Raw genomic sequence first — 115,343 nt, forward strand, 5'->3', positions numbered from 1 at the left:
TTCATGGTAATTCTTTATTACGTCATGCCGGTTTACCTCTAGCAGAGGCAAGTTCGGGTAAATGGAAGGGTCAAATTGTCCTCTCTTAACGTGGGAGGTCCCGTTTGCGGCGTTTCTTGTACTTAGCGACAATGAGTCTTGTCATGAACAACCCTGATTTTAAAGAGCTACACTCTAACAATGTTCATGGAAAAAAGATAAAAAAAAGGAAATCCATCATGAAATTAATTAATAAATTTGCAAGAATATTAGTAGGAATGGCCTGAAAGAATGATCCTATCGCCCTGACAAAGTGCACCCTATAACACCATTGGCAGCCTAACGTAAACTTACTGCAATTCTTTTATAACCACATCAAAGTAACTGATAGCTTTTAAGATTAATATCTTTCGAATATTGGCTTATTCGTAGGATCTCAAAGAAAGTACGAAGTACCGGATTTATTGTGCAAAAGGGCTCTGACCCGTTCCGTTAGAAAGACCTACCTCTACCACTTGGATAGGTGTAACGAAGGAATGAGAGGGCATTTGACCCGTTGAGACATGGGAGTGAAAACCTCCAAGGGTGGCGTGGAGAATACGTACATTATATGGAAATCATTGGAGCTATCACTGCCTCCTTTATTTAAGTACGCCTTATGTAGCCAAATTGTCAAAACTCATTCAATCATCCCTTATTTTTCTTTCAATTGATTTGAAATCTGTGAATAAGTGAGTACTCGAGAGATAATCGTATCTAACTGAGGGACACAATAGGGCATAGTTAATCAAGTATGCCTATATAATAAAAAATGAGTAACCTAAGTCACCCATTCTCCTAAAGTTATCTTCTTAATTGTGCTTCGATTGACTGTATTCTAAAAAACAACTTGTATATCATATTATTTTCAACTGGATATACCTTGTATGTAACATAATCAGCTCTAAGAATTCTCATTTGACTATCTAAAAGATATGTATCAAAATAATTTCCACTGTTAAACCCCAAGTTATATAATGTCGATTCGATTTTTAAAATTAATCCGATATACCTCTAATTATGTACATTTTTTTCACATTTGGAATTAAGTACATGTCATTTTTTATGTACAATTTAAAAATTGTAATTATCATCGTTAATATCAAGCATACAGTAAAAAAATAATTTATGTACATAGGGTAAAGATTAAGATACAGGATGATCACCAACTACGTCCCCGTTAATTTTTTTTACACCGAATTTTTGAAGTCTTTCTGCCATTTTGTTAAAGTCAGATTTTAATAGGGTTGGACCAACTTTCCCCTTTAAATAAAGGTTTCCGTTTATCACTCCCTTTTTTAATTGACCATTGGTTAGAATTTCTGTAGAAAATGAATGGTTTTGTCCAAGACAGAAAGAGCGCAGACAGCCGTTAACAGCTTAAGATTAGATACTGGCCGCAGGCGAATATCCCCAAAGTAGTCTAGATCAGTTGACCACTTAAGCCCGACCGAATGCTAATCCCGGCAATTGCTCCATTTAAATCATTCTCATTTTTAAGCAACTGATTCAATTGTTGGTGCAAAATTAGGTGATTTTCGGTTGCATTTACACTATTAGGAATGTAGGCTTGGTGAAAGAAAATGAAAAAGCTGATTATTATAGCGAAGATAGTACGTTTTTCTAACACCTGCTCCACTGCCTTCCTTGCTTTGATTGTATTTCAATAAAGCTTGATTAATTTAATTCAAAGTTATCAAATGGTTACTTTTATATAATTTCCCAAAAATGAAAAAATCCACCATATAAATGGTGGATTTCATTCATTTTTAAATTGTTCATAGAAAACAACCTTTTCCTTAGGAGGCAGCCTTTTAGGTGCAGGTTCCTGTGCAGGATAGCCCAAACCTAAAATGGCTACAATCCGACGATCATCAGGTATGGATAAAGCTTTGCGGACATAATCCTCGCGTTTTTGTGATTCAACGTGATCCTCTGAGTGATAAATCGCGCCAAATGCCACTCCTACACCTGATTCCACTGCAGACAGCCAAATAAATGCACTGGCAATTGAAGCATCCTGCAGCCAATATTTGCTGATCTCTGCTCTGCCTGTTATCACAATAGCGGCTGCTGATTCCGCGAGCCAAGGAACAAATGGAGTTGATTTTGCTAAATGGTTTAATTGATCCTTTTTTGTAACTAAAATAAATTCTCTTGAAGGTGAACTGTTTCCTGCTGGGGCCAAGTATGCCGACTCAGTAATTTTTTCAAGTATTTCGGGCGGAATTTCTTCATTACTAAAGTTTGTTATTTCCCGTCTTAATTGAATTGCTTTAAATACATCCATTTTCTTACCTCCTTGGGCTTTTATTCCACTATATCATATCAAATTAATTGGTTATGTATGAATGTTTTTTTATTATTCCTACCCTTAGTAAACATAAGAAACCCCTTAGCAATTGACTTTTGCTAAAGGGAATATTTTTTTAGCTTCTTCTTAATCGTAATTCTTGCATATTGCCATCATTCCAAAATCTTTCTTGTGTTCTAAATCGAAAATCACTGCTAGACCGGCGACGACGACCGGAAGTCCTAGACCTTCTGGAACTGCTGCTTCGACGTGAACTCCTGGATCTTCTGGAACTGCTGCTTTGACGTGAACTCCTGGATCTTCTGGAACTGCTGCTTCGACGTGAACTCCTAAATTGGCTTCGGCTCGAACGTTGTCTCGAACGGCTCGACCGACTCCTACGACGTCTTGAACTTTGACTTGAGCTATGACTTGTACTTTGACGGGAACTACGGCTTGCACGACTTCTTGAGCTTTGACTTGAATGATGGCTTGAACTGTGGCTTCTACGACTTCTTTGTGATCTAAAGATAATCAATAAACGTGATCGCCGGCTCGAACTTGAACTTGAACGACTACTTCTTGATCGACGAGACCTTCTAGATCTACTACTGTGAGAACGACGGGATCTGCTTGATCTGCTACGGTGGGAACGTCGTGAACTTCTGCTGCTGCGAGACCGACGAGAACGTGAACTACTTGAGCTTCTTCTACTGCGGGAACGTCTGCTGCTACTTGAGCTTCTTCTACTGCGGGAACGTCTGCTGCTGCTTGAGCTTCTTCTACTGCGGGAACGTCTGCTGCTGCTTGAGCGTCGACTCGATCTTTGATTGCGAACAGGTTCTTGGAAGAGGAAAGTGTCCAATCCATTTTCAGTCAACGCTTCAACTGCACTTTGGATATCTTCTACCTGATAGGTAACCATTAAGTGAACCTCCTTATATTTTTCGAAAGGCTTTGACTCAGTCAATAACCTTTATACAAAATACGTGTCAGAGGACCATTTTGTATAGACAAACGTACCCTTTCAAAAAAATATACGTATGTCTAGTGGAACCAGAAAATATTTTTATACATAGGATTTACTGAGGATGAAAAGGGGGCAAAAAGATGCAAGTTCCTAAATATGATATTTATATCCATCCAATGGATTTGAAAGAATTAAAATCAGATATATGGATAGATGAACCAGTACCAGCTTCCTTTAAGACAGGGAAGAAAAGATATGAAATTGATATTGCTTATCGTGGTTCACATATACGGAAATTCAAGAAAAAATCCTATCATGTAACATTTTATAAACCAAAAACCTTTGGAAATGCAAATGAAATTCATCTAAATGCTGAATATAAAGATCCTTCCTTAATTAGAAACAAAATCTCCTTAGACTTCTTTACAGATATTGGTACTCTTTCCCCAGCTTCACACCATGTTCAAATTTCGATAAATGGAAAATACGAAGGTATTTATTTACAGCTAGAATCGGTAGATGATAACTTTCTGAAAAAACGGAGTTTACCAAAGGGTGCTATTTTTTATGCTATTGATGATGATGCAAATTTTTCTTTAATGAGTCCTATTGATAAAAGTACAAAGAAGCAACTTGATTCAGGATATGAGCGAAAATGTGGAAATGTAAATGACTCATTCCATTTAGCTAATTTTATTTTTGAATTAAATACAACCCCTCGCAACGAATATGAACGGATCATTTCCAATCATTTAAATGTAGAAAAGTATTTAAGATGGTTGGCTGGTGTGGTTTGTACACAAAATTACGATGGATTCGTCCATAATTACGCATTATACCGAAATGAGGAAACAAACCTCTTTGAGGTGATTCCTTGGGACTATGATGCGACCTGGGGTCGAGATATCCACGGGGAAATGATGGAATATGACTATGTAAGGATGGAGGGCTTTAATACCTTAACAGCTAGGCTATTAGATATTCCTAATTTCCGAAAAATGTATTCTACGATTCTAGCTTCTATTTTAGAAAACCAATTTACCACCGACTTTATGGCACCAAAGATCGAATTACTCCACAATTTATTACGGCCATGTGTACTTCAAGATCCTTATATTCAACATAAAATAGATAGATTTGATTCCGAGCCGGAATTTATATTTCAATTTATTAAAGATCGGAACCGTTTCCTCCTTGAAAAGCTATCTAGCTTTATCTAAATAGGCTGGAGAATATATTTTGAAGAATAGGCTTTTTCTTCATGCACTAGGAGACTAGGTTACGTATATATGGAGTATAACTATCCCCTATGGATAAACGACAAGGAGGAACAATTTAATGTCAACAATGGAGAGTCCAAATTTAGATTCGTACCATTCCTTTCTTCAATCATTAATTGGAGAAGAGGTGCAGGTTTATCGAGGAGGGCCAGAGTCAAAAAAGGGAAAACTTTTAGATGTACAATCCGACTACATCACTGTATATGCTCAAAACAATAACAATAACAATGGAGACCAAAATCAAAATAAAAACCAGAACAAAAACAAAAATCAAAACGAAGATCAAAACGAAGATCAAAACCAGGATAATAATCAATATACAGTCGTTTATTACAGGACTCAACACCTCCAAAGCATAAGTGAAAATACAAAATCTAATTCAATGCCACGTTATCAAAACCAAGAAGAGGATGAAGAAATTCCTTTTCAAATAGGTGAAGATTTTAATGAACTAGTAGGGAAACTTACAGGGACATATGTCCAGATTAATCAAGGTGGTCCAGAGTCCAAAACTGGAATGTTATTAGATGTTTCAGATAATTATGTCGCGTTGCTAACGGAAGATGATGGTGTAGTCTATTATAATATTCAACATATGAAGAGTATAAGTGAATATAATGAAGATGATAACGATGATGAAAACGAAGATAGCACAGAAGAGGAAGTAAGTATTCCCGAATATATAGTTACCGAAGATTTTCATGACATTTTTGCTGAGATGAGCCATAAATGGGTATCGATTAACCGAGGAGGTCCTGAAGCTTTAGAAGGTATTCTCGTTCAAAGTGCTGGCGGGCATTATACTCTAATTAATAGTGACGAGGTATTACGAATTAATCCTTACCATATAAAAAGTATTAGTTGTGGTCCAAAGGGAGCATTGAAAAATAATAACGATTCAGACGAAAATAGTCAGGAAAATTCACAAGAAAATTCAAAGGGGTGTGGCTGCTCTAATAACCAAAAAGGTGATAATAATTTAACATCAAGCAGCAGCAGACGCTCCAGCGGCAACAGACGTTCTCGCTCCAGTCGGCGTTCAAGCAGCAGCAGACGCTCTCGCTCCAGTCGGCGTTCAAGCAGCAGCAGGCGCTCTCGCTCCAGTCGGCGTTCAAGCAGCAGCAGGCGCTCTCGCTCCAGTAGACGTCCAAGCAGCAGCAGACGCTCTCGCTCCAGTAGACGTCCAAGCAGCAGCAGACGCTCTCGCTCCGGTAGACGTCCAAGCAGCAGCAAACGCTCTCGCCTCAGTAGACGGTCAAGCAGCAGCAGACGGTCGAGGAGCCCTAGAAATCGAAGAAATCAACGCCATGAGATAGTTGTTAAAACAAAGGATTTTATTTGGAATCCTAAATAATAAAATGCCCTTTCTAAAAGACAAATGAAAAGGGTGCACCCTGAAGACGTGTGCACCCTATATGTGAAGGAGATAGGGAATTGAAAAACATACAAAATCTAATGGGGCAAAAAATAGAGCTTGAAGTTTCTGGAAAAACAATCTTTCATGGTATCCTTGTTGATTTAGGTCAAGATATTTTAGTATTATTTAATGGGAAGGATTATTTTTACATTCCTCTGTTGCATGTTCATAACCTAAGGGTAAACTCCTTGATTGAATTAGAATTTGATGGCGATCACACTGTCTCCCCCATTAATGAAGACCAAGCAACCATTTCCTATCGGAAGACCTTAATGAATGCCAAAGGACTATTTGTCGAAATTTTTGTTACAGGGAATAAATCTATCCACGGCTATGTGACGAATGTATTGAATGATTATTTTTCTTTTTATTCTCCGGTTTATAAAACAATGTTCATTTCATTAAATCACTTAAAATGGTTGACCCCTTATCAAACCAATATCACCCCCTATACACTTGGAACAAACGAATTACCAGTTAAGCCAGTGAGCATCACTCTTCAACGTTCTTTAGAGGATCAGCTGAAAAAAATGGAAGGAAATCTTGTTGTCTTTGATATTGGAGATCATCCGTTAAAAATTGGTCTGCTAAAGCAAGTTCAGGATAATATTGCCGAGTTAATTATTGCAAGTGGAGAAACAGTATATTGGAAGATTTCTCATTTAAAGTTAATTCATACTCCATAATATTGGGAAATAACCTTTTATTATTTTATTCAAAGGTTACCTTTCCTGCCAACAATTAGGACATGTTTCATAATAAACCTCGCATCAAAAACACCTCCACGTAGAGGTGTTTTTTGCTTTTAAGGATATTATTAAATAACCACCTGGTATAGAACTGAGGCGTTTTCATTTACTCAACCACTTGTCCTATTAAGTATAATATCTATTCCGAAATCTTGCTGAATGGCAAGCATCACAAATTTGAAACTCACTTTCCCATGGAAGGTTTTTACCGCAATTTTTACACTTTTTAGTGAATTTTTTAATATCGGATTTTAGCCGCTCATGCACCTGGTCGCTGATTTCCTCACGTAACCGTTCCCAATACACCGCTTCGGTTCGTTGACCTAATCGATATAAAAATAAAAGATGAAGCCCAATTGCTTTATAGCTGAGTTCCAAATCTTCTAAATTTCGCTTTTTTATTAAAGGATCTGGAAGTTCTCCCCCTTTAATAATCGCGTACATGGTATGTTCCCATTGGGAAACGAGTTCCGGTTCTTTTGTTGAAAAAGGAAGGTGCAAAAAGCCATATAAATCCATTAAAGAAAGACGTGCTTCAATTTCTGTACCGCGAACCCGCTCATAAAGCGATCGTTCCTCCGATAAAGTGGCCTTTTTCGTTCCTTTCGGGCTATTGAATCTTTCCCAAAGCTCAAAAAAAGTATCTAAATCATGAAAGTACCGTTGAAACCTTTCAAATACCGAATTAGTTGGTGCGATTGCAAAGGTATGGACAGGCTCATCTTCTTGAAGAAGCAACCTTTTCATGACTTTTATTTCTTTTGTAAAAGCAACCTTGCCAACATTATAGATCCCTTTGCGCCCAGCACGACCAGCGATTTGCTTTACCTCTTGTGAAGTCAGACGACGCCTTCTAGTGCCATCAAATTTCTCATTTTCTAAAAATACAATCCTGTGAATAGGAAGGTTTAGTCCCATTCCAATCGCATCCGTGGAAACAATGATCTTGGTTTCCCCTTTTATAAAACGTTGAATTTGTTTTTTCCTTGTTTCCGGAGGCATACTGCCGTAGATCATACTAACAGAATGTCCATCATGCTGCAGTTTGGAAGCTGTCTCAAGCACCCGCCTACGCGAAAAGCAAATTAGCGCATCTCCTTTTTTAACATGGGTAATTTTGAATTCCTTTGCTTCTACTTCCAGCGGTGTATCCCTGGTGTACTCATGTATTTCAAAAGAAGTCTCACCTAAAAGCTGCAGCATCATCGATTTTGAATTTCTACTGCCAATAATATGTACTTCATCTGCATTTGCTTTAGTAATTGCCTTATACCAGGAAAAGCCCCTGTCTTTGTCTGTAATCATTTGGGCCTCATCTATAATGACTACATTATAAAAGTCTTTTTCATGGAACATTTCAACTGTACAAGAGGTGTGGGCTGCATTGGGAGTTATTTTTTCCTCTTCGCCTGTCTTTAATGAGCAAGGTGTCCCTTCGAAATTTAATTTATCATAAACCTCTAATGCCAACAGACGAAGCGGTGCTAAATATAAACCGTTCTGCGCTTCTTTCATTCGCTCTAGTGCATGATGTGTTTTTCCAGTATTTGTATCACCAATATGAAGAATATAATGGATTTTCCGTCTTAGTGAAGGGTTATACTCTTGACCAAAGATATCCTCCATCATTCGTTGTTCTTCTTCTTTTTTACGTTGAAGTTCTGCTAGTTCTTCTGCCTTTCTTTTTTCCCGTTGGAGAAGATCTCTTTCATATATTTCCCGGTGTTGAACCAAATCAAATGGAAGGTCTGCGATCTTTAAAAGATCTGATATATATTCCGCTTCGATTTCAGTCAGTATTTCTTCTTCAAATTCATCAGCTAAATCGGAAATACTCTCCCAAACAAACGTTTGTGATATTTTTTCAGCAAAGATCTCTTGGTACTGGTCAATGAGCTCTACTGAAAGCTGGTCAAGTATAAGTTCAGCAAGAATATCAGCTAGTGAATCTGCAATTAACCTTTCAAAAACATAGTAATACGTTTCGTATTCGTAGTAACTGCGTCCCCAGTTAAAAGTTTTGTGAATCTCGCCAGTAAGTTCGTCAAAAAACGTGGATACAGTTGTATACGCGGAAGGAAGAAAGCTTCCCTCCTTTACTAACTTTTCCTCTAGTGCAAATGTATCAATCGCATTATACTTAATTTTCGTTTTAAAATCATGGGCCAGCTGTTTTGCCACGTAATACCTTACTGTTAAATAAATCCGCTCACTGTTGTTCATGATAATGGATTCAGCTTCATCCTTAATTAAAAATTGCAGCTTATCCTTTTTGGCTTTTAGGCGTGCTTGTTCTTCGCGTTTCAGGAAATCTCCGCGTGCATGATGATAACGGGTATCCCAATCTTGTGTATTTCCGCTTAGTGTTTCGCTCAGCCATACGAGAACAGCAAATGGCTGATAGGATCTCATTTCATTTCTAAACAGCCGATTAATGAGTTTCCGATCAACACCTACAACCTCATAGCCCTTTTCACTTAGAAACTGTTTTTTTTCATTTCTTGGAATATCATTTGTCACCTTATTCAGCCAAACATTCTGCCAAATTTGTTCAAGATAGTTGCTTCGGTCTTGAAGATATTGGTCAAAGGACGGCATACTTTCTTTATTTTCTAGATAACTGTAGATATCTTCAAAGACTTTTCGTTTTGTATGTTCGACAGCTTGAGGATATGTCGTACTAAGTTTATTCATATACATTTCCTCCTCCGGCTGGATGTTAGAGTACACCGTTTGGAAATCTAACCGATTATTTTGTTTCATTATAACATTAAGTTTGTTTACGAATAAATGTTCTTATTAAATATTATGTTTCAAGCAATAGTGGTTAACCAATTCCTCGATTTGGTCAATTTCAGGGTATTTTCCGTCAAATTGAAAATGAATTTCTTCAATAAATTGATTGTGATGATAAACGTGGACTGCGCCATTTTGCTGAATGACGCTAAATTCAGGTACAAACTGATACCCGCTTCGTTCAATTGCTCCCATTTTAATCCCCCATTGTATTTTTTCTTTTAGTATTTACTGAAAAGGATTGTAAATACAAACAAAAAGGATGGTAGCTAAGTACCATCCTCGTCGTTTGTATAAAGTTAGGTATTGTTGCAAAGCTTGTTTGTAGCACAAGCTTTATTAAGCAGTAGTATAGACAGGGTTATTTTTTTCATTCCGAATGGTCGCTTGTGCTGCAGCTAAGCGGGCAAGTGGGACCCGGTAAGGTGAGCAGCTTACATAGTTAAGACCAGTTTTATAGCAGAACTCGATCGAGCTTTTCTCTCCACCATGTTCACCACAAATTCCAGTTTTTAATTTAGGGTTTGTCATTCGTCCTAGCTTAACTCCCATTTCAACCAACTTTCCAACTCCATCTTGGTCGAGTACAGCGAATGGGTTCTCAGGGAGAATTTTTTGTTCCGTATATGACTGCAAAAACTTACCTTCTGCATCATCACGGCTAAACCCAAAAGTTGTTTGTGTTAAATCATTGGTTCCAAATGAGAAGAAATCGGCTTCTTCAGCGATCTTATCTGCTGTTAAAGCTGCCCGTGGAATTTCAATCATCGTCCCAATCGTATAATGAATCTCTTTTCCTGTTTCCTCTTTCACCAGTAGAGCAGCGTCTATCACCAATTGACGCATTTGTCTTAATTCATTAACATGGCCAACGAGTGGAATCATGATTTCGGGATTTACTTCAAAGCCCTTTGTGGCTAATGCCGAAGCTGCATAGAAAATTGCTTTGGCCTGCATCTCGTATATTTCTGGATGCATCATTCCAAGACGGCAGCCGCGAAGTCCAAGCATTGGGTTAAATTCATCCAATTGTCGAACCTTTTTAAGCAAATGCTCTTTTTCCTTTAATTCCTTTGAGCCTGGGTCAGTAATCTGCAGCTTGGTCACATCTACTAAAAGTTCTTCTTTATCTGGTAAAAATTCATGAAGTGGCGGATCAAGTAAACGAATCGTAACAGGGTTACCTTGCATTGCTTCAAATATGCCTTCAAAGTCGCCTTGCTGCATTGGTAACAACTCAGCTAGTGCTTCCATACGGTCCTCAATGTTTTCAGCAATAATCATTTTTTGAACTATTGGAAGTCGTTTCACATCCATAAACATATGCTCTGTACGGCATAAACCGATTCCATTTGCACCAAATTCAAATGCTTTCTTTGCATCCTCGGGAGTGTCAGCATTTGCCCGGACGCCAATTTTCCGTTCCTCATCTGCCCAAGACAGCAAAAGCATGAATTCATCTGAAAGCTTTGGTTCGATCATTGGGATTTCACCGAGCATAATTTCTCCAGTTGAACCGTCAATCGTAAGGATATCACCATAATTGATGATTGTAGTGCCAACCGCAACCTGCTTCGCCTTCAAATCGATTTTAAGTCCTTCGCAACCGCAAATACATGCTTTCCCCATTCCTCTGGCAACAACAGCAGCGTGGCTTGTCATGCCGCCACGGCTGGTAACAACTGCCTGAGCAGCAACAATTCCGTGAATGTCATCAGGAGTAGTTTCAGGACGGACAAGGATGACTTTTTTTCCATTTTTGCTTAATTGTTCAGCCTCATCTGCATCGAATACTACTTGGCCTGTTGCAGCACCAGGTGATGCCGGCAGTCCTTTTGCCAAAAGCTTGCGCTCATAAGTATCATCGATCCGCCGGTGAAGCAATTGATTTAATTGGTCTGGGTCAACGCGGAGAAGAGCTGTTTTCCGATCAATAATCCCTTCTTCAACCATATCAACGGCAACTTTAATAGCAGCTTGAGCAGTCCGTTTCCCTGTACGAGTTTGCAAAATAAATAGTTTTCCGCGCTCAACGGTAAATTCAATATCCTGCATATCCTTATAATGCTGTTCAAGGCGGTTACTAGTTTCTAAAAATTGTTTAAACACTTCTGGCATTTCATCCTTTAGAGTTGCAATTGGCTGTGGTGTACGGATCCCTGCAACAACGTCTTCTCCTTGAGCATTAATAAGGTACTCTCCATAAAGGATCCGTTCTCCAGTAGAAGGGTTTCTTGTGAATGCAACTCCTGTTCCAGAATCATTTCCCATATTTCCAAATACCATGCTTTGAATGTTTACAGCTGTACCTAAATGATCTGGAATTTTATTTAAGCGGCGGTAAACAATTGCCCTTTGGTTATTCCAAGAATCAAATACAGCATTGATAGAAAGAAATAACTGTTCCTTAGGGTTTTGTGGGAAATCACTTTTCGTATGTTTACGGACAATCTTTTTATACCCGGCAATCACTTCTTGCCAATCCCCTGCAGTCAGCTCAGGATCTGTTGAATAACCTTTTTGTTCACGTGTTTCTTCTAATAATTGTTCAAAGTAATACGTATCGACATTTAAAACAACATCACTGAACATTTGGATAAAGCGTCGGTACGAATCATAAGCAAAGCGCGGGTTATTTGTTAATTTAGCTACACCCTCAACCGTTTCGTCATTCATGCCCAGGTTCAAAATCGTATCCATCATACCTGGCATCGAAAAAGCTGCCCCTGAACGAACAGAAACGAGCAATGGATTTGCCGGGTCTCCCAATTTTTTGCCCATTTTTTCTTCCAATGTTTCCAGTGCGTCAAGTATCTGAGTCTCGATCTTGCTGGAAATCTTCTTTCCTTCATCGTAATAATTATTACAAGCCTGTGTAGAGATCGTAAATCCAAATGGAACCGGAAGTCCGATACGCGTCATTTCAGCAATACCTGCTCCCTTACCTCCTAACAGCTCTCTCATTTCAGCATTTCCTTCATTAAAAAGGTATACGAATTTATCCATATTAAAGCTCCTCTCTCTTTTTTAACATATCTAAAATTAAGTTTGCTGTTTCTTCAATTGCTTTATTCGAAACATCAATTATCGGACATCCTACACGTTTCATTATTTTTTCTGCATAATCTAATTCTTCCAGAATGCGTTCAAAGCTGGCATATTGTGCCTGAGACGCTAATCCAAGTGCTCTTAGACGCTCTTTGCGGATTTCGTTTAATTTATCTGGTGATATGATCAAACCAACACAGTTACGCCGTGGAACCTCAAACAGTTCATCTGCCGCTGGAACTTCCGGAACCAATGGGACATTTGCAACCTTAAAACGCTTATGGGCTAAATACATCGATAACGGGGTTTTGGATGTACGTGATACCCCAATTAACACAATGTCTGCCCGAAGGATCCCGCGTGGATCCCGGCCATCATCATATTTAACAGCAAATTCAATTGCTTCAATCTTCCGGAAATATTCTTCATCAAGCTTTCTCATTAAACCAGGTTTTTGACTAGGACTTTGATTAAACTTCTTTGAAAAAGCATCCATCAATGGGTGAAGTAAATCAACAGCTGGGATTCCTTCTTCTTTTGCGCGTCGATCAAGATACATTTTTAATTCTGGAATTACAAGTGTGTAAGCAATAACGGAATTGCTTGTCATTGCCAAAATAATAATATCCTCAATGTCTTCGATTTCCTCGACATAAGAATTGCGGCGAATGTCCATATGCCCGCCATTAAATTGCGTTGCTACTGCTTTAACAACAAATTCTGCCGTTTCCCCTACTGAATCAGAAACAACATAAACAACTTCCTTCGGATTCAAAGTCGCTTTCACTCCCCTATTGTTCGGTGATTTCAAGGTATGCTCGTGTTATCGTCGTTTTTGTAATGCGGCCGATTACCGTATATGTATGTGAAAGATCATCCATTTCCTTCACTACAGGCAGCGAGTCGATATGATTTTCAATCATCTTTTTTGCTGCTTCAAATAAGGTATTTTCCGGCTTGATTATAACAATATTGGGCATTCTCGTCATAATTACACTAACCGGTAAATCATTAAGGTTTCGATTACCTAGTGCGGATCTAAGCAAATCCTTACGAGATATTACCCCTGCTAAATGACCGTTTTCATCCACCGCATATAGGGTACCAACATCCTCCAAAAAAAGCTGAACAATGGCATCATAAACAGATGATGATTTTTGAATCACAATAGGATGAGCTTTGTAATCTGCAACTTTTTGATTAGTAAACTTTTTAGCCTGAAGATCCACATCGTAATTTTCATTAACGTAATAACCCACTCGTGGTCGGGCCTCAAGATTCCCTGCCATCGTTAAAATAGCCAAGTCCGGTCGCAATGCAGCCCTGGTTAGTGAAAGTTTTTCTGCAATTTGTTTACCAGTAATCGGCCCGCTTTGTTTAACTATTTCAACAATTTCCTCCTGTCGTTTTGTTAATTTAATAGGATCGCCCCCTTTCAAAGCAACAATTCAAATATGCTATACTAATTAATATATAGTATACACTATTTAGTCTAAAATGGAATAATTATTTATACTTTTTTTTGACAAAAACGAAAATTAACGTAAGTATGAAAGAAGTTTTTTGTCGAAAAATAAATAATACTGCCAGAATGTCATGAATCATCGCTGGAAAACAACTCAATTGGATTTAAAAACTACATTAAGTTAATAAGGTCAATCAAAGAGGTGCATAGGGTGAAAAGAACGACGTTTCAAGTAGTAGCAATTACAGTTTCAACAATCCTAATGGCCTATTCCATGAATTCATTTCTTATTCCACATAAAGTACTAACTGGCGGTGTAAGTGGATTTGCAATCGTTATCAACCATTACACTCATATAAATACAGGGTGGATTATTCTAATCATAAATCTGCCTTTATTTGTTTTAGGGTATTTTTATTTAGGGAAAAGGTTTATGATTCTAACCATTTATTCCGTAACATTACTCTCCGTTTCGATGCGCTTTATTCCTGTCCATCCGTTCAGTCATGATATTCTTTCATCATGTATTTTTGGAGGAGTCTTAAATGGATTATGTATTGGGGCAAATATTAGATTTGGCGGTTCTGGTGGAGGAACTGATATTATTAGCGTCATTCTTTCCAAAAAGAAGGACTTATCTGTAGGATATTTAAATACATATATGAATATGTTTGTAGTGCTCACATCAGCTTTTGTTTTTGGAACTGATCGAACTCTTTTCACTCTCTTTGCCATTTTTACAGCTGGGAGAGCTGTAGATGTGGTCCATACCAGTCATACAAAACTTGTGGTGACGATAGTGACCGACAAATGGCAGGAATTAAATGATGCGTTAATCCGTTTGCATTCCCGCGGGGTAACAATGACGGACGCCGAAGGTGTCTATTCACACAATCCAAAGAAAGTTTTAACAACAGTTATTACAAAATATGAGTTATCCGAAACGAAAGAAACAATCCGCCAGCAAGATCCTTCCGCATTTGTTCATATTACAAGAGCAATCGAAGTGGTAGGGAGATTTCGTAAAGATTAAAAAAGGAAGAATTCTTTTCCATTTAGAGGAAATAATATAGTTACAAACAATTAAGGAGTTGATGGTTCATGTTTAGAGACTTTCATGGATGGGAAAAAGACAAGGAAGAGCCAATCGGTAAACAAGGAATAGAGAATGAAGGTCAAATAAACGAGGAACAACAACCCGAATTCGATACATTTGGCACTGCCCTAAATGAGCTATAGATAGAAAAGCGAAAGCATCCAAATTAAAGAAACTCCTACTGCAAAAGGGTTAACACTTTTACAGTAGGAGTTTTTTTATCTTTTTGAAGCTTTAATGATGACTGATTCACCTTGGAATGAGGTAACAGTTTGATTGGTATGGACAATCCGAAATTTTTCTTTTACTTTTTGTGATGAATTGATTATATATTGAATAAGGTCTGCTTTTTCTGAAGGTGGCAGCTTCATCCGATTGCACCATGAATCAAATTGAAAAGTCTTTTCAAAGCGGTGCAATTCGTTAATTTCAAACCCTTCTAACTCAAGCAATGACATCCATTCGGTTTTTTTCCAAGCACGGAAGTGGCTGTAATCTCGCTTTTTTTCAATTTGATTATAAAAATAATCTAATTCATTATCTTCAGGCGCTACATTATCAATCAGCAAAAACTGTCCACTAGATCTCAGCACCCGAAAAGCTTCCTCGACAAATTTCTTTACGTTTTGAAAATGGTGTGGTGCAATTCTGCATGTGACGATATCAATACTTGCGCTCAAAAAAGGAAGCTTTTCAGCATCACCTTGAATAAACTCAACGTTTTGATGCCCATTCCCTTTAATGAATTTTTCAGCAGCAACTAACATTTCTGAGGTTAAATCTAACGCAATCACTTTTTTTACAAAAGGAGCAAAACCATTTGCGGTATGCCCACCACCTGTAGCAATATCAAGAACTTCTTCCTGACCGTTTATAGATGCCAGCTTTACGAGTTTTTGCAGGTCTTTTCCGTCCTTGTGAATTGGACTTGTTACATAGGATGCAGCACTTTTACCAAATTGCTGCTGAACGACCTTTTTCTGATCCAAGACTCTCCCCCTCCATTTTTATTTTAACTATAACCCACTGATCTGAACATTAAAATAACAGGTTTTTGATCGATTCCGATAAGAAATATTTATGGAATTACGGGGTTTAGATGTAGGTCTAAAAGTCAATCTCTAATAAGATCGGGCAATGGTCGCTTCCCATTACTTCAGAGTAGATGCGGGCATCCCGGATTTGGTTTTTCACTTTTGCAGATGTAATAAAATAATCAATCCGCCAGCCAATATTCCGTTCCCGAACCTTATTCATATAGGACCACCATGTATAAGATCCTTCTTTATCAGGATTAAGGTGCCTGAAGCTATCAGTAAAGCCGGATTCAAGCAATGTCGTCATTTTCCCGCGTTCCTCAGGAGTAAAGCCGGAATTGTTTAAATTGGATTTAGGATTTTTCAGGTCAATTTCCTGATGGGCAACATTTAAATCACCACAAAGGACAATCGGCTTTTTCAGATCTAATTCTTGAAGGTACTCACGGATCCGATCCTCCCAATCCAAGCGAAACCCTAATCTCGCCAAGTCCCGTTGCGAATTAGGAGTATACACATTTACAAGAGAGAATTTCTCAAACTCCAAGGTAATGATTCGTCCTTCAGGTTCAGAATCATCCGTGTCAAACCCATATTTTACTGAAAGCGGCTCGTATCTTGAAAAAATGGCTGTTCCAGAATACCCCTTCTTTTCAGCATAGTTCCAATATTGCTGATAGCCATCCAATTCCAACTGGATTTGACCAGCTTGTAATTTGGTTTCCTGAACACAAAAGATATCTGCATTAACTTCATGAAAAAAATCTAAAAATCCTTTTTTTACACATGCCCTAAGGCCGTTTACATTCCAAGAAACTAGTTTCATAATTTGCTATATCTCCTTGATGATAAAAATAATTTAAACCGAATGGAGACATTGTATCAATTTATACGCATCATGAGAAGTAATTCGAATGAATTGAATAGTTGGTACTGCCCATCAAAAAAGAGAGCAGATTATTTCTGCTCCCTTCTTAGTAAGGTTTATTCAGCGTCAAATACTTCTACTTTTTCCATAACATCGCCATTTTTCATTGCTTTAGCTGCATCAAGGCCTGATGTCACTTGACCAAAAACGGTATGGACTCCGTTTAGATGCGGCTGTGATTCATGAACAATAAAAAATTGGCTCCCGCCTGTGTCTCTTCCAGCATGTGCCATTGATAATGAACCTGGAACATGTTTATGTGGATTTCCTTCTGTTTCACATTTAATGGTGTATCCAGGGCCGCCTGTTCCGGTTCCGTTAGGGCATCCGCCTTGGCTTACAAAACCTGGGATGACGCGATGGAATGTTAATCCATTGTAAAACCCTTCATTTGCCAGCTTTTCAAAGTTTGCAACTGTTCCGGGTGCTTCATTTGGAAATAAATCAAACTCAATTTTATCACCATTTTCCATCTGTATGTATCCTTTTTTTGCCATTAGTACCAGCTCCTTTTGTTCAAAATCATTTCTATCATACACTTTTTGCGGAGAAATGGAAAGTCTGACACTTTTTTGAATATACTAATAATACCTCTTCCTACACTAACGCTTGTTGCGGGACACTTAACCAGTACGGACGGAGAGGGTTGGAGTCCATCCTCTGGACACCATGAAAGCCAAGACATACGTCTTGGCTTTCATCTGTTTACATCAGTTTTATCCATTCGTGAAAGCGATGAACGACCAATAAGAATAGGCCGTAGCCTATGAAAGTATTTAGATGACTCCAGGAATGGGAATGAACAAACAGACCAAAATCCTCAGCCTTCCTTTCCAGGACAGCCATCCCTAAACTAAAACAAACAATACCCACTGCCCGCCCCCACTTCCCCCACCTTCCCATTAAAAATAGAAAAATAAATGTTACAAACGGCAATCCCACTAATGTAAACAGAAGATTAATTGAAAAAATAGCAGGTAATGGTCTAATGGGAAAAGCATATAGCTGTTTCCCCACCATAATGAGATCCAAATACGTTCCGAGCAAGGAAGAAAATAATAAAGCTGGCAGAAATCTTTTAATCCAATATCGATATCGCTTTTTTGGCAAGGGCTGCAAGCTCGAGTCGCTCAAGTGTTTTACAGTATTCATTCTCTATCTCCCCATCAACGGTTTCGGCTAATTCTGAAAAATAATTCAGTACTAGAAAGTCTACAAACCAATCCCCTTCTTCTGCTTCAACATGTTTTACGTTTTTCCACGCAATCTCTAGTCTTGGGCTATAGATTCTTCGTGCTCCAGGCCTCAAACTGCATGATTTTAAGTGAAGTTGATAGGACTTTCCTGGCAGTCCTTCGTGAACATTGTTAAATATATGTGGCCAGTAATCCTTTCTTGAGCCAGTATGAGGGGTACTATTTGCCCACTTTTCAGCACTTTTTAACAATTCCTTATTGTTAAAAAGGACAGCATATAATCTTTTCCCTAATAAAATCCGCTCGTGGATGGAATCAAATTGGTGTAGCGTCTGCCCCGCTAAATGGAGGACACTATTCCTCACATATGGAAAAAGGATATGATTAAAGGACAATACATCTTGAAGTTTAAATTCCAGCTTATTAAACACTTCATTTTTATAAAGATGGTTTTGAATTACTCTTTTTTCTAAATAGCTTTGTTCATTGATAATCAGCGCAATCGTCAGAATGGAAACATGACGATTTTCCCAAAAGTAGCTCCAAATGCTTTCCATAAATACAGATATATTTAAAAAAGGAAAAAGGTGAAAAAAAGGTTTGTTTCTTTTTAAACTCTCATGGTAGAGCAAAAATTGTGGATAGGCATCATGGAAAATAAGCCAATTTCCTCGTTCTAAAAAGAAAAAAAACGATCGTTTTTCCCTATTCGATAATAATCTGGAAAGAAGTTCCCCCTTTAAATCCGTCATATTCCAGCCACCATTTCGGGAAACCATATGACCTAAGAATGCCCAATGCACTTCTGGGTGAAGTCGATAAAAATCCAAATATGCCTTGGTTCTTGTTACATTATTTTTGTTCCATTCCTTTGTTTGGTTTCGTATTTGCTGTAATAGTGTCTTTTCTTCTTTTGAAAGATTACTATTCCCTTTCTTGGTTATTTTTCTTCTCTTTAAATCTTCCTTTATGACCACAATTGGGTTTTTTTCTTGCTTTTGTCTAAAAAATATCGTGCATCTCCCCCTCCATGAATTCTCCAACCAACAAGTGAATATGTATAGGAGATGTAAATCTTACTTGGGAGAGGAATGGTGTGCTAAATGATCAATACTGAAAAAGGTATAAAACGGATAATCGAAATCCTTAGAAAAGACCAATCTCCCGCTGGTTCATGGAATTACCCTTTTGAAACAGGAATTTCAACCGATGCTTATATGATCATTTTATTACGGACCTTGGCAATAAATGATGAACAATTAATTAAAGGCCTAGCCTTGAGAATCATAAACAAACAGGAGAAAAATGGAGCCTGGAAGCTTTTTTATGATGAAGGGGATGGAAACTTATCGGCAACTGTTGAAGCCTATTACGCATTATTATACTCAGGTTATTACAAGAAAGAAGACCAGAGGATGGCAGCGGCAAAGGAGTTTATTATTGATAAAGGTGGGCTGGAAAATGCCAGTATGTTTACCAAAATTATGCTTGCCCTAACAGGACAGTACGATTGGCCGGATTTCTCACCTCTGCCCATCGAAATAATTTTGCTCCCCCTCTCGTTTCCGATCAATTTATATCAGTTTTCTGTTTATGGCCGAGCAAATTTGGTCCCAATTATGATTTTAGCTAATAAAAAATATACTTTGTCAACAGAATCTAGTCCCGATCTTTCTGATTTATTTTTGCACAGGTCTACAAATGCCTGGGAGCTTCACTCAGATTGGCGCTCTTTATTCTCAAAAATCGAAGAAGGGATTACCAACTTAATTGGTTTACCGGAAAAGCTTCATTCATTGGCAATCGAGCGTGCCAAAAACTATTTGCTTGATCACATTGAACCTGATGGAACGCTTTACAGCTATTTCAGTTCCACATTTTTAATGATTTTTGCCTTTCTGTCACTGGGAATCTCCAAAAATGATCCACTCATTAAAAAAGCTGTTGAGGGCTTGCTGGCAATGAAAACTGAAATTAACGGTCTTCCTCATATGCAATATACAACTGCGGCTGTTTGGAACACTTCGTTAATCAGCTATGTGCTTCAGCTTGCGTCGATATCACCTAGTGATCCAATAATCGAAAAAGCAAACTATTATTTAGTAAAGCACCAGCATCATAAATTCGGAGATTGGGTGATTCATAATCCGCAAAGCTTACCGGGCGGCTGGGGATTTTCTGAGGTTAATACTATCAATCCAGATGTAGATGATACTACCGCCTCATTAAGGGCCTTTGCTCGGAGCATTCAAACCAATAACCAGTTACGAAAGACATGGGATCGCGCTCTAACTTGGTTATTCTCAATGCAGAATAGTGATGGCGGTTGGGCGGCTTTTGAGAAAAATATCGAAAATAAATGGCTCGAACTGCTGCCAATTGAAAAGGCAGAATTTTTGCTGGGTGATCCCTCTACTGCTGATTTAACAGGACGTACCCTTGAGTTTCTAGGAAACTATACGAATTTATCACATAACCACCCTGTGGTTAAACATGCAATCAAATGGCTGTTAAAAAATCAAAGAAAAGATGGCTCTTGGTATGGTCGGTGGGGAATTTGTTATCTATATGGGACTTGGGCAGCATTGACAGGTCTTATTTCTGTTGGACTTCCGCCCAATCATCCATCCCTCCTCAAGGCAATAAATTGGCTAAAGGTCCTTCAAAATAATGATGGCGGCTGGGGGGAATCGTGCCGAAGTGATAGTGCAAAAAAATATGTTCCATTGAATGCTAGTACCCTCACACATACTGCCTGGGCGCTAGATTCATTGATCTCTGTTTCAGAGAAGCCAACATCTGGAATTCAGGGAGGAATCACCTATCTGCTAGATTCAATTGACAAACATGATTGGACCACTGAATATCCAAAGGGGCAAGGAATGGCTGGCGGTTTCTATATCCATTATCATAGCTATCGATATATTTTTCCCCTGCTTGCATTGGCTCATTATCATAATAAGTTTTCGTGAACAGCTGAAGATCATCGACGGAGTACAGCTCCGTCGATATTTTTAGTGTTTTTCCTTAAGTACAGCTAATTGCTTGTAGATTTCAATGATCTCATCAAGCTTTATTCTTACAAGCCCACTTGAGGAAGGTGCCACGAAGTCAAGTGTCCCGGGGATGACAGATTCTCCTTGCAACCCCCATGGAATTTCCTTTTTCCTGCTATATTCTTGATAGACCCCTTTACCAACAAAACAAACAATTTTGGGTGCAAACTTTTTGATTTTCTTCTTTAACAGTTCTCTACCTAAATGATACTCTTCCTTGGTAAGCTCATCAGCGGCTTTGGTAGGCCTTGCGGCAATGTTGGTCATTCCGTAACCAATCTCCAAAAGCTTGTAGTCTTCTTCTGGTTGTAATTTCCTTGGTGTGAGACCTGATTCATATAGGATTTTCCAAAAACGGTTATTGGGATTAGCAAAATGATGTCCAGTTTCACTGGAACGAATACTTGGATTAAATCCGACAAACAAAACAGCTAAATTTTTCTGAAGATAATCAGGTATTGGATTCATAATTCCCCCCCTTTACAGTACTAAAAACTTTTTATTTTACTAAACGTAGTTTTTGAATACTTTTCAGTTTTTTTTCAGATAAGCTGTTTAGACTTCATTACATAAGAACCAAGGAGGTTTTACGTAATGGATCAGAAAATAAAAAAGTTAATGGTTCTGCTTTTTACTTTCATTTTAGCATTTTCTATTGGCTCGAGTGTACTAGCCGGTAATGATGATCACGAAAAAGGCGAACATAACAACAGTAGTGAAAACTATGAGAAATCGGATGAAAACGAGTATGAAAATGAGGATGATAAATATTTCAATGATCGAGGGACGAATCCTGTCTTTCAAGAGGATTATTGGAATATTTGGTCGAGAAAGCCTGTAAATAACCCGAATAACACTTTACCGACTACTACCCCATCTGAGCTTTCAATTAGTGTCAATGGGAATGTCGCCAAGCTTTATGTTATTCCACAGGAAGGGCAGCTACTAGTTTCAGGAATGGCGATGGCCAATTTACTAGGGGCACGAACAACGTATTCCCCGCAAAGCAAGATCATGGTGATCACGAAAGATAAATATGAGTTGGTCGTAAGAGCTGATTCCAATGCGGCATTTGAGAATAAGATTAAAAACCCAATGCCAGTTAAAGCGGCCTCGTATGAAAAAACCATATACTTACCTATTTCTGTTGCTGCAAATGCTCTAGGGTTTCGAATTACTTGGAATGCTGAAAATAAAACGATGACTTGTGAATCTTTTTAAAAGGAGTTCGATTCGTAATGGTAAAATCAAATAAATCAAAATGGATAATAGGGCTAACGGGTGCTGCTCTATCGGCATTTGTTATTACCCAAGTCAGCAGCACGAATGGGCAAGATCTAGGGGTGACTGCACAAGAAAAAAGTCAAATCTCAGGAATGAGCAAACAGGAAAAGGAACTTGTCCAGTTGGATTGGTCTAATTATTCAATTAATGGTGCATCAGTATCTAATCCCGTTACAGAGGGGGCTACAAGCAGTGATCGCCAAACAAGAAGATCATAGTCTTGAAGACACATTACATTTGAATGCCATGAATACCTCTTTTTATATACGAGTAAAAGATTGTCAAAGAAAAGAATGGAAGAACGTCATTTCAGCCTGGATCCTTTATGTTGAAAAGGAATGGTCCCGGTTTCGAACGGATAACGAGTTATACCGACTTAATGAGCTGAAAGCGGGAGAACAAATGATAGTGACTTCCCCGCTTTTTGATGTACTTCAAAAAGCGGAGGCTTATCGTCAAAATACAAATGGATTGTTTTCCCCCTATTTATTACCTCAAATGCAATTCCATGGATATGAGCAAACCTTTCCATTCACCGCCACAATTCAGCAGGAACATAGCTTACCTTGCATTTTTAACGACATCAATGCTCCTTTTGAATTTCTACAAAACACTGGTTCAGTTAAGCGAACTGCTGCTGGAAAAATAGATTTAGGTGGAATTGGCAAAGGATATGCAGTTCAATCTGCTGCAAGGTGGTTAAAGGAAATTGGTCAGGCAAGGGCTGGAATCGTTGATGGGGGCGGAGATATCACCGTATGGTCGGATGGTGAAGAGAAGTGGAAAATCGGTGTTGCCCATCCATTTAAGAAAGAGCAAGAAATCGCTCAATTTCGGTTGAAAAACGGCAGCGTTGCCACATCTAACACAATCTATCGAAGTTGGCTGCAGGGGAATGAGCAGAAACATCATATTTTAAACGGCAGAACGGGCTTGCCTGTGGAAAGTCCAATCATCCAAGCAACAGTTTTCAGCGAAAATTGCCTTGATGCAGAAGTTGCAGCCAAATTATGTTTTATGGTCAATCCTTTTGAATGGAAAAAAATAACCAATACCTATAAACTACTCCTTGTCGATCAAGACGGAAAAATAACATCGTTTAAAAGGAATGAGGTTTGAACAGAAAATAACGGCAGCTGCTGCTGCCGTTTAATTTTGTGTTTCAATCCCCTTGAATTTATCCTTTTTTTCGTCAAGTCGTTTTTCAAAAACAATCGTAAACACTGTACCTTTTTCCAAGTCACTGCTTGCATAGATTTCTCCACCATGTGCTACAACAATTGCTTTTGCAATCGAAAGCCCTAACCCTGATCCACCTTTTTCTCTTGATAAGTCACCTCTGTAAAAGCGGTCAAAAATATATGGAATATCATTTAAGGGAATACCACACCCAGTGTCTGAAACAGATAAAATGATTTTTCCAGCATTCGTTCTGAGTGCAAGTTCCACCTGGCCTTCCTTTGTATAGCGGAAAGCATTATCCAATAAGATATAAAGCAATTGCTGGATCCTTGTCATGTCACATGTAAAGTGAATATCGTCCTGGATCTCCTCCACAAAAACAACCTTTTCCGTTGCTTTGCTTATAAATCTTTTAAATACGGCTTGCGATAACTCTGAAAGATTCACATCTTTCTTCTCTAGTGCAAGCACATTTTTATCACTTCTGGCCAAGAATAAAAGATCATTAATCAATTTATTCATTAGCTCTGCTTCTGCTTTTACATCCTCAAGTACTTCCTGACCAAATGGACTTAGATTATCTTTTTCTTCACGTCTTAATAGATCTATAGAGCTATAGAAAATACTTAGTGGTGTACGGAGCTCATGGGAAGCATCCGATACAAATTTCTCCTGCTTGTAAAAAGCATTCTTTATCGGTTTGATAGCTTGACCTGCAAAATAATACCCCATAAAACCAAACAGAAGACTAAAAAAGATGGTAAGAAATAACAGGATCCACGTTATGTTTTCAATAAGGTGTCTTTCACTTGAAATATTTTTTCCAACGATAACATAGCCATGTACATACCCATTTGTAGTAAGCAACTTTTTCATGATGATGAAATGGGATTGTTTCCATGTCACCTGATTAGTATATGAATCGTGCTTAACAGAAAGATTTTTCTTCTCGATCCAGCCAGAGAGGTGCTTAATAGTTTCTTCCCCGTAAACAAATTGATTTTTTGTGTCAAAAACATAGTAGAATATTTCCCGATTTGGATCGTATGACAATCCACGATGTTCCTTTTCATATAAATCTTCAATAATGTCCATTTTTTCTTTCGTGAAATATGATTGTAAATCGTCTTGTTCATTTAGAATAATTTGCTGTGAAATGAGAAAATAAAGTACACCGATAAAACAAAGTAGTAAAAATAGCAATGAAAACGTATAGAGAAAGGTTAGTTTCGTTTTTAATTTATGAAACATCAGAATTTCTCACTTTATATCCGATTCCCCGCACATTTTGGATAAATGACGGGATCCCAGCAAAATCTATTTTTTTTCTGACCAATTTCACCAATGCATCGAGTGCATTGTCGGAAATATCAGTATCGAATCCCCAAATTCTTTCAAATAGAACTTCTCTCGTAACAACTTGGTTACAGTTTCGAAATAAAATTTCGAGAAATTGATACTCTTTTTTCGTCAGGTCAATGACCACCCCTTTATGGGTGAGTTCGTGTGAGTTTAAGCTGAGTGTGAAGTCATGAATGGTGATCGACTCTTCAAGGCTTTTTTCTTTGCGACGGCTAATTGCCCTGATCCGCGCCAGCATTTCATCAAATTCAAACGGTTTTACAATATAATCATCAGCACCTGAATCTAAGCCAAGGATGATATCATCTTTGGCGTCCTTAGCTGTAACAAATAAAATCCCGCTTTTTACTCCTCTGGATCGAAGTTTTTTGCAAACAGTCAGTCCATCAGCCCCCGGCATCATCCAATCGAGAATAATGACATCATAATCGCAAAGAGAGGAATAACTGATTGCATCACTTCCATTCTTCACCCAATCTACCTGATGAAATTCTTTTTGGAGCAGATGTGCCGCCAATTTGCCTAGCCGTTCATCATCTTCAGCTAGTAAAATATTCACTTTTGTCACTCCATTCAGAAGAATTCTGTTTATTTTATCATATCAATTTTTTCTGAAAAAAGAGTGAAAAAAACGTGAAACCATGGGTTTATATCCACATTATTAATGAAAATAAATATGGGCTGTACGAAAACTAGTTAATATACTTGCGAATAAGCCTACAATCCCCACAATTATAAGCGAATAAAGCAAATTTGCATCTTTAAGGATGACCAAACCTGTTACTATAATTACGGTGTCAATCAAATAAATAATGATTCCTACATTTAATTTGCTCCACTTTGAAATTAACAAGGCCAATAGGTCCATTCCACCAGGACTAATATGGTTTCTTAGCATCAATCCAACCCCAACTCCAATTAGGACTCCTCCGCAAATAACACTTGCAAAAATGGGAAGATGGATTGCCCCGTTCAGCGGGTTCATTAATTCGATTAAAAAACCAGATATGACAGCTCCGATTACACCATTGATAAAATAGTGCGGATCCGATTTTAATGCAAGCAGATAAATTGGAATATTTAATAATACGAGCAGTAGGCTTAATTTTAACCCATATAAATAGTTTAATAACAGGCTGATCCCAAAAATTCCTCCATTAATCAAATGAAAAGGAAGGATAAACCCATTGATCCCAATTCCAATTAACGTACTTCCGAAGAATATTATTAGCAGCCTTTTCCGCATAGGTTTCATCCCTGTCCACACTTGACTTATTATTACATATATGAAATAAAATCAGCTTCATGCCAATCTTTCTAAACAGTTTTAGCGAAAGAAAGCTAAAAGTTATTCAATTCATTTTACAAAAGGACGAAGGACATAACTAAGTGCTCTTAAGGATGGAAAATGACCTGCTTTTAAGAATCTTCCCCCCACGAATCCTCCCATATGCCCCACAATTGTGTCCAGTACAGAGTTATCGAGCTTTTCGAAGATTTCTCGAAAAACTAAAGAATTCCGGTATTTCTTTGTTAATGGTTTCGTCAACTCTTCGTATTTTCCTAATCCACATAGGTCGTATGCAGCATATATTCCAGTGAGCAGAGAAGTAAATTGTCCAAATCCCAAAAATGGCATAAGCGCTCCAAAACAGTTCCCTGTAAAAAATGTATTTCCGATTCTCGGATACTTACAGCTTCCGATTAGATAGTTCTTAACATGAAATTCATCCGATATTTTTAGTGGCTGCTTTAACTTTGAACAAACAATTTTATAAAAATCAGACCATAATTCGGTATCATTCTCATTTTCGAAGGAAGATTGTGGAAAAGCGGTCACTATATTGGCTTCCGTTGGAGAAAATGGAAGAATATACGCATACCCTTTAGGAGCGATTTTGTTGTTCAGCCAAAGGTGTATGGTAGATGGTTCAAACTCCCCCTCTACTGTTGCTCCTTTTAACGTAACTGCACGGTCGACATGAAAATTATTTAAATTGACTGCGTCTTGGGCATCACCTGTTGCTACTACCACATGTGTAAATTCTTGAAGTAAGTCCTCGTATGTATACTCTGAATGATAGATAATTTCAGTGGCCACTTGGTCCGCTAATTGCTGTTCAAATGAATGTTGATGCCGACCTCGTACATTAATGAATCCTAACTGTTCCTTCACAGCTGTCTCAGTATTTTCCGAATGAACAATTAGTTTGCTAATTTGACTAATTGGTTTTAAAAATAACTGGTATTCTTCCGAAAAAAATCGGTAAGCATCATTAATTGGGCTGGTAAGAATTGATACTATTATTTCGGCATTAATAAAGCGATCACCAGGTTGGCTTCGCTTTTCAAAAATAATCGGCGAGTGACCATTTCTTTCCAACACAATCGCACATGCTAAGCCCGATAAGCCTGCACCCATAATGGCTATTTTCACTTTTTTATTCCTCTCTTCACTTCATTGGACTATTCTCTATTATTTTCCTTTCTGTGGTCATTATGTAAATTAAATTATCCATTTTTCCTTAGCCGACCCCCTTTCGGGAATAAAAAAGGTTATGAAAAGAGCCGTCCCTTGGGACGGCTCTTTTGGAATAAAAATTAAAATGTGTTATAAACATTTTGACAAGTTTCTGATGTAGGCTCATAAAAGCAGTGAAGCTTATAACGGGCAACCAATGGCTGACCGTACCAGGTTTGCGGACAACTTCCTCCGGGTTTAAAATACCACAAACTATATTTAGCTGGCCAGAATCGTTGACCGTTAATCGTTTTCCGTGCTAATCGTCGCTCTTTTTCCCGTGGCGCCTGATAAAAATAGCCATGTGTAACAGCCTCAAATGCATGTGGTTGATATATCATTTGCGGGATGGTGCGAAGCCCCTTAAAATCTGAACAGTTAGCTCGTATTCGATTAATACCGACGTTTCCAACGAGAAGCATCCCAAGTGTTCCTTCTCCCTCAGCCTCTGCTCTAAGTAACCTTGCCATAAGATTGAGGTCTGAAGCCCTTGCCCTCACTACTGCCATGAAACCCACCTCCATTGATGTTCATCTATATCATATTCTTTACGGGCAGAGAGTTGACGATTGGTTTTTTTAAGGAATGTAACAACTTTTTATGCAGTAATTAATCTTGTCGCTTATCAATAAACAAAGTACCATCACTTTGAATTTCAGCATAAAAAACATCAGTTAATTTAACTCCTGACTGCTGTAATTGCATTTCAAGCCAATTTCTGCTTAAATTCAGTTCATCTAAAGTCTTAGTTACTACCTTACTGTCAACAACAATTTCGGTTGGCATATATAAAGGCTTCACTGTTGTTACATGTAAATCCTTTTTAGAAATTGTTTGTTGGTCCACTTTTTTTAGAACGGACAATTTTCCATCTGGTTCTAAGATAGCATAGTCTACCTCTTTCATAGAAAATATATCCTTCTCTCTCAATAACATACTAAGATCATCCATATTTAAACTTGCGCCAGCCATAGCTTTTTCCAAAATCTGTCCATTTTTAATTACTATTGTCGGTTGACCATCTAGAATCACTCGTGCCTTCCTCGACTTTAAATTTATAAATGCAACTAGATGAGTTAGTAATGCCCAGCTGATTAGACTTACAAAGCCTTCACCCAACTTAATACTTCGATCCATCGTGATGGCTGCAGCTATTGCTCCGATGGAAATACCGGTAATATAGTTAAAATAAGTCAATTGTCCAACTTGTTTTTTGCCCATCATTCGTGTCATAAGCAGTAACACAGTAAAAGAAATAACTACCTTACCAAGGACTTCAAGATAATTCAAGCTTTTCACCTCTATATCAATAAAAACACCCTTGAAGATATTGTCGTTAAATTTTTCCCTTAAAAATGCTTATTTATAAAAAAATTATGCCGTATAGTAAAAGCTGCAAAAATGAGATGATCTCAAATAAAGCATCATCTCCTGCTTTCATTACCTCAATAAACATAATTTTTTCATCAAAATTTCTGAATAAGTTTTTTAGTTTCATCAGACATAAATTTAAGATATTATTCACTCATACACTTTTTATAATAATGAAAGGCTTAAATCGAAAATTCAACAAAGTAGCACGAACATTTTTTGTTAATCAGATGTTATCATTCGGTTTTCATTAAAATTTTCATTGATTTTATGCTCTTAATTGATATATGATTAAATTAATAAGTGCTCATATAATAGCGGGGATATGGCCCGCAAGTTTCTACCGGGTTGCCATAAACAATCCGACTATGAGTGGGTAGTAGGAAAGTGGCAGGTTTTTCTGGTGCCGCCATACCTACTCCTTTCGGTTTTAAAAACCCAAAGGTCATTGTCTCACTCAATTTGATGTGGTCAATGACCTTTGGGTTTTTTTATTTTTTATAGGGGGAAATAAACATTATGAAATTACTAGAACAAAAGATTTCCTTAGAAGGTACGGTCCTATCTGGAAATGTATTAAAAGTAGATTCCTTTCTAAATCACCAAATTGATCCTAATTTGATGAACGAAATTGGCAAAGAATTTGCAACAAGGTTTGCAAAAGAAGGGATTACTAAGATTGTAACAATAGAATCTTCAGGTATTGCACCTGCTGTCATGGCAGGTTTACACATGAATGTTCCTGTTGTGTTTGCTCGAAAAAGAAAGTCACTGACCCTGATTGATGACCTTCTAAGTGCAACAGTCCATTCATTTACCAAAAACGAAACAAATGAAGTATCCATTTCAAAGAAGTATCTTTCAATTAATGACCGCGTGCTCATTATTGATGATTTCTTAGCAAATGGCCAGGCTGCACTTGCTTTAGTGAAAATGGTTGAGAAAGCGAATGCGAAGGTTGCAGGTATTGGCATTGTCATTGAAAAGTCATTCCAGGATGGCTCTAAGATTTTAAGAAATCTTGGGCTGAGAGTAGAATCGTTGGCAAGAATTTCTTCTCTTTCAAATGGAGAGGTTCATTTTATTAATGAAAAAGCGGAGGAGTTAGACTGATGAAACAGAATCCATTAAAAGTCGGCTCAATAGGAATTCAACATGTTTTAGCTATGTATGCAGGGGCCGTAATCGTCCCGCTTATTATTGGAGGCGCCCTTAAATTATCCGGAGAGCAATTAACGTATTTAGTTTCAATTGACATTCTAACAAGTGGGATTGCCACCATTTTACAGGTTTGGCAGAACCGTTTTTTTGGAATTGGGCTTCCAATTGTACTAGGCTGTACATTTACAGCTGTTGGACCAATCATCGCGATCGGCGGTCAGTACGGACTTTCGGCTATCTATGGATCCATTATCATATCAGGAATTATTGTCATTCTAATTTCGAATTTCTTTGGAAAGCTTGTTAAGTTCTTCCCCCCTGTTGTAACAGGATCAGTTGTAACCATTATCGGTATCACCCTTATTCCGGTTGCAATGAACAATGTTGCCGGTGGCCAAGGCAGCCCTGACTTTGGGTCAGGATCAAATCTTGCACTTGCTTTTGGTACGCTTCTGTTTATTATCGTTCTTTATCGTTTTTTTAAAGGCTTTATCCGTTCGATTGCCATATTATTAGGATTAATCGCCGGTACAATTGTTGCTTCTTTTATGGGAAAGGTCCATTTATCCGCTGTAGGAGATGCTTCATGGTTCCATATTGCACGCCCTTTTTATTTTGCAACTCCATCCTTTGAGCTAGCACCGATCATTACAATGACTCTTGTTGCAATTGTAAGCCTTGTTGAGTCATCAGGTGTCTATTTTGCACTTGCTGATATTACTGAAAAAAAATTAACTGAAGAGGATTTAGTAAAAGGTTATCGTGCCGAAGGCCTTGCAAGCATTCTTGGCGGCATATTTAATTCCTTCCCATATACGACCTATTCGCAAAACGTTGGCTTAGTTCAACTTTCAGGTGTAAAAGAGAAAAATGTCATTTATACTGCTGGAACAATCTTAATTATCCTTGGCTTTATCCCGAAAATTGCTGCACTTACGACAATCATTCCTACTGCTGTCCTTGGCGGTGCCATGGTAGCAATGTTTGGAATGGTCATTGCAGCAGGAATTAAAATGCTAAGCAAAGTCGATTTTACTTCCCAAGAAAATCTATTAATTATTGCTTGTTCCGTTGGAATGGGACTTGGGGTAACAGCCGTGCCTAATTTGTTTTCTCACATGCCAGAAACAGTTAAAATCCTCTCGAATAGCGGTATTGTTGCCGGCAGTGTGACAGCTATTTTCTTAAATCTTGTCTTCACGATTGGGAAACCACGGAAGCAAAAGAACGTATCAACAAAAAATAACCGAAGTATTGCTTCCTGAGGATCGGACAAAACGGCATTTGATCTTAAATCTTCTAAAATAAAGTAGATAAAACAGACGATACATTTATTTGTATCGTCTGTTTTCATATACAATAATAGTTATTCTTTATACCAATTTAGCTATTCTCGCTTGTATTTCTGACAGCCTATAATTAAAGAATACTTTATAAACTTTCATTGAACCCTCATCATTAACCTCATGAGAAACATAAAAACCTTTAAGCGTTCTTAATTGTTCATCAAATAGAACGCATTCCTTCCCCTCTGTAGCGCTATTAATAAACCATTCAATTAGGTCCGGCTTCTTATACACTTTTTCTCTGATGATTTCTTGGGTATATGCGTTACAAATTTGCAATTTAAACAATAAAAGCACCTCCCAGAATATGTTATGCATTAAGCATATCGTATTTAGTTATTAATTTATTAAAATAATTGTGAAATTTTCAGAACACTTTTTAGCTAAGAGTATCCACTCTCGCTATGGGGGTTAGACAAAGTAACAACTTTTATGTTAACATTGAGTTGTTGGTTTTAATTATCCTTTTACTTTTAAAGAATTTACTGAAGGAGGAATGATCTTGATACAATTTCAAAACATTGTAAAAAAGTATCGAACAAAGACAATTATTGATAACTTATCATTAGATATCGAAGATGGCCAACTTGTAGTCTTTATCGGACCAAGCGGCTGCGGAAAAACGACTCTGTTAAAGATGATTAATAGATTAATAAAGCCTACAGCAGGTAAGATTTTGCTGAATGGGACTGATATTTCAACAATGAACCCGATCGAACTAAGAAGAAATATTGGTTATGTCATTCAAAACACTGGACTGTTCCCTCATATGACAATTAAAGAAAATTTGGAGCTAATTCCTAAATTAAAAGGGGAAGATTGGGCTTCCATTAACAAGAAAACGGTAGAATTGCTTACTATGGTGGGACTGAACCCGGAGGAATATTTAGAACGCTATCCAAAAGAATTGAGTGGCGGTCAGCAGCAAAGAGTTGGAGTGGCAAGAGCTTTTTCAACAGACTCTGATACCATCCTAATGGATGAACCTTTCAGTGCATTAGATCCCGTCACGAGAAGTGCCCTTCAAGAAGAGTTGTACCAAATGCAAAAAGAGTTAAACAAGACGATCATATTTGTAACACATGATATGGATGAAGCTATTAAAATAGCAGATAAGATTTGTATTTTAAAAGATGGCGATATTCTGCAATATGATACTCCAGAAAATATTTTAAAAAACCCCGCCAATGACTTTGTAGAGAACTTTATCGGAAAAAGACGGATTTGGAATAACCCTGAATTATTAAAAGCCGAAGATATTATGATTCAAAATCCCGTCAAAATTACAACAAAACGCACCGTCCTGCAGGCAATCGAAATTATGAAGGAAAACAAAGTGGACAGCTTGATGGTAACAGACAAATCCAATATTCTTATCGGACTAGTAACATTAAAAGGCATTCAATTACTGAATCGTAATTCGATCATTGAAACTGTGATGGAGAAGGCAATTCTTACTGTTCCCGAAGATACAAACTTAATTAATGTCTTAAAGACGATGAATGAACACAAAATTGGATTTGTACCGGTAGTCAATCACACCAACCAATTACTTGGGCTAATTACAAGAAGCAGTATTTTATCGGTATTAAGCAGTCAATTAATTGATTTGGAGGTGGCATTTTAATGAGTATATTTTGGAATTATGTAACGGCTAACTACGAACAAATTCTTAATTTGCTAGGCAAACATCTTTATTTGAGTGTATTTTCTGTTTTGATTGCGATTATCATTGGAATTCCACTTGGCATTTTAATTTCAAAGGAACCAAAACTTTCAAAGCCTATCATCGGACTGACAAATGTGATTCAGGCAATTCCAAGTTTAGCTTTGCTTGGTTTTCTCATTCCATTTATCGGAATTGGAAGTACGCCAGCGATTGTGATGGTCGTTCTCTACTCGCTTCTTCCAATTGTGAAAAATACCTACACCGGGTTGACAAATATTGATGGAGATATTCTGGAAGCCGCCAAAGGAATCGGTCTCACCAAAGGCCAAACGATGAAAAAGGTGCAGCTTCCATTAGCGCTCCCGATGATTATGGCGGGTATCAGAATTTCAGCTGTAACAGCTGTCGGATTGATGACGATCGCTGCCTTTGTTGGTGCTGGCGGACTTGGTTATTTAGTCTTCTCAGGTGTGCAAACAGTTGACAATAACATGATTTTGGCAGGAGCGATCCCTGCATGTATCCTAGCTCTTCTAATCGACTTTCTAGTTGGGAAACTTGAAACTTCACTTTCATACACGAATAAACGCCGAACTTCTCATTCAAAATCTTCCCAAAAAAAAGCAAAAAGGCTGCTCATTTCTTTTGGGTGTTTCATTCTAATCGCTGCTGGGGTTTTCTCTTTTTATTCAAATGCCAAGGCAAAGGATAGGATTGTCATCGGTTCTAAAAACTTTAGTGAACAATTGATTTTGGGTAATATGCTTGCGGATCTTATTGAGGATAAAACAGATCTTAAGGTTGATAGAAAGCTGAATCTCGGTGGTACTCAAGTAGCCTTCAGTGCTTTAAACAACGGCAATATTGATTTATATGTAGATTATACAGGTACCGGATTAGTAGATATTCTTAAACAAAATCCTGATAATGACCCAGACCGTGTCTATCAAACAGTTCAAAAAGAATTTAACAAAAAATATGGAATAGAATTATTAAAACCACTTGGATTTAATAATACCTACGCCTTAGCAGTTCGACAGGATACTGCAAAACAATATAATTTAAATACTATTTCTGACCTTGCAAAAGTGAGCAATCAATTGATATTAGGTCCAACTATTGAATTTCCTAATCGAAAAGATGGCCTAATTGGACTCTCAGAGACCTATCAAATGCAGTTCAAGGATATAAAGGCGGTAGACGGCGGTTTACGCTATACTGCTTTAAACAATCAAAAAAGTGATGTCATTGATGCTTTCTCCACTGACGGTTTAATAAAAAACTTTAGACTGAAGGTGCTAAAGGATGATAAACACTTTTTCCCACCTTATTACGCGGTGCCAATGATCAAAGAAGAAACATTAAAAGAACACCCTGAAATTAAAAAGGCGATTAATTCTCTGTCCGGTAAACTGTCAGATGATAAAATGCGGGAGCTTAATTACAAAGTGGACAGTTTAAAGCAGTCTCCTTCAAAGGTGGCAAAAGAGTTTTTGCAAAAAGAAGGATTAATAAAATAAAGTTTCAGCAACAAAAGAGTAGGGGTCTTTTTCGAAGATCCCTACTCTTTTGTTATTCCATTAAAAAATGAATAACTCTCTTATACGTTTGCTCATCACCAATAATTAGCAGAACATCTCCTTCTAATAGGAGGGCGTAGGGGCCTGGAGAGATAATCATCTCCCCTTTTCTTTTCATTCCAATCACGGTACCACCTGTATTTTGCCAAAAATTCAAATCTGAAATTGTCTGTCCAATATGCTTACAATCCGGCAGAACCTCGACTTCAATTGGTGCCAATGGATTGGTATGGCGAAGTTTGACAGCATAATCCAAGATTTTTTTTAATGTTTCAGAAAGCTGGTCATCTAACTTCTCTCTTTCGACAATCAAGGATTTCATTTGTTTTTCCAGATCCTTGACGCTCTCAAGGTTTGAAAACCGGTTTATGTATTTAAAAGCATTCTCTTTGGAAGAAATAATAATCCCACTGCCTTTTGTAGATTGGACAATTTCGACATCCTCTAAGATCTTGATTGCTCTCCTAACGGTTTCTGGAGAAGCTTTGTATTCACTAGCTAATGTGGACCTTCCATGAATCTTTTCACCTACTTTATAGTGGCCATCATTTATTCGATTGGCAAGGTCTATGGCAATTCGTTCATATGTTGGTATTTGAGCCTTCTGCATGAGTAACCTCCACTCCCTTTTTTCAAAAAAGAGTTTGTCATCAATTAATGGATTTATCTATTTTAATATATCATTTAATTGGTGTTTGCTTTTAGTTAATGGAAAATAGATAATGTTTTTTTTAATAGTCTTACTCTAATTAAGCCTAAAAATACCCTTTTTCAAACCAATAAAGCAAAACCAAACGGCTTGAGCAAAGAAAAAAATACCCCAAATTTGCACAGGAATAAATGCACTTAACTTTGCAAGATTTAATGCATCACCCGCGGAATTTGGCTGTAAAAAACTTATCAGCATAATTTCATAAGCACTAGAAACAGATTCTACTAATAGAATAGAAGCAATTAATAATAAAATAGTATTAATAAGTGACTGCCTTCCTTTAAATAACAAAACAAGAAAGGAAGCACCAAATGTGAGCAGCCAAAATAAACCATAAATGTTCCGAACCCAGAAAATTAAATTCATTCCAATGAATACTAACAGAATACCAATTAAAATTCGATAGTATTTCTTTCCGATCAACCAAAGGGAAAGAAAAGCAATAATGGATGAAAAAAGAAAACCCGCGAGGCTTGTAAAAAAAGCCCCAATCCAGTTGGACTGTGTGCTATATGTAACACCCTCTGTATTACTAAATAATGAAATTTTTTCGACATGACCTCCTAAAAGAGCAATAAAAGCATGCCCTGATTCATGTACAACCGTATTGATGACTTTAACATAGTTGCCAAGAATCGGAACATGGGTCAGCAGGATCGCTAGTACAAGAAAACCGAAGAACTTTACACTTATTTTATCCAATATTCCTCTCAAAATTATATTCTCCTTGTTTTTGAGGTTACGTTGAACCACTTTTATTTGAGTACATTTTATCATTTAAAATGAAAGAAAGGTCTACTTAAATGAATCAACAAAAAAATCCTCACTTCAACAGTGTTAAAGCGAGGATTTTTCTTAAGGCAGTTGCTTTATTTTGCTTTGGATTGGGTCCCGTGGCTTAGGTTCTGGGATTTCTTCGGGAATGCCAACAGCTATTGTACCAATAATATCGTAATGTTCTGGTACGTTCAGAATCTCACGGTTTTTTGCCGAGATACTGATTGATGACCAAAATGTTCCTACTCCTTCAGCCCATGCTGCTAAGTTAAAAGTTTGTATAAAGCATGCAGTTGCAAATGCGTTTTCATCAGTTTCAATTGCGGTTGCGCCGTGCTTTGACAAAACAGCCATCACATATGGAGCATTTCCGAAGTTTGTTTTATGGTTTATCTTTGCTCTTGTTTCCGGACCAATCACATAAATTTCCCAGGGCTGTGTCATGCGATGATTAGGGGCCATCGTTGCTGCCTGTAACCATTTCTGTATCAAATCAGGATTTATCGGATCATCCTTAAACTTTTTAATATTTCTGCGTGTTGTAATTACCTCTACAATATCCAAATAGACTCCTCCTCATTCAAGTGAAATAAAAACAGCCTCTCTCAAAGCTTATTTTAACTTATTATTAGCAAACTAATGAATCATTTTGTTTTATCATCGTTTATACCTTCCTCACGAAGAACGGCAATAAAATGGGCAAGTATCTTTGCGGTTAATCCCCAAATAACTCTATTTTTATAAAGATAGAAAAATTCATCCATTTGTTTCTTCTGCCAACTGTAATTAACTCCACCAGCAATTAAATCAAATGGAAAGTCTTCCTCTGGTTCCGGCTTAAGATCAACATAATAAACTTTAGGCTCATTTTCAATAAAGTAATCTAATGGAACGGTAAATACTTCTCCAACCTCATCAGGGTTTGGACAGATTTTTTCAATATTATCAATAAACCCAACATATGGATATAAAATCATCCCAAATGGAGACAACAGAACATCTAATGGGAAAACTCTAGTAATATCTTCTTTCTTTAGGCCTAATTCCTCCATCGTCTCACGAATCGCGGCAGTTTTCTCATCCTTGTCTTGTAAATCAATTCTCCCTCCAGGAAAACAAATTTCGCCTGGCTGCCTCCTTAGCTCAAGTGATCGCACTTCAAATAGTACATGAATACCATCTTCTTTATGAATAAGCGGCAGAAGAATAGCATATTTTGCAAAATTCTCCTCTCCTAAAATGGAAGGTGTTCGGTCTTTTAATTTGTCCCAAATGGTATTTAACTTCATACTCATCCTCCATTTCACTTTCCTATTTTTCATTAAATCTTTTGATCAATTTACAATACGTGCAAATTCTTCAAGTGTTGTTGAATAATAGATGTATTGTCGAGGAAGAAGATAATTCTTGTTTTCATCGTTCATTTCTGGATGGATCAAAGTACTATCCGTCAGCCCAAACTGATAGTATTTTTTTACTACGTCCAATACTTTCTCATTAAACTTCCCATATGGATAAGCTAGAGCAATAACAGCCTTCCCAGTCATTTGTTCGATTTTTTCCTTTGAAGCTTTAAATTCATATTCGTAATTTGTCGTTTTGGTCAAATCAGGATGTGTGGCTGTATGTGATTGGATGGAGAAAAAGCCTGAAGAGGCTAGTTTTTTTAACTCTACGGCCGATAATCGGTTAGGCCTGCCTACAAAATCAGCGATTACAAAGATCGTTGCAGTAGGTTGAAAGTTTTGGTTTTGCAACTTTTGAAAAGTAGAATAAGCATTTAAATTATTTTTATAACCATCATCAAAGGTGATAAAAATGGGTTTGTTTACTTTTTTTCGATCCTTCCAGTGTTCAAAAGTAAGTAACGTAAAGCCCTGATTTTTTAAATAGACCATCTGTTTTTCGAAATTCTCGGGTGTAACATATAAACCCTTTAAGCCATGGCCTGTAAACTCATTGATTGAGTGATAGACAAGAATTGGAACTTTCTGTTGCGCAAACACATTGGTTGATACCACAAAACTAAGGAGGAGTAAAAATAAGAAAACCCTTTTCACAAAATCACAATCCTTTGATGTAATGGAAGATTTTCCTTTATTGTTCACTAAACAGTTTGTTCTAATCCTTACCCCGAGATCCTTATCCAATTTAAACGTTATTATCATTTTATTTATTTTCTAACATATTCATTATTTAAATTGTAGCATATTTGAATTAATGGGTTAATAAATAAGATCGGCTTTTTTTGAACCGATCTTTTGGTCTATTCGTTTTATTAATCGAGTATGATCTAATCTAGTTTCCTTACCTCTACAATAATGAACAGGTCCTTAAAATATGTCTCCATCTGCAAAACTTCCAACCCATTTTGTTTCAAAAGTTGTACGGTATTTCGATTTAAACAGCATCCATCACATATTTTCTTCCAAACAGGTGTAAACCAATCCTGCAAGCGGGCTAACATAGGATTTCCCATACGGACATGTTCAAACAACAGAATTCTTCCTTCAGGTTTGCAGACTCTTTTCATTTCCTTTATAGCCTTTTCGGCATTCGGAATTGTGCAAAACACCAATGTTCCAACCACAGTATCAAAAGAATGATCCCGAAATGGAAGATTTTCTGCACTTGCATGAATAATCTCAATCGGAACAATTGATTTTTCCTTTTTTTGTAATGACTGATTGATCATATATTTACTTGGCTCGATTGCCGTTACGCTTTCAGCCGATTGGTATAATGGAAAGTTTACCCCCGTTCCTGAACCTAATTCAAGTACCTTTCCGTCAGCCTTTTTTAGTAAATTAATTCGTATATTTTTAAACCTTTTCTTTTCAAGTGGTCCCATAAATGTATCGTACAATTTAGAAAATAACTTACTCACTTTTTTTCAACTCCAGAAATCTTTCCTATTAAAAAAAGCCATGCCATTTGTGTCTCTGTTCTTAATAACATTTCGTGATGAATAAAAAGTACTAGCAACAGGAGTTTGATGGGGCTGATTGATGAATGAAATAATCATTTATTATAGAACAAAAAAGACCAAGTACGGCACAAACGTTTTAATCGTCATGCTTTCACTTGATCTTATGAGCATTCGAAAGTACTTTTCAAGTCCCATCTAACATCGATGTTCTATTTAATAGTAAAATCCATTAAACCCAATATTCTAAATCCTTTTGAAGGCTTGCTGCACAGCTAGCAGACAAGGTTACCTTTTCAGATAAATTAGGATGATCCAGACTTAAAGTTAATGTGAGTTTATCTGTAGACCCATTCAAAAGTAGGCTTTTTGAAGTCTCCGTTAGAGGGAATTTCAAATAATGAACACTTGTCGTGAATTCACGATCGTCATGTACCTCTTCAAATACTGCTTGATTTGGTTCATTACCAACAAATAATGTTAAATGGTGTTCAATGCCCTTTAGTTTCTTTAAAAGATCAGCTAACTGCTCCTGATTATCCAATTCGATAAACAGCGTGGCCGATAATTCATTTTCATCTGGAAGCATGCCTGCGTATATACTAATGTATTCATCTAATTCATTTGGATCAGTTAAATCTTCACTATTAACCAATTCTTGAATTTGAAATAGCACTGTGTTGCGGTTTTCGAACAAAATAGAAATATTTTGGGCCACTTTAACACGTCGATTATTTTTATAGGCAATCATTTTTTTGATATATTCATCTCGGCCTTGACGGTATGTACGCAATGGAATTAAATCTTGTCTAGTAATAATATCGTTCATATGACTTTCTCCTTTATTTGGATTAGTAAACGAACCGTCCCTAAACACATTTAGGGACGGTCTGAAGGATTAGTCTTCTAATGAATCAAGTAATTTTTGGAAACGTTGAGCATGAACGCGCTCTGCCTTTGCCATTACTTCCATCCACTCGCCGACTTCTGGGAATCCTTCTTCGCGAGCAGTTGCAGCAAAACCAGGATACATTTCAGTGTACTCATATGTTTCCCCAGCAATTGCAGATGCAAGCATTTCTTTTACATTACTTACTGGAAGACCTGTTGCAGGATCGCCTTCGCCATTATTTCTTAATGTGTCAAAATGACCAAATGCATGTTTTGTTTCACCATTTGCAATGTTCCGGAATAGACTTGCTACCTCTTCTGCACCTTCTGTATCTGCTTTTTCAGCAAAGAAAAGGTAACGGCGGTTAGCTTGAGATTCTCCAGCAAATGCGGCCTTTAAATTTTCTGCAGTTTTAGTTCCTGTTAAATTAGCCATGAATAAAATGCCTCCAATTCAAATAAATTTAGTGATTAATGTTTATAAAACCACCTAGTTTTTTGTTTGTTACTACGTATGGAAAGGGTATTTTCACAAGAAAGGAATCTATAATGGTTTATAGATTCAGAAGATATTATGTATGTTTCCCGTAATTAAAACTCTCATTCCTTTTTGTAAGTAACTACTATCATTTTATCTCGTCATTATTATTAGGTCAAAGAACATGCTCAGCTTCACTTGTCCTAAAACTACCAAAATTCACAAAATTGTCATTTATACCTATAATCTGTTTATTCTCTCGATTAGCAAAATCGAGAGATTCCAGCTTTAAAGACAAATCCCCCGCCCTCTTTTCGCCTGATTGAATTTATTATTGATTTACTGGAAGCGTATGATAGTATTCTTCAAGCGTAATTTCTCGATCCATGACTTCCTTTGCTATAGCGCTACCAACATAGCGGAGGTGCCATGGCTCGTATTTATAACCAGTGATTGCTTCTTTTCCTTTTGGATAGCGAATAATAAACCCAAAGTCTGCAGCGTGTTTTTGTAGCCATTTCGCCTCTGTTGTAAAACCGAAACAGTCCTCAGCAGGACACTGTCCGTTCCCCCCAGTTACATCAATGGCTAATCCTGTTTCATGTTCACTTGTGCCTGCAAGTGCGCTATATGTTCTAGCTTTTTCATATCCATCCCTTTTTGCGTAAAAATTAAACAGTGCTACCTGTGCCGAATGTGAACGGTACGCAGACACGCCTAATAAATGAATACCTTGCACGCTTGCACCTGTAAATAACTTTTCAATGGCAACTGCTGCTTCTCTTCTCATTTTTCGTCTTTCCAATCTCTCTGAAATAATAAATGGTATGTTTGTATAAATTAGATCCTCTGGTGTATAGGAGTCCGGAAGCATATTTTTTTTATTAACTAGAACAGGTATGCTATCCGGTTTAGCCACAACCTGGATACCTTCCATGTTGAGAGATGTGCCCGTTTGACTATTTAAAGGTTCTGTCTTTTTTTCCTCAGTTGTAGTTTTGTTGCTATTTCCAATTTGTTCGACAGGCTTCCCCTTTGATTCAGTTCCCTTATTTAAAGGAGATGACTTTTCTAATAAGGTAATCTTCTTTTGTTTGTGATTAATCAAATTACTCTCTGTCCGCTGATTTTCATGACTACAAGCTGTTAATGGGATCCCTAGCAAAAGACAACATAAAGCAATTGATAATGTTTTTGACATCTTTGACCTTCCTTAAATGAGATGTTCTTAGTATTGACTTAATCCTTCCATTTCTGCCATTTTAATCACTATTTAATGAAAAACAACCTCGAATATTATACATATCATAACTATGTAAACATCCCACCTTTTACGATAATATTATTATGTAAACTATATAATCAACTATTTTGTAAATAAAGGGACCTTCCTTTCCAACCTGGAAAAGAAGGTCCCTAACGTACAATTTTTTATCTTCATCCTAGTTCCCTTGAAAAATAACTTTACTTAAACCAGCCTTTTTCTTTGGAATGTGTTATGGCTTCTATTCGATTGGACACCCCGAGCTTATCCATAATGGTTGAAATATAATTTCGAACCGTGCCGATGGTAATACATAGCTGACTAGCAATTTCTTTCGTGTTTTTCCCTACAGCTACTAACCCCAAGACATCCATCTCCCGTTCCGTTAATGGATTCTCCTCACTGTAAACATCGTCCATTAGTTCCGGTGCAAAAACTCTTCTCCCCACGATGACACTGCGGATCGAGTTAGCGAGGTCTTCACTAGGACTATCCTTTAATAAATAACCACTGACCCCAGCCTTTAATGCCCGCTGAAAATAACCTGACCGGGCAAAGGTTGTTAGAATAATAACCTTGCAGTCTTTTCCCTTTAATTCTTCTGCCGCCTCCAGTCCACTCTTTCCTGGCATTTCTATATCCATGATGCAAACATCCGGCTGAAATTTATGGACTAAAGTGAGGACTTCATCACCATTACACGCCTGACCAACTACTTCCATATCGTCCTCTAAATTAAGCAGGGAACCTAGTGCCCCGAGGAGCATTCGTTGGTCCTCTGCAATAACAATCTTTATCATTTTGACTCCTCCTCTATACCTAACTTCACCGAATTTGGTATCTTAATGACTAGCATCGTTCCTTCTTTCGTCTCTATTTCCAAGCTTCCGTTGACAAATTCCAATCTTTCCCTCATCCCGATTAAACCACTTCCTTTGTTAAAATCTGCTGATTTCATACCCGTTGTTCCATTATCTCGAACCTTTATAATAGCTTCACGAGGAGTTTGTTCAAAGCTGACATAACATGTAGTAGCCCCACTATGTTTAACGACGTTGGTAACAGCCTCTTTCAAGCACATGCTGAGAATGTTCTCTGATAAGAGTGAAACATGTGTAAGAGAAACTTCCTGTTCACAAACAAAATTAATTTGAGCAGCAGTAAGCAGTTGTTTAATGCGGACGAGCTCATCCTTTAACCGAATACCGCGCATATTTGCTACCATTTTCCTCACTTCATTTAATGCGGTTCGCGCTGTTTGTTGAACATCTTTCAATTCAGACTTAGCCTGCTCGGGGTCTTTATAAATTAATTTCCTGGCCAGGTCGCTTTTTAAACCAATCAATGATAACTTTTGCCCAAGCGTATCATGAAGATCCCGTGCGATTCTTTGGCGTTCCTCTTGTTTAACAAGCTCAGCAATTCGCTTGTTAGCATCTTCTAGCTTTTCTTCGAGCTGTCCACGTTCTTTGCGGTAACGGATGCTGAATGGTAGAAGGATGACACTGATAAAAATGACTAGGACAAATGGCAATTGTTTCGTGAATAACGCCTCTTGAAGGATAATCTTATAATTGATCACAGCGGCTGTACTGACTAAATGAACAAAATATAAAATAACAAATGTTGCCTTAGCCTTTATATTACCGATCAAATAGGCTAGAAAAAAGGCAAAATAAACATAGCTGAACATGGTTGTCGAAACGGCTGAAATAGCAATAAGGAAACCGGTCCATAAATAAACCGTCCACCCCTTGGAAGTAAAAGCAAACCGGTAAAAAACAAAAAATAAGAGTGTTAAAATAATCCCAATGATGATACTTACGGTGGATGGAGATTGGGAAATAAAATAAAATGGCAAAATTGCTAGAACCGTCCAAATATATGGAGAAACTCCCGTGCCTTTTAATAACTTCCAATAATTTTTAAACATCATATATTCCTCATTTGCTCTTCTTTAACTAAATAACCTATTACTATTACTATTTTATCACATCGAAGGCAAATGAATGACTCCCCTTGCCAATCCGAAGAGGAGTCATTCATTTAATATAGTTGTGAATTAATGTTCTGGTTTGATTTTAATTGCAAGCGGCTTTTTAGCCAACGCCTTTATTCCATTAAAGCCTACAAATTTTTTCTTTTCCTCATCCCACAGGTGGAAGCGTAAACAGCGAAAGCTTGCAGAAAGCGTGATTGTTGGCACGTTTTGCAGTGGCGGTGTATTGTTATGAGCTGCTTCAAGCATATAATTTGGTACCCTCGGACTTAAATGATGAACATGATGGTACCCAATGTTACCTGTAACCCACTGTAAAAGCTTCGGCAATTTATAGAAAGAACTACCCTCAACCGCTGCTTTTACATAATCCCACTCCTTATTCTCTTCAAAATAGGAATCCTCAAAGGTATGCTGTACATAAAAAAGCCAAATTCCCGCAGAACCGGAGATAAGAAAAATGGGTCCTTGAACCAATAGAAACGCCTTCCAGCCAATTGCCAAGCATAGGGTGCCAACTCCTAAAACAAGCAAGGTATTTATCAAATAGGTGTTCATGCGTTCCTTTTTTCTGGCATTCTTTCTGTTAAAACGGTTCATAATCAGAAATTGAAAAATGGGTCCTAAAACAAACATGATGAATGGATTACGGTATAACCGGTAGCCAAGCTTTACCCAAATAGAGGCGGATAAATATTCTTCTACTGTTAGCATCCAAAGATCTCCTACACCTCGCTTGTCCAAATTACTGCTCGTTGCGTGATGAACAGAATGTTCATGTGCCCATTGGTCATATGGAAACAAAGTTAAAACACCAGTAATGGTCCCTAGGATTTTGTTTGCAAGCCGATTTTTAAAAAAGGAATGGTGACAGCAATCATGAAAAATGATGAAAATACGCACCACAAATCCTGCTGCAGCAATAGTAAAAATGAAAGTTAAAATATAAGAAATAGACAAGCATCGATAGGCAAGATACCATAATAGAAAAAATGGAACTATTGTGTTAACTAACTGCCACACACTGTCTTTTGTCGTAGGTTTTTCATAAGTAGCAACCTGTTTTCGTAAATTAGTTAAGTTCATTTTTATTGTTTCCTTCCTTTACATTGTTATTTTAAATTATAAAGAACAAGAAAGGACCTTGTAAGTAGCAGTTATCATGTTTGTTATATGATAACTGTCATATGAGGAATAATATAAAACTGTCCTTAATTATAATTTTCAAAAAACTACGTGATATACAATTTAAATTGATCATTTATGCTAGTTGCCAACGTTTCTTTTCTTTTTAGATTGAAAGTGAAAAGTACTGTTTAGCAAACTTTTTATACGTTCTATTGTCAACAACTTCTTTTCCTACATTTCCGTTCATATATTGGGTGAATGAGGTATCTGTCAATGTTATATACCCATTTCTTGTCAACTTTGTAATTAAAGGTTGTTTATTAAAGGAGGAATCTGGATGCTCACTTATAATCTTTTGTATTTCATTTAATTCAGAAATGTCCTTAACAGGCTGCCAAGTATCAAAGATATACCCTATTCTCCAATCTTTATCCTTATTACTCAACTTCACTTGAAGGATATAATCTCCAGCATCACTAACGACAGGGATGATTCGAAATTCTCCATTTGCAGATTTAGCAATCTGACCGCTCAAAGGAACTGGTATTAGAGGTAAATTTACACCGAAACCCGTATCCATTAAATAGGTTTGTTCATTATGTGATAAAAGAATAGCTGCGTGAGTTCTCCCAGTTGAACTCCACTTTTGAGCGGGATGGTTGTATACTACACCACGAACTAAACTTACGTAAAAGCCGTTTTCCAATAAGAAAAAGTAGAGAATTGGATTTAATTCATAACATAGTCCCCCTTCATTTCTTAGTAAGATCTTTTTTATAAGGTTTTCTTTTGTAATCTGGCATGTATTCCCAGTAATTATGCTTAGGTTTTCAAATGGGATTGTCTGGGCTGTCTTTTCAAGGATGTATTTCAGCATATCAAAAGTAATTTTTGCGGTTTCAGAGATACCGATTCTTTTTCTAAATAATTGATTTAACTCAGTCGTCATTTTAATCCTCACTTTTTGTTTTATTTCATTTTATCAATTTTTTCACATTATACATATGTCTTTAGTCCAACAGGTTTCCACTATTGAAAGAATGAATTTATTAGCAGAAAATGAAAAAAAGAACAACAAGTCAATGTTGTCTCAATATAATGAACTAATTACCCCTTTATATCCATTCAATTTATAGGTTCTGTTTATATTCCATAATGAATCAAAATAAGGGAGGAACAGTAGCAGGTGATAAGGTGAATAATTATCAGATCTATAATTATACGTTTAAGAACTTACGAGAATCAAATATGTCATTTGAAGAGGTTTTTTCACGTATCATAAAGTTTATGAAGTTGAATCCCAGTGGCAACTTTCGGTTAATGGTTGGGACCGATTCCCAGGTGCACGAGGCTAAAACAATTTTCATAACAGGTATTGTGATCCAAAATAAAGGCAAGGGTGTCTGGGCTTGTATTCGTGAGGTAATCATTCCAAGGAAAATGAATTTTTTACGTGAGCGGATTTCATTTGAGACATCTTTGACTGAAGATATTGTTTCCATGTTTACTGAAGAAAGAAAAAGTCAAATGATTGATATCGTTCTCCCCTATCTTTACCAGGGTGCGTCCTTTAAGCTAGAAGGTCATCTGGATATTGGAGCAGGAAAACGAAATAAAACGCGAGAATTTGTCGAGGAAATGGCTGCACGAATTGGTTCGATGGGATTTGAACCAAAAATTAAGCCTGATGCATTTGTGGCCTCAAGTTATGCAAATCGATTTACAAAATAAAAGAAGCGCCTAAGATCAAGGATCCTACGCGCTTCCGCTTTTCTTTATTGTCTAGCTCCAGCGCCCAGCGATTAGTGTACTTCGCTGAACGTGTGCTTCCGCTTTTCTTTAAATCAACAATTGGAACAAGTTGCTGTCATTATTGACTTCTTTATAGAAAAATCCCTTATTCTTGATTCTTTCAATTAATGGATAGTAGTCTTCTTTTTCTTTCAATTCAATTCCTACTAATGCTGGACCTCTTTCTTTGTTGTTCTTTTTCGTATATTCAAACCGATTGATATCATCATTCGGTCCAAGGACATCGAGTAGAAACTCGCGCAGTGCACCTGGGCGCTGTGGAAATTGGACAATAAAATAGTGCTGCAAGCCTTCATACATCATGGAACGTTCTTTTATTTCCTGCATTCGCCCAATATCATTGTTGCCTCCACTGATGATACAAACAACAGTTTTTCCTTTAATTTTGTCTGCATAACCATCTAAGGCTGCAACGGACAATGCGCCAGTTGGTTCGGCCACAATAGCATTTTCATTATACAACTGCAAAAGCGTGGTACACACTTTTCCTTCCGGGATAACAACAATATCATCAATGATCTCTTTGCAAATGCTATAGGTTAATGTTCCTACTGTTTTGACTGCAGCCCCATCGACAAATGGGTCGATTTCTTTTAATGAAGTGACTTCGCCATGTAAAAATGATTCTTTCATCCCTGGTGCGCCTTGAGGCTCAACCCCAATTAGTTTTGTTTCCGGCGAAAAGCTTTTCATGTAGGTTCCAACACCAGACATAAGACCGCCGCCGCCAATTGCACCAAATAGATAATCGATTCTTTCATGACAGTCATCTAATAGTTCAACTGCGATTGTTCCTTGACCAGCAACAACGTCAACATCATCAAACGGATGGATAAAGGTTCGTTGTTCTATTTGACTGCATTTCACTGCTTCTTCATATGCATCGTCAAAGGTATCGCCGACTAATACAATTTCAATATCATCTCTGCCCCAAAATTTAACTTGATTTACCTTTTGCTTTGGTGTGGTGTTGGGCATATAAATTTTCCCATTAATTTTCAAAAGATGACAAGAGTAAGCAACTCCTTGTGCATGGTTTCCCGCACTTGCACAAATAATACCGTTTTTTAACTCCTCCTCACTTAATCGTTTTATCCGATTATAGGCGCCACGAATTTTAAAGGAGCGGACGCTTTGTAAATCTTCCCGTTTTAGATAGATATTGCAATCATATCGTTCCGATAATAAAGCATTATATTGAAGTGGGGTTGGAGAAATAATATCTTTAATCGTGTGAGTTGCGATAATGATATCCTCCACATTAAAGGACTTTTCTTTTTGATCTACTTGTTGGTTCATATTGATATACCTCCTAATGGATCCCAATAACAAAGTTATAGGTAGTGCAGGATTATTGAAACTAATAAGGGATTTATTAGCTTTTCACTTTTTTAGACACCAAAAAACCCGCCCCGGATATAGGGACGAGTTTACTCGCGATACCACCCTACTTCCACAACACAAACGAAGACATGTCATGGCTCTCGATCAACGTACAGTTTATTTATACGTGTTCCATTGTAACGGCGGACAATCCGGCACAGCCTACTTTTACTTTTCAGCTCTGCATCTCTGAGATGATTTTCAGATATGTCCTGACACCGACTTTCAGCACACGTCGATTCTCTGTAGAACTAGATCATACCCTACTCTTTCTCGTCATTGATTTTTAAGTTCAATTTATTGAAATAAGATTACCATTGTAAATAAAACAAGTCAATATTTTTAGGCTATTTTTATTTTTGTGAATTATGCGATATTTTTTGACGCTAACTGCTAATAGATTTCCCACATTCGTAGGAATTTAATTCGTTGACAATTCACTAAAACGAGCGTATGGTGATATTGGAGTTAGATAAATATCTTGAAAAAAATTCTCGTTAGGCGAGGCGTCTGTACAAACACAGGCCACTGCCCGGAAACGTCGAAAGACGCCAATGGGTAAAACAGGTATTGCCGGCTTAAGGCTCTACTAAATGTGGCTGAGGGGTTTCCCTCTACGTTGTGCAGTGCTAAAGCTAAACTAGGGGGATTTTAATGGATTATTTAAATTGTCTATTAATTCAATCCCCCTGAAAAACAGGGGGATTTTTTACCGTTTGTCCCACACCAATTCTTGCTGGAAGAATACTATTTTTATATAAGGAGTGTGATTTTTCGTGGAAGGTTCCAGTAGTAGGTTATGGAACATGCTAATCAAATATAGAGTCATGACTAGCCGTAATTATGCAACTGGAAGCTCTATGAAAATTGCAGTTTCCTAGCGAAAATGGAATAGAATGACTCCCCACCAACTTGGGAGGTGCATGATTGTGATTATGAAATTTAATACTGTTAAAAAATATGGAATTAAACCTGAAGTCAAAGATGAAAAGATTAATTCAATTCACGGCTTTGACATTGAATTAAATAAAGAAGATACACTAAGAATTGGGCGGCTCGTTGACAATTATGAAAAAAGTATTTTAGCCCATTTAGATGATGAATACATCCGTAAAACGACATGGTCTGATCGACTAGCTGATCGTATTTCTTCTTTTGGCGGCAGTTGGAAGTTCATTATCTTTTTTAGTTTATTTCTTGTATTTTGGATGATTTGGAACTCCTTTACTTTCACTAAACATTTTGATAGCAAACCGTTTATCTTATTAAATTTGATTCTATCTTTTATCGCTGCTTTTCAAGCACCCGTAATTATGATGAGTCAGAATCGGCAGGCAGCCCGTGACAAACACGAATCGATTATTGATTTTGCAATTAATTATAAGGCCGAGCAGGAAATAGATGATCTGCAGAGTCAGCTTCATCAAATTAAAGATGAATTACACTCAATAAATCAATTACTGCAAGCAAATCATAAGAATGAGGAGCATAAATAAGTATTAATAAATTGAAAATAGAATTATCTCTATTTAGAAGAGCCACAAATTTTTGGCTCTTTTTTCCTTACCTTTCCTTTTCACACTGTTATTAATAAGTAATTACCTCCTTATTTTCTATTTATTAGAAAAATGTATAATGAATTATGTGAATAATAAATCTTTTGTAAAAGGAGAATCTTAAATGAATAACATTGTAAAGGAATTTCTAAATATTCCAACCACCTGTATATCTGATGCAATGAATGGATTAAATAATTTGGATCCGGCCATTAAATCCCTTAAGGAAGGATATCATCTTGCTGGAAGAGCGTTAACGGTAAAAATTCCTGTTGGCGATAATCTGGCAGTCCTTAGAGCAATTAGGGAGTCAAAGCCGGGTGATATTTTAGTTGTGGATGCAAAAGGTGACCGTTATCGTGCCATCGCCGGTGACTTTGTGGTTGGTATGGCGCAAACACTCGGTATCGGCGGGATCGTAGTTGACGGAGTGATCCGAGATATCGTTGGCATAAAAGAACTAGATTTCCCAGTCTTTTCTAAAGGAACAACTGTTGCTGCAAGTGGTAAAGGGGGTGTTGGGGAAATTAACATTCCCATTTCCTGCGGCGGTGTGGCTGTAAACCCAGGCGATATTATTGTCGGGGATACGGACGGTGTCGTGGTGATTCCACAAAGAAAAGAGCAAGAAGTATTAGCCAAAGCATCGGATAAACTGAAAAAAGATCAAGAAAGAGAAGCAAATATCTCCGGAAATCGCGAAGCAATTATTAAGTATTTAGATCAGCTATTATCAAAGTAAAAAATGTAAAAACTCTGGATGATGCATTAGCACCATCCAGAATTTTTACATTTATTTATAGAGTTCGCTTCCGTTGTTTTTAAATTCCTCTGCTTTTTCTTGCAAACCTTCGTCAATAACGGTTTCAAACTCTAGTCCCTTTTCTTTTGCAAGATCGCGAATATCCTGTGAAATTCTCATACTGCAGAACTTGGGACCACACATGGAACAAAAATGAGATGTTTTCGCCCCTTCGGCAGGGAGCGTTTCATCATGGTATTCAACCGCTCTTTCAGGATCAAGGGATAAATTAAATTGATCGCGCCAGCGGAACTCAAAGCGTGCTTTAGATAGAGCATCATCACGTTTTTGGGCACCAGGATGGCCTTTAGCCAAGTCAGCTGCATGAGCTGCGATTTTATAAGTAATTACCCCGACCCGGACATCTTCTTTGTTTGGAAGGCCAAGGTGCTCTTTTGGAGTGACATAACATAGCATGGCTGTACCAAACCAACCAATCATCGCTGCCCCAATTGCTGAGGTTATATGATCATAACCTGGTGCGATATCGGTTGTCAGTGGTCCTAATGTATAAAACGGCGCTTCCTGACAAACCTCCATTTGCTTATCAACATTTTCCTTGATTAAATGCATTGGTACATGTCCTGGCCCTTCAATCATCACCTGAACATCGTGCTTCCAGGCAATCTTTGTGAGCTCACCAAGCGTTTCTAATTCAGCGAATTGTGCTTCATCGTTTGCATCTGCAATTGACCCAGGGCGAAGTCCGTCCCCCAAGGAAAAGGCAACATCATAGGTCTTCATGATTTCGCAGATCTCTTCAAAATGCGTATAAAGGAAACTTTCTTGATGGTGGGCAAGGCACCATTGAGCCATGATTGAACCGCCTCGTGACACGATTCCTGTCATTCTCTTTGCTGTTAATGGGATATAGCGAAGAAGGACCCCTGCGTGGATTGTAAAATAATCAACGCCCTGCTCCGCTTGCTCGATCAAAGTATCCCGATATACTTCCCAGGTCAAATCTTCGGCAACCCCATTTACTTTTTCCAATGCCTGGTAAATAGGAACTGTTCCAACCGGAACGGGACAATTTCGAATAATCCACTCCCTGGTTGTATGGATATTTTTTCCTGTTGATAAATCCATCAGGTTATCTGCTCCCCAACGGGTAGCCCATGTCATTTTTTCAACTTCTGCTTCAATCGAAGATGTTACTGCTGAATTCCCAATATTCGCATTAATTTTGACATGGAAATTTCGACCAATGATCATTGGTTCACTTTCCGGATGATTGATGTTCGCTGGAATAATTGCCCGTCCTCTTGCTACCTCGTCCCGTACAAACTCGGCTGAGATATTTTCCCTAATTGCTATAAATTCCATTTCAGGCGTGATAACTCCCTGACGTGCATAATGCAATTGCGTAACGTTTTTCCCTTTTTTGGCGCGTAGTGGTTGTCTTTTTAATCCTGGAAAAACTTCTAGATTTGCCCGCGGATCCCCATGTAAAAAGCCATTATCTTGAGGCTGAATCTCACGACCCTCATACCCTTCGACATCTCCGCGTTCAAGGACCCAATTACGGCGTACTGGCTTTAGACCATTGCGGATATCAACTGTAGCTTTCGAATCGGTGTACGGACCGCTTGTATCGTAAACACGGACAGGCTGATTTATCTCTTCACCAAATGTTCCGGTTGTTGGACTTAACTCAATTTCACGCATTGGTACTTTGATGTCAGGTCTCGAACCTTCTACATATACTTTTTTACTTCCTGAAAAACTAGACATAATCGAAAAATTCATGTCATTTACTGATTTGTTCGTCATGATTGTCAACACTCCTTTTTAATTGTAAAAAGGACATAATCTGATTCATTCCATATGAAAAAGCCAGGTCTTCCAATGAAGACCTGGCATGTTAGCAACAATTCAGTAATGACTCAACGTCATTAAAAATCATTAGACTCTAACTTCCCCACGCTGGTATGAACCAGATCAGGTCCCGAGGGTTAAGAAACTTAAGCGCGTTTCTCTCTCAGCCCAACATCTTGGACACCCCTAGTCAAACTATTCAATTAACAATCTAATTATTACCCTTAGTGTGCAAAGAGTAAATAGTTCCAAAAGCTCAATTAAATTCCATATATTAGTAAATATTTGTCTTATGGTACAGAACTGAAAAAATTGCTTCACCTTTCCATTTCTGATTACAACATGTTATACTAGACTTATTATGCAATATTCTGATAATAAGAGGAGAATACACGATGTTAATTCCATACAACAAGGTATCACCCACCATCCATAAAAGCGTTTTTGTTGCCCCTGGTGCTTACATAATTGGCAACGTGAAAATTGGTAAAGAATCGACGATATGGTTTAATGCTGTTTTACGTGGCGATGAAGGACCGATTACAATCGGTGATCAATGCAGTATCCAAGATAACACAACCATACATTTATACGAAGGCAGTCCAGTTGTCATTGGCGATGGGGTTACAGTAGGCCATAATGTCATTCTACATGGATGTCGGGTCGGTAGTCGGTCAATCATCGGGATGGGTTCAACAATTTTAGATAACGTCGAAATTGGCGAGGAATGTATTATAGGGGCCAATACATTGCTTACATCTGGAAAAAAAATTCCCCCACGCTCCCTTGTAATGGGTTCTCCCGGGAAAGTGGTCCGGGAATTAACTGACAAGGACCTGCATTTAATTCAAATATCCATCGATGTTTATGTGCAAAAAGGACAAGAATTTAAAGAAATACTTAAATAAAAAACTTGGCTCACAGCCAAGTTTTTTTCTATCCACATATAAGTATTAGCGTCTAAAACAGATCGCAAAGCATGTACCCTTTTTACTGGTTTGGACCTTAATAGCAGCATTGTGCCGGTCAGCAATACTATAGCAAACCGCTAAACCTAACCCGGTACCATTCTCTTTTGTAGTAAAAAACGGGGTTCCTATTTTATCAAGAATTTCTTTGTTAATTCCTTTGCCACTATCATGTATCTCTAAAACAACTTCTTTTTCATTGCTATATGTTTTAACTGTAAGAGTACCTCCAGGATCCATAGCTTCAAGCCCATTTAGAGCCAGATTTAAGAAGAGTTGGCGGATTTCCTTCTCATCAATATCTATCAATGGGCACTTGCTTAACTGGTGCTGAACTCTCTTCCCAGCCAAAATAGCTTCAGCATTAACCAATGGCAAAATTGATTCTATAATTTGATTTAGACACTTTTTTCGTTTATCGCTAGCTTTATTTTTTGCCAAGGTTAAAAATTCTTTAATAATGTTATTTGCTCTGTCTAGTTCGTCCAGCATTAGATCAATGTACTTATCTGTTAATGGTTGGTTATTGATTTTTGCCATTTGTAAAAAACCATGAACAGTTGTCATTGGGTTTCGAATTTCATGAGCAATTCCAGCAGCCATTTCGCCGATTAAATTTAACCGATCCAAGCGTGACATTTCTTTCTCAAGCCGAACTGTTTCGGTAATGTCATTTAAAACAATTAAAACGCATGCTTTATTTTGAATTTCGATAATTTCTGTCGATAATAAACCCGATCGCATTTCCCCATTTTTGGCTTGGTAAGTTACCTTTATATTGCTCACTGGTTCTTTCCATTCGGGATTTGGAAAAGCGACTTCTTTCCCATCAAAATTTTTATTAATGGTCCAATCAAAAATCTGGTCTTTTACTTTATCATATTCATACCCAGTGTAATTCAACCACGTTTTATTCACATCGATAAATCTCCCGTCTTTTATCGATCGAATCACCATTAAGGATGGGCTGGCCTCAAAAATTTTCCGGAATTGTTCGTTTGAAACATAGAGATCATCGGCAACCTTTTTCCGCTCCTCTATTTCCTGCTGGAGTTTTTGATTGGCCAATAAAAGATCTAAAGTTCTGTCTTCAACCTCTTTTTTCAATAGATTATATTGCTGATTTTTTACTAACTCAATCTCTTTTCTTTCTGATATATCGCGAATCGTGCAAACGAATATGCGGTGATCGTCAATCACTGCATCGCCAATTTGAATTTCTGCGGGGAAACGGATTTTATCTTTGCGCAAGGCAACGGCTTCAACTAGTTTACTAACTTTTGAAATTGAATCTATGGATAAACCCACAAATAGCTCTCCAGTAAGATTTACTGCAGGAAGAATAGTGGTTAAATGCTTCCCAAGCAATTCATTTTCATGAAAGCCAAACATTTCCTTAACGATTGGATTGATCGATAAAATGAAGCCTTCTTCGTCAAAAGTGACAATGGTGTCTTGCAAGGTTCTCCCAATTACATTGGCTAAAATCTCTTTTTCATGTAAGTTTACAGTTGTTTGGTTCAATTGCTGATGAACTTCATTTAGTTCAAGCGTTTGTTTCCATTCGGTTTGTTTTATCAATTCGGTATGCCCTTGATGGATGTTGACAAACTGCTCTACCTTTCTTTTCAATGTTTCAGGATGAAACGGTTTAAAAATATAATCAATCGCACCTACTGAATACCCGTGGATGACATGCTCCATATCTTGACTGATCGCGGTAATAAAGATGATTGGGATATTCTTAGATTTTTTTCTTGCTTTAATGAGTTTTGCAGTTTCAAAGCCATTTAAGCCTGGCATTTGTACATCTAGCAGGATGACGGCAAAATCTTGTTTTAAAATATACCTTAACGCCTCTTCACCTGACCTCGCACTTACTAGATGATAATGAGAAGACGAAAGGACAGCTTCTAGGGCTGTTAAATTTTCTTGAAGATCATCAACCATTAATATGTTTATGACATCAGATTCAGTTGGTTTTTCGGTAAACTTTTTCTTCGGAGTGAAACACTTCGTAATATTTTGCATAGTCTGTAAACCGTACCTCCTCTCTTTTGCCCAACCCCAAATAACCTGATTGGAATAAGCTGTTATATAGTAATTGATGGACATGATTTTGTAATAGTTTATTAAAATAAATCATGACATTTCGGCAAATAATGATGTGAAATTCATTAAAGGATTGATCTGTTGCTAAATTATGTTGAAAAAAAACAATATTTTCTTTTAAAAAGGGATGAAACTTTACCTGTTCATTTTTTACCGAGTAATACTCTGAAAAAGCCTTTTGTCCACCGGAATTTATGTAATTTTTCGTATAAAGCTGCATTTTTTCTAATGGAAAAATACCTTGCTTGGCTTTTTCCAAACTGTTTGGATTAATATCTGTTGCATAAATTTTGGATTTTTCATAGATTCCTTCTTCATGCAGCAAAATGGCCATTGAATAGACTTCTTCCCCCGTAGCACAACCTACATTCCAAATACGGATTGAAGGATATGCCTTTATCATTGGAATTACTTTCTTTCGTAGGACCATAAAAAAGGATGGATCACGAAACATTTCCGTTACATGAATCGAAAAATCAGAGAACAATCGCTTCATAACTTCTGGTTCATGTAGAACCTTTTCTATTAATGAGGAAATGCTAGTTAAGCTTTCTGCGCCTAACCGATGCTTGATTCTCCTCTGCAGGAACGGGGCTGCATAATTCCGAAAATCATATCCATAATAGCGATAAATCGCTTCTAGCAATAATTCAATTTCAATTTCCTCTACTATTTTTTCATTATCTTTTATTTGTGCTATATATTCAATAATCGCTTTTCCCACCTATCTATATAGCCAAACCTGAATTAGTGAATACAACTGATCTAAATCAATTGGCTTGCTAATATAATCCGAGGCTCCAGCCTCAATGCATTGTTCACGGTTGTGCTTCATTGCCTTTGCTGTTAAAGCAATGATTGGTAAGTCTTTAAAGTCAGGGATACTGCGAATTTTCATCATTGCCTCAAACCCATCCATTACCGGCATCATAATATCCATCATGATTAGGTCAATTTCAGGATTTTTCTGTAATATTTCAATACCTTCTCTGCCATTTTCTGCAAATAGGACATCTATTTCATACTCCTCTAGTGCAGCAGACAAGGCAAAGATATTGCGCATATCATCATCAATGATAAGAATCCTTTTCCCATTTATTAAAGGAATCTCAGTTTTAACAGTTTGATTCAGATCTGACGTCGCAATGCGCCATTTAGATGTCAAGCTGCCCTTTTCCTCAACGGCAGCTGCTGCCTCTAACAGTACCGGAACAGTTCCGTCTATTTCAGATTGCTGGTTTACCGGTAGAAAGAGCTTGAAAGAGCTTCCAACTCCTTCCTCACTTATTACTTCGATAAAACCACCAAGTAATTGAGCTAAATCCCTGCTGATCGATAATCCTAATCCAGTCCCGCCATATTTTCTGCTGGTTGTTCCATCTGCCTGGACAAATGCATCAAAAATCTGTTGCTGCTTTTCCTTAGGAATACCAATTCCAGTATCTGTAACTGTAAAACAGACCATCGAATCCACATGTTCTCTCGAAATGAGATCACCTAATTCGCTCCTTGCAACTGATTGCACGGTAAGCGTTATGCTTCCATTTTCCGTGAATTTATAGGCATTGGATAATAAGTTTCGTAAAATTTGATTAAGACGATGTTCATCTGTGTAAATAGCATTTGGTAATGTACCGTCAAAATTTAAATAAAATTCTATTCCTTTTTGTCCTGCTAGTGGGGTAAAGTACCTGTTCACAAATGACCTTATTTTCTCAAGCTGTACCCAGCTAGCTATCACTTCAATTTTTCCAGCTTCTACTTTTGCTAAGTCTAATACTTCATTTATTAAATGAAGTAGATCATTCCCAGAAGAGTAAATTGTCTTTATATAATCTAATTGTTTTCCTGATAAGTTGTCGTTCTTTTTTTCAATTAACATTTGTGCCAAAATGAGCATACTGTTAAGAGGTGTACGGAGCTCGTGAGACATATTTGCAAGAAACTCAGTTTTATACTGGGAGGTAAGGGCCAATTCCTGTGCTTTTTCTTCTAACATTATGCTTATTCTTTCTAGTTCGGCTTTTTTCTGCTCAGAATTCTTATACTGAGCTTCCAATTCTTCATTAATCGCTCTTAGTTCCTCTTGCTGTAATTGAAGCTCCTCTGATTGGCTTTGGAGTTCTTCTGTTAGAGTTTGGGATTCCTGCAATAGTTTTTTTACCTTCATTCGATTTCCGATACTGTGAATGGTAATCCCGATATTGTTCATTACTTCAGTTAATAACTCCCGCTGGATAATTGTAAACGGTTTAATAGCAGCTAACTCAAGAACAGCCAATACCTCTCCCTCGTATTCGGCGGGTAAAATATACATACTTTTTGGAGATACAAGCCCGCTTCCAATCGAAATTTTCAGCGAATCTTCCGGGATTTTCGATAGCATAATAGGCTTTTTCTCAGCAGCACATTGACCAATTAATCCTTCACCTAAACGAAAGCTTTTTATAGTGGTTTGATCATAAAGTGATGCGTAAGATCCCATATTCTCAAACCGCTGCTTTACTTCAGTTTCTTGCTTAATGTAAAGTACCCCATACTGTGCACCAACCATAGGTGTAATCCTATTAATAAACAAGCTAGCTAGTGTATTAAAATCCTCAACAGAGCTATAGATGGAACCGATTTCAGCAATCTTGGATTTTAGCCAACCTTGCTCTTCCGCCTTTTCCATTAATGCTTTTTCGTGTTTGGACTGGTTTTCTAGTACTTGAGCCATTTTATTATAAGCAATCGTGATGGCCCCAATTTCATCCTTTGATGCTACCTCAATCCGAGGAAAATTTGTTCCATAATCATGATGTGATGCCACGTTGCTCATGACTGTCGTAACCCGATTTAAATTTCTAGTCAAACCTTTAATACTCCAAAGGGCAGATCCGACCATGAATAGTAAAGAAAAAAAAGCATACCCGTAGATGAAATTTAAAGCAAATTGGTAGTCTTCGTGTGAACGCGATAGCTGATCTTTCATTTCTTGTTCCTGTAATGTAAAAAGTAAATCCGTTATTTGCTTTAGCCGTTCACGATTATACTTACTATCGTCCCATAAGTTTTTGTCCAAACTCTCATTTTTGTTGTTTTTTTTGATAAAGATGATTTGTTCCCCAATAGACTCATAAGCTTTAAAAAGTGTATTAAATTTTGACAGTAATTCCTGAGTTTCTTTCCTGTTATCCAATTTTTCAAGTGTCTCTATTGACGAATGTATGGTTAATCGGGATTTCTCCCAATCATTTAACGTTTTAGGAAGAACATCCTTAGTGGAGACCGACGAAATCTCACTTATTTCTCTGCCCATGTTACTTATTTCAGTCTGAATTGTTGTAGTAAACCTTTTTCTCTCATCTAAATCACTTATAACCTGATTCATATTGATCGTTTGTTGATTTACCATCCTGATTAAGATGACTAAAAAGATGAAAAATAAAATTAAATTAAAGCCTAATCCAAAATAAAGCTTGGTTTTAAATTTCATATTTTCTCCGTCCTATGAATTTTCAAATTTGACCATTCTTCGATAATACTAATTTTCATTAATGGTAGAAAAATGCTATATCTATCCTTTTTTTGATGGTTTTTTTCGATAAATTAGAAAATTACAATTTTAGCGCTATTAAATAGTATAGTATAAAAGTTATAATTAGACAAACTATTGACAAATAAGAATATCGTATCTTAGAAATTTTTTAGCCGGAAAGGACGGAGGTGAAATAGCGATGGCCATTATTTTGTTTGATGGAGAATGCAATCTTTGTAATTCCAGTGTTCAATTTATTATAAATAAAGACCCCGATGGATACTTTCAATTTGCATCATTACAGGGAAAGACAGGGCAAAAATTATTGAAAAAGTGTACTATTTATCACGAGATCGACAGTATTGTTCTGATTGAAAATGACCGTTTTTATATAAAATCTAGTGCTGCTCTTAAAATTTGTAAAAAGTTAAAAGGCATTTGGAAACTTTGTTCAATTTTTGAAATCATACCACCATTTATAAGAGATTGCTTTTACGATATTGTGGCCAAAAATCGCTATAAATGGTTTGGCAGGAAAGAGAGTTGTATGGTCCCTACGCTCACAGTGAAAAAAAGGTTCTTGGATTAATTACTGACCAATCTTTTTCAACCAAAACAGAGCTAGTTTACTCGAACACTGAAAAAGTCTCCTTAAATGTATGCGTTCTTTGAAACTAGCCTGTTGATTTGCGCTACACTCGCTTCTCTTTCCGCTGGCGGTCAGGGGGGCCTCCTCAGCGCTATCGCGCCTGCGGGGTCTCCCCTGCACCGTACTCCCGCAGGAGTCTCCGCGCCTTCCATTCCAATCAACAGAGTGGTAAAATCATTAATAAGAGCTTTAACATAGTCACTGTAAAAAAGGTATAATACCCCATTATTGAAGGGATTATACTTTTTTTACTGTATAATTATAGTATCAATTTCGAACGAAGGTTTTTCAGCCCTGGGTTTACGCTAACTCTACTTTTGTTCGTTAGCATCAAGAAAAGTTTACATAATATATTTATGTTAAACTATGAGATGACTATATTCAAAATTCTAGCAAAGAACCCTCTATCCTTCAATTAGATTTGAGATTGCTCTCATCCACCAAAGGACAAAAATAAAAAATCATTATTTTTTTTAGAGTCACTGATTAACATTTCTAATGAAAAAAGGATTCTGGTATGCGGTATCGATTTCTTAATTTCTAGACAAGACTTCTCTAAATTATTGTTATCCTTCAAACACCCCCCTCTTTTTTTCCGCATTAGTGGATTTTTTTAAATATTAGTAAGTGTCCTATGCAATTCTCTAAAAGATTCATATTTTATTTAGTGAAAGCTTTTTATTCCATTTTTGTAAGGTGGTGTAAAGTATGTTCGGGATTAAAGAAATTGAAACTGCAGTGGAAGAAATAAAAGCCGCTGGATTGGAAGAATTTTTAGTTCAGGAACCAACTGCTGGTCCTCTTTCCCGCCGCTCCAGATCAGGGCGTTCTCGCCGCTCCAGTTCAGGACGTTCTCGCCGCTCCAGATCAGGGCGTTCTCGCCGCTTCAGATCAGGGCGTTCTCGCCGCTTCAGATCAGGGCGTTCTCGCCGCTCCAGTTCAGGGCGTTCTCGCCGCTCCAGTTCAGGGCGTTCTCGCCGCTCCAGTTCAGGGCGTTCTCGCCGCTCCAGTTCAGGGCGTTCTCGCCGCTTCAGATCAGGGCGTTCTCGCCGCTCCAGTTCAGGGCGTTCTCGCCGCTCCAGTTCAGGGCGTTCTCGCCGCTCCAGTTCAGGGCGTTCTCGCCGCTCCAGTTCAAGGCGTTCTCGCCGCTCCAGTTCAGGGCGTTCTCGCCGCTCCAGTTCAGGGCGTTCTCGCCGCTCCAGTTCAGGGCGTTCTCGCCGCTCCAGTTCAAGGCGTTCTCGCCGCTCTAGATCTGACATTTCCTCATTGGTGGATCAATTTATAAACCGAGATCGCTTATCTTAAATAGAGAATAAAGATAATAAGTAGAGAAGGATAAATTCTCTACTTTTTTATATATGCTTATCGGGGCTGAATGCTATATTTACGAAAAAATGTAGAAAATGGGCCAATATCGTCTACCAATGGGATATACCTTCTGAATACATACCTTCTCTGCTCCTTTTCACTCTTAAAGAATATATGATATGGACCGCCCCATTCATGATTTTTATCGATTGCAACATTTCTGCTTTTATCCCGCTTTTCATGTATTTTTTTTAAAATAAGCTAAATGCTCAGGCAAATCACGTTATAAGTTCATATTTTGGTGTAATAAGGAGGTGTTATATTATGTTTGGCATTAAAGAAATTGAAACTGCAGTTGAGGAAATGAAAGTTGCTGGATTGGAAGAATTCTTAGTTCAAGAACCTACTGCTGGTCCTCTTTCCCGCCGTTCTAGTCGACGCTCCGGGCCAGGGCGTTCCCGTCGCTCGGGTCCAGGACGCCGTCGTACTTCTGGCCGCCGTCGCACTTCTGGTCGCCGTCGCACTTCGGGCCGCCGTCGCACTTCGGGCCGCCGTCGCACTTCTGGTCGCCGTCGCACTTCGGGCCGCCGTCGCACTTCTGGTCGCCGTCGATCTAGTTAAGGACGTCACCACTCCAGTTAGAATGTTTTTCTTTTCAAATTAGAATTTTTATTAACTCCTACAATAAGTTAATAAAAAAGTTAAAAGTAGAGAAATTTGATTTCTCTACTTTTATTATGGTTGTTATTTTTATCCATATTTCACCTTTCTTTTATCTATTGGAATATTTTCTATAGAAGTTTTCGATAACTGCTGAAGTAAAAAAAATCGTGGAATTTAAAGAAAGAGTACAAGCCTTGACAAAAATTATGTTCATGAATTTTCCCTTAATCGAATAGACTTTAAGATAAATAACATTTGTCATGCCTGCTTCCTTTGAATTGGCCAACTAGAAAGGAGAATGGACTTGTTCTTTATTCCTGCAAAAGTAAATATTGGCGGTATCAAAATCAATAGTCCTGATCATCTCAGCTCCGTTTCTTTCGGGCAAAATTTCATTATTGGTGAAAATGTCGCTGGTAAAAAAAATCAAGGCTTTGGCCAGCAAATGGCTGATTTTACAATGGTAGCGGTCCCTATTCAAATTACTCTGGATAACGATTTGATTGACATCCCCTCCATAAAAATAAATAAATAGGCTTTATAATTCTTTCAAAATTAAGAAGAAAGGTGTGATTTCCTTGATTATTGCACCGATGGCAATTAATTTTCTAGGCGTTAAAGTAAATGCTATCGACAATTCTTCCATACTAAATCTTGGACCAAACCAATATATTGATCAATTCACCTCATATAAAAGGAACCAAGGAGTTGGTGAACAAAACGGCGATCTTTCGCCAATCAATATTCCAATTTCCTGGGTGGTGGACCCTGATTTATCTGATAGTTATACAGCGAAAAACAGCCTTGTTTAAGTGGGTTTTCCACTCAAAAAATCAACTGACTTTTTTGACTCAACCCTTACAATAGCCCTTCAGTTATTTTACTTACGCAATCTATTTTGATAAGCAATAGCTTAACCGTCGTAGTGCCCCTCGAATATGTTCTTTAGCATCCTTTAAATTAACCATAAGGGGGAGATAAAGTTGCCGGTACCAGTTCCGTATATAAATATAAACATTTGCGTTATCAAAATTAATTCATTTGAAAATGCTTCGGCTGTCAATATAGGCCAAAATTTATTAGCTGAATGGCATAACTCAGATAAAAAGAATCAGGGCTATGGCCAGAATTTCGGAGATTCAAGTGAGTTTGTTGCCAACCGGAGCTGTGTGGACGACCGCGACCAGATAGATTCTCCTTCTTCGTTCGAATCTGGACAAAATCCAAATTCATTGAGGTGATCTAATTGATTTTCGCACCGATGGTCGTCAACCTTTTAGGCATAAAGATCAATGTTCTTGACCATTCCTCCTTAATGAATATGGGTCCAAACCAATTTATTGACCAATTTGTTTCATACAAACGAAATCAAGGCTTCGGTGAACAAAATGGCGACCTTTCTCCCGTCATTATTCCAATTTCCTGTATCATTGACTCTGATATAAGCGACAGTTGGACAGCAAAAAACAGTATAATATAACCATAAAACTAGTGGTGCCACCAGTAATAAATTACAAATAACAAAACAACACGACAGCTTAGGCTGCCGTGTTGTTTTGTTATACAGATGGCTATCTAGCTGTTCAAACGGGAAATCAAACAAATTCTAAAAGGTCGAAACCTATATAAAGATCGTGGTACAACATTTTAGCAATCTATCGAAAGCCTTGAATAGGTATTTAGTCATTAATTGTCAATTAATATTCACAGTTACCAAGTTTAATTTAGTACTTACTATGCTATTATTTTCCTATAAATTATGAATTCAGAATGTACTTTACTATAAAAGTGAGTGTGATGGATTCCATGCTACGTTTGGATGAGTTGCAATATAAAAGAGGGCTGCTTCAAAAAATTGAGTCACTTAGAATACAGCTAACCCATATTGGAATTGAAAAGGGGTTTAATGACAAAAAAAACATAGAAATAAGTCAAGAGCTTGACAATTATATTTTAAAATACCAATCTCTTAAAACCTATTAGCTAATGTACAATTACTACTATCACTTTTGTTAAAAATTCATATCTTTATGACTTATTTGTGAATTATTGTCTTTTTACCCCCAAAAAAATATTTAATTAGATAATCCATATTATAAGAAAAAAGAGGGATCTATTTTGGAATCTTTGCAAATGTTACAAGACAATTTACTAATAAAGGCCTACAAAAGTGCGGTACAATTAAAACTTTCAAGTGATTTTATTACTCTTCTCACAGATGAAATCGAAAAAAGAAATCTTTTCATTATCGATTTAGCCTAAACAAAAAGCAGGTTCTATATCATAATCAATACAAACTGAATTTAGTTTTGATTAAACCAACCTCAAAAAAAAAAAACGAAACCACGAAGATTATTGATTTTTATATAAATAAAATTATTTCTTATTAATTTTTCATTAAACGACGGGATCCATTAGGATTACCGTCGTTTCTTGTTAACGGAAGAAAATATTTTTACTATTAATCATAAAATTTGATGAAAAATGAAGATAAATTTTTCAGTAGGCATGCAGGAAAATAGCGCCCCTTTCCCAAAATTATAAGAGGACAATAACGAACTAATAAGAGAAAGGTGGTCATTGTCGTGAGCATGGATTTAACCATACAACAAATCGCCGAAGGAATTCCTAAGTCACTATTAAATGCAACAGATAAAGACTTAGAAGGCTTTCAAAAAATTATCGATGAAACTATTAAATTAAGAGAAGGCCATAGAAATCTTCAAAAGATGATTAAAACCTTTTCTTCTTCAATGATACAGCGATCATAAGTTTTATAACAAATCGAAAGGGAAGGTGATATATCCATCTCCCCTTTCGATTCTTCAAGATTTGGTTGGTGACATTTGACCTAAAAGTAGTTCGATTATTTTATTTAAAATTGGTTATACGGATGTCTTGAATGTATGCCCAGCTTTTCTGCCATGCAAAAAATGATTTTGAATAAGATGTAAGAAAGTAAATTAGAAAAAACGAGATCTGTTATAGAATAAACAAAAAGTAGTTACCCTTACCAACTAATATTCAATGGAAACTATAACGCTTATTATATAAATGTCACTAGATGAATAGTAAACCGGATTAAGCTTTTGCTAATCTACATGATACAATAAGTCTAACCATTTAGGGAGGCGGCAAAAATGTGTGGCAGGTTTACGTTATTTGCAAATTATAATGATATTATTGATCGGTTCGACATTCAGGCAGCTATCCAGGAGGAACTGTATCTCCCTAGTTATAATATCGCTCCTTCTAATTCTGTTTTATCAGTTATAAACGACGGCACAAAAAACAGATTAGGGTTTCTAAGATGGGGATTAATCCCTCCATGGGCTAAAGATGAAAAAATTGGTTACAAGCTAATTAACGCTAGAGCAGAAACATTAATAGTAAAGCCAAGCTTCCGTGATGCCTATAAAAAAAGACGATGCATAGTAATTGCTGATAGTTTTTATGAATGGAAACGAAATCAGAATAAAACAAAAACACCAATGCGGATAAAATTAAAATCAAATAAATTATTTGCCATGGCAGGTCTGTGGGAACGCTGGAAATCACCAGAGGGGAATACCATTTATTCCTGCACAGTGATTACAACAGCACCTAATGAACTGATGAAAGACATCCATGATCGAATGCCTGTTATTTTAAGACCAGAAAATGAGAAAGTCTGGTTAAATCCAGTGATAAATGAATTAAATTCATTAAATCATTTATTAGAGCCTCTTCCTGAAGAAATGATGGAGGCTTATGAAGTATCAAGTTTAGTAAATTCACCAAAGAATAATTCACCTAATTTAATCCAACAAATCTGCTAACAATAGTATAACAATGAAAAATAAGCCCAAAACTCACTAGAGTAATGCGCTTAATTCTTTAGTCATTTGTTTGACCAACTCTGGTCTGCCATGAAATTGTGCTGGGGTATTTTGATAAAGCATAATTCGCCAGTTTCCTTTAACCTTCACCGTTACGAGCGTGTGGTGAGTATTTACACTTGAATTAATTTTATTGCTTCCTGGAGGCACCATCCCTGCTATTGCCCGTAATATAGCTGTATCTGAACTAAGAAAACGGACGTTTTTTTATCTTGCTTACATACCGAGCAGTCGGGTGGCTTTCAAATATAGGGTCCAGGTGGGAAAAAATCTCATCAGGACTAATCACCTGACTCCCATCAAATCCAATCATCTCACCATCCCCAGTAAAAAGGTCAGCCATCTCACGTGCGTTTCGATTGTTCCATGCATTCAATAGTTGTTGATAAAGTGCTTGGATTTCAGACTCCATCCTAATTCCCCCCTAAAAAGTTTTATGTATTCAAACTTACAAATTTATCTTAGTATACTCTTTGTCCTCAATCAATTTTTTAGCAGTATTGTGAAACATCACCAAGGAAATGAGCAGCCCCTTTTGGGACTGCTTGTTTCTTTTTTTGTTTTTTAGTGAGTTTTAATTCTGGCGCTGAGGCATACTCCCCTGTCCGTGTTGATAGCCGCTTCCTGGGTAATAGCCACTGTGTCCATGATGATAACCATGCCCCGGATAATAGCCACTATGGCCATGGTGATACCCATCTCCCGGATAATAGCCGCCATGCCCATGATGATAACCATGCCCTGGATAATAGCCCCCATGCCCATGATGATAACCATACCCTGGATAATAGCCGCCATGCCCATGATGATACCCGTGCCCTGGGTAAGAGCCGCCATGCCCATGATGATACCCGTGCCCTGGGTAAAAGCCGCCATGCCCATGATAACCACTGTATTGTCTTTCCATTAGCTCACCTCCAATCCTGTCTGCAAAATAGTGTATGTGTCCATATTCAAACAGGACTAGGTTTCTACCTATTATCAATCACCGTTTTCGATTAAAACCGAATGAAAAAGAGATCATACGTGTCTGATCTCTTTTTCATTCGGTTTTTTCAAATTATTTTTTTATTTGCAGTTTAGTTATAGAGGTTATTTCATTTTCAAACATTTCTAATATGTCTTCGAAAGTAGAACTTATTAACAATGGAAAAAGAGTTTCCAGTGCTTCATAATAATTTTGTCCTAATGCTTCCCTTAGGACTACAAACTTATGGAAAAGCAGTGCTTTTTCAAAATCAATCCCCATCTGATATAGGCCTTGAAATAGATCTTCCCTTGGTATTTGTTTTATTTTTTTAAATACCTTATTTATTTTATCAATCAATTTTTCCTCTAAATAATGGGTAACGTAATCTGTATATACCATCTGACCAATATCATTGGTTTCTTTTTTGGAATAATGAAAGCCAATGACTCGGTCGTCCTTATTTTCTCGGATAATATACGTTTTGCTGCCTTGAACATGTGTAATAAAATTTTTGACGCTCTTATCAAAAATTTTGTTAAATTGAATAATTTGATGGAGCTTAACTGCAAAATCCTTATGCTCCTCACCGACGATAAATAGTCGGTCAACAATTGGTAAAAGTTTTAATACACCTTCTGATAGTTGACTAGAAGCATCGTAAATAATAATATCGAATTCTTTCTTCATTTTTTTAACTTTCCGTTTTTGTTCAGTTAACGACATTTTTGCAAATTCATGGATAAGTTCATTTGATGTCTCTTCTTTTTCCAGGGTTCCATACGAAATGAACGCAACCGATAAGCATGTGTTCATTTTTAGCCAATAGTAAATCGATAAAGACAACTCAGTTACCCCAGATTTTGCTTTTGGCGAATAGAAACCAACAAAATACATTTCCTCACCTGCCTTTATTAAAATAGTATTCAGGAAGGAAATATGTGTTAAGGAGAATCTCCTATTAAAAAAATAAAAACACACTGGCTTCTTTTCGTGTCCAGTGTGCTTTGGATATTAGGGTTTTGATCTAATAGGTAAAAAGGCTTTATGGTCTATCTCACCATCGAAATAAAGTCAATATTTACAGGTTTCAGACCGGTCGCACGCAGCAACTGATTTATTTGACCACGGTGATGCTGACCATGGAGTGCAACTTGGGTTAGGATATCACCAATTGAATTGACATATTCCTTCCCTTGACTATTTGTATAAGGAATCACTCTTTCAAGATCGGCGTCAGATAAATCCTTTAGTAACGCTGAATACCTTTCTTCGTTCCGTTTGACCAATTTTGCACAAGTTGCTAGATCTTCATCTCCCCAAACGAGAAGGGAGGAATCCTCTCCGTTTATTCTTGCGTGCCATACTTGCTCTGCAAGGAGGATATGTGAAAACAAACGGATGACACTTTCATTATCACATTCTATTGTTTGTAAATATTCCAGAATTCGCTTGTTCGCCCATTCTAAGTGCTTATACATTTTTAAAATCGTTTTCAAATGAGTGCCTCCCTATTCAAAATATGTATACATAATACTCCCTCTGAAAACGAGGGAGTATCGTTATGCAACTGATGCCTGCAAATTAACAATTTCCAAGGATTTTATATGGTAACCATCGACTTCAAGTATCGTAAATTCATAGCCATTGTAATGAATTTTATCACCTTCGGCAACGTCTATCTTTTCGGACATGATCCATCCACCAATGGTATCCATATCGGTATGATCAATATCTAAGCCAAACAAATCGTTTACATCCTCTATTAAAACTTTTCCTTCGACAATTGTTCTATTTTCACTAATTTGATTAATTTCCGGTACTTCATCTCCATCGAATTCGTCCCGAATCTCACCAACAATTTCTTCAAGAATATCCTCAACCGTAACTAATCCAGCCGTACCGCCGTACTCATCAATTAAGATGGCCATATGAACACGGTCTTTTTGCATTTTAACTAATAAATTTTGGATTGGGATTGACTCAATTACCTGGATCACCGGACGTATATATTGGCCGATTGGTGCATCAATATTCTGACCTTTAATATATTCAGTTAGTACTTCTTTCATGTTTATCATACCCACAATGTTATCCTTCTCACCATCGATTACCGGGTATCTTGTATAATTTTCTTCAGTAACGATTTTAAGACATTCTTCTAATGTTTGATTTTGATCAAAAGCGACAATTTCAGTCCGTGGAACCATAATTTCTTTGGCAACACGATCATCAAATTCAAAAATATTGTTTACATATTTAAATTCAGATTGGTTAATTTCCCCACTTTTATAGCTTTCCGAAATAATTAATTGAAGCTCCTCTTCAGAGTGAGCATTTTCATGTTCTGAAGTTGGCTTCAAACCAAACAACCCTACAATAAAGCGAGCTGAACCATTTAAAGCTTTAATAAATGGGTACATAACTTTATAAAAAATCAACATTGGTCTTGCAAACAGCAATGTTAATGCTTCTGCTTTTTGAATTGCAAACGTTTTTGGAGCAAGTTCTCCTACGACAACGTGAATAAAGGTCACAAAGCCAAATGCAAGAATAAATGATGTGATGCTTGCAATAGACTCAGGCAAGTTTAAGGTAACTAAAAAAGGGTGAATGATCTGGTCCACCGTTGGTTCCCCCAACCAACCTAATCCTAAAGCTGTTACAGTAATTCCCAATTGACATGCTGATAAATATTCATCTAGATTTGAAACAATTGACTTAGCCACGATAGCTTTCTTGTTTCCTTCTGAGACAAGCTGGTCAATACGGGTACTGCGAACTTTAACAATAGCAAACTCGTACGATACGAAAAAACCAGTAAAACCAAGTAAGATTGCTATTATTAGTAAATTAACAATAATCAAATGGTCTCCTTACTAAATACTAAAGTAAGGAATACACCTCCTATTTTTTTCGAATAAGTAAGCTGAAGTTTACAAAAATAGGAATCTTTTATCCAAATAATACTAGTAATGTTTGTGCCAAGGTAATCCCTTGAACAGAAATCTTTTTGACAAGTTCTTCTTTTTGAGGGTTATTTAGTTTTTGAAGAACAGGTTCCATTACACTAATTTCCTCTTTTAAGTGCTGCATAATCATCGCTATCTGGTCAAAATGTTTTTCAACTTTTTGTTTGTCAATAGCATGATCTGCTTTAATTAATTCAATGGAAGCTTTGATCTCTTCAAGAGGCATGTTAAGATTCTTATAATGCTCAACCAGCTCCAAAATCCGAATACTGTCTTCGCCATACAATCGATAATTTGAATCCGTCCGAATAGGGTTTAGTAAGCCAATTTGGGTGTAATAATCGATTGTTCTTTTTGATATATTCATTAAATTTGCTATTTCGCCAATTCGATACAACTTCCCAACTTACCCACCCCCTTTTTTTCTTAATCAATATAATACCATAGATAAACCGTACAGTCAACGTATTGGTTTTATTTATGAATCACATACCAATATAGTAATCACCTATTTGAAAAATTACATTGCTTTTCTAAGAGAGTTTTTTAACCATAGTAATAGAATCAAGCCAAGGGTCTTTTCAATTAAACCCAATTATCGTCGCCTCCACTATCCCAATCTCCAAATCCCCCCTGGTCTTGTCGATCATCTTGATCATTGTAGTCAACAAGATCCTGAGTATCATCACCTATGTCTTCACCCCAATCTGTTTGATCGTTCCCATCTCTGTTGACAATTTCCTCTTGTAGTTGGGCAATTTCATGCTCTTGGAGTATATTTTGGTCCTGAAGCTCCTGCATAATTTCCTTATCTCCTAGTTGCTGCCATTCTGTAAATTGATCAAAGCCAATCCGACCTTGTTCAAACAAGTAAGTAAGCAAGGCACCGGCAGCTATTCCACCAGCAAATGTTCCAAATCTGCCAAAACCACTATTATTATTAAATGACCCATAATCTCCTATTGGTTGTTCATAAATGCCTCTTGGACTGTCGAAACGCTGAGGCCGATTTCGTTGCGTTAAGGGGCGAATAATCAAAAAATGAATAAGCACTAAAATAACTACAATTCCTATAAACCACATTCTTCTTTCCATCCTTCCATGAAATAAATCTTGTTTTTTTTACATTATAAAAACTATTTCCATGACAGGCGCTCAGTTGAAAATAAAAGGACTTTCCAAAAATGTAAACAATAACATATTCTTTATATTCTACTATAAGTAATTATATCAACTTATATGACTTTATCCTTTAAAAGATTAATTCAGATTAAAAATTCATATAGGAAAAAGCGACAGACCATCCAATCGAAAGAATGTTTTCTGACGCTAGTGGTACCTCTATGTACAATTCAATTCAATACAAATTTTGCCGTTTTTTTTATTATTTTTTGGGAGAATTTTTGCTAGACTTTGCTATCTTCCAAAGGTGCATGTTTAACGGCAATTTGGTACGCATCCAAAATCGCTTCGCTTTCAATGGGGTCTGATATACCCACTAAGTACTGATCGCCCTCTTCCCCTTCTACCTTCATTACGATTGTCTCATCCTCTGCCTTTAGGAGTGCAAAGAATTCATCTTCCATATCAAACAATGCCTCAACAGTATATTCTTTACGATTGCCATTTTCATCTTCAATTGTTATATAATCCCTCTGTTCATCTTGCATCGCCATCACACCTTATTTAAAGTTATCGACTATACTGTTCCCTTTAACATGGAAGATTATAAGGTCAACCTTTGGAATTTATAGGTTTGTAAATACTGGTACTATATTGCAAATAGGAAAACCTAATAAAGTAAGGATATTTGCAGAGAATAAAAAAAACAGGAAAGAAGGTAAATCAATGTCCGCATTAAGTAATGATAAACAATTTAAACCATCGGGAAGAAAGAATGAGAATATGGACGGCGGTCCAATTGGAAACCAATTAAATAGCGATAATTCATTTAGTGATAATGGCTTAGAAAATGCCAGAAAGCTTAAAAAAGCGCTCAATACGACTAATAATTAAGTCATTTGAAAAACGTATTTAACTAAAAGCAAAATACTTAAAATATCCGAAAAGCCCTAATTTGATTAGGGCTTTTCATTATTCATATTTTTGAATATAGAGATGTTTTCCTGCTTGCAATTCAGCATAACAAATTTCCGCTGGTTTATTTACCCCTTTTCTTTCAAGTTGCTTTTCAAGCCAATTTTCATTTAAACCTGCTTTTTGGAGGTTTTTCTCCAATACTTTGCCGTCACTAATGATTGTAATTGGAATCGTTCTATTATCTGTTTTAATATTTAAGTCTTTGCATGTCGGAAAATCTGACTCAGATTTTTTTAATACACTAAGCCCGCCATTGTTTTCAAAAATTGCATATTCTACTTCCTCTACTGAAAAGACGCCTTTTGACCGTAATAGCTGCAGCAATTGGTCAATATCCAGCCGATTCCTTTTCATTTCTTTCCAGACTAATTCTCCCTTTTTAATAATTATTGAGGGTTTTCCTTCAAATAAATAGCGGAGCGGTAAAGACTTCTGTGTTGCTATTTCGGTTAAAAAAATCAAGGCTCCCCAAATTCCAATTGCAAAGAGGATTTTAAAAAGACCTGCCTTTTCATCAAAGATCGCACTCCCAACCAAATCTCCCAAGACTAGTGAAGATATAAAATCAAAAGGAGTGATTTGACTTATTTGTGTCTTGCCTAAACATTTAACCGTAATAAACAATGCGATATAACCAATTACGAGCTCAATTAAGATACCAAGGTAACTCATCAACTTACCCCCAGCTTGGGTTTTTAATAAAGGTAACTTACCCTAACAAATTCTAGTTCATAGTATTTCCACAGAAAGGTATAATATTTAATCTTTAGCCCCAAAATAGGAAGTAAGTAAATTTTTGAGTAAACATGAAAGGGTGGGATGTTTGATGTCATTAGAATGGTTTGACAGAGTCTGCGGGGAACTACAGGACCACTTGGAATCTATTTGTGAAGAATATGATCAAGTAGGTCATATGACAATAGAAAGGGCTGCCAGACATCCAAGGATTGAGTTTTTCGTTGAGACAGCAGATAATGAAACTGAGGAATTTGATCGTGATTTCTTCTGTACGCTGTTCTTTGACCCTGAAAATGAGGAATTTTACATTGAATCCTTTGATGTTGATACGGGGCATACGGGTAAAATCATCCTTTCAGACATAGAAGATATTATTGATGAAGTTCACGAGAGTCTACATGATTATTTGAATGGTGATGACCGCTATTTAGATGATGGAGTCTATCTCCAATCAGATGAGGTCTTTGATGATGAAGCGGATGTTGAAATAGTAAATGAAGCTGAAGAGTATTATGAAGCTTTCCAAGTAAACAGTGATGAAATTTTTGAAGAAATTGATGTAGATTGGTCCACTCCTGAGGTGACAGCCTTTACTCATAAGGATGAAGTGGAAATAACATATCAATTTGGCGTCGTTCAAGAAACCGGGGATGGTGTTCTCAAACGGGTGAATCGGATCTGGACAATTGATGACGAGTTAATTAAGGACGAATCTCATTTTATTTTTAGCAAAGAGGAAGCTAGTACGATTATCGCTATGATTGCCAGCCATATGAACCAATTAAGCGAGTTTAATTTTGACCAAATACGCGAATAACGTTAGCGAGCAAACGTTTGTTTGCTCGCATTTTTTTGCTGAAAAATCCATAGCGACTTGTAAGGAAAAAGGGCTGTTTTTCCCTTTATTTGGGTCTTTCGATTGTAAAGATCTCACCAATTATACATAATCATTTCCTGCCAAACGGCTGACCGCACCTAAACCTCTTGGGTCTCTCCTTCCCTTTACATATAGGTCTTCCCTAATGTGAAAGATTTGCGATGGGTCTATTGAAAGCATCGTAATCATCCTCTCAGAAATAAATCAAATTTAAACGCTCAAAGTTTACAATAATTCTACTTTTATATGGTTTATCGACCAAGTTTAACTTAGTATTGAATAGGTATTTGAAGAAATAACGGATAGCAAGAAGAGACTTTGTCTAAACTACCTATGATCAAATTTTTAGGAAATGAGGGACATCATGAAGGAAATTTTACAGCAAGTGAAAGAGGAATTAGCGACGACGTTTAATAATCCAGAATCCCTTGACCTAGACAAGAGCATTCAGCAGCTTCAAGCAGCGAAGAAACAGTATGGTGATAAAGGTACGATGATTGAAGATGTAATCCGGTCATTGACACAAGCAAAAAATGCTCAGTCACAATTGGAAAATGCCGGAGACATCTCCTCATCCGCAGCCTTTGGTGAAGCATATAATGCACTTGGTCAGGCCATAAAATCTTACACAGATCCTGATAATGATCCAATCTAAACATTTACCTTGGGAGATGCCGAGGCTTTTCCTTTCAGACCGTTGAGGGCTAATGAGAAAACACACAGATTATGAATCTTGCTGTGTGTTTTTTATTAAGCTATTGCTAGATTCCACTGGAGTTTTACTTTTGCAGCTGATAGTGATTTCATGGACCTAGGAGTTTAAATCATGTATGCCAGGGCTATGCTCATTTTGCATTTCCGGCAGAACAGGTACTGGATATCCTTGTGGTGGCGGTGTTACTTGAAGTGTCCAGTTATCTCTGCTTGGTGATTCGCCCTGGAATATCTGGCCAATTAACGTGTCGTCCAATCTAAAGTTAAATTGGGCATTATGGTAGCCCATCTCAATATATTTACGGCATTCTGGATATTTGTTAATATCATAGTTTGGTACAGGGAATAATTTACCCCAATCAACACCCAATGTTTCTAATGCTTTTGTAAACGCATTTTGATGGGCGTTATCCCGGACAATTAAGAAAGCTAATGTTTCTCTAAATGTTTTATTGGAACTCATTTCATAGATACGAGATTTTTGCAGAACACCTGTAGATTCTAATACAACGTTATCCTATAAAGCACTAATTAAATTTCCATGACTGTATACATATGATCCATTCCAAGGGACCCCCGCTGCTTAACAGGAAGTGAGCTTTGTGCACCCATAATAAAGTGATGTGGGTTGGCATGTTTAATGGCTTCCTCCAATGGAGCGCCTGTAGTTCCTCCATTTCCAACAGCATCTTCGCCTGATCCATTTAACAGCTGATTAATCGTAGTTTGAACAAGCTCCACATGGCTGATCTCTTCAATAAATATTCCTCTGATTAGATCGCGGTATGCTATCTGATTACCGCGAAAATTGGAGCTTTGGAAGAAAAATTGCATCAAAGTACGCATTTCACCAAATCTTCCACCCAATGTTTCTTGAAGGACTTTTGCAGCAGAAGGATCTGGTTTATCAGGAACAATCATGTTAATTAAATCTTCTCGATAAAAATACAAAAACAAAACCTCCCTGGAATAAATAAATTTTGCACTTTATTAAAGTTTCCATGGAACTGTATCTTATTCTTAAATTTTGATTACACCAGATTGTTGTTTTTACAGTAAAAGCCTTTAAATCCTTTCATAGTATTTGCCCATTTGGTTAGACTAGATATGTTAAGTATAAAAAATTTTATAGGAGGATTTTAAAATGGAAAACAAAATGAGAGCTGCATCAAAAGATCAATTGGTAAATGCCAAAACGAAAATGGCCACTCAAAGCGATCAAGACAAAAAATTAATGGACAAATACAATATCAAAGATTATAGCAGGGCATGGGAAGATGATCGGCTTTAATAAAACAAAGCGGGAGATATTTGCCCCCCGCTCTGTTTTATTATTATTTTGCCTCGTTTGAATGAACTTGACCTTCTTGTGTTTTTTCCGTTGCAATTCCATTTGATGTTTCATTTTGTGCCATTAATTCAATTGCTTGGTCTACTGTTGCAGTTACATTTAATTGATGCTCCGGTATTCTTTGCTTTTTCATTATAAACCTCACTCCTTTTCATTTTTATTTTCCTCCTTGATTTTAGGTATATGCCTTACACTTTTTGTAAAAAACCAAACATTTGGTTTACAGTGCTTTTCGGGTCAGTGACCTATCCTTGATCCTTTTAATAGTCAGTAACTTCATCCTTACTTGCTACATTAACAATATAAGCACCAGAATGAATTCGTTTCATCAACTGCTCCATAATGCTCTTTGGAACAGATACATATCCGGCAGTTGGGTGTCCATTACTAACATGTAAGAAAAAAGCGGAACCTGCGCCCTTTACCGCATTGGTATTATAATTAATCACAATCACATAATAATATTGCATATTTGCGTAATCTGCTAAATGTTCATTTCCACTTCCTGTAAATTCACCCTCCTGCCAAGTATTATACAAATTACTATTCACATCACTGATCCAATAACTAGTTGGTGTAATTTGTCTAAAAGGTAATTTTGTACCGGGGTTAGATTGACCAAAAGCAAAACCTAACATATAGGCCCCCTTTGGAGTCCGTTTTGAGCCTTCAGAAGCTTGTCCAACACCTTGTGAACCTGCAAATCCGCTTGTTGTAAAATTAATTCCTGTTATTCAACCCTTCACTCAGGAATTCTAAGCTTTGTTTTTAAATGAGGTGAGAAAATGCTTTATCTTGATAAAAAGCATGACCCAAGTATGAATTCGATGCTGATTTCGGAAATCATGGGCAAAAAACAGAACGTTAGCTTGATGGCCGAGGAAACAGACAGGCTTTTCCAGCAATACTGCATGAATCATCCCGACGATACTGACCAAGGAAAGAGGGCATCCTCCCTTAAGGAATTAGTAACAAAAGTATTCCGTTTTCCGTTTGCTATGCCAGCAAGGGCTAACATCTGTCCATTTCAAACATACGTTGAGGAGGATGGTAACGTTTATCCGGAATGGAAAAAACAATCGGATGAACAATACGACCAATTAGTAAGGATGATTAAAAAAGAAGTGAATATAGAGGAGTATGGTGCTGTTGGTGATGGTAAAACGGATAACACCGATGCTTTTAAGAAGGCGTTTGGCAGCGGTCGAGTAAAGGTATGTGTTCCTGCAGGTGTTTTTCTGACAAAGGAAATCAAGCTCCCCTCATGGACTTGCTTGGTTGGGGAGGGAAAAGGCTTGACCACCATTAAGCTCCATAATGACGCTCCAATTGCAACAAGACTCTTAACAAATGCCAACCATTGGCGGGGCAATCATCATATTTTTATCCGGGAGATGAGTTTAGATTGGAATGTAGAAAGACTTGGAAGCGTGGAGAAAACCAGTACGTGGGGTAATCATTCAAGTTGTCTAACCTTTGCCCATGTTTCTTATGGCTGGGTAAAAGAAGTGGAAGCAATCAATCCGGGTCTTCATTGCTTTGACATAACATCCACTCTTTATAATTACTCTGGGGATGGCTATCGAGCCCGCCGCGGCAGCAAGTATATCTGGCTTGATCGCCTAAACGGCTATGGATTTGGTGATGACGGCATCACCACACATCACAGTGACAACGTATTTATCTCTAATTCTCACATGTGCGACCCAAGCGGCCGGTCCCATCAAAGGGGAAATTCCAACTCGAATGGGATTGAAATAGATGACGGTTCCCAAAATATTATGCTGGTTAATAACTCAACCACTCGATGCTTTGGCGGAGTGGAAATTAAGGCTCACGAGAATTCTTCAGCCGCATCAAACGTTCAAATTGTTGGACATCTTTCCGTAAATGATAACCGTGCCTATAATTTTCGACATATCGGACATCACAAAAGTGCTGATACCGAGTCAAAAACTGCTTATACAATTAAAGCAATGAATATTGTTGCTATTGGACCTGTTTTTTCGGAATTATATCAGGAGTCCAGTCCACGTGCTCTAGTCGTGTCAGCCTATAAAAATGTGGTCATAAACAACTTTACAATAATTGGCGATTCCGAATATGACTATAAGGATAATCCAGTTGTTGCGATTCAATATCGTGCCAGAAATGTTGTTCTGAATAATATAGCGATAAAGCATTTTAAAAATGCCGGTGTTGACATAAAGGTGTTCGGCGGTAAACAACGGGCAGATCATATCTTTATTTCCAATGCCATTATTAATCATTCAGCACGGCAAGGGATCGACATCGGTCAAGGGATACAGAGGAGCAAGATTAGCCATGTTCGAGCTTTGGGTGATGGCGGGACAGTTGGGCTTAAATCTAGTGCACAACATGTCGACATTTCCGATTTTCAAGCAGAAGGTTATGCAGCAGTAGTTCTGTTCACAGGAAAGGTTTGATAACCTACTGTCAACAAATAATTGTGGTTATAAAGGTTTTTAGTAGATGGATTACAAACCCAAAAATAATCGATTTAACGATGGGGAGCCCTTGTGCTCCCTTTTAGCATTCATGGACAAACACCAATATAACGCTCAGAGTTTTTATCTTTGTCACCAAACCGCCTATTTCCACATAAATATGAGTTAGTAAAAATGCTTTAGGGGGGAATTGTGAATGCATTGGTTAACAATATTGTTAATAGGTATTGCGGCAAATCTTGATAACTTGGGGATTGGCGTCTCTTATAGTTTAAAATCAACCCGTATCCCTTTGATATCTAATCTGCTTATCGCTATTGTTTCAATGGTAGCTGCCTATTTATCCGTTGCTGCAGGGGCGCTTATTTCACATTTTATCTCCATGGGTATCGCAAATTTATCCGGTGGGCTTCTCATTATTGTTCTTGGAATAATATGTATCATTGAGTGTTGTAAACAGGAAAAGAAGACATCCCATGTTATTGTTCATTCTGATTCAAACTTTTCAAGGGTTGTAAGGGAGCCGGATTCTTTAGATTTAAATAATGATAAAATTATTTCTTGGAAAGAGTCAGTTTTATTAGGTTTGGCACTTGCCATCAATTGTCTGGCAATCGGTTTAGGTGCAGGTATTACGGGCGTTCCCCCTATTTTAGCGACGATCTCAATCGGACTTTTTTCAGTAATTTCAATTGCATGTGGCGTCATGGTTGGCAATAAACTAATCGGTACGAGAGTAGGAAAATACTCAAATATCGCTGCTGGGGTTATGCTTATTCTAATAGGTATTTATGAAATGTTTATCTAATCTATGGAAACGAAAAAGGAACTTCACACGATATCTTAATAGTTTTAATTTGGTGTTTACGCTTCTAACTCTTCTATCAGGATTTAGGTTTTTGTTTTCTTTTTCAGGTGTTGATTTTGTTATTTTTCTTATTTTAGGACTTATTTATGTGAAAAATATTTATTCATTCTTTATGGGTAATCTGGTAATCTCCATTATGAGCTGCATGTGTTTGGCCCAAGTTATGTCATTCAAATTTATTTTCAGCTTGCTGCCGTTGTTGCGTTTGCAGGAACGATTCCTGTAGCCTCATGGCATATAGGGTTATTCGTTAAACCAGCCTTGCGTCCGCACGAAAGGAAAGCGGTATTAGCCTATCATCCCATATTTCTGTATCCATTCCGTTAATTCTTATTTATGATAAGTGTTTTGCTCTCAAAAATGGTTTATAAAAAATTCTTCTAAATGCTCTCCGATTTTAAGTACATGTTTCTGTCACTATTAGCCCGCCTACCTTAATCCATCCCTAAAATGAGTATATCCAATTTCGCCAAACCACTATATCGTCAACTAATTCGATAGTACAGTGTAAAAATTTTCAGACAAGTTGGAACGAAAGATTTATATCCTCTCTTTGGAATATCATATCATGCAAAATTTGTTTTCAAAGAATATGCCTTAAAATACCACACTCTTCTATTTAGCACATTAAACAATATCCATAAAATAAATAGCTTTCATTATGCAAATAATATTGCTGTAGTTATTTATTTTTACGTATAGATCCAGAAAGAAGGTATTCTTATGGATGGCATTATTGATTTCATAGATAATCGTTTAAAAGAACAAATTGACACTGAAATTAGCGGAATGACCTTTACAAAGAATTTTCGGTCCCCTAGCGCAGAAGAATGGTATATATTTTTACCAAGTTATAAAGATCCTGTAACCGGTGGGGCGACTGGAAAAGCCATTATCCATTACAACCTTTATGATACAAAACAAATTTTTATTAATACAACCATCATTTTTGATGACCCAACCTTGCATGAAAGAAAACTTTATCAGGTTGTCTATGCAATATCAGATGAGATTGTCAATCGCCTTGTCGGTTTTGCGGATACCCTTTTATCTGTTCACTCCGGTGAAAATTCCTATAACGCAGAATATAAACAATAGAACAGAGGGATGAAATGCACAAAAAAATGATTCAGGCAATTAAAGATGACGCTATTCCAATCCTTGAAACAAGTGATTTGAATTCATTAATAGATGTGCTAAATGATGAAAAGTATGTATTGTTAGGAGAGTCATCACATGGAACATCTGAATTTTATAAAGTCCGTGCGGAAATTTCGAAGAAGCTAATTGTGGACAAAGGATTTACCTTTTTGGCTGTCGAGGGCGACTGGCCAGCTTGTCAACAATTAAATCGATACATAAAAGGCTACATTCAGAAAGAGACGAACCTACTTAAGATGTTGCGGTCATTTAACCGTTGGCCGACATGGATGTGGGCTAATGAAGAATTAATTGATTTTATTGAGTGGCTAAAGGAATATAATCAGAAGCAGTCCGACGACCAAAAGGTTGGTTTTTATGGGATTGATGTTTATAGTTTATGGGAATCGATGGAGGAAATCATTAAGTATTTAGAAAAAATACACTCACCGAATCTTGCAGCTGCCAAAAAAGCTTTCTCTTGCTTTGAACCATTTAACCGCCGGGCTGAGAAATATGGTGTGGCTGCCTCTTTTTACGGGGAAGGGTGCCATGATGAGGTCATCCAGCTTTTAACCGATATTTCTATCAATAAGCATATGTATTTAGATTCTGAAGAAAACAGTCTAAACCTTGAAGTGAATGCACTCATTACAGCAAATGCAGAAAATTATTACAGAACGATGGTTGTAAATGATAATGAATCGTGGAATATTCGCGACCGGCATATGGTGGAGGTCATCAATAAGATCAGTAATTTTTATCAAAATAAGGCAAAAGGAATCATCTGGGAACATAATACCCACGTTGGAGATGCTAGAGCAACCGATATGGCTGATGAAGGAATGGTCAATGTTGGCCAAATTTTAAGGGAGCAGCAAGGAAATGATGATATATTCATAGTTGGATTTGGAACACATCGAGGAACAGTAATTGCAGCGGACGAGTGGGGTGTTAACTTTGAAAGAATGATCGTTCCCCCTGCTCAAGCAGGCAGCTGGGAGGATCTCATGCACAAAGCAGGACCACATGATAAACTGTTAATATTCACTCAAAAAAATCGGCCTATTTTTAATCGTAGAATTGGTCACCGGGCTATTGGGGTAGTTTATCATCCGATGCATGAACAATATGGAAACTATGTACCTTCCCTTCTACCTAAGCGCTATGATGCATTTGTCTTCATAAATTCAACTAATGCCCTTTCGCCATTAGAAGTAGAAACAGTTTTCTTATAAGTTTAATGAGTTTTTAAATGAACTGAAATTATAAGCCTTGATATAGTTAGGATGGCCATCGACCCATTGCTGAAGTTGACTTTTAATTAGTTTTTGGATTTTCTTATTTGTCTTTTTCAGGGGATCTTCAAGAAGCTCGATTAATTGCTGTAAAGCAACAGCCCAATCAAGATCATTTATTTCATCACAAATCCCATTAAGAAAAACCGGGCAAAAACCGCCCGGGCCTTTTTTGTTTAGAGAATATCCGATATTCTGTACTTCATGCCATGTACTCCTTCATAATATTCCGGATACATTTGCCCACCACATTTTTCGCATAAAAACATTGTTGGAGTGGTTGGGTCTCCATCATCCATTAAGTCAAAGTCCCTTACAACACTTAAAGGAATTTCTTCCTTTTCATGACACGTCCAACAAACCGATTAATTCCAATTGCAGGTCGACGGATATAACGACCAATGTAACGAAGTTGCTCTTTTATATTTCCCTTCTGTTTTTGGGCATACACCTAGAAGCTCCTTTAAACATATAAATTAATTAGGTATAACAATCTCAATTAATAAACCTTTTATGCATTTAGCCATTATGGTAAAGGAGAGAAAAGAATGAGTAATCATAAAGGAGAGAACTGTTGTGGAAACCCTCGAGGATGGGGTTCCACAAAAATCGTCCAGCCTAAGTGTGATGTTGCTGATACAATTCGAGTTGATTGTAATAGTGAATCACATTTTGGAGGCATTGCCTTTATTCCAATTGTTCTAAAGGATGTTGAATTACAAGCGTTAGTTGAATCGAAAATCACACTGCCAACTCCTGCAAGGGAAATAAAGAATGTGCGTAGGAATGTCTCCATTACTGAATGCAAAGCCATCCCTTCAGTTGCAAATCCTTGTGAGTTAATGGTTTTTGTCAGAGGAAAAATTCATAAGAATATTCAATATGTAGAGGATTACAGCGGTTTTGTACGTGACTTCTCGGTTAATGTTCCTTTCAACTGTAACCAGGCTGTCAAAGTTGATAATTGCTTTTGGACTGTGTCTGAAAAATTTAGCTTTAAATCCACTTTGACAGGTGAAAGAATCTTTATTGATAAAGAGGGGCATGCAGCAGACCCTTACCAATCCGGTGGCCTTACGTTTGAATTTTACAATGAACCAATTGAATGCAGGCTACTTTTTAGCTTGGTTAATGATCTTGATATACACAAAAATTTTGACAAGAGAGGACGCTTTAAAGTAATCATTGAGAAGGCAGAAGTCGTGTTAGTATTTAAGCTTCTGCAATCACAGCAAGTTTTTAAGTTTCCTCACGGAACGGAACATGACCAAGAACATAAAAGAAAAAAGAAAGATCACGAGATGGAATGTGACCACGATCATGAAAGTAAATGACCACGATCATGAAAGTAAAAATGAACGTGAGCATCGAAACGAAAGAAAATCGAGAGAAAGAATTAAAACCATAATGAAAAGAGCCAAAAATCGGTTTTAATGAACATCCAGTTTTGATGAACGAAGTAAAATCTTCATTTAACCTTTACTAACAAGGGAACTCTCACATTAGTTGTTTGCTTCCCTTGTTGTTACAGGAAATACGCAAAATGAAGTTGCAGGGGTAGGCAGCAGCCAATTATCCCCATTTTTTTACGATTATTTTAATTTCCTCTTTATGACTCACACCTTCATCATCAGGTGTTTCTAAAATAAAAGGGATATTTTTTAAGATGGGAGACTTTACTAGTTCGGCTAATTCTGCTTCTTTGATATAGCCATTTTGAAAAATATTTGCATGTCGATCCTTCTTCAAACCTGTTGGGTATTTTGAATTATTGAAATGAATCACTTTTAAGTGGTGAAGATAACCTAAACTCTCTCCTTTAGCGAATAGCGCATCTGTGTTTTCTCCATTCCATAGCCCGCCAGCAAAAGCATGACGTTTGTCTAAACAAAAACCTATTTTTTCAGGATAGTCTAGCAAGGGGATCTTTGCTACTTATTTGATTGCCATAATGAACGACCACACCGATGGACCCGCAAGCATCGCAATTTCCAAATCATTGAGAAGAGATAAAATAGTCAGCTCTTCTTTATTTTTTAAAGGTGTGAGACTGGTTGAATAAGGTGTATGCGCTACAGAGTATCTTCTTCATTATAATCCTTAATCGACAAACTTCTCGGGTTTTTCGGAAAATATTGAAAAGCGGATGCATGGTTTGCAACCGATTTTTTTGCCGATCCTAAAAATCTATTTCTCATCTAACATGGCTTCCAATGATCATTCTTACCACATCCGTACTCATTTTAAAGATAGGATTTGATAATTTCGTGAGTTCTATTCGGTGCAAATCAGGATAGAAAGGTATTTATGGAGCATCGTTTTAAACATGCAAAAGGATGAAACCGAAAATTTCACCCCTTAAAAAACTCACATTTTTTTAGTTTTAATAGCAGCATTATGTATGAAATGGACCTTGTAGGACTCGAACCTACGACCGGACGGTTATGAGCCGTCAGCTCTAACCAGCTGAGCTAAAGGTCCAGTTTAATAAAAATATGATAGCGGCGAAGGGGATCGAACCCCTGACCTTACGGGTATGAACCGTACGCTCTAGCCAGCTGAGCTACACCGCCAAATCAACCTCTTTGGTGGAGCCTAGCGGGATCGAACCGCTGACCTCTTGCATGCGAAGCAAGCGCTCTCCCAGCTGAGCTAAGGCCCCATCCATTCATAAACGCGCCCGATAGGAGTCGAACCCATAACCTTCTGATCCGTAGTAAGACGCTCTATCCAATTGAGCCACGGGCGCAAAAAAAATACCGGTGATCGGGGTCGAACCGACACTCCCGAAGGAGCACGATTTTGAGTCGTGCGCGTCTGCCAATTCCGCCACACCGGCGTATTGTTTACAGGGTTATATTACAATGATATTTCGTAGAAGTCAACAACTAAAAATAATAAAAAAATGGAAACTGAATAGTGAAACAGTTCCATAATATCTCTACCCATTGTTAACTTAGAAACTACCTTCTACCTATATCTCTATTTATTTACTAAAATCTAAAAGAAATACGCCTTACTTTTAGTTCCAACCATTAATAGCCCGTTTATATAGTTCTAAATATTTGTCAGTCATTTTTCTTTTGTGTATTGTTCTGTAACATATTTTCGAAGGACACTCGGTTTTACCGGGCAATCTCCTGAAACCAATTGTTCAATATGCTGAAAATCATTACATATAAACATAGGTAAACCTTGTAATACTTCCGGAACGGCCCCTCTTCCGTATGCAGCTATAACTAGCCCAAATTGCTCGAAACCTTTATTTGGAAAAACTAGCCATCTAGCATTCCGTAACAGATTTTGCTTTTTCTCCCCATGGACTTCACCTACATATGTGATATTAGGGGTTTTCTTAATGTTTCGATTTATTTTTTGCCCACAAATTCCGGTTTTGCCTTTGGTTCTTGGCGGAAACGAATATTCGCACGGCGGTCCTAATCACTATTTATTCCCTCTGTTTTCTAAGAATAAAACACTTTCAAAAGACATTTTAAGGAACTCGTCCAATCATTAAAGAAGCATGAGTTGAATAGTGAATAGTAAGCGTTTTTCTACGTTTAACAAGAGATGTTATTGATTATCCTTTTGCTAAGACGCTTATGCCCCATAAATTTAGTCTATTTTTACTATTTCTTGATTCGAATATCCAAACAAGAATATTTTTTTGTGGAAGAGGTTTATCAATCTAATTGTTTATTTCAGAACTTAAAAACAGATGTTCTAATCCATTTCAGGCAATTCGAAAAACCTTATTCTTTTTTACAAGGATCGTTCTGTGTTGAAAAGAATCTTAATTAGGGCGGAACCAACTACCTACTGATGTATTTTTACCATGAATATGCCAAATGATATTACTTGAATTATCCACATTATCGTCTTTTAATCCGTACTTGCTCCAGGCAGTCCTCCACTGCAAATCCTCGTAATTTTTATTATCTTTAATAGTAAGTAAAATTTGATATGCTTTTTGACTAAATGCAAATGTCATAGGCATTAGATAGTTATTATCTGGAAAATGACCACCCAGACTTTTGTAATTACCTTTTGCTAAATGATAGTTATTTAGTTGATAACTAACTTTTGAGCTTAAAACATCACATTTATGTGTCTCAAAATATTCAACTATAGTTTTCACATAATCCTTTTTATAAATATCATCGTCATCAATTTTAATATATAGATCATATGGTTTGGGACATTGTGATATTGTCGTCATTGCATTCGTATGGGTCCTTGAATTTTTCTTGTACTGAATTTTAAATCGATCGTCAAGGATATCATCAAATAAGATTTCATAATCTTTAACTTCGGATTCATTATCAAACATAATGCTGATTGAATGAGTAAAATTTGTATACGACTGGTTTTTCATATTAAGTATACATTGACGAAGAATGTAGGGACGTTTATACGATGGTGTAAATAACAAAACCTTCATTTGTTTTACCTCCCTTAACAGATCCACTGCAGTTAAATGAATTTTATACGTCACAAATGTAAATGTTTAAAGCTGTACAATATTTATTTCTTTTTATTTATTTTCTTGTGTGATTAAAGAGGAACGTTCATCTAAATGGGGATCTGGATTTAATCCGAAAATGCCTACTCCTCCAAGTAAAGAATCAGTGGGAAAATCTGTTTGGAGAAATTGTCCTGCGTCTCTGGGAAATGTCGTGTTTTTAAAACTACTGATTTCAGGTGATCCCTTAAAATTTTATATAGAATACTTGGACCGCTTCGGTGAAGTCCACAAATAAATACAAACTTTTTTGAGTTCATTTTTTCTCCCTCAAATATCTTATTGTATTTCTTTAATTAATGTATGTGGAACAATAAAAATGGAAAAGATTCGGATAACGTATTTCGATTTTTGTGGGATTGTATTCATGATTGTGGCGGCTCTTTTATCCATTCTCCTTCTTTTGAACAAGCCCAATATGTTAGTTTGTCTCCTGATTGACAAACCAGAATTGTCCGGCCATCCTCCAGCTGATCAAGCAGGATAGGTTCGACATCCTCATGAGTAATTAGTATTGGGCCATGCCATGGATATCCTCGTTTGTCATTGTCCCGCCACCAAAATCCAATACCGCCCTTTTCTAACTTGCATGCTACCTCAAAATTCCCTGAGCGATTCCCATAAATTATAGGAATATCTTTTACACCTTTAGCAAACGTTATCGTTCTCTTCCATATTTTTGTTTCTCTATTTTCCCAATAATGGATTAACTTATTACCCGAACGCACAATTAGTTCTTTATTGCCAAATTTACTTTTAATTGGCAGCGAAGGCGAAAAATTTGACTCATCTTTTTCATGCCACGGATAAATCTCATCACGATATTGTTCAATCATACATTTATATGCCAGTTGTTTAATCAACCTTCGTGATTGGTCATTCTTAAGTCGATAGATTGGATGACACAGCCCACTAAACTTCTTGTTATTTAAACAGTTTATTATTTCATCCAGTTTAAAATGTGGACGATACCGTATGATTTCCTTATCACTTGTGTACGGATATTTTTTCATTTTAAACCCTAATTCGTGTGCCATATTGACAAAAAAAATTTCGTCGGAACCAAAGGATATCGTTTCTAACAAAGCTTTTTTGTACTTTTCCTTTTTGCTCGGTTCCAGTAATGCCTTAACCAATGGTCTTTTAATCACTTGACCAACATTAAATACACCATAAAACGGATCAAGCCTGAATAATTCTTTCCATCTATCAATATCTTTTCTTAGCTGTTTTCCAATAAACCAATTGTGTCCAGGTATCCTTAGTCTAACTGCCATGTATTCTGCATCTCTCATTTGTTCAGATATGATGTTTTCGTATCCGTCTTTAATAAACAAAGCATCGGAATCTATATTAATAAAATATTCATAATCTATTCCCAGTTCCTCAATCCATTCCATTGTCTCAAGAAAATAAATCGTTGTGTATCCATATTTTAATTTTCTACTCGAAGGACACACAGGTACACCTAAGTCATCGCATACGGATGGATCTTCCCCTCCATTAAAAAATACAAAGGTGCTATTCGGACAAAAAAATCGGACATTATTGATTAGTTCCCTAACAACCTCACGATTATTATGAACAAGGATGGCAAAACAAATTTTGCTTTTTGGCTTTTTCGTAAAGTACTTATATTCCTTTTTAAGGGTCTGCTCCCTTGTTACATTTCTGTTCTGGAGTGAAATAGTTTTTGAATCATTTTCATTCATGATCATTCACCTCATAAAATTAAATAAAAGGATAAAGGGAGAAACAAGGGACCTTTTTTAAATCTATTAATAAAAAGGGAAAATTCCCTTTTCATTGATGATTGATATTTTTTGGGTATTACTTTTTTATAGATCTGGACTTTCTATATGTTTACCTAAAATTTCTTCAATCTTCGTAATTAATTGTTCTACTCTTTTTTTAGTAGTATGTTGGGTTTGGACAAATTGATAACCCTGGTCAGCAATCCTATTCCTTTCATCCTCGTGTTTTAAATAATATTCTGCTTTTTTGTAAAAATCGTCTTTTGTAATACGGACATAATGTTCACCGGGAATAAACCCCAAATCATCAAGGTCTTTAAGTTGTGGTGCAAGCAATAAAGTTCTGCATCCCGGAACTTCAAAATATTTCATTACCGGAAACTTTCTTGCCGTTCCACAAGTGAAAAAAATTTTCGCCCTATTTATTTCCATTGCATATTTTTCATTTACAAAAATTTGAGTCTTTTCTTCTTCCGTATATTTTCGATATCCAGGATGGCGGTGATAGACAAATCTTGGATCTTTTTTAAATTGCTTAACTATTTTTTCCCTTAATGGATAACCGCCATTTACAGCTCCCATTAGTAACATGTCGATTTCCTTTGGTAAACCATAATCCTTAAAGATTTCACTATTAATATGGTGAGGAAACCAACAGAATCGACTTTTAAATTCAGGATATATTTTAAAAAAAATCCGCTTGTAATTAGGGAAAATATATTGAATGTTATTGGATTTGATATATTCTCTTCTTCTGTTAATAAATCGGTGCACATCCTCTATAAAAATCCCAGCGGGAATCTTGATCTCCGATAAACCGTTAACTACAGGTTTCAAGCTGCCCCCAATATCATTTTGGATAAGAATAAAATCAGGTGTAAAAGGTATTTGCTTTAAAATATCCTTTATCTGTCCAGAATCTCTCCAAATGGCTAAATTTGTTTTTTGGGATAATTCCTTCTCTACATGGTAAACGCTCTCATTGAAAGTATTATTTTTTGTATCTTTACCGATCAGGAGTAAATTTAACATTATTAAAAGCCTCCTTTTTCGTCTAATCAATCATTATAGTATGCTCATAGATAAAATATGTTACTGGAAATATCTTCCTTCTTTCATAACAAACTCTTCAGAACAAATTTCCAGGTTTATTCATATGATAAGTCGTTCATCAAACAAATGATCTATTAATTTAAGGGAGAGCTAAAAGATGAAAATAGCACTTCTTACTATGTTTAATGGTCTAGATAGTTCATATTCCTTGGTAAATGTAGTAGCTGAACAGGTTCGAATGCTTCTTGATGCAAATATTGAAACCAGGATTTTGGTAAGTGACATCTGCCCACTAAATAAACTTTATGGAATTTTCCTGGATAAACGAATTAAATGGGTGAAAATATGTAACCATCTAGATGGGAAACAAATGCATTGGAAAAACTACATCCAGTCAGATGGTGAGGTACATGATACCTTTTTTAAGGAGGCAGATGTGATTGCAAAGGACCTAGTAAAAAAATTAGAAGATATTGATATCTGTTTTATGCATGATATTCATTACCAGGGGTGGCATTTACACCATAACATCGCCATTAGAAAAGTTCAGGAGAAACTGCCTAACCTTAAATTCCTTGCATTTACCCACTCCGCGCCTGTTAAACGACCCCCAAACCCGAAATGGCCTTTCTCTGCCCGATTTACACCAATGCTTAATACTTTGTATATTTATCCAACACAATCTGGAATTTCAGCCTTGGCAAGACAATACAATGTTCCTGAAGATCGATGTAAAGTAGTAAATAACAGTCTTGACTTACTAAGTTTTGTAACGGAGGAAGTTAGTCTATTATCAAAATATATTGATTTGCTGACTCCGGATATTTTAGTTGTCTATCCTGGTCGTTTAACGAGGGCAAAAAAATTTGATAAAGTTGCTGCTCTATGCGGAGCTATAAAAGTAAAAACCAACAAGTTTGTCAAAGTAATATTCTGTGATACATTCCCAAAGTTGGATATTTCTCCAGAGGCCTATAAGGAATTTGTTCGCTCTATTGGAGTAAAATTTGGTTTAAATAATGGAGATTTATTATTCACATCAGATATAAAAGAATTTAATAAAGGGATCCCCAGAAAAAGTGTATTAGAACTTTTCACACTTTCAAACTTATTTATATGTCCCTCTTATTCCGAGTCTTTTGGTTTAACAGTTTTGGAAGCAGCAAGTAAAGGGAACTTTCTTGTTTTAAACGAACAGGTGCCGGCTTTAAATGAACTCGGAATCCATTTGGATGCTTACTTTATGAAATGGGATGCCAAGAATTTTGGATTTAATACTCGTGAGATTTATCGTCCTTCAGAAGAAGCTTATCTTACTCACCATGCTAACAACATTATCGAATTAATGGATAACAATCCAGTTATTCACGCAAAAACAATCGCAAAACAACGGTATTCTCCAAAATGGATCTGGAAAAATCAATTGGAACCGATTATTAAAACTTTATGTTAAATTACGAAAGAGACTGAACTAAAAAGAAACCCGTTCCAAAAAAATTCCTTCGGAGTGGGTTTCTTTGAGTTAATACACAATTACAACGGCTATTTTATTTAAAAGGTCCGGTTTGTTTTTGTAAAAAATGATACAAAGCGCCAATCATTCCAGCATCATTTTGATGTTTACATAGTTCAACAGGTACCTTGAATACTTTCCACCATGGATTAAGGTCAAGTTGATGATTAATCATACTTAACAATTCTTGTTGATTGGCCACTCCCCCGCCAATTAATACTTTTTGAGGGTTTAAAGCTACAGTAAGGTTATAAATTCCATAACTTAAGTTTTTTGTCCAGTCTTCAATTAGTTTTTTAACCGAATGATTATTATTAGATTCCAAAAAAACTGTCTCTCCATCAATATTTTCGGTTTCACTTAAGCCTTTTAATTTTTTATAGGAATGAATTAAGGCAGATGTAGAAGCATTAGAATGCCATACTTCAAATCGGCGGCTTTTACCCCGGGTAACCATAAACCCAAATTCGCCGCCTCTAAAACTGTGACCATGCAAAAGCTTCCCGTTAGTGAAAATCCCTCCTCCAATTCCGGTTCCCAATGTTATACAAATAAAATCTGTACAATTTTTTGCATTTCCGCTGATTTTTTCAGCTAATGCAGCACAGTTCCCATCATTTTCTATTTCAATCGGCAGGGAAATTTTTGCTTCTAATAATTTTTTTAGATTTTTATTACTTAATGCCCCTATATTACCTGCCAATTCAGAATACCCTGTATGGGGATTTATAAATCCTGGTAAACTAATAGCAATCCCACTCACAATAGTATTTCTTGTGTACATGTTAATTGTATCTATCATGTCTTTTAAAAATAGTTCCAGGTTTATTCGAGAGGTATTGTAATCACCTTTTGAAAGAACAGAGCCATCCTCTAATAATAAACCGTACTTAACTTTTGTCCCGCCTACATCGAAACAGATGTACTTTTTCAAATTACTTCCTCCAGACTAATCTAGATTTAGGTGGGATCGTTATTCATTACCTTAATAATTACTCCCTCCTCCAAGGTAGGTTTCTCGAACTCTTCGTAGTAAATTTTTTTTAACAAATTTTCTGGAAATCGTTTCAACACTTTATTACGTTTTTTACAAATTTCAAAGTCGGTATCAACATGAAATATTTCCAAAGTTAGCCCGAATTCTTTAGCAACCTTGATCCATCTTTTACGACGCTCTCTTGTCCTGTTTGTGGAATCCACAACTACTTTATGCCCACTTTTAAGTAATGTTCGGACCATGAGTTCAGCGGATTCCCACACTTTTGGTTCAGCCTTAGCTTTATAAACCTGGCCATGTACAGCTAGCCTGAGATCATCAATAGATACGCGTGTCCACCCTTGTTCCTGAAGCGTTTTCCCATAAGTTGATTTCCCGCTTAATGGAATCCCGCACATAATTCCAAGTTTCACCAAACATCTCCCCTAAGTACATTTATCAAAGCTTCTCCTATATTAAATGCTTGGAAACATAAAGAAGTTAGTTTTGAGGATACCCATTTTTCTATTGCGCCTTCATCGTTTCTATAACAGGACATTTGTTCATATATTGCTATTCCTGTACATCGTTCCGGAATTGATTGTTTTTGATTGTTGGTAAAAAGAGACCTCCTCCTACATATTCCCCCACCAATAGAGATCCTGTCCCCTCCAAATTCTCAAATAACCTAAAAATACAAAGGAGAGACTGACCTAAAAGTCGTTTGATTATCTTAGACCAGTCTCTTTTTTAAATGAGCAAAAAAGTTAATTTTATTGATTTATTTTCCTGGTTTCGGTGGTTTTGGTTTTCCTGGTTTCGGTGGTTTTGGTTTCCCTGGTTTCGGTGGTTTTGGTTTTCCTGGTTTCGGTGGTTTTGGTTTCCCTGGTTTCGGTGGTTTTGGTTTTCCTGGTTTCGGTGGTTTTGGTTTTCCTGGTTTCGGTGGTTTTGGTTTTCCTGGTTTCGGTGGTTTTGGTTTTCCTGGTTTCGATGGTTTTGGACATTCAGTTGATGTATCAGTATCAGTATCGGTTTCTGTCTCGGTCTCAGTTTGGGTCTGGGTATCAGTTTCTGTCTCGGTTTCTGTCTCAGTTTCCGTTTCCGTCTCGGTCTCGGTTTCGGTTTCGGTATCAGTTTCTGTCTCGGTCTCCGTTACCGTTTCTGTCTCGGTCTCAGTTTCAGTTTCCGTTTCCGTCTCGGTTTCTGTCTCGGTCTCCGTTTCGGTTTCGGTCTCCGTTTCCGTCTCGGTCTCGGTCTCCGTTTCGGTCTCGGTCTCCGTTTCGGTTTCGGTCTCCGTTTCTGTCTCGGTCTCGGTCTCCGTTTCGGTCTCGGTCTCCGTTTCGGTCTCCGTTTCGGTCTCCGTTTCGGTCTCCGTTTCGGTCTCCGTTTCGGTTTCCGTCTCCGTTTCCGTTTCGGTCTCCGTCTCGGTCTCCGTTTCGGTCTCGGGATCACTAGAAATAAAATAAACATTAAATATCCCAGGTAAACAAACGCCGTATCCATCCGGCAAATTTTCAAAATATAATCCATTAGTTTGTTGTGAAAATAGAGCTTCAGTTAACGGAAATGAAGGAGAACTAAGTTCAAAATGTTGACAATGACCAGGAAGGATTCGATGGGGGCTGAGATCTGTTATTACTGCTTGGTAATTTCCAAAACATTTTGGTTCACCTATGTCAATATCTAGCCTTGCATTAATATCTGTTTCCGAACCTTCGCCCGGAGGCAAAAGATAAATCGTTCCAGGTTTCGTTGTGTTGAAACAGATGGCTCCAATTTCTCCGGTAGTACCGTTATTACCTACTGTAATTATAACATTATTTGGACGCTCACTATTTTGAGTTATCTTTATGAAACCTGATATAGTTTCCCCTTCAGTGGATTTAAATATTGCCATATCTGTTATTCACCTCTTTGAAAACATATTTTACAGCTCTTTATTTTAATTTTTAATAGTAAATCTTTTCGATTGGACACAGACCTTCCTTTCCATTAATTTGAAAATAAACGTATTAATATTCTATTTCTTACACCGATTAAGGTTCATTAAATAAACAAATCAGCAGCCCATTCTAAGGAAATAAACACAGGAAATTCTTCAATTTGAATTTTTACGAATTTTATCAAAACAAATATGTTATATTATGAAATTTCTTTGAGGGATATTTGATAAAAAGTGCTTTTACCCTGGGAAATCTATTTAGACAAGCTATATAAGTTTCTATGGAATCCAATTTTAAAGGAGTTTGTTTTAATTAGGATGTGGATGTAATGATTCCGCACAACAGTCAAAGAGCATCAGGATTGGTAAATTAGAAATTTTTACAATTAAATTATACCTTGCAAGACTGGCACCAAAGTTCAAGCATTCCGCTAATGTGTTCTCCTCATCCATACGATATACACGAATCTCCTCTTCATTTGGTACAAAATTGATATTACTTTTATTTAAAATCACAGTAAGCTCTTTCTCTTCTACTCTTTGCCTTTAAAGTTGGCAATCAAGTTTTCTGCCATGTACTTGCCTGGATGTGCGTGTAACAACTGAAATCATGTACTATATCTCCCCTTTTTACCCATTCCATTCTTTCCTATTTACATAGTATGTTAGTGAACTTAAAAACGAGAGGTGAGTCATGAAGAAGAAAGTGTTAATTACCGGTGTTGCCGGTTTTCTCGGATCTCATCTGGCAAAGGATTTACTGGATGACGGTAATATATTGGTTGGAATTGATAATCTTTCATCTGGAAAAATGACTAATATAACAAACCTGCCGGAAGACCGCTTTACTTTTATAAATATGGATGTGTGTTCTCCATTAGTTGCTACACATCCTGCTATACAAAACATCTCGGAAATCTATCATTTAGCTTCCCCTGCTTCCCCAAAATATTATCAGGCAGCTCCTTTTGATACCATTAATGTGAATACGATTGGCACGAAGAATATGCTGGAATTAGCCAGAAAAAACAATGCTAAGATGGTTTATACCAGTACAAGCGAGGCATATGGTGATCCGGAAGTTCATCCACAGCCTGAAACCTACAGGGGAAATGTCAATACATGGGGGCCCAGGGCGTGTTATGATGAGGCAAAGCGTCTTGGTGAAGTGCTTTGTTATGAGTTCTATAAGCAATATCAAACAAAGGTCAAAGTTGCCCGTATTTTTAATACCTATTCTGCTGGACTTGCCAATGATGACGGCAGAGTTATTTCAAATTTTGTCACTCAAGCATTAAAAGGAGACGATATTACAGTTTATGGAGATGGAACACAAACACGCTCGTTTTGTTATGTGACCGATACCATAAGAGGCTTAAAGCTTTTGATGGAAAAGGATGAGGCAAACGGAGAAATTATTAATATCGGTAATCCTGTGGAATACTCTATTTTAAAAGTGGCACATTTGATAAAGGCTTTAGCTAACTCAACCAGCAAGATCACATTCCATCCACTTCCACAAGATGATCCGAAGGTCAGAAGACCTGTGATCGAAAAAGGAAAAGCACTTTTAGGCTGGAGTCCAACGGTTTCTTTGGTAGATGGTTTGAAGGAAACAATCCGTCAGTACAGGTTGAAGCTAAATCTTAATAAATCGTAAAATAAGACTTTAATTTCATTGCCCGGTTGATTTTGTCCGGGTATTATTTTTTAATCAAACATTAAATATAATAAAATATTCTTTATTCCCTTCCAGTTGCCTTCTTCTAAAAATAGTAGCAGAATTTATTTACTTTTTCATTTTGAAGTAAAATAATACCATTTGCCTGAAAAGATTTTACTGCTTTTATTGCAGCCCCGACCTTGTTGTTAATGCTGGCATAAATAACAATAACATTTTTGGGGAAATAGCCAATTTCCCCCTTGTAATGATGAAGTCCTAATCAAATTACTTTTAAAATGCATACCTTATAGAGGCAAAGAATTTTATATATGGTAAATAAAAGCTTTGATTACTAAAAATTCTAACAAGTATCAATATGGCAAAAATCTGGGAAGTGCCATCAAAGAAAGGAGCATTATATTGAAAGGAATTATAGTTGCTGGGGGCAGTGGATCACGACTTAGTCCTTTAACAAAAGTAATTTCAAAATCACTTTTACCTGTCTATGATAAACCGATGATATATTACCCCCTTTTAATTCTAATGGAGGCAGGTATACGTGAAATATTAATTGTAACAACTCCCCAGGATAAATTAAGATTTATGAACTTATTAGGAAATGGATCGCACTTAGGGATTTCTATATGCTATGAAGTAGAGCCATCACCAAAAGGGATTGCACAGGCTTTTATTATCGGAGAGCAATTTATTGGTAATGATAATGTTGCTTTAATATTGGGTGATAATATTCTTTTTGGAAATGGACTATCAGAGCGGTTACAAAAATCAATCACTAAGAAAACAGGTGCTACCATTTTTGGGTATTATGTAAATGATCCCAAAAGGTTTGGAGTGGTAGAATTTGATCAAAGTGGTAAAGCTATTTCCATTGAAGAGAAACCCAAAAATCCAAAATCCAACTACGCGGTAATAGGATTGTATTTTTATGACAACCGGGTAGTAGAAATAGCAAAAAATTTAAAACCATCCGAACGAGGAGAATTGGAAATTACCGATATTAACAAGAGCTATTTATTTATGGACGAGCTGGATGTTGAAATGTTAGGAGAAGGATTTACTTGTATTGATTCCGGTACTCCTAGCTCATTGTTTGAAGCTTCACAATGTATAAAAGAATTAGAAGAAAACTTAAATATTAAAATTGGATGCATAGAGGAAGTAGCTTTTAAAAAGGGATATATTAACGAAGAGCAGTTATTTTTATTAGCCACTTCGCTCCTTAAAACTGATTATGGAAAATACTTGATGAAGATTGCAACAGAAAATAAAGATAAAATCTAAATAAAAAAATTTAACTCTTACTGCTTTTTCCTACTATATTAAGCAAATCCTCCTTTTCATTACTACAAATAAATAACCTCTAACTATTCAAAACATTCCTAAAAAAATTTCAAAAATGGCAAGTAAAAAAAAAAATTATGACATCTTTATTCTTTATAGCTTGATCGAAAATAACCGTTAACCATGTGCAACCAAGTGGACAAGGACAGAGAAAACCTGTATTTTCCTTGAACATTGGGCCGACGGTACCCAGCCTTTCTTAAACAAATATTTATATAAAATATGTGAAACAAGTTTTTAAGTATAAAGACATAACAGAGGGTGAAAAAGGTTGAAAGTTCTTGTTACAGGTGGATTAGGTTTCATCGGGTCACATCTTGTTGACCAATATATTCTTTACGGATATGACGTGGTTATTCTGGATAATCTTTCAACTGGTTCTTTGTCTAACCTTAATCCAGATACCAGTCTTATCAACATGTCTCTTTTGGATAATACACTCGCGGATTGTTTGCATAAAGAAAAACCGGATATTATAAGCCACCAGGCCGCACAAGTAAATGTAAGAACTTCGGTCACTAATCCTATTTACGATGTAGAAACAAACTTGCTTGGGACAATTCGTTTGCTTCAAGCAGCAGGTCAAGTTGGGATAAAAAAATTCATATTCGCTTCTTCAGGCGGTACTGTTTACGGTCAAACTCCTGAAATAGCTTTACCAGAAACATTTAATACTAAACCTGTTTCACCATACGGTATTAACAAACTTGCATCTGAATTTTATGTTGACTTCTACGCTAAACAATACGGTTTTCAATCTATCATTCTGCGTTATTCAAACGTATATGGATCAAGGCAAAATCCAGCTTCAGAATCCGGGGTAGTTTCTATCATTAAAAACCGTTTACAAAGTGGTCTGCCTCCCGTTATTTATGGCGATGGGGAGCAAATTCGTGATTATATCCATGTCAGTGATGTCACTGCCGCAAATATACTGGTTAGCCAATTGGATTCTCCAAAACATGAAATTTTCAATGTAGGAACAGGCAAAGGAACGTCATTAAATGAGCTTCTTGCCTTGTTCTATCCATTTTATCCTGATGCAAAACCCCCGGTTTATACAGATGCTAAAGCATGTGATCTCGGTTTCAACGTATTATCGATTAACAAATTAACTTCCTTAGGATGGCCTCCCCAAATCAGCCTCAAAGAAGGCATTAAACAACTCTGCCAAGAACATGATTAAAGAACCAGAGTGTGACAAAAAGGCATCCGATTCGGATGCCTTTTGTCTTTTTTATACAATTTAGGGTTTAAAATAACGCACAGGCCATATTTAAAACCGTTGCTGGACTTATATACTAATGGAACACTATCAGTCTAAAACTTAATTTGCAATTATTACATTTAAGTATCTTCCCTCCAAATGGTTATACTTTCTTATTAAAAAAATTCGTTTTGTAACTTGTGCCCTTTTTTGAAATCATCCATAGTAGTTTTGAACATAACTTCTTGGTTTTCTTTACTAGAGATCTCCAAAAATCTCTACCATTTAAAAGTAGATTGACACTGATTTGCTCAATCCTTTAATACCAGACAAGCTTTCATTGAGTTCCAATCTAATCGTTATCTGGGTTTTCTCCAACTAATATTTTAATAGGTTGTGGACCGGAAATGATTACTATAAAAAACAGCAAAAATCTCACAATACATAGGTATATACCGTTTCATAATACACATGATGGTCATAAAATAAAGTACATGGTATTAAGAGATATGTATTTAGTTTTAACTGGATGTTTCGACAGAGTATGGACCTTGAAAATTAAGAATGGACGAGTATTAAGCATTCAGTCCCTATAAAATAAACGCCGACAAATTGTGTCCATCATTTTAAAATCACTAAAACATGGCAAACAATGGGGGACTACTAAGTAAATAAAAATCCGTATTAAAAAATGTTTGAAAGGAAAATGATAAGTGAGCGAAAAGATTCCATTCAAGGATTTTACCTTAACTCCTAAGAGCAATACGATTATTTGCAATATAGCTACAGCAGATCATTACAAAGATTTAAGAGATATCATGGAACCAACCGTAATCTATTACGGTAATCTCCACCAAATAGATACTCTTCTACTCACAGAAAGACTTGTTCCAGAAAGGCCGGCAGCATGGGATAGAATTGTCTTATTATACAATTTATTACGATTTTATGAAATTGTAATCTGGTTAGATGCGGATACTGTAATTGTTGACCCTCGAATTGATATTCGCTGTGAATTAGATTCTTGTTTTCCTGTGCAAATGGTTACACATTATTCTAGGGTTCCCATTTTTCCAAATACTGGGGTTTTGGTGGCAAAACGTGATCATCAAACAGAAGAGTTTCTGGAAGCTGTTTGGAATCAAACAGACAGAATCAATCATCAATGGTGGGAGCAACAGGCCGTTTTAGACCTGCTTGGTTTTGTCAATAATTATCACAGCATCTTTGCATATAATGGACCAACAAAATACAGTTCGATGATCGGTTTGTTGGATATTAAATGGAACAGCAGACCCACGGATCAGGAAATAGCGGAAAGTCCGGTTATCATGCATTATTGTGGTATGCACCCCTTTGATAAACGACTGGAAGAAATGAAAAAAGGATATAAGGCTTTCCTCCAAAGAATAGGAGAAATTTCCAGTTAAAATGCAAGAATCAATTGATATTTATAGGATAATGATTGATCAGTTTGATTCCGGAATTGCCCTTTCTTGGACAGCCCTTAATAAATGCCCATCTGTAGTATAGAATGGGACTTGCCTTGCCACGCTAAACGATGGCCAATTGGATGATTCAAGGAGCAGATTAATGGCTGTATCCCGTATATGATCGGATGCATCAACTTCTTCTGAAGCTTGATATTTTGCATACCGATGAAACCACCTTACAGGTACTGCGTGAATCAGGTCGGACAGCCACTCCCCAATATTGATTTGACAGATGAAAATGCCATGGACCAATTACTCCCCTGGTCAACAATACCTCCACTAACTTGCATAGCCTTTAACAATGTTACCTAAATAATACTTCAAGTCCCAACCTTCTAATAGGTGGGGACTAGTTGACTTTTACGTACATACAAATGCATCATTCTTGCATTAAAGTAGAATAAGCCGATGAATTTCACTGGCTATTTATTATTGCCAAAAAAACTGTAAAAATACCCGCGTTATTTTTACAGTTTCATACTCGAATCATATTCCATTAGCTATGATGAAATTAGCAAATTCTGAAAAGGAACACTATACGGATTCTTAATAATACTTCGCCTAGTAGGAGTGGAAGTTTTTACGTAATGTCATTTCACCCACATATTTATTATCAAATAAGCAGAAACTTCCTCTTTTGATAACGGTTGAATCTCATACTTCATAATCACTCTCTGAGACAGGGGACGATGATGATTTAATACTAATCGACTTTTTAAATGGGGTAATCCAGACAAAACTAAGATAAATGGGTTAGTAGAATCCAGTTGAAAGTTAAACAAAATCGCGATATCCTGCAAAAATGCGTCCTTTGCCATGTTAAAAACAGGAGTAATCTTTCGTTCTCCGGCTAATCGTTCAATTCCTTGTTGGATTTGCCTGAACAGATCGACTTTACGAAACTTTGGTTCCTCTCCCAATCCATATGCTAATCCACGATAAAAATCCATAACTCCACCCGTTGAGAGAGGAAAATACATTACCTGGTACAGGGACTGGCTTAGGGATTCCTTAAAGGACCGTAAGGTAAATGTTTTACCTACGCCGGGATCGCCAATAAGGAGACCGATTCCATTTGATTTTTGCAAGTAGTTTAATGCTCTTGTTGCCCCTTGATAATCCGTTGAGAGATACGCTTCCGAAGGCTGAATATCCTTTGAAAATGGCGCCTTGGCCAAGAAGTAGAAGGATTTATACATGACCCTGTTCTTCCTTTTCATCAACTGCTGAAGACATTAAAAACGGTGAGCGAACTCGTTTGGCATGTGCGTTATCTTTCATGGAAACTAGAGTTGCTTCAGCTACTTTTTTATCATTCTCAAATATATAAACTCCTTTTTCATCCAGCCTTACATCGATGGAATGACCGATAAAGCATGAAGGTACTTCGTAGAGTTGTTTATTTAAGGTAATGGTGCCATCAGCTTTAACCTTACGCTGCTCGCGTTTCAGGAAGATTGTATCCAAAATGGACGGATCCTCTAAAAAGGTTATATCTTTTAATTGAGATTGAAAAACTTCATGAGGTGTTTTGCCATCTAAATAGGAATGTACTTTGCGATGGTACTCTTCTTCTAACCAACGCCAGAACCTTTCATTCAATTCTCAAAGGGCATCGTGTGGGCTAGTGTGATTCCCAACTGTGCACACACATATTGCAATGTTTCAGATCGATAGATCTTCCCATTATCCGCATAGATGATGGTTGGTTTTCCCCTTCGGATTAACGCTTCCTTTGTCACCACCCTTAATCCGTCAAATTTCTCTGACGAGAAAAATTGTGCAAATGTCTTTTTCATTTTCCCATTGATGGGGACGTATGCCCCGTGTGATAAATCTCCCTGCCATAACACATTTACTTTCTCATGAGAAAATCGCTTTCTTTCAGGAGTTGCTAGAATTTGTTTCCCTACAAGGTTGTGTTTTTTTAGTAACCGATTTATAGTAGAGTAAGGATATTTGTTCTTTATTTATTTCTCCGTGCTCAATTAGCTGTTCGTAAAAAACGCTAACCGGCATATGGAGATTTTTTTTTCGGATTTCTAAGATTAGCTCCTGATCATCTGGCGATAATCTTCGAGAATTCCCTCTGTCCCCACGCTTCTTTGGTTTTAATGCCTCAAACCCATTTCGACGATAATGAAGAAGCCATTCAAAGCCATTCATGTACTGTTTTTATTTGTTCTCGTTCTTTTTCATTCATGGAATCTTCCTCCTTTTTGTAGAAGGACAACCGGTTATCCATGTTTAATAATCTACTTTCTTTGCCATTTTTTGACGATGAAAAATCTGTGTGGGGACGAACAATATTTTTTAATCCCCCTCAATATGGTAGAATTATTTTGCCATAAAATGTTTTGATAAATGGCCCCAGCTCCTTCGTAAGAAGGGGGATTCGCCAAAGTTCAGGATCATTATCATGTATTTTATGGCCTCTTTTTTTCTGTCCTCCGATACTCCCAATATTAGACCTGAGTCTACAAAAAAACTATGTATCCAGTGAAGATATTTATAGTAACGTATTAAGTGAAGCCGCAATAATTGTCGGCTGCTATTTATCTTTTTCCTCTGAAGAAAATCATGTATTCGCTTTAATATTGTATGGATCGTATGTTGAAAATATGGGATTAGAAAGTCCGGAAGGACGGAAATACTCTTCTTACATACTAAGTATTTTAGTCGGCATATTGGGATTTTCATTATTTCCTCGTCTGTTAGCCCAAACCTCCAATAATATCCGTTTCTATGAATATTCCCATGAGCAATGCATTTACAATTAGGACATTTATCTAATACAGGAAAGTCATTTTCCTTTCCCCCTTGCGGCATATTCCGTTAAGTCAATTCCGAAATCATGAGAACTGACCATAAAAAAAACTCCCCTCATATAATATGCGGAAAATTTAGCATATTAATCCAGGAAAGTATAGAATTTAATCTGTAGGAATTTGAAAAAATCCTCCACTTTTAAGAGGAAATAAAGTGCCTGTTTACAGAAATAGATATCTTATTGAATGAAGTTAGTAAGTTTAAATAAATTTTGATTAAATTCCATGCCTTTCGTTTGTAAAAGATCCACTATCTTATCATCACCTCTATGCCCCATTACAATAATTCCGTGTACTTTACCCTCTTGGAATAATTGATAAGCTTCATCGCAATAGTCTACTAGCTTATTATAAACATAATCATATAATTTGATTTCAATGTTTGGGCAAATATTTTTAATGAAATTTTCCCTCGCTTTGTGAGGTCCCATTACTAAAAATACAGGTTTCTTTTTATGATCCCGGAAGCATTGTTTTCGTATATATTTAATAGAGATGACATTCAACTCGTTACCAAAATTTAATTGATTATTATGAGACAGAGAATTCATACTGAATCGATACTTGTATAAAACTTGGGGAACTATGTCGACCTCGCCTAATTCAAACATTCTCAGCCATAAATCATAATCCTGCACAATTTCATATTTTGGATCATATTGCCCTGCCCTGAAAAATGCTTCTTTTAAGAAAGTACAGCTACCATGAGATAATGGACATCCGTTAAAACGCTCCCTTCTCAGGTCAGCTCTGTTTACTAAACCATTATGATAATTTTCCACTATTTTTAATATATTGTTAGAAACCGATTGCCTGCCTGAGAAACACTTGATGTGACTTCCTAAGAGAATTACGTCAGGGTGAGATTTTAGATGATTCGCCTGTTCCATTATTCGATGGGGATAACTCACATCATCTGCATCCTGCCTAACAATCCATTGTCCCTTAGCATTCTGTATTCCTATATTCAGGGCATTTGCAAGTCCCTTGTTTTCCTCCAAATGAATAACTCTAACCCGATTATCTTCAATTAAATTTAATATTTCCCTAGTTTTATCTGAAGAACCATCGTTTACAATAATAAATTCAAAGTCCTTGTATGTTTGATGAAGTATACTATCTATGGCTTCTTTTAAATATTCCTCCCCGTTATAAACGGCCATGACAACAGAAAATAAAATATATGATCTTCTGGGTAAAGTGCCTTCCGGGGGATATAAAACCTTTTTGACAGAAGAAAACAACATTTATGATCCTCCCTCATAATTAAAGTTTTTCTTTCATTTTCTCCTGATTTCAAACGATTTCATTTTTCATTCGATTTCACTTAAACCATCTCGAAGAAGCAATCTTACAAGCTTTCAATAAAGAGTTAACCATATCTTTATGTTTTAGGGATTCTTGTTTTTTCTTGCTCACTAAGGCCAAGGTATTTTTATAGACACCTATATTCCTCCATAGATCATCTGAAGAATCCCATAAAGTTAGCAACAGCACCTCCGGATCATTTTGCCCAAACTTTTCGAGAAGAATTTTGCTAAAAGGTTCTTTTTTTACATAGTTTCTATACCCATTAGGATGCTCCTGATGATATCCTATTGTTCCATTAATGCTGATAAAAGAAAGTCCCTGTTTATATATACGGTACCCCAATTCCCAATCCTCACCAGATCTTAATCGCTCGTCAAACCCTCCCTGCTGCTCCAAAACCGTTTTTTCAACCGATACACATCGAGTGATAAATAACAGCCAAGGTGCGATATTTGTCTGTAAGAAAGCAGCTTTATTTTTATCGGATATGATTTCCCAATTGGACATCACTTGATTTATTTTTCCAAAATTGTTCCGGATATCTTCCAGTGTAATAATCTCTACAATATCTTTTGACGTTAAATAACCACCATCCCAAAGCTGATATTGCTGTAATACTGACCGTGCCGCGCCTTTTTCCCATTCTGAAAAATCCGGAAAGAATTGTGTGTAAATTCCTTTATAACAATTTGGAGTACCTGATATAACAGCATTTTGATGTTTACCATGGTATAAATCATGTGTCTTAATAAAATCCGGTAATACCAAGAAATCTGCATCACAAAATATAACATAGGTTCCTCTAGACTGATGTATCCCCAGATTTCTAGCCACACCAGGACCATTTCTAGAGCTTAATGTAAAATGGCGAAAGTTATAAGGTGCTTCGTAATTGCTTAAAATCTCTGGTGTATTATCTGTGGATCCATCATCAATAACTATTACTTCAAATTGATCCTTAGGATAAGTTTGCTTTTCAAAAGCGGTTAACGTAAGAAGCAACTGCTTAATCCTATTGTATGTTGGAATGATAATACTAAATTTCATTTTTGATTCCGCCCTTATGATGAAAAGTACTTACTATCAACAGCTTTTTGACATGCCAATTTTAAACAGTAAGAAACGTCCCTATACTGTTCTGATTTCTTGTAAAACTTTTGGATTAAGCGAAGTGTATTTTTATAAAGATGTACATCATTCCACGCATTCCAAACAGTCAACAATGTTAATTCCGGGTCTTCAGTCCCGTGTTTCTGAAATAAATATTTTCGATTTTCCTCTAAACGAAAACTTAAAGGATGTTCTTGATGATAACCTACAGTTTCTTTGAACGGAATAAAAGAGAGACGTAATAGTTTATGAAGGCGATAGCCAAGTTCCCAATCTTCACCCCTAAGAAAATTTTCATCAAATCCACCTATTTTTAAAAAATACTTCTTCTTCAAGGAAACACAGCGTGTAATAAATAGAATCCATGGTGCCACATCTGTTTTTGTATATTCCGACTTCATTTTTTCAGAGAAATGATCCCAGCTTGACCTTACCTGATAAAGATTAGAAAAATTTTCTCTTATATCTTGCTGGGTAATAATTTCTATTAAATTATGGGATTGCAGATATTCATCTTTCCATAGACCTGATTTAGAAAGTACATCACAGCATCTGCTTTTCTCCCACTCCTCAAATTGCGGATAATAATGTGTATATACTCCTTTGAAACATTGGGGTGTTCCAGACACCACACTTCGTTTATAACGTCCATGATACAGATCATGAATTTCTATAAAGTTTGGACAGACTAAAAAGTCAGGATCGCAAAAAATAATGTATTCACCATTTGATTCCTTAACTCCTAAATTTCTTGCTGCCGCGGGCCCTTTTCGCGAATCAATATTTCTATAGATTAAATTAAATGGACAACAATAATCTTTCAGAGACTCTTCTAAATGATCTGTAGAACCATCATTCACGACAATGACTTCAAAGTTTTCCCTTGGATAGGTTTGTTTCTCAAAAGCAGTTAGGGTGAGAAGTACCTGTTCTTTCCGATTATATACAGGAATTATAACGCTGTATTTGATATTCATCCTTCCACACAACCCTCTTTTCACAGTCTAACTTTTAAACTGGAGTCTCTTTATGCGTCACCACCGATTTATAAGGACCTAATTTCTGTAATCTTTATTGATCATTAAAATACTAATTTGAAAAGTTATTGAACTAGCCCTAATGACCTTCCATATACCATGTCAAGTGTCTTAACTAATCCTTCATTTATTAAAACTTTCGGATCAAAATCGATACTACGCAACTTACTGATATCAGGACATCTTCCTGTCGTTCCGCCAGAAAATATCTGTAGTTAGATGACCAAATAATTTAGCACATCTTGAAAGCTCGGTTCATCCTCACGTCCAATGATTTGCAGCAGCTGCTCTAACTCCTCCATGGCCTTGCCCTCGGTAAATTCTTCTGGAAAAAAGCTTAGAAAAAATCCTTACCAACAACAAGTCCTGTGTTCTTTTCCAATAGTGCTCTAGTATACTCTGTGGTTGTCGGTGCAACCGTACTACGTAAGATTATGATTCGTCCTTTCTTTAAATATTTTGATAGGTAGGATAATACGTTTGTAATCTATGAAGAATCCATCTCAATGTAGGTCAGGAGAGGGGGCCCAACTGTATTAATTATATTCTCCACATCGCGAAGGCGACACTTGTCAATAGTTGTATCAATATTTACCTCCTGAATTAAGTCACCATAGCCCTTTGCACGGAAAGACATAGTCTTATAGCTTACTGCATCAATGATCTCTTCATTGATAACAAAAACAATTAACCTTAAGTCCCTTTTGCCATACTCAGGTTTAGTGGTAAACCCACATGCCCAAGCCCAACAATTCCTACGTTGAACTAAAACATTAAGTTTCCTCCTAATAGTCCTTCCATGCATTTATATTTAGGATTATTCCAAGCCAAGACAACACCATGATGTACTAAAGCGATGATAAAGTGATTCCCACTATAAACCCTTCCATAAAGTAGGGTACCTATCCTATGGTCTTTTATGACAGGCAATGGTTGATTATGCCCAAATAGGTATTGTCCAACCCATGGTGGAGTTTCAATAGTTAAATTGAAGCGGTTGGCAAACTCTTAGAAAGGAATATTGAAATATTTGGTTACCAAAACTACCATTATTTCCGAGGGCGACATTGTGATGACTGGTTTTGTTTTAACGGACATGAGGATTCTCATCCCTTCGTTTAGCATCTCTTTTAGGAGCAGTCCATCCTGTAAATAGGAATGGTTAATTCCATTGGCCAAATCATCCACATAATCCTCTAAATGTTTTCAGATCAGAAAAGCCGAAAAATATCCTCTTCGACTAATTCGCTTCCAGTTTGGACATCAATTCACTTATAGTATCGCATCCTTTTTAACTTTTTTCCTAATATTATATTATGATATGCAGGGACGATTAAATCGTATGGACAAAAAAATCAAGATGCTTGAACTATTTTTTGCATATTTTTAATGGTACATAAAAATGATTTTTGAATGATGAATTTACCTATATAAAAGTTTAAACATCTTTACGAGCTTCCTCATACAATAATTTGAGATCCTATAGTAGACAACCAAATGAGCTTCAGAATTTAAAAGGAGTGACTGTACTGAAACAACAGCTTCTAAATATCGTCCGTAGCGGAACATTGGTATAAGCATAATTTTCGTGTCAAAACATTATTCGAGACTTTGAAAGCATTTGGAGGCAGCTTAATAATGCGACAATGGTTACATTCAAGTAGATAAAAATGTTGAAAAAGATTTATTAAGCTCGGGTGTAAAAGTAAATATTGTACAACCTTTCGATTTAAGACAACGAACTTGTAACAAAATTCAAATGTTAGAAGTGCAAGAGGACTATGATGTCTTAATCGCATTAGATTGTGATGTCGCTATAGTAAGGGACTTTTCTAACCTAATTTCTACAACAGAACTCCAATCTTATCCTCACCCCCTTATGCCATATAGTCTTCCAGAATGGGAGTTTATATATTCTTCATCTGGTCTTACCATACCAAAAGAAGAAAATAGAATTCATTATAATACTGGAGTACTCATAATCCCCAAGAACCTTGTAAAAAAACTACGTAAAACTTGGGGTAAATATTGTCATTTACTTCTTGACCATTATTCTCATAATACTCAGTGGGCACATATCGCATAGCATACATGGTACACAGACCAAGTCGCCCTTTCTCTGGCTGTTGTAGAACTTGGTATCAACGTAAGTCCTCTACCCCAAGAAATGAATTTTGGAACCCAATTTATTCATGATCCTTACGATAATGATATGCATCCATATATTATCCACTATCACGGCGAAGTTGACGAAAAGACTTGGACATTACTAAAATCAAATTGTGAAGTTCCAAACCAATATATAGATAAAGTTAATGTACTCCTTAAAAATAAATAACCATCTTATTTACTGAAGGTATGTTTTTTTAAACGGTTAATAATCTTGTGACCCATATGAAGGCACCTTTTTTCAAATGTCCATCTTACGGGTCAAAGTTTATATACTTCTTCTTTTTTCTGGCGGTTGCCCTGCAATTCATTGATCCCATGATTTAATTTTATCGTAGGCATCCATCCCATCACTTTATGTTTTTCCTCCAATGAATTAGAATACCCTTTGATTTATTAAAACTCTCTCTAGATAAGATTAGAACAAGTATCCCCATTTTCACTGTTATTCACACTATAATTTCAAAAAGACTGATATGAATATCCAATCAAATAGCTTTCTGCTGGAATAGCATATAAAACAGGAATCATTAGAAGTGTAATGAGAAGTAAGAAGTAAGTACTTGTAATTTAAATTGCTAAAATTCCAATAGATTAGTGTTTTGATTCAGTCATTATTAAATCTTAAGAATTAAAAACCAAATTGTAGGAAAGGTGAGATAATATTTGCGAAATCTTGCTGTCATAGGTACAGGATATGTAGGCCTTGTAACTGGCGTATGCCTGGCTGAGATTGGGCATTCTGTGTTTTGCATTGATGTAGATAAAGATAAAGTAAAAAAAATGAAAGCCGGAATTCCCCCTATTTATGAGCCAGGTTTAGAGGAATTAATGACCAAAAACATCAAAAATGAACGACTTCACTTTACAGCAGATTATGCCGAAGGGTTAAAAAACGCTGAAGTCATTTACATCACTGTTGGCACTCCCCAAGATATTGATGGTTCAGCTAATTTAAAATATATTAAGCAGGCAGCAAAAGATATAGCCATGAATGTAACTCATGATGTAATTGTAGTTACAAAAAGTACCGTTCCTGTTGGAACAAATGAACTTGTTCATTCCATTATTCAAGAAAATTTAAAAGAAAATGTCCAGGTTGATATTGTTTCAAATCCAGAATTCTTGCGTGAAGGATTTGCTATTTACGACACATTCCATAATGACCGAACAGTTATTGGAACGAATAAAGATCATGCAGCTAAAGTAATGGCAGAAATATACCAGCCATTTAATGTTCCAATATTCACGACAGATATTCGAAGTGCTGAAATGATTAAGTATGCATCAAATTCTTATTTAGCAACGAAAATTAGCTTCATTAATGAAATAGCTGTGATTTGTGAAAGAATTGGTGCCAATGTGGAAGATGTTGCTAATGGAATGGGACAAGACTCGCGTATCGGTCTTAGATTTTTAGAGGCTGGAATCGGCTATGGTGGGTCATGTTTTCCTAAAGATTCCATCGCTCTGGTTCGATTGGCGGAAAATGTGAATTATTCTTTTAAAATCTTAAACTCTGTTATTGAGGTAAACAAAAAGCAAAAGCTGCTACTTCTTGAAAAAACAAAAGAACGATTTGGAAGTTTAAAAGGAAAGAAATGCGCATTATTAGGACTATCATTTAAACCAAATACAGATGATGTTCGTGAATCGGCTTGTATATCTATTTCAAAACAATTAATTGATGATGGTGCAGACGTTTTTGCTTATGATCCGATCGCGATTGAAAATGCACAAAAAGTATTGGCTCCAAGTGTCCAGTACGGTAAAAACATCGAGGAAGTACTCCAAGATGCCGATGTTGTTTTCATTTTAACAGATTGGAAGGAATTCATTGATTTCCCATTAGATAAATTTGCAAATTTAATGAATAAGCCTGTCATTTTTGATGGTCGTAACTGTTATGCATTAGAAAATGTAAAACAATATCCTATAGAGTACCACTCCATTGGCAGAGCAAGTATTTTCAATATCCCAAATTAGCCTTTTAAAAAATTGCATAACAAAACTCCAGTAGATAAATCTCCTCTCCTGCTATTTACTTTAGGTATGCCCTACCTGTCAGTTTAAGCTGAATTTCTTCACATTTTACTCCCTCCAAAATCATTTTCATAGAAACCCGCATTGGGATTGTTACTCATCCCCACCTTCAAAGATGAAAATGGTTATAACCCGTTAAGTCTAATTCTTTTAGTAATAAGTATTCCAATACCAATTTTCAAATGAAATAATATCAAAGTCTTTTGAAACCTATAATAAGTCATCATCTGCTTCTCTCGGTGATCTTAATTTTCTCATGATATACTTATTAGAGTGATACTTCATAACATAGTTACCATATGTTTCATATTCACTAACCCTGTACTCTGATGTCTTTCGGACCAATAGCATACATAATGTTTTCATAAAAATTGTTACGTTAGTTATACACTTATGACAAAATCCAAATTTTAGCCTTTTGTTCTATTGAACGCCCATATTTTTGTTAATCTGAATAATTTGGTGACAAATAGAAAGAATCGTATCCAATTGGTAAAAAGCTATTATTCATGGACTTCTTGTCATTCTTTTTGATCCAAAGGTAGAACTGTGCTAAAAAGAAAATCGTTCCTACCAGGTGTCCTGGTTGTGATGACTAAAGCATACCAAAAAGAACAATTTTCTAATTTTTTATTATCAAAACAGAGGGTGCCCCAAAAGTTATACTTTTAAGATACCCTCCGAAAGATTAAGTTTCACTGTGATATGGCGAGCTTTTTTATGGGTCCAATTCAATTAACATCTCAGTTTTTAAATTTGGCCTATAGAATTTTACAGCAGATTTATGCAATATACTAGCCAAAAAAGAAAAAGTACTATTTGAAATAGCCAAAATGTCACTATGAAAAATCCGAATAAAAATCCAAAGGAAAGGTGGAAGATTTTGTAATTATTTAGCACTCGTTATTGGATTATATTCTTTAAATTCCGGTAAAACCTCTTCTATATTGTCACCTGTAATGAATAAAACCGGCTCATTTAAGGAACTCCAAATATCTTTTAATAATTTTGTATATACACTTATTGAAGTACAATTAAAACTCCTTTCCGCCTCAGTATTTTTTTAATTCAAATGATCACCCCTGCGTATAAGAATGCCCACAATCGACTTCCCGTGATATTTAAGCTAATTCATTCCTTCAGTAATGCATTTTGCTGACAGCTTTCTTGTAGGCGAGTCTGTACTTTTTCCTTTAATATTTCTATAAAAATATTGTGAAAACCTCACTAATCTGTCCTCTATGCTTGTGTGATAACTAATGTCGTCCACATCCTGAATGGCAATCCGCTCTCCTTTAGCCTCCCAAATTCCCCTGTTTAAAGTATTGGCGGCCCCTCTAGGAATCGACAGAAAGGTTAAACAAGTATTGAAAATCATGTTTTGTCCTTAGCCCTATTTAGAATTTCGTTAATGGTCAGACCGCCATTATCCTTATAATTTTCTCTATATAATCGCAATGCTGTTTTATACAGTGGAATATTTGGCCATAAATCATCAGAGGAATACCAATTGCTTAATAGGGATATTTCCGGTTCATCTCTACCATACTTTTCAGCCAAAATACTGCTGAAAGAAACCATATGTTTAAATGGCAGTCTGAAATCATTGGGGTGCTCTTGGTGGTAACCAATCACTTTGTTGATGATGACATATTTATAACCCATACGATATAATCGGTAGCCAAGTTCCCAATCTTCTCCCGAACCTCTAATGAGTCTCTCATCAAAATACCCCGCCTCTGTAAGTGCTGATTTTTCTACAGATACATTCCGTGTAATAAATAACAGCCAAGGGGCAGTCTCTACATCCTGGAGTGCTTTCCTTAACTTGCTGTCAATTCCGTCAAACAGCGAGACTGCTTTATACACTTTGTCAAAGTTCTCTCTTATTTCCTTCTGAGTCAGAATAGGTACAATGCTCGAGGAATTATAAAGGGCATCATTCCACAGCCCCGTTCTTTCTAACGATTGCTTCATTCTTGAAAATTCCCATTCTGAGAAATTCGGAAAATAAAGACTATATACACCTTTATAACAATAAGGAGTTCCAGAAACGACAGCTTTTTTGTGAATACTGTGAAGTTTATGATGCGCCCTGATAAAATTGGGCAGTACCAAAAAATCCGCATCACAAAAAATGATATACTTTCCTTTTGCCTGCTTTATACCTGCATTTCTCGCCACTCCAGGCCCGCTTCTTTCTTCAAGGGACACTAATGTTATAGGATAAGGTGAATAATCGGTATATTGCTTTATTACATCTACTGTACGATCCGTTGATGCATCATCGACCACAATGACTTCAAATGGTTTTGCATTCTGTTGTTTCTCAAATGAGGTTAACGTCAGCATTAATTGTTCTGCCCGATTATGCACCGGAATAACAACACTATATAAAATTCCCAATCTCTCTCTCTCCTGGTTCATATTTATTATCATATGCAGTATATGTAAAGGAGAACACGCCCGTGTAAGTTGCTCATCCAAAAAATTAGACAATGATATTCCTCCTTCGATAACCAAATAAATCTATGTACCTGAAATTGTTAAAATCACTTTTTCAAGCATATTTCTCCTATTAAAAGAAAATGAGCTATAAGGGCACCACTAATTTAGGTTTATATACTTAATCCATCAGAATTAACCTACATTTATTAACTATTAAATTCAGTACTAATACCCAATCAAATAGTAAATTTTCTTGAATAATGGAATGAACAAGTTCATTTGTTCCAACAGGAACGGTACTTTTTGTAATAACAATTACATTATGAGTTAATATTTTTGTTCAGATTTGAATAATTTGATGATAGATAAAAAGAATGGTATCCGATTGGTAAAAAGCTATTATTCATGGACGTCTTGTCGTTGTTTTTGATCCAAAGGTAGAACTAATTGTCCAGTCGTGCTAGAAAATCGTTCCTACCATGTGTCTTGGTTGTGGTGACTAAAGCATACCAAAAAGAATAATTTTCTAATTTTTTATTCTCAAAAAAGAGGGTGCCCCAAAAGTTATACTTTTAAGATACCCTCCGAAAGATTAAGTTTCACTGTGATATGGCGAACTTTTCCATGGGTCGAATTCAATTAACATCTCAGATTTTAAATTTGGCCTATAGAATTTTACAGCAGATTTATTCAATATACTTGCCAAAAAAGAAAAAGTACTATTTGAAATAGCCAAAATGTCACTATGACATAAAATATAAAAATCCGAATAAAAATCCGAAAGGAACGGTGGAAGATTATGAAATAACTTAGCACTCGTTATTGGATTATATTCTTTAAAGTCTGGTAAAACATCATCTATATTGTCACTTGCAATGAATAAAACCGGCTCATCTAAGGAACTCCAAATATCTTTTAATAATTTTTTATATACACTTGTTGAAGCACAATAAAAACTCCTTTCCGCCTCAGTATATTTATAATTCAAATGATCGCCCCTGCGTATATGAATGCCCACAATCGATTTCCCATGATTTTTAAGCTTATTCGTTCCTTCTTCTAAGAATTTTCTAACTCTAATAGAAGGTTGTAACAAGGATTGAATATATTCTCTATAAGGAAGATAATGGCTAAAATGAAATCCAAAATAACCCCAAAAATCGACATTTTTATAGGGAGGAGTATCTGAATAAAGTACGTTTTCATCTATTATTTCCGATTTAATTGATATATTTCTTTTTTGAAAGTATTCACGCCAGTAAGTATTAAAAATACCTTCAAACATGGATTGATAAATAACAGGCATTGAGGTCAAATTGGGTTGATCATTTAGTTCGAATAAATCATTTCCTATCCATTCAGGCGTTTCAATCTCAATTCCATATCTTTTTCCATAAACTTTTAGAAATATATATTGAAGAATTTGATTTCCAAATCGTCCATTCTTCCCAAGAGTTGACATTGAAATTCTAGGTTCATGTTTACTTTCCATTAACTCACCACATTTCATTATTATCTTTCTAATTAGCCCAAAATGAACTTGTGTAACATTATCATTCTTATACCCTAATGTACCCAGGAAGGCTGAAATCAAGAAGCGAACAAAACATTCCGAAGAGTTTAAATTACATGTATTAACAAACAAGCAAAATCACCAAATTTGAATGCTTATTTCAGGCTTTTCATCGGAATTTAGAGGATGATTACTTGTCAGTTGGCAGTGGTTAAACCTATGCGGGGACCTACCAGTAAGTTATGAACTTTATGTGTTTACAGCAAAAACAAATGCTTTTCAATTTTTTGACACATTGCTAAGGAATTTTATCAAAAAGCAAAACTCATTTTTTTCGAGGTGGTAAAGGTATAGTGGGCAGTCCCAAGTTCTGCAAACCTTACTTCCTTTAAAATTTCTATAAAAATATTGTGAAAGCCTCACTAATCCTCATCAATAGAATGATTGAACACAAATTTCAACTTAAATTTGATCAAACATAAAGAAAATCCATTACCAATTTTCAAATGAAATAAGGTCAAAGTCCTTTGAGGCCCTTAATAAGTCATCATCAGTTGGTGAAAATCCAATATGCTGCCTTGCTTCTCTCAGTGATTTTAATTTTCTCATGATATATTTATTAGAGTAATACTTCATAACATAGTTACCATATGTTTCATATTCACTGAATCCAGACCTCTGGATATCTTTCGGATTAATAGCATACATAATTTTTTCATAAAAATAGTTACCTTTTAATTGTTTATTACTCTCGATTTTATTGATTAATTCAATCATTATTTTTGTATCCATGATCATATGCTCTGCTATAAATGACTGGTTATTGTATTTTTTTACTTCACCATTAAAAAGTTTTTCAATAGTGGCAAAATAAGGTTTATGGTACTCAGTCTTCATGGTAAATAAATATTTATCGGTCTGATCATCAAAAAATGAAATGACATTTAGCGGTATTGTATCAGAATCCCAGACAACATAATGTTCATTTTTACATATTGTCGCATAAGCCATTTTGAGAAATTGTTGCAGGTACCAGCCGCTACCCCAGGGTGTTCCTGTAATATTATTCATGATCGATTGAATTGTGTTAAATGTCATACCATGATAAATTTCATCTTCATTCATAAATTCCAATTTTTCATTATGCTGAAGCCGAGACAGAAACCGAAACGGAGACCGAGACCGAAACGGAAGCCGAGACCGAGACAGAAACTGGAACGGAGACCGAAACGGAGGCCGAGACCGAAACCGAGACCGAGACCGAAACTGAAACCGAGACCGAGACCGAAACTGAAACCGAGACCGAGACGGAGACCGAGACGGTATTGAATCTTCTATTTCCTTGGAACCAATAAAAATAATTTTTTCAGGTGAAAGCATTTTAATAATATATGGTATATTGATGATCGCCAAGGTCAAATCTTCTTTAGCTACTGGTATAATCACATCAAATGTTTTGTTATTATCCACTTAAAAATTCCTCTTTTCAATATTCATGAAATTGAACACTTAATAGTTTCATTGATCTATATTCTCATGGAATATTTATTAAAACCTGAAAGACGAGAAATCTTCATTACACATTGTCTCTTCTCTTAGGCAACTCTAACTTCCAAATACGATGGGAAACTATTCCTGGGATCATATTCAATAAACGGGAACATATTTTGTCTGTTTAAAGGTCTGTAAAATTTCCCCCACTTCTGTTTAATAAACTTGCTGTAAATGATGAAAAGGTACTATTGGATATAGCTAAAATATCGCTATGATACAATATATAGTAATCGGAAAGTAATCTTTAATGGAGGATGGGATCGGATCGTACAAGGGTTGTACTCTTCGAAGTCATTTATTACATCATAAATGTCTTTACTTTTCAGAAAAATGTATTACAATATCGAATTGCCAAATCGGCCATTCTTACCAATGGTGGACATTGAAACAACACCATGATGATTGTTCAATTCAATGATCTTCTTTGTTTATGGCTTGTACCATATCGTCCCAGCCCATATACAAACGCACAATATCTTCTTCTTCGAGTACACTGCCCATCTGTACTTCAATTATTTCAAGTTCAGTAATCGCTTTAATACTATGTTTGGAACCTTGAGGAATTTTGAGTAGATCATTGGTTTTAACAGGAATTATTTTACCGTCTAATACGAAGATACCTTGTCCAGAAACAATTGTCCAAACTTCATCACGAAATTGATGATATTGATAACTTATATTTTCTCCTTTGTTGATGACTAATTTTTTTGTCAGAACATCATATTGATTATATTTGCTATAGTCCAAAACTTTATACCAACCCCATCTTCTTTCTTCAAACATTGGCCGCCGATTAATCGTTTCTACATACTTTTTTAATTTGGAGCTTTCGTTTTTTTGAGCAACTAAGATTCCATCGTAACTGCATGCTATAACGACATTT

The 115,343-nt window shown here is 36.6% G+C and carries 110 protein-coding genes, 5 tRNA genes, 11 pseudogenes, 3 riboswitches and 1 other annotated feature (1 of these 130 running past the window's edge); of the genes and pseudogenes, 45 read left to right on the top strand and 81 right to left on the bottom strand.

Going from position 1 to position 115,343, the window contains the following annotated elements; translation table 11 throughout:
* Positions 1-266, top strand: a pseudogene (locus JN080_RS13930) (transposase); the annotation flags it as partial.
* Between the two features lie 898 nt (positions 267-1,164).
* Here JN080_RS13930 and JN080_RS29845 read toward each other — a convergent pair.
* The 6 genes and pseudogenes from JN080_RS29845 to JN080_RS29850 form a co-directional block, all read right to left on the bottom strand.
* Positions 1,165-1,430: pseudogene (locus tag JN080_RS29845) on the bottom strand (D-alanyl-D-alanine carboxypeptidase); the annotation flags it as partial.
* 11 nt (positions 1,431-1,441) lie between these two features.
* On the bottom strand, positions 1,442-1,648 hold the full coding sequence (locus tag JN080_RS13935; RefSeq protein WP_256236625.1) for a hypothetical protein: 207 nt from the start codon (positions 1,646-1,648) through the stop codon (positions 1,442-1,444).
* A gap of 129 nt (positions 1,649-1,777) precedes the next feature.
* Complete coding sequence (locus JN080_RS13940) at positions 1,778-2,308, bottom strand: nitroreductase family protein (protein WP_256236626.1); 531 nt, start codon at positions 2,306-2,308, stop codon at positions 1,778-1,780.
* A 150-nt stretch (positions 2,309-2,458) separates the two neighbouring features.
* The gene (locus JN080_RS13945) at positions 2,459-2,773 is read right to left on the bottom strand and encodes a hypothetical protein (protein ID WP_256236627.1); all 315 of its coding nucleotides are present in this window, start codon (positions 2,771-2,773) and stop codon (positions 2,459-2,461) included.
* Positions 2,774-2,845: 72 nt separating this feature from the next.
* Positions 2,846-3,181 carry a hypothetical protein gene (locus tag JN080_RS13950; RefSeq protein ID WP_256236628.1) on the bottom strand — a complete coding sequence of 112 codons (336 nt, stop codon included), beginning with the start codon at positions 3,179-3,181 and terminating at the stop codon, positions 2,846-2,848.
* A gap of 4 nt (positions 3,182-3,185) precedes the next feature.
* Positions 3,186-3,236, bottom strand: a pseudogene (locus JN080_RS29850) (hypothetical protein); the annotation flags it as partial.
* A 185-nt stretch (positions 3,237-3,421) separates the two neighbouring features.
* Here JN080_RS29850 and JN080_RS13955 point away from each other — a divergent pair.
* From JN080_RS13955 to JN080_RS13965, 3 genes are all read left to right on the top strand, one after another.
* Complete coding sequence (locus tag JN080_RS13955) at positions 3,422-4,501, top strand: CotH kinase family protein (RefSeq protein WP_256236629.1); 1,080 nt, start codon at positions 3,422-3,424, stop codon at positions 4,499-4,501.
* A 118-nt stretch (positions 4,502-4,619) separates the two neighbouring features.
* Positions 4,620-5,915 carry a spore coat protein gene (locus JN080_RS29450; RefSeq protein ID WP_305473955.1) on the top strand — a complete coding sequence of 432 codons (1,296 nt, stop codon included), beginning with the start codon at positions 4,620-4,622 and terminating at the stop codon, positions 5,913-5,915.
* Positions 5,916-5,995: 80 nt separating this feature from the next.
* Entirely contained in the window at positions 5,996-6,664 is a 669-nt protein-coding gene (locus tag JN080_RS13965; protein WP_256236630.1) for a DUF2642 domain-containing protein, read from the top strand.
* Positions 6,665-6,853: 189 nt separating this feature from the next.
* Here the strand turns inward: JN080_RS13965 and JN080_RS13970 are convergent, their stop codons facing one another.
* From JN080_RS13970 to ccpN, 5 genes are all read right to left on the bottom strand, one after another.
* Positions 6,854-9,421: a helicase-related protein gene (locus JN080_RS13970; protein WP_256236631.1), complete on the bottom strand. Its 2,568-nt coding sequence runs from the start codon at positions 9,419-9,421 to the stop codon at positions 6,854-6,856.
* Positions 9,422-9,526: 105 nt separating this feature from the next.
* Positions 9,527-9,718: a YbxH family protein gene (locus JN080_RS13975; RefSeq protein ID WP_256236632.1), complete on the bottom strand. Its 192-nt coding sequence runs from the start codon at positions 9,716-9,718 to the stop codon at positions 9,527-9,529.
* A 144-nt stretch (positions 9,719-9,862) separates the two neighbouring features.
* Positions 9,863-12,529 (bottom strand): pyruvate, phosphate dikinase, encoded by a 2,667-nt coding sequence (gene ppdK / locus JN080_RS13980; RefSeq protein ID WP_256236633.1) that lies wholly within the window; start codon positions 12,527-12,529, stop codon positions 9,863-9,865.
* A 1-nt stretch (position 12,530) separates the two neighbouring features.
* A complete protein-coding gene (locus tag JN080_RS13985; protein WP_256236634.1) occupies positions 12,531-13,346 on the bottom strand; it encodes a pyruvate, water dikinase regulatory protein in 816 nt (271 codons plus the stop codon).
* A gap of 16 nt (positions 13,347-13,362) precedes the next feature.
* A complete protein-coding gene (ccpN, locus tag JN080_RS13990; RefSeq protein WP_256236635.1) occupies positions 13,363-14,010 on the bottom strand; it encodes a transcriptional regulator CcpN in 648 nt (215 codons plus the stop codon).
* A gap of 237 nt (positions 14,011-14,247) precedes the next feature.
* On the opposite strand from ccpN, the gene JN080_RS13995 reads away from it, so the two are divergent.
* Together JN080_RS13995 and JN080_RS14000 are read left to right on the top strand one after the other, a co-directional pair.
* A complete protein-coding gene (locus tag JN080_RS13995; protein ID WP_256236636.1) occupies positions 14,248-15,069 on the top strand; it encodes a YitT family protein in 822 nt (273 codons plus the stop codon).
* A gap of 68 nt (positions 15,070-15,137) precedes the next feature.
* The gene (locus tag JN080_RS14000) at positions 15,138-15,275 is read left to right on the top strand and encodes a hypothetical protein (protein WP_256236637.1); all 138 of its coding nucleotides are present in this window, start codon (positions 15,138-15,140) and stop codon (positions 15,273-15,275) included.
* Between the two features lie 75 nt (positions 15,276-15,350).
* On the opposite strand, the gene JN080_RS14005 is transcribed toward JN080_RS14000, so the two are convergent.
* The 5 genes from JN080_RS14005 to JN080_RS14025 all read right to left on the bottom strand — a co-directional run bounded on the left by JN080_RS14005 (position 15,351) and on the right by JN080_RS14025 (position 19,306).
* Positions 15,351-16,121, bottom strand: a complete 771-nt coding sequence (locus JN080_RS14005) for a class I SAM-dependent methyltransferase (protein WP_256236638.1) — start codon at positions 16,119-16,121, stop codon at positions 15,351-15,353.
* A 118-nt stretch (positions 16,122-16,239) separates the two neighbouring features.
* Positions 16,240-16,995 carry an exodeoxyribonuclease III gene (locus tag JN080_RS14010; protein WP_256236639.1) on the bottom strand — a complete coding sequence of 252 codons (756 nt, stop codon included), beginning with the start codon at positions 16,993-16,995 and terminating at the stop codon, positions 16,240-16,242.
* Between the two features lie 158 nt (positions 16,996-17,153).
* Positions 17,154-17,594 (bottom strand): peptidylprolyl isomerase, encoded by a 441-nt coding sequence (locus JN080_RS14015; RefSeq protein WP_256236640.1) that lies wholly within the window; start codon positions 17,592-17,594, stop codon positions 17,154-17,156.
* 208 nt (positions 17,595-17,802) lie between these two features.
* Positions 17,803-18,207: a CBO0543 family protein gene (locus JN080_RS14020; protein WP_256236641.1), complete on the bottom strand. Its 405-nt coding sequence runs from the start codon at positions 18,205-18,207 to the stop codon at positions 17,803-17,805.
* Complete coding sequence (locus JN080_RS14025; protein WP_256236733.1) at positions 18,176-19,306, bottom strand: DUF2515 domain-containing protein; 1,131 nt, start codon at positions 19,304-19,306, stop codon at positions 18,176-18,178. Before JN080_RS14025 ends, JN080_RS14020 begins: the two co-directional genes overlap by 32 nt.
* 90 nt (positions 19,307-19,396) lie before the next feature.
* On the opposite strand from JN080_RS14025, the gene shc reads away from it, so the two are divergent.
* Complete coding sequence (gene shc, locus JN080_RS14030) at positions 19,397-21,265, top strand: squalene--hopene cyclase (RefSeq protein ID WP_256236642.1); 1,869 nt, start codon at positions 19,397-19,399, stop codon at positions 21,263-21,265.
* 42 nt (positions 21,266-21,307) lie between these two features.
* Here shc and mug read toward each other — a convergent pair whose 3' ends face one another.
* The gene (mug, locus tag JN080_RS14035) at positions 21,308-21,817 is read right to left on the bottom strand and encodes a G/U mismatch-specific DNA glycosylase (RefSeq protein ID WP_256236643.1); all 510 of its coding nucleotides are present in this window, start codon (positions 21,815-21,817) and stop codon (positions 21,308-21,310) included.
* A gap of 126 nt (positions 21,818-21,943) precedes the next feature.
* Here mug and JN080_RS14040 point away from each other — a divergent pair, with 126 nt between their 5' ends.
* From JN080_RS14040 to JN080_RS14050, 3 genes are read left to right on the top strand one after another with little or no spacing between them, the layout of a single operon-like run.
* Entirely contained in the window at positions 21,944-22,570 is a 627-nt protein-coding gene (locus JN080_RS14040; RefSeq protein ID WP_256236644.1) for a copper amine oxidase N-terminal domain-containing protein, read from the top strand.
* 17 nt (positions 22,571-22,587) lie between these two features.
* Positions 22,588-22,851, top strand: a complete 264-nt coding sequence (locus tag JN080_RS14045) for a hypothetical protein (RefSeq protein ID WP_256236645.1) — start codon at positions 22,588-22,590, stop codon at positions 22,849-22,851.
* Positions 22,826-23,752: an FAD:protein FMN transferase gene (locus JN080_RS14050; protein ID WP_256236646.1), complete on the top strand. Its 927-nt coding sequence runs from the start codon at positions 22,826-22,828 to the stop codon at positions 23,750-23,752. The genes JN080_RS14045 and JN080_RS14050 overlap by 26 nt, the downstream gene beginning before the upstream one ends.
* Before the next feature lie 30 nt (positions 23,753-23,782).
* On the opposite strand, the gene JN080_RS14055 is transcribed toward JN080_RS14050, so the two are convergent.
* The 6 genes from JN080_RS14055 to JN080_RS14080 all read right to left on the bottom strand — a co-directional run bounded on the left by JN080_RS14055 (position 23,783) and on the right by JN080_RS14080 (position 28,988).
* A complete protein-coding gene (locus tag JN080_RS14055) occupies positions 23,783-25,066 on the bottom strand; it encodes a sensor histidine kinase (protein ID WP_256236647.1) in 1,284 nt (427 codons plus the stop codon).
* Entirely contained in the window at positions 25,056-25,736 is a 681-nt protein-coding gene (locus tag JN080_RS14060; RefSeq protein WP_256236648.1) for a response regulator transcription factor, read from the bottom strand. Before JN080_RS14060 ends, JN080_RS14055 begins: the two co-directional genes overlap by 11 nt.
* A 102-nt stretch (positions 25,737-25,838) precedes the next feature.
* The gene (locus tag JN080_RS14065) at positions 25,839-26,432 is read right to left on the bottom strand and encodes a YitT family protein (RefSeq protein ID WP_256236649.1); all 594 of its coding nucleotides are present in this window, start codon (positions 26,430-26,432) and stop codon (positions 25,839-25,841) included.
* 102 nt (positions 26,433-26,534) lie between these two features.
* Positions 26,535-27,614, bottom strand: coding sequence for an NAD(P)/FAD-dependent oxidoreductase (locus JN080_RS14070; RefSeq protein ID WP_256236650.1), 1,080 nt, complete (start codon positions 27,612-27,614; stop codon positions 26,535-26,537).
* Positions 27,615-27,778: 164 nt separating this feature from the next.
* The gene (locus tag JN080_RS14075; protein ID WP_256236651.1) at positions 27,779-28,207 is read right to left on the bottom strand and encodes a cell wall hydrolase; all 429 of its coding nucleotides are present in this window, start codon (positions 28,205-28,207) and stop codon (positions 27,779-27,781) included.
* A gap of 100 nt (positions 28,208-28,307) precedes the next feature.
* A complete protein-coding gene (locus JN080_RS14080) occupies positions 28,308-28,988 on the bottom strand; it encodes a DUF421 domain-containing protein (protein WP_256236652.1) in 681 nt (226 codons plus the stop codon).
* A gap of 368 nt (positions 28,989-29,356) precedes the next feature.
* A riboswitch (purine riboswitch) is annotated at positions 29,357-29,458 on the top strand.
* Between the two features lie 130 nt (positions 29,459-29,588).
* Here JN080_RS14080 and JN080_RS14085 point away from each other — a divergent pair.
* Positions 29,589-30,182, top strand: a complete 594-nt coding sequence (locus JN080_RS14085; protein WP_256236653.1) for a xanthine phosphoribosyltransferase — start codon at positions 29,589-29,591, stop codon at positions 30,180-30,182.
* A complete protein-coding gene (locus JN080_RS14090; protein WP_256236654.1) occupies positions 30,182-31,495 on the top strand; it encodes a nucleobase:cation symporter-2 family protein in 1,314 nt (437 codons plus the stop codon). The genes JN080_RS14085 and JN080_RS14090 overlap by 1 nt, the downstream gene beginning before the upstream one ends.
* Positions 31,496-31,603: 108 nt before the next feature.
* Here JN080_RS14090 and JN080_RS14095 read toward each other — a convergent pair whose 3' ends face one another.
* On the bottom strand, positions 31,604-31,864 hold the full coding sequence (locus JN080_RS14095) for a hypothetical protein (protein WP_256236655.1): 261 nt from the start codon (positions 31,862-31,864) through the stop codon (positions 31,604-31,606).
* 208 nt (positions 31,865-32,072) lie between these two features.
* Between JN080_RS14095 and JN080_RS14100 the strand changes: the two genes are divergently transcribed.
* The gene (locus JN080_RS14100; protein ID WP_309144680.1) at positions 32,073-33,203 is read left to right on the top strand and encodes an ABC transporter ATP-binding protein; all 1,131 of its coding nucleotides are present in this window, start codon (positions 32,073-32,075) and stop codon (positions 33,201-33,203) included.
* Complete coding sequence (locus tag JN080_RS14105) at positions 33,203-34,765, top strand: ABC transporter permease/substrate-binding protein (protein WP_256236657.1); 1,563 nt, start codon at positions 33,203-33,205, stop codon at positions 34,763-34,765. The genes JN080_RS14100 and JN080_RS14105 overlap by 1 nt, the downstream gene beginning before the upstream one ends.
* Before the next feature lie 52 nt (positions 34,766-34,817).
* Here the strand turns inward: JN080_RS14105 and JN080_RS14110 are convergent, their stop codons facing one another.
* From JN080_RS14110 to JN080_RS14170, 13 genes are all read right to left on the bottom strand, one after another.
* A complete protein-coding gene (locus JN080_RS14110; RefSeq protein ID WP_256236658.1) occupies positions 34,818-35,435 on the bottom strand; it encodes a GntR family transcriptional regulator in 618 nt (205 codons plus the stop codon).
* A gap of 135 nt (positions 35,436-35,570) precedes the next feature.
* A complete protein-coding gene (locus JN080_RS14115) occupies positions 35,571-36,251 on the bottom strand; it encodes a M50 family metallopeptidase (protein ID WP_256236659.1) in 681 nt (226 codons plus the stop codon).
* A 141-nt stretch (positions 36,252-36,392) separates the two neighbouring features.
* A complete protein-coding gene (locus tag JN080_RS14120) occupies positions 36,393-36,878 on the bottom strand; it encodes a nitroreductase family protein (RefSeq protein WP_256236660.1) in 486 nt (161 codons plus the stop codon).
* 80 nt (positions 36,879-36,958) lie between these two features.
* Positions 36,959-37,603: an NUDIX hydrolase gene (locus JN080_RS14125; protein WP_256236661.1), complete on the bottom strand. Its 645-nt coding sequence runs from the start codon at positions 37,601-37,603 to the stop codon at positions 36,959-36,961.
* A 45-nt stretch (positions 37,604-37,648) separates the two neighbouring features.
* Complete coding sequence (locus JN080_RS14130; RefSeq protein WP_256236662.1) at positions 37,649-38,374, bottom strand: polysaccharide deacetylase family protein; 726 nt, start codon at positions 38,372-38,374, stop codon at positions 37,649-37,651.
* A gap of 233 nt (positions 38,375-38,607) precedes the next feature.
* Positions 38,608-39,201: a class I SAM-dependent methyltransferase gene (locus JN080_RS14135; protein ID WP_256236663.1), complete on the bottom strand. Its 594-nt coding sequence runs from the start codon at positions 39,199-39,201 to the stop codon at positions 38,608-38,610.
* Between the two features lie 271 nt (positions 39,202-39,472).
* Complete coding sequence (locus JN080_RS14140) at positions 39,473-40,069, bottom strand: DUF3501 family protein (RefSeq protein WP_256236664.1); 597 nt, start codon at positions 40,067-40,069, stop codon at positions 39,473-39,475.
* 69 nt (positions 40,070-40,138) lie between these two features.
* The gene (locus JN080_RS14145; protein WP_256236665.1) at positions 40,139-40,567 is read right to left on the bottom strand and encodes a rubrerythrin family protein; all 429 of its coding nucleotides are present in this window, start codon (positions 40,565-40,567) and stop codon (positions 40,139-40,141) included.
* Between the two features lie 373 nt (positions 40,568-40,940).
* The gene (locus JN080_RS14150) at positions 40,941-41,810 is read right to left on the bottom strand and encodes a M15 family metallopeptidase (protein WP_256236666.1); all 870 of its coding nucleotides are present in this window, start codon (positions 41,808-41,810) and stop codon (positions 40,941-40,943) included.
* A 263-nt stretch (positions 41,811-42,073) separates the two neighbouring features.
* On the bottom strand, positions 42,074-42,673 hold the full coding sequence (locus JN080_RS14155) for a response regulator transcription factor (protein WP_256236667.1): 600 nt from the start codon (positions 42,671-42,673) through the stop codon (positions 42,074-42,076).
* Positions 42,670-43,806: a sensor histidine kinase gene (locus JN080_RS14160; protein WP_256236668.1), complete on the bottom strand. Its 1,137-nt coding sequence runs from the start codon at positions 43,804-43,806 to the stop codon at positions 42,670-42,672. Before JN080_RS14160 ends, JN080_RS14155 begins: the two co-directional genes overlap by 4 nt.
* A gap of 129 nt (positions 43,807-43,935) precedes the next feature.
* Complete coding sequence (gene desA / locus JN080_RS14165) at positions 43,936-44,958, bottom strand: Delta(5) desaturase DesA (RefSeq protein WP_256236669.1); 1,023 nt, start codon at positions 44,956-44,958, stop codon at positions 43,936-43,938.
* A gap of 205 nt (positions 44,959-45,163) precedes the next feature.
* On the bottom strand, positions 45,164-45,949 hold the full coding sequence (locus JN080_RS14170; protein WP_256236670.1) for an arylamine N-acetyltransferase family protein: 786 nt from the start codon (positions 45,947-45,949) through the stop codon (positions 45,164-45,166).
* 299 nt (positions 45,950-46,248) lie between these two features.
* Here JN080_RS14170 and JN080_RS14175 point away from each other — a divergent pair, with 299 nt between their 5' ends.
* On the top strand, positions 46,249-46,731 hold the full coding sequence (locus JN080_RS14175) for a ribonuclease H-like YkuK family protein (protein WP_256236734.1): 483 nt from the start codon (positions 46,249-46,251) through the stop codon (positions 46,729-46,731).
* Between the two features lie 108 nt (positions 46,732-46,839).
* Here JN080_RS14175 and ilvA read toward each other — a convergent pair whose 3' ends face one another.
* Positions 46,840-48,111 (bottom strand): threonine ammonia-lyase IlvA, encoded by a 1,272-nt coding sequence (gene ilvA, locus JN080_RS14180; protein WP_256236671.1) that lies wholly within the window; start codon positions 48,109-48,111, stop codon positions 46,840-46,842.
* Positions 48,112-48,229: 118 nt separating this feature from the next.
* Positions 48,230-48,484, bottom strand: a binding site (T-box leader).
* 197 nt (positions 48,485-48,681) lie between these two features.
* Positions 48,682-48,850: riboswitch (M-box (ykoK) riboswitch) on the top strand.
* Positions 48,851-49,130: 280 nt separating this feature from the next.
* Between ilvA and JN080_RS14185 the strand changes: the two genes are divergently transcribed.
* Both JN080_RS14185 and JN080_RS14190 read left to right on the top strand, forming a co-directional pair.
* On the top strand, positions 49,131-49,691 hold the full coding sequence (locus JN080_RS14185; protein WP_256236735.1) for a DUF1003 domain-containing protein: 561 nt from the start codon (positions 49,131-49,133) through the stop codon (positions 49,689-49,691).
* A 184-nt stretch (positions 49,692-49,875) separates the two neighbouring features.
* Positions 49,876-50,493, top strand: a complete 618-nt coding sequence (locus JN080_RS14190; protein WP_256236672.1) for an RraA family protein — start codon at positions 49,876-49,878, stop codon at positions 50,491-50,493.
* A 51-nt stretch (positions 50,494-50,544) separates the two neighbouring features.
* Here JN080_RS14190 and thiC read toward each other — a convergent pair whose 3' ends face one another.
* Positions 50,545-52,326: a phosphomethylpyrimidine synthase ThiC gene (gene thiC / locus JN080_RS14195; RefSeq protein WP_256236673.1), complete on the bottom strand. Its 1,782-nt coding sequence runs from the start codon at positions 52,324-52,326 to the stop codon at positions 50,545-50,547.
* Positions 52,327-52,454: 128 nt separating this feature from the next.
* Positions 52,455-52,569, bottom strand: a riboswitch (TPP riboswitch).
* A 197-nt stretch (positions 52,570-52,766) separates the two neighbouring features.
* Between thiC and JN080_RS14200 the strand changes: the two genes are divergently transcribed.
* Positions 52,767-53,279: a gamma carbonic anhydrase family protein gene (locus JN080_RS14200; protein WP_256236674.1), complete on the top strand. Its 513-nt coding sequence runs from the start codon at positions 52,767-52,769 to the stop codon at positions 53,277-53,279.
* A 45-nt stretch (positions 53,280-53,324) separates the two neighbouring features.
* Here JN080_RS14200 and JN080_RS14205 read toward each other — a convergent pair whose 3' ends face one another.
* From JN080_RS14205 to JN080_RS14215, 3 genes are read right to left on the bottom strand one after another with little or no spacing between them, the layout of a single operon-like run.
* Positions 53,325-55,370 (bottom strand): response regulator, encoded by a 2,046-nt coding sequence (locus tag JN080_RS14205; protein WP_256236675.1) that lies wholly within the window; start codon positions 55,368-55,370, stop codon positions 53,325-53,327.
* Entirely contained in the window at positions 55,312-56,175 is an 864-nt protein-coding gene (locus tag JN080_RS14210) for a CheR family methyltransferase (RefSeq protein ID WP_256236676.1), read from the bottom strand. Before JN080_RS14210 ends, JN080_RS14205 begins: the two co-directional genes overlap by 59 nt.
* A complete protein-coding gene (locus JN080_RS14215; RefSeq protein WP_256236677.1) occupies positions 56,176-58,929 on the bottom strand; it encodes an ATP-binding protein in 2,754 nt (917 codons plus the stop codon).
* Positions 58,930-59,170: 241 nt separating this feature from the next.
* On the opposite strand from JN080_RS14215, the gene JN080_RS14220 reads away from it, so the two are divergent.
* Positions 59,171-59,560, top strand: coding sequence for a thiol-disulfide oxidoreductase DCC family protein (locus tag JN080_RS14220; RefSeq protein ID WP_256236678.1), 390 nt, complete (start codon positions 59,171-59,173; stop codon positions 59,558-59,560).
* A gap of 768 nt (positions 59,561-60,328) precedes the next feature.
* A pseudogene (locus JN080_RS29855) lies at positions 60,329-60,403 on the top strand (CotG/ExsB N-terminal domain-containing protein); the annotation flags it as partial.
* Between the two features lie 247 nt (positions 60,404-60,650).
* On the opposite strand, the gene JN080_RS14225 reads toward JN080_RS29855, so the two are convergent.
* Positions 60,651-60,851 carry a hypothetical protein gene (locus JN080_RS14225; RefSeq protein ID WP_256236679.1) on the bottom strand — a complete coding sequence of 67 codons (201 nt, stop codon included), beginning with the start codon at positions 60,849-60,851 and terminating at the stop codon, positions 60,651-60,653.
* 1,044 nt (positions 60,852-61,895) lie between these two features.
* Between JN080_RS14225 and JN080_RS14230 the strand changes: the two genes are divergently transcribed.
* From JN080_RS14230 to JN080_RS14265, 8 genes are all read left to right on the top strand, one after another.
* Entirely contained in the window at positions 61,896-62,126 is a 231-nt protein-coding gene (locus JN080_RS14230; protein WP_256236680.1) for a hypothetical protein, read from the top strand.
* A 34-nt stretch (positions 62,127-62,160) separates the two neighbouring features.
* On the top strand, positions 62,161-62,403 hold the full coding sequence (locus JN080_RS14235; RefSeq protein ID WP_375141659.1) for a hypothetical protein: 243 nt from the start codon (positions 62,161-62,163) through the stop codon (positions 62,401-62,403).
* Positions 62,404-62,574: 171 nt separating this feature from the next.
* Positions 62,575-62,832 carry a hypothetical protein gene (locus JN080_RS14240; protein ID WP_256236682.1) on the top strand — a complete coding sequence of 86 codons (258 nt, stop codon included), beginning with the start codon at positions 62,575-62,577 and terminating at the stop codon, positions 62,830-62,832.
* Positions 62,833-62,837: 5 nt separating this feature from the next.
* Entirely contained in the window at positions 62,838-63,071 is a 234-nt protein-coding gene (locus JN080_RS14245; protein ID WP_256236683.1) for a hypothetical protein, read from the top strand.
* Between the two features lie 326 nt (positions 63,072-63,397).
* Complete coding sequence (locus JN080_RS14250; protein WP_256236736.1) at positions 63,398-63,574, top strand: aspartyl-phosphate phosphatase Spo0E family protein; 177 nt, start codon at positions 63,398-63,400, stop codon at positions 63,572-63,574.
* A 150-nt stretch (positions 63,575-63,724) separates the two neighbouring features.
* Positions 63,725-63,853: a sporulation histidine kinase inhibitor Sda gene (sda, locus tag JN080_RS14255; RefSeq protein ID WP_309144681.1), complete on the top strand. Its 129-nt coding sequence runs from the start codon at positions 63,725-63,727 to the stop codon at positions 63,851-63,853.
* A gap of 323 nt (positions 63,854-64,176) precedes the next feature.
* Entirely contained in the window at positions 64,177-64,362 is a 186-nt protein-coding gene (locus tag JN080_RS14260; protein WP_256236684.1) for a hypothetical protein, read from the top strand.
* Positions 64,363-64,731: 369 nt separating this feature from the next.
* Positions 64,732-65,409, top strand: a complete 678-nt coding sequence (locus JN080_RS14265; RefSeq protein WP_256236685.1) for an SOS response-associated peptidase — start codon at positions 64,732-64,734, stop codon at positions 65,407-65,409.
* A gap of 36 nt (positions 65,410-65,445) precedes the next feature.
* Here JN080_RS14265 and JN080_RS14270 read toward each other — a convergent pair.
* The 8 genes and pseudogenes from JN080_RS14270 to JN080_RS14305 form a co-directional block, all read right to left on the bottom strand.
* Positions 65,446-65,881: pseudogene (locus tag JN080_RS14270) on the bottom strand (SgcJ/EcaC family oxidoreductase).
* Positions 65,882-66,043: 162 nt separating this feature from the next.
* Entirely contained in the window at positions 66,044-66,376 is a 333-nt protein-coding gene (locus JN080_RS14275) for a hypothetical protein (protein ID WP_256236686.1), read from the bottom strand.
* A gap of 153 nt (positions 66,377-66,529) precedes the next feature.
* The gene (locus JN080_RS14280; protein WP_256236687.1) at positions 66,530-67,333 is read right to left on the bottom strand and encodes a hypothetical protein; all 804 of its coding nucleotides are present in this window, start codon (positions 67,331-67,333) and stop codon (positions 66,530-66,532) included.
* A 155-nt stretch (positions 67,334-67,488) separates the two neighbouring features.
* The gene (locus JN080_RS14285) at positions 67,489-67,935 is read right to left on the bottom strand and encodes a DinB family protein (RefSeq protein WP_256236688.1); all 447 of its coding nucleotides are present in this window, start codon (positions 67,933-67,935) and stop codon (positions 67,489-67,491) included.
* A gap of 63 nt (positions 67,936-67,998) precedes the next feature.
* Entirely contained in the window at positions 67,999-69,303 is a 1,305-nt protein-coding gene (locus tag JN080_RS14290) for a hemolysin family protein (RefSeq protein WP_256236689.1), read from the bottom strand.
* Between the two features lie 88 nt (positions 69,304-69,391).
* Positions 69,392-69,805 carry a MerR family transcriptional regulator gene (locus JN080_RS14295; RefSeq protein ID WP_256236690.1) on the bottom strand — a complete coding sequence of 138 codons (414 nt, stop codon included), beginning with the start codon at positions 69,803-69,805 and terminating at the stop codon, positions 69,392-69,394.
* A gap of 188 nt (positions 69,806-69,993) precedes the next feature.
* Complete coding sequence (locus JN080_RS14300) at positions 69,994-70,491, bottom strand: hypothetical protein (protein WP_256236691.1); 498 nt, start codon at positions 70,489-70,491, stop codon at positions 69,994-69,996.
* A gap of 323 nt (positions 70,492-70,814) precedes the next feature.
* Positions 70,815-71,078 (bottom strand): DUF1292 domain-containing protein, encoded by a 264-nt coding sequence (locus JN080_RS14305; RefSeq protein WP_256236692.1) that lies wholly within the window; start codon positions 71,076-71,078, stop codon positions 70,815-70,817.
* 178 nt (positions 71,079-71,256) lie between these two features.
* On the opposite strand from JN080_RS14305, the gene JN080_RS14310 reads away from it, so the two are divergent.
* Positions 71,257-71,424 carry a hypothetical protein gene (locus tag JN080_RS14310; protein ID WP_256236693.1) on the top strand — a complete coding sequence of 56 codons (168 nt, stop codon included), beginning with the start codon at positions 71,257-71,259 and terminating at the stop codon, positions 71,422-71,424.
* A 78-nt stretch (positions 71,425-71,502) separates the two neighbouring features.
* Here JN080_RS14310 and JN080_RS14315 read toward each other — a convergent pair whose 3' ends face one another.
* Positions 71,503-72,180, bottom strand: coding sequence for a YetF domain-containing protein (locus JN080_RS14315; RefSeq protein ID WP_256236694.1), 678 nt, complete (start codon positions 72,178-72,180; stop codon positions 71,503-71,505).
* Positions 72,181-72,334: 154 nt separating this feature from the next.
* On the opposite strand from JN080_RS14315, the gene JN080_RS14320 reads away from it, so the two are divergent.
* Positions 72,335-73,063: a hypothetical protein gene (locus JN080_RS14320; protein WP_256236695.1), complete on the top strand. Its 729-nt coding sequence runs from the start codon at positions 72,335-72,337 to the stop codon at positions 73,061-73,063.
* An 85-nt stretch (positions 73,064-73,148) separates the two neighbouring features.
* On the opposite strand, the pseudogene JN080_RS14325 reads toward JN080_RS14320, so the two are convergent.
* Positions 73,149-73,255, bottom strand: a pseudogene (locus JN080_RS14325) (flavin reductase family protein); the annotation flags it as partial.
* A 232-nt stretch (positions 73,256-73,487) separates the two neighbouring features.
* On the opposite strand from JN080_RS14325, the gene JN080_RS14330 reads away from it, so the two are divergent.
* Entirely contained in the window at positions 73,488-73,778 is a 291-nt protein-coding gene (locus JN080_RS14330; RefSeq protein WP_256236696.1) for a hypothetical protein, read from the top strand.
* Between the two features lie 156 nt (positions 73,779-73,934).
* Here the strand turns inward: JN080_RS14330 and JN080_RS14335 are convergent.
* Positions 73,935-74,788, bottom strand: a pseudogene (locus JN080_RS14335) (manganese catalase family protein).
* 193 nt (positions 74,789-74,981) lie between these two features.
* Here JN080_RS14335 and JN080_RS14340 point away from each other — a divergent pair.
* The gene (locus JN080_RS14340; protein WP_256236697.1) at positions 74,982-75,128 is read left to right on the top strand and encodes a hypothetical protein; all 147 of its coding nucleotides are present in this window, start codon (positions 74,982-74,984) and stop codon (positions 75,126-75,128) included.
* A gap of 43 nt (positions 75,129-75,171) precedes the next feature.
* Here the strand turns inward: JN080_RS14340 and JN080_RS14345 are convergent, their stop codons facing one another.
* Both JN080_RS14345 and JN080_RS14350 read right to left on the bottom strand, forming a co-directional pair.
* The gene (locus JN080_RS14345; protein ID WP_256236698.1) at positions 75,172-75,321 is read right to left on the bottom strand and encodes a hypothetical protein; all 150 of its coding nucleotides are present in this window, start codon (positions 75,319-75,321) and stop codon (positions 75,172-75,174) included.
* 127 nt (positions 75,322-75,448) lie between these two features.
* Positions 75,449-75,826, bottom strand: coding sequence for a hypothetical protein (locus tag JN080_RS14350; protein ID WP_256236699.1), 378 nt, complete (start codon positions 75,824-75,826; stop codon positions 75,449-75,451).
* Positions 75,827-75,973: 147 nt separating this feature from the next.
* Here JN080_RS14350 and JN080_RS14355 point away from each other — a divergent pair, with 147 nt between their 5' ends.
* The 5 genes from JN080_RS14355 (at position 75,974) to JN080_RS14375 (ending at position 80,902) form a co-directional block, all read left to right on the top strand.
* Positions 75,974-77,635 (top strand): glycoside hydrolase family 55 protein, encoded by a 1,662-nt coding sequence (locus JN080_RS14355; RefSeq protein ID WP_256236700.1) that lies wholly within the window; start codon positions 75,974-75,976, stop codon positions 77,633-77,635.
* A 217-nt stretch (positions 77,636-77,852) separates the two neighbouring features.
* Entirely contained in the window at positions 77,853-78,464 is a 612-nt protein-coding gene (locus tag JN080_RS14360; RefSeq protein ID WP_256236701.1) for a manganese efflux pump, read from the top strand.
* A 207-nt stretch (positions 78,465-78,671) separates the two neighbouring features.
* A complete protein-coding gene (locus JN080_RS14365; RefSeq protein WP_256236702.1) occupies positions 78,672-78,851 on the top strand; it encodes a twin-arginine translocase subunit TatC in 180 nt (59 codons plus the stop codon).
* A gap of 396 nt (positions 78,852-79,247) precedes the next feature.
* Positions 79,248-79,622: a hypothetical protein gene (locus JN080_RS14370; protein ID WP_256236703.1), complete on the top strand. Its 375-nt coding sequence runs from the start codon at positions 79,248-79,250 to the stop codon at positions 79,620-79,622.
* A 14-nt stretch (positions 79,623-79,636) separates the two neighbouring features.
* Positions 79,637-80,902 (top strand): erythromycin esterase family protein, encoded by a 1,266-nt coding sequence (locus JN080_RS14375; protein ID WP_256236704.1) that lies wholly within the window; start codon positions 79,637-79,639, stop codon positions 80,900-80,902.
* On the opposite strand, the pseudogene JN080_RS29640 reads toward JN080_RS14375, so the two are convergent.
* Positions 80,897-81,094: pseudogene (locus tag JN080_RS29640) on the bottom strand (hypothetical protein); the annotation flags it as partial. The gene JN080_RS14375 and the pseudogene JN080_RS29640 sit on opposite strands and share 6 nt — an antisense overlap.
* A 190-nt stretch (positions 81,095-81,284) precedes the next feature.
* Positions 81,285-81,413 carry a hypothetical protein gene (locus tag JN080_RS14380; RefSeq protein ID WP_256236705.1) on the bottom strand — a complete coding sequence of 43 codons (129 nt, stop codon included), beginning with the start codon at positions 81,411-81,413 and terminating at the stop codon, positions 81,285-81,287.
* Positions 81,414-81,510: 97 nt separating this feature from the next.
* Between JN080_RS14380 and JN080_RS14385 the strand changes: the two genes are divergently transcribed.
* Positions 81,511-82,296, top strand: coding sequence for a CsxC family protein (locus JN080_RS14385; RefSeq protein WP_256236706.1), 786 nt, complete (start codon positions 81,511-81,513; stop codon positions 82,294-82,296).
* A 238-nt stretch (positions 82,297-82,534) separates the two neighbouring features.
* Here the strand turns inward: JN080_RS14385 and JN080_RS14390 are convergent, their stop codons facing one another.
* From JN080_RS14390 to JN080_RS14435, 10 genes are all read right to left on the bottom strand, one after another.
* Positions 82,535-82,882, bottom strand: coding sequence for a TIM barrel protein (locus tag JN080_RS14390; RefSeq protein ID WP_256236707.1), 348 nt, complete (start codon positions 82,880-82,882; stop codon positions 82,535-82,537).
* 152 nt (positions 82,883-83,034) lie between these two features.
* Complete coding sequence (locus JN080_RS14395; protein ID WP_256236708.1) at positions 83,035-83,160, bottom strand: hypothetical protein; 126 nt, start codon at positions 83,158-83,160, stop codon at positions 83,035-83,037.
* A 209-nt stretch (positions 83,161-83,369) separates the two neighbouring features.
* Positions 83,370-83,443, bottom strand: a tRNA-Ile gene (locus JN080_RS14400).
* Positions 83,444-83,461: 18 nt separating this feature from the next.
* A tRNA-Met gene (locus tag JN080_RS14405) sits at positions 83,462-83,535 on the bottom strand.
* Positions 83,536-83,548: 13 nt separating this feature from the next.
* Positions 83,549-83,624 (bottom strand) — tRNA-Ala (locus JN080_RS14410).
* 13 nt (positions 83,625-83,637) lie between these two features.
* Positions 83,638-83,711, bottom strand: a tRNA-Arg gene (locus JN080_RS14415).
* A gap of 8 nt (positions 83,712-83,719) precedes the next feature.
* Positions 83,720-83,801 (bottom strand) — tRNA-Leu (locus JN080_RS14420).
* Positions 83,802-84,755: 954 nt separating this feature from the next.
* Complete coding sequence (locus tag JN080_RS14425; protein WP_256236709.1) at positions 84,756-85,403, bottom strand: glycosyltransferase; 648 nt, start codon at positions 85,401-85,403, stop codon at positions 84,756-84,758.
* Between the two features lie 446 nt (positions 85,404-85,849).
* Positions 85,850-87,196: a hypothetical protein gene (locus JN080_RS14430; RefSeq protein WP_256236710.1), complete on the bottom strand. Its 1,347-nt coding sequence runs from the start codon at positions 87,194-87,196 to the stop codon at positions 85,850-85,852.
* 126 nt (positions 87,197-87,322) lie between these two features.
* A complete protein-coding gene (locus JN080_RS14435) occupies positions 87,323-88,270 on the bottom strand; it encodes a glycosyltransferase (RefSeq protein WP_256236711.1) in 948 nt (315 codons plus the stop codon).
* 178 nt (positions 88,271-88,448) lie between these two features.
* Between JN080_RS14435 and JN080_RS14440 the strand changes: the two genes are divergently transcribed.
* Positions 88,449-89,744 (top strand): glycosyltransferase, encoded by a 1,296-nt coding sequence (locus tag JN080_RS14440; RefSeq protein ID WP_256236712.1) that lies wholly within the window; start codon positions 88,449-88,451, stop codon positions 89,742-89,744.
* A 94-nt stretch (positions 89,745-89,838) separates the two neighbouring features.
* Here JN080_RS14440 and JN080_RS14445 read toward each other — a convergent pair whose 3' ends face one another.
* The 3 genes from JN080_RS14445 to JN080_RS14455 all read right to left on the bottom strand — a co-directional run bounded on the left by JN080_RS14445 (position 89,839) and on the right by JN080_RS14455 (position 92,677).
* A complete protein-coding gene (locus JN080_RS14445; RefSeq protein ID WP_256236713.1) occupies positions 89,839-90,738 on the bottom strand; it encodes an ROK family protein in 900 nt (299 codons plus the stop codon).
* A 26-nt stretch (positions 90,739-90,764) separates the two neighbouring features.
* On the bottom strand, positions 90,765-91,214 hold the full coding sequence (locus JN080_RS14450; protein WP_256236714.1) for an AAA family ATPase: 450 nt from the start codon (positions 91,212-91,214) through the stop codon (positions 90,765-90,767).
* A gap of 347 nt (positions 91,215-91,561) precedes the next feature.
* Positions 91,562-92,677, bottom strand: a complete 1,116-nt coding sequence (locus JN080_RS14455) for a hypothetical protein (protein WP_256236715.1) — start codon at positions 92,675-92,677, stop codon at positions 91,562-91,564.
* A gap of 739 nt (positions 92,678-93,416) precedes the next feature.
* Here JN080_RS14455 and JN080_RS14460 point away from each other — a divergent pair.
* The 5 genes and pseudogenes from JN080_RS14460 to JN080_RS14480 all read left to right on the top strand — a co-directional run.
* On the top strand, positions 93,417-94,382 hold the full coding sequence (locus tag JN080_RS14460) for an NAD-dependent epimerase/dehydratase family protein (RefSeq protein WP_256236716.1): 966 nt from the start codon (positions 93,417-93,419) through the stop codon (positions 94,380-94,382).
* Positions 94,383-94,805: 423 nt separating this feature from the next.
* Positions 94,806-95,687, top strand: coding sequence for a glucose-1-phosphate thymidylyltransferase RfbA (gene rfbA / locus JN080_RS14465; RefSeq protein WP_256236717.1), 882 nt, complete (start codon positions 94,806-94,808; stop codon positions 95,685-95,687).
* A 331-nt stretch (positions 95,688-96,018) separates the two neighbouring features.
* Positions 96,019-96,933, top strand: a complete 915-nt coding sequence (locus tag JN080_RS14470; RefSeq protein ID WP_256236718.1) for an NAD-dependent epimerase/dehydratase family protein — start codon at positions 96,019-96,021, stop codon at positions 96,931-96,933.
* Between the two features lie 734 nt (positions 96,934-97,667).
* Positions 97,668-98,384: a hypothetical protein gene (locus JN080_RS14475; RefSeq protein WP_256236719.1), complete on the top strand. Its 717-nt coding sequence runs from the start codon at positions 97,668-97,670 to the stop codon at positions 98,382-98,384.
* 128 nt (positions 98,385-98,512) lie between these two features.
* Positions 98,513-98,656, top strand: a pseudogene (locus JN080_RS14480) (IS66 family transposase); the annotation flags it as partial.
* Between the two features lie 405 nt (positions 98,657-99,061).
* Here the strand turns inward: JN080_RS14480 and JN080_RS14485 are convergent.
* From JN080_RS14485 to JN080_RS14510, 6 genes and pseudogenes are all read right to left on the bottom strand, one after another.
* Positions 99,062-99,646, bottom strand: a pseudogene (locus JN080_RS14485) (ExeA family protein); the annotation flags it as partial.
* Positions 99,639-100,601 (bottom strand): annotated as a pseudogene (locus JN080_RS14490) (helix-turn-helix domain-containing protein); the annotation flags it as partial. The pseudogenes JN080_RS14490 and JN080_RS14485, both read right to left, overlap by 8 nt.
* An 853-nt stretch (positions 100,602-101,454) precedes the next feature.
* A complete protein-coding gene (locus tag JN080_RS14495; RefSeq protein WP_256236721.1) occupies positions 101,455-102,522 on the bottom strand; it encodes a glycosyltransferase family 2 protein in 1,068 nt (355 codons plus the stop codon).
* A 76-nt stretch (positions 102,523-102,598) separates the two neighbouring features.
* Complete coding sequence (locus JN080_RS14500) at positions 102,599-103,633, bottom strand: glycosyltransferase family 2 protein (protein WP_256236722.1); 1,035 nt, start codon at positions 103,631-103,633, stop codon at positions 102,599-102,601.
* Between the two features lie 14 nt (positions 103,634-103,647).
* Positions 103,648-104,673: a glycosyltransferase family 2 protein gene (locus JN080_RS14505; protein WP_256236723.1), complete on the bottom strand. Its 1,026-nt coding sequence runs from the start codon at positions 104,671-104,673 to the stop codon at positions 103,648-103,650.
* A 1,068-nt stretch (positions 104,674-105,741) separates the two neighbouring features.
* Entirely contained in the window at positions 105,742-105,921 is a 180-nt protein-coding gene (locus JN080_RS14510; RefSeq protein WP_256236724.1) for a hypothetical protein, read from the bottom strand.
* 1,647 nt (positions 105,922-107,568) lie between these two features.
* Between JN080_RS14510 and JN080_RS14515 the strand changes: the two genes are divergently transcribed.
* Positions 107,569-108,888, top strand: a complete 1,320-nt coding sequence (locus tag JN080_RS14515) for a UDP-glucose dehydrogenase family protein (protein WP_256236725.1) — start codon at positions 107,569-107,571, stop codon at positions 108,886-108,888.
* A 1,431-nt stretch (positions 108,889-110,319) separates the two neighbouring features.
* On the opposite strand, the gene JN080_RS14520 is transcribed toward JN080_RS14515, so the two are convergent.
* From JN080_RS14520 to JN080_RS14540, 4 genes are all read right to left on the bottom strand, one after another.
* Positions 110,320-111,351 (bottom strand): glycosyltransferase family 2 protein, encoded by a 1,032-nt coding sequence (locus JN080_RS14520; RefSeq protein ID WP_256236726.1) that lies wholly within the window; start codon positions 111,349-111,351, stop codon positions 110,320-110,322.
* A gap of 634 nt (positions 111,352-111,985) precedes the next feature.
* The gene (locus JN080_RS14530) at positions 111,986-112,885 is read right to left on the bottom strand and encodes an alpha-1,2-fucosyltransferase (protein WP_256236727.1); all 900 of its coding nucleotides are present in this window, start codon (positions 112,883-112,885) and stop codon (positions 111,986-111,988) included.
* Between the two features lie 513 nt (positions 112,886-113,398).
* Complete coding sequence (locus tag JN080_RS29645; RefSeq protein WP_256236728.1) at positions 113,399-114,376, bottom strand: DUF6492 family protein; 978 nt, start codon at positions 114,374-114,376, stop codon at positions 113,399-113,401.
* A 495-nt stretch (positions 114,377-114,871) separates the two neighbouring features.
* A protein-coding gene (locus JN080_RS14540; protein ID WP_256236729.1) for a sugar phosphate nucleotidyltransferase crosses the window boundary here: on the bottom strand, positions 114,872-115,343 show its end. 911 nt of this gene lie beyond the right edge of the window; only the last 472 of its 1,383 coding nucleotides appear in the window; the start codon falls outside the window, past its right edge; its stop codon occupies positions 114,872-114,874.

Origin of the sequence: Bacillus sp. EB600, assembly GCF_024494385.1 — a bacterium.
Taxonomy (GTDB): domain Bacteria; phylum Bacillota; class Bacilli; order Bacillales; family Cytobacillaceae; genus JAEVLT01.

Bases quoted from the DNA above. Each gene is read 5' to 3' on its own strand.
- JN080_RS13940 (WP_256236626.1), bottom strand. From the start codon at position 2,308: ATGGATGTATTTAAAGCAATTCAATTAAGACGGGAAATAACAAACTTT.
- JN080_RS13950 (WP_256236628.1), bottom strand. From the start codon at position 3,181: ATGGATTGGACACTTTCCTCTTCCAAGAACCTGTTCGCAATCAAAGAT.
- JN080_RS13955 (WP_256236629.1), top strand. From the start codon at position 3,422: ATGCAAGTTCCTAAATATGATATTTATATCCATCCAATGGATTTGAAA.
- JN080_RS29450 (WP_305473955.1), top strand. From the start codon at position 4,620: ATGTCAACAATGGAGAGTCCAAATTTAGATTCGTACCATTCCTTTCTT.
- JN080_RS13970 (WP_256236631.1), bottom strand. From the start codon at position 9,421: ATGAATAAACTTAGTACGACATATCCTCAAGCTGTCGAACATACAAAA.
- JN080_RS13975 (WP_256236632.1), bottom strand. From the start codon at position 9,718: ATGGGAGCAATTGAACGAAGCGGGTATCAGTTTGTACCTGAATTTAGC.
- ppdK (WP_256236633.1), bottom strand. From the start codon at position 12,529: ATGGATAAATTCGTATACCTTTTTAATGAAGGAAATGCTGAAATGAGA.
- JN080_RS14000 (WP_256236637.1), top strand. From the start codon at position 15,138: ATGTTTAGAGACTTTCATGGATGGGAAAAAGACAAGGAAGAGCCAATC.
- JN080_RS14010 (WP_256236639.1), bottom strand. From the start codon at position 16,995: ATGAAACTAGTTTCTTGGAATGTAAACGGCCTTAGGGCATGTGTAAAA.
- JN080_RS14015 (WP_256236640.1), bottom strand. From the start codon at position 17,594: ATGGCAAAAAAAGGATACATACAGATGGAAAATGGTGATAAAATTGAG.
- shc (WP_256236642.1), top strand. From the start codon at position 19,397: ATGATCAATACTGAAAAAGGTATAAAACGGATAATCGAAATCCTTAGA.
- mug (WP_256236643.1), bottom strand. From the start codon at position 21,817: ATGAATCCAATACCTGATTATCTTCAGAAAAATTTAGCTGTTTTGTTT.
- JN080_RS14040 (WP_256236644.1), top strand. From the start codon at position 21,944: ATGGATCAGAAAATAAAAAAGTTAATGGTTCTGCTTTTTACTTTCATT.
- JN080_RS14045 (WP_256236645.1), top strand. From the start codon at position 22,588: ATGGTAAAATCAAATAAATCAAAATGGATAATAGGGCTAACGGGTGCT.
- JN080_RS14055 (WP_256236647.1), bottom strand. From the start codon at position 25,066: ATGTTTCATAAATTAAAAACGAAACTAACCTTTCTCTATACGTTTTCA.
- JN080_RS14065 (WP_256236649.1), bottom strand. From the start codon at position 26,432: ATGAAACCTATGCGGAAAAGGCTGCTAATAATATTCTTCGGAAGTACG.
- JN080_RS14075 (WP_256236651.1), bottom strand. From the start codon at position 28,207: ATGGCAGTAGTGAGGGCAAGGGCTTCAGACCTCAATCTTATGGCAAGG.
- JN080_RS14085 (WP_256236653.1), top strand. From the start codon at position 29,589: ATGAAATTACTAGAACAAAAGATTTCCTTAGAAGGTACGGTCCTATCT.
- JN080_RS14090 (WP_256236654.1), top strand. From the start codon at position 30,182: ATGAAACAGAATCCATTAAAAGTCGGCTCAATAGGAATTCAACATGTT.
- JN080_RS14100 (WP_309144680.1), top strand. From the start codon at position 32,073: ATGATCTTGATACAATTTCAAAACATTGTAAAAAAGTATCGAACAAAG.
- JN080_RS14105 (WP_256236657.1), top strand. From the start codon at position 33,203: ATGAGTATATTTTGGAATTATGTAACGGCTAACTACGAACAAATTCTT.
- JN080_RS14110 (WP_256236658.1), bottom strand. From the start codon at position 35,435: ATGCAGAAGGCTCAAATACCAACATATGAACGAATTGCCATAGACCTT.
- JN080_RS14125 (WP_256236661.1), bottom strand. From the start codon at position 37,603: ATGAAGTTAAATACCATTTGGGACAAATTAAAAGACCGAACACCTTCC.
- JN080_RS14140 (WP_256236664.1), bottom strand. From the start codon at position 40,069: ATGAACGATATTATTACTAGACAAGATTTAATTCCATTGCGTACATAC.
- JN080_RS14145 (WP_256236665.1), bottom strand. From the start codon at position 40,567: ATGGCTAATTTAACAGGAACTAAAACTGCAGAAAATTTAAAGGCCGCA.
- JN080_RS14150 (WP_256236666.1), bottom strand. From the start codon at position 41,810: ATGTCAAAAACATTATCAATTGCTTTATGTTGTCTTTTGCTAGGGATC.
- JN080_RS14155 (WP_256236667.1), bottom strand. From the start codon at position 42,673: ATGATAAAGATTGTTATTGCAGAGGACCAACGAATGCTCCTCGGGGCA.
- JN080_RS14160 (WP_256236668.1), bottom strand. From the start codon at position 43,806: ATGTTTAAAAATTATTGGAAGTTATTAAAAGGCACGGGAGTTTCTCCA.
- desA (WP_256236669.1), bottom strand. From the start codon at position 44,958: ATGAACTTAACTAATTTACGAAAACAGGTTGCTACTTATGAAAAACCT.
- JN080_RS14170 (WP_256236670.1), bottom strand. From the start codon at position 45,949: ATGACGACTGAGTTAAATCAATTATTTAGAAAAAGAATCGGTATCTCT.
- JN080_RS14175 (WP_256236734.1), top strand. From the start codon at position 46,249: ATGTCATTTGAAGAGGTTTTTTCACGTATCATAAAGTTTATGAAGTTG.
- ilvA (WP_256236671.1), bottom strand. From the start codon at position 48,111: ATGAACCAACAAGTAGATCAAAAAGAAAAGTCCTTTAATGTGGAGGAT.
- JN080_RS14185 (WP_256236735.1), top strand. From the start codon at position 49,131: ATGAAATTTAATACTGTTAAAAAATATGGAATTAAACCTGAAGTCAAA.
- JN080_RS14190 (WP_256236672.1), top strand. From the start codon at position 49,876: ATGAATAACATTGTAAAGGAATTTCTAAATATTCCAACCACCTGTATA.
- thiC (WP_256236673.1), bottom strand. From the start codon at position 52,326: ATGACGAACAAATCAGTAAATGACATGAATTTTTCGATTATGTCTAGT.
- JN080_RS14200 (WP_256236674.1), top strand. From the start codon at position 52,767: ATGTTAATTCCATACAACAAGGTATCACCCACCATCCATAAAAGCGTT.
- JN080_RS14205 (WP_256236675.1), bottom strand. From the start codon at position 55,370: ATGCAAAATATTACGAAGTGTTTCACTCCGAAGAAAAAGTTTACCGAA.
- JN080_RS14215 (WP_256236677.1), bottom strand. From the start codon at position 58,929: ATGAAATTTAAAACCAAGCTTTATTTTGGATTAGGCTTTAATTTAATT.
- JN080_RS14220 (WP_256236678.1), top strand. From the start codon at position 59,171: ATGGCCATTATTTTGTTTGATGGAGAATGCAATCTTTGTAATTCCAGT.
- JN080_RS14250 (WP_256236736.1), top strand. From the start codon at position 63,398: ATGCTACGTTTGGATGAGTTGCAATATAAAAGAGGGCTGCTTCAAAAA.
- sda (WP_309144681.1), top strand. From the start codon at position 63,725: ATGTTACAAGACAATTTACTAATAAAGGCCTACAAAAGTGCGGTACAA.
- JN080_RS14265 (WP_256236685.1), top strand. From the start codon at position 64,732: ATGTGTGGCAGGTTTACGTTATTTGCAAATTATAATGATATTATTGAT.
- JN080_RS14275 (WP_256236686.1), bottom strand. From the start codon at position 66,376: ATGGAAAGACAATACAGTGGTTATCATGGGCATGGCGGCTTTTACCCA.
- JN080_RS14280 (WP_256236687.1), bottom strand. From the start codon at position 67,333: ATGTATTTTGTTGGTTTCTATTCGCCAAAAGCAAAATCTGGGGTAACT.
- JN080_RS14300 (WP_256236691.1), bottom strand. From the start codon at position 70,491: ATGTGGTTTATAGGAATTGTAGTTATTTTAGTGCTTATTCATTTTTTG.
- JN080_RS14305 (WP_256236692.1), bottom strand. From the start codon at position 71,078: ATGCAAGATGAACAGAGGGATTATATAACAATTGAAGATGAAAATGGC.
- JN080_RS14310 (WP_256236693.1), top strand. From the start codon at position 71,257: ATGTCCGCATTAAGTAATGATAAACAATTTAAACCATCGGGAAGAAAG.
- JN080_RS14315 (WP_256236694.1), bottom strand. From the start codon at position 72,180: ATGAGTTACCTTGGTATCTTAATTGAGCTCGTAATTGGTTATATCGCA.
- JN080_RS14320 (WP_256236695.1), top strand. From the start codon at position 72,335: ATGTCATTAGAATGGTTTGACAGAGTCTGCGGGGAACTACAGGACCAC.
- JN080_RS14330 (WP_256236696.1), top strand. From the start codon at position 73,488: ATGAAGGAAATTTTACAGCAAGTGAAAGAGGAATTAGCGACGACGTTT.
- JN080_RS14340 (WP_256236697.1), top strand. From the start codon at position 74,982: ATGGAAAACAAAATGAGAGCTGCATCAAAAGATCAATTGGTAAATGCC.
- JN080_RS14345 (WP_256236698.1), bottom strand. From the start codon at position 75,321: ATGAAAAAGCAAAGAATACCGGAGCATCAATTAAATGTAACTGCAACA.
- JN080_RS14350 (WP_256236699.1), bottom strand. From the start codon at position 75,826: ATGTTAGGTTTTGCTTTTGGTCAATCTAACCCCGGTACAAAATTACCT.
- JN080_RS14355 (WP_256236700.1), top strand. From the start codon at position 75,974: ATGCTTTATCTTGATAAAAAGCATGACCCAAGTATGAATTCGATGCTG.
- JN080_RS14360 (WP_256236701.1), top strand. From the start codon at position 77,853: ATGCATTGGTTAACAATATTGTTAATAGGTATTGCGGCAAATCTTGAT.
- JN080_RS14370 (WP_256236703.1), top strand. From the start codon at position 79,248: ATGGATGGCATTATTGATTTCATAGATAATCGTTTAAAAGAACAAATT.
- JN080_RS14375 (WP_256236704.1), top strand. From the start codon at position 79,637: ATGCACAAAAAAATGATTCAGGCAATTAAAGATGACGCTATTCCAATC.
- JN080_RS14385 (WP_256236706.1), top strand. From the start codon at position 81,511: ATGAGTAATCATAAAGGAGAGAACTGTTGTGGAAACCCTCGAGGATGG.
- JN080_RS14395 (WP_256236708.1), bottom strand. From the start codon at position 83,160: ATGAGAAATAGATTTTTAGGATCGGCAAAAAAATCGGTTGCAAACCAT.
- JN080_RS14425 (WP_256236709.1), bottom strand. From the start codon at position 85,403: ATGAAGGTTTTGTTATTTACACCATCGTATAAACGTCCCTACATTCTT.
- JN080_RS14430 (WP_256236710.1), bottom strand. From the start codon at position 87,196: ATGAATGAAAATGATTCAAAAACTATTTCACTCCAGAACAGAAATGTA.
- JN080_RS14435 (WP_256236711.1), bottom strand. From the start codon at position 88,270: ATGTTAAATTTACTCCTGATCGGTAAAGATACAAAAAATAATACTTTC.
- JN080_RS14440 (WP_256236712.1), top strand. From the start codon at position 88,449: ATGAAAATAGCACTTCTTACTATGTTTAATGGTCTAGATAGTTCATAT.
- JN080_RS14455 (WP_256236715.1), bottom strand. From the start codon at position 92,677: ATGGCAATATTTAAATCCACTGAAGGGGAAACTATATCAGGTTTCATA.
- JN080_RS14460 (WP_256236716.1), top strand. From the start codon at position 93,417: ATGAAGAAGAAAGTGTTAATTACCGGTGTTGCCGGTTTTCTCGGATCT.
- JN080_RS14495 (WP_256236721.1), bottom strand. From the start codon at position 102,522: ATGTTGTTTTCTTCTGTCAAAAAGGTTTTATATCCCCCGGAAGGCACT.
- JN080_RS14500 (WP_256236722.1), bottom strand. From the start codon at position 103,633: ATGAAATTTAGTATTATCATTCCAACATACAATAGGATTAAGCAGTTG.
- JN080_RS14505 (WP_256236723.1), bottom strand. From the start codon at position 104,673: ATGAATATCAAATACAGCGTTATAATTCCTGTATATAATCGGAAAGAA.
- JN080_RS14530 (WP_256236727.1), bottom strand. From the start codon at position 112,885: ATGGAAAGTAAACATGAACCTAGAATTTCAATGTCAACTCTTGGGAAG.